This window comes from Bacillus sp. NEAU-Y102, assembly GCF_054788175.1.
Genome location: NZ_JBTWFK010000004.1, coordinates 345,217 through 431,838 on the forward strand (window position 1 = coordinate 345,217; position 86,622 = coordinate 431,838).

Below are 86,622 nucleotides of genomic sequence, written 5' to 3' on the forward strand. Positions count from 1 at the left end.
AGTTATTTTAGGTAACAAAGTTGTGAAAATCGTGCATTATGCGGACTAACAACGGGATAACGATCGTACTTCAGTTACATATTTCTTAAAGTCTGGATATTGCGTGATAGTTTGACATTTTGGGGTGCATAGTTGATTAATAATAGACACATTTGTAATTACTTCGTTACAAGGACCGAAAAATGTAACTTTTAGCTTTGAATTTGGTGGGATTTTGAACACGATAGGCTTTTTTTCCATGAAATCAGCTCCTAATATTGAGTATTATAATTTAATGGATATAGAGTCGTATTAGTATAATATGAAATTTCAGTGGATTTGCTTATAATAAAGAATTTCATAGTAGTAAAAGTGCTTAAAGATGTAAAAGGGAAATTGAGAATGCGAAATAAAATGTTTAATTAATATAATCAATAAATACGAAAATAGTTAATATAACTAATACATTTTTTAATTTGTTACATATCATGTTAGTAAGAATTGTATAAGGAGGTAGTATAAAATAGTGGAAGAAAATGTACAAGCTCAGCTTTCGCCACCGTGGATCACATATTTTAATGAATTAAAAAATTCAATAGGTGCTGATCCAACTGTTACAGTTGGGCCACTTATTCCTGTTGGTGGTAATTATATTATTTTAGTGCATGCGTTAAGTAATGAAAAAGCGAGAGCGTTAGCAACGTTTTTAAAATCTTTTGTACAATTTGGGAATGTAAGTGTGACAGTTATTGTAACGAATAATGAGAATGAAATTGTAAATCCATTTCCTTGTCCACTAGATGCATTTGAAATAGCTCATTTATTTCAAGTAGCACTAGAAAACAATCCTTATTTTGAACAAGTTGTGGTACAGCCTCAGTTCCCTGGCGGACCGAATGTTGTCTTTCCGGTGTTCACTGCGGAAGTCATTCAGTTTTTCAATGACGATATTTCTAACTTATGTCAAACGTTTACAGGTGTTGCTGCCAATGTATTTCGTGATGTAATGAATGATGAGGTTTGTGATAGCCCAATATTATTTTCTACAAGTTGTGTTATGAACAGTGAAAATACACAATTACAAAATAAAGATTTAACACCAAAATTGTTTTATTAGACTATAAAAAGACATTTTCAGTAATAGAAAATGTCTTTTTTATGCACCAATAGTGTTCAGGTTGGACAATTGTAGGTTAACAGGAATAATTTTCAATTAATTAAAACTTTTCTAAATCTCATATTTCATGGAAAGATAGTAATTTTGATTTAAGAATATATAGAAAATGAGGAATGATTTTTATTAACTGAAAGGGAATTGATACTGGAAGTTTTAAGTTAATACTATAAGAGGATTTTTTCTAATATCCGTAAAAATGATCAATACCTAAATTGATAGGATGAGACTACATAACAAATAGTAAGGTATATTTCGAATATGATAATATTTTTTGTGACATACATGTTAAAGCTAATAGAAATATTTCTGAAAGAGAATATATTTTGAAAAACAATAACGATTCTTTTTATTTATATTATAGATAGCTAGTTTTAGAGAGATAAGGCTTACAATAAAACAAGCTATGAATAAGACATTAAAAAGGAGCTGGAATGTATGGGTTATATTGTAGATATTTCAAAATGGAATGGAACTATCAATTGGGATATTGCAGCATCTCAGCTAGATTTAGTGATTGCTAGAGTTCAAGATGGCTCTAATACGGTGGATTTTATGTATCAAAATTATGTTAGTGAAATGAAAAAGTATAGTATCCCATTCGGTAATTATGCTTTTTGCCGTTTTATATCTATTGCTGATGCAAAGAAAGAGGCACAAGATTTTTGGAATCGTGGTGATCAATCAGCTAAGTTTTGGGTGGCGGACGTAGAAGTTCAAACGATGGCAGATATGCAAGGCGGGACACAGGCATTTATTGATGAATTACGCCGTTTAGGTGCGGGAAAAGTAGGATTATATGTAGGGCATCACATGTATTTATCATTTGGAGCACGTAATATTGAAGCTGATTTCGTATGGATCCCTCGTTATGGAGGGAATAAGCCAGCATATCCATGTGATATTTGGCAATATACGGATTCAGGGAATGTTCCTGGGATTGGGAAATGTGATCTGAATCGATTAGTAGGAAATAAGTCACTTTCTTGGTTTATAGATTCGAACAAAGCAAATCAATCTAACATAGTGTATAAACAGCAACCGAATGGCATTGGTATTGCAGTTTCGAAATATCCTGATGGATACGGAATAAATTTATATGAGAACCCCATGAATCCTCAATTTACAGGTGCACTCACTCAGAAAATTCCATATTTAATCTTAACAGGTTATTGGGGAGGCGGTGAGCAAGATATGATTTGTTTAGGGAACGATAAGCAGTGGGCATATTTAAAACATTTTAAGGTGAAATGGTTTTATGCAACTTCGAAATATCCTGTCGGCTACAGAGTAAATTATTATGAAGAGCCTGAATGTATGAATTATAAAGGAAATATAGATGGATCGACATCTTTTCGAGTGTGGGGTAGAGTGGGAAATGCGTTAGATATCGGGCAGAATAGTTGGATACCTGAAGAACATGTAATTATTAAGTAACTATAGAAGCTATATTTTTTTTGGAGCACATAAAGAGTTTTCTTACTATACATAGTAAGAAAACTCTTTATATTTAAAAATGAAAATACATGATACATAGTCTACTCATATGAAATGAATTACATGTAGAAAACACACTGTTTTCACAATGACTGTGTATAGTTAATTTGCATAATGATAAAAGTGAGGTATTTGAATTGAAAAAGAAAAAGATATTTATTGGAACGATTATTTCATGCGTGATGCTAGCATTATCTGCATGTGGTTCCTCAGACAACGTAGTAACATCAAAAGTAGGAAATGTTACAGAGAAAGAATTAAGTAAAGAATTACGACAACAATATGGAGAAAGTACTTTATATCAAATGATGTTAAGTAAGGCATTGCTAGATAAATATAAAGTTTCAGATGAGGAAGCAAAAAAGAAAGTAGAAGAAGCAAAAGATAAAATGGGTGAGAACTTTAAATCGACTTTAGAACAACTTGGATTGAAAAATGAAGATGAATTAAAAGAAAAAATGAAGCCAGAAATTGCATTTGAGAAAGCAATCAAAGCAACAGTCACAGAAAAAGATGTGAAAGATAACTATAAACCAGAAATGAAAGTAAGTCACATTTTAGTGAAAGATGAAAAAACGGCTAAAGAAATAAAGGAGAAAGTAAATAATGGTGAAGATTTTGCTGCCTTAGCAAAACAGTATTCAGAAGATACTGGTTCAAAGGAACAGGGCGGGGAAATATCTGGTTTTGCTCCTGGGCAAACAGTGAAAGAATTTGAGGAAGCTGCGTATAAATTAGATGCAGGCCAAGTAAGTGATCCAGTTAAAACAACTTACGGTTACCATATTATTAAAGTGACGGATAAAAAAGAATTGAAGCCATTTGATGAAGTAAAGGATAAAATTCGTAAAGATTTAGAACAACAAAGACTACAAGATACGACAGGTAAATGGAAACAACAAGTAGTCAATGATTTATTGAAAGATGCTGATATTAAAGTGAATAATAAAGAATTTAAAGATACATTTAAATTTCTAGAAAAGAAATAATAACTGTAATCATAATTAGAAAAGGGAACTCATATAGAGTTCCCTTTTCTAATTAGTGTGTGAGTTATAAATAGATAGTAAGACAATACAATATTACATTTAAATATTAAGAATTACAATGGGAAATTATGGGTTTAAATTAAAGAAATTATAATTATTTCAATGGAAGTAGATATGATACGGTTTTCATTATGTAAGTTTATTACATATATTTACTCTTTAATAATGGATATCGAACTTAATTTAAAAAATAGTACATATAATGTTTTTGAATAAATATTTAACATGGATAATTAGTAAAAAACTGAGCATTCGATTGGAAAGGATGTTCTTTTTAGTATGAACATTTTAGGATAAAGAATGAATCGTTTTAAACGCGTCATTTACCACATCAATAAATTAGGTGGGGAGAATATATGAAAGTAATCTTTCAGGGAGAGGGCGGTGCGAAAATTTTTGAGTCATATGATGAAAATATAAGTGATTTATTAGCAATATTAAAAGAAACGAAAGGGATTAAAATAGGGATGGTTGAGTATAAAGTGTTAAAGTACGAACTTAATTATTTTCGTCATCCGAAAAAATCGGATACAGAGAGAGAGTTACATATAATAGTACAACCTATGTATATGTAATAAAATATAATATAATAATAAAAATCACTGATTCAGTTTTGCAAAGTTTCATAGAGTATGTAAGAAAAGAGAGTGTTGTAAATGTTCTCTTTTCTTATGCTTTGTGAGTTCGTTCATCATAGTATATGTTTTCAGTTATAGATGGTTAATAAACGAAAAAATTTAAAACTTTTTTGTTTGGGTAGGGATTTTATATATGAATAAATATACTATGAAGTATTTTTTATACGAATATTGGAGGAGTATAAAATGAGTTTAGCTAGTTACATAGGCTGTAATGTAGAAATTCAGTTAACGGTTCCAGATTCTAATGATGTAATTGTTTTTGGACCGTGTTTTTCAGATGAAAGTATGCTTGAAATTGTACAAGAGTATCAATTCCAAACAAATTTCACATATGAGGTTTCAACTAGTTGGGGAATTGAATTTGTCGAGTGGCAAAACGTAAAGGAAAAAAAGAAGCGAAAGAAAAACTTTTAACTTTATGCAAGATTATGGAAGGCTATTTGGAAGATGGAGACTATTTCGAATTATTTAGTTGTTGGGTTGGTGATGAAGGTAAGGAATGAGTAGGGGAATTGAAATTAAAAATAAATCATTTTAATATAGATGAATTATGTATTCCAGAAAGAACATTAGTTAGGATAGAAAAATAAAATTTGAAATATTTTTTAGAAAAAGGCGATTTCACTTTGTGTGAAGTCGCTTTTTAGTTGTTATATGTATTTCATTTTACATAAGAAATGAGAAGTTTATTTGATAAAGGAAAAAGAAAGTATAGAGGTAAATAAAATTGTGTTTTTTGTTAAAAAATAATAAGTATGGCTCTTCTCAAAAGAACGTAAGTTTGTGTATAATAAGAACTAATGTTCCTTCGAGGGATAACCTAATTATAATTTAGAAGTAAATCCGAGTTTAGTGAGTATTAAAAATAACTAAGGGATAGTATGACTAAATAAATGTATAAATGATCAAGGAGATAAAAAATGAACGATGTAAAGATACAAAAAGAAGAAAGAGAGTGGGTTCCGTTTACAGTAATATCCGAACAACTTTTAAATATGAGAAAGATTATTGGAGAGAAATTAAAAGTACAAAAACCGCTTTTAACAAATGAAGCAAAAGAGAGAATTTCTGATAAATTATTAAATTCATTACTGTCTGAGAAAGAAATATTGGTAACATATTTTGAAGATGGCTACATATTAACAAGCTATATGACAGTTGTACATATTAATCCGGTAAAACAAATTGTAATTTGTACAGACGCCTTTTATAAAACTTACGTATTTAACGCTATGGATATTATTGAAATAACGTAAAAGAAGCTGAATATTAAATGGCAGCTTCTTTTATTTCTGATTTATGAAATAAATAATACAAGAAAAAGCAGCTAGCTTCGTGCTAGCTGCTGAGCCCCAGGGAAAGGGAGAAAAAGATAGGGTACTCCAAAATCAACAAGAGCTGTCAAACAGCCTGATTATAGTATAGACAAATTAAAATTTTCTATACAGAAAGTTAAACAAAAGATTAGGCTGTACCCACTTGGTTTTGATCTGCAAGGTCAGAATCAAATGTATTGGTCGCGCTAACACCGCTAAAAGTATTAACAACAAAACCAACGTTTGATGCGCCGGAGCCATTATAAGCTTTCGTATTTTCTTTCGGAGAAACGTTGTAGAAATCACCTAAATTAAACGAACCATTACTATTTTGTACAACTAAATTTCCTACAACTGATGGCATAATTTTCACCTGCTTTATAATAAGTTGTTAACATTACTATATGGAGTTATAGTCCAGATGGTTCATACAATAAAAATTGTGGGATAGTAAAACGTTTGGAGCATGGATTTCAATAAAAGTGTGTTAAAATTAATATAATAAAGTTGAGTATTTTTTTGAAAAATTTGTATAATTAATATATATGAAAATAAAGGAGGCAAAATGTAATGAAAGATATTATGAAAAAAGTTGATTTAACAGATGCCAAATCAAGTAATCTTGTTGCACTAATTTATAGTAATGAAGTTATATTAGTTGAAGACGCATTTTGTCCAAATGAAATAAAATTAAAGTTTAATGAAATTGCAATTTTATCTGCAATTAAAACAGCTCATATTGCGAAAGTTTCTATTAGGAAAGAACTTGAAGCGCTTTTTCATGATACGGGTGTTATATTAGTGAAACAAAATGTTGATTATGGTAGTAGTCAATCTATTACCATGCATTTTGAGCAATTTAAAAAATTGCAATATGAGATTGAATATTTAAATAAAAGTATGTCATAAGGCAGCTAAATAAAGGTTCTATCATAAAGGTGGAATGTGTTGTGTTGAAAAAGTGGTTTAAAAATTATTTGGGTGAATCGCATTGTAAACATAAATATGTTTTTATTAAGATGCAGGATAATGAGGATTTAAAAAACAGCCCGATTGGTGAGAGCTGATAATCAGTGAGGGATGAACAAAACCCCCACTGATTAAAGTTTCACTTTATATGTACCAGTGTGAGAAATGTAGAAAAGAGAAGTTGAAATGTAAAAACAATAATGAAATAAACAATGAATTTTTAGATAGGTAGCAAAAAAGTAACCATGATGGTTACTTTTTTTGTTTATGTATGCAATAACAAAACTATTACTAAAGTATGAGTTGAGTTGATACCATAGTAAATGGCTGAATAAAAATGAAGAGAGTAATATATAGGGAAGGAGGATGAGAGAAATGAAGAGAAAAGAAATTGGTAAGTCTGTAATTATTACAGGTGTGACACAAGGGTTAGGACGTGCGATGGTTGATCGATTTCATGAATTAGGGTGGAACATATATGGTTGTGGACGCTCAAAAGATAAAATTGAAGAACTAAAAAAACAGTACAGTAAAATACATGATTTCCAAGTAATTGACGTTTCAGATTCTCAGCAAGTTAACAATTGGGCAAATTATATACTTAATAGACATAAGGCTCCCAATCTGATAATAAATAATGCATCGATTGTAAATCAAAATGCACAACTTTGGAAAATTACGGCTCAAGAATTTGAAAATGTAATGAATGTAAACGTGAATGGTGTAGTAAATGTAATAAGAGCGTTTGTTCCAGCAATGGTAGTTAGGAAAGAAGGGATTATCATTAATATGAGTTCTAGTTGGGGAAGAGAAGGTGAGGCTGAGCTTGCGCCATATTGTGCCTCGAAATTTGCTATTGAAGGTATCACTAAATCTATGGCCCTGGAATTACCCCATGGCATGGCTGTAGTTGCTTTAGATCCTGGAGGGAGTATTAGTACTCCAATGCTGAAGTCATGTGCTCCACAATATATAAATGAATCACCTACACCTGAAACTTGGTCACATAAAGCAATTCAATATATATTGAATATAACAATAGATAAAAATGGAGATTCGTTGACATGTCCAGCATGCATATAAAAAAGCACCTTTAAGGTGCTTTTTTATATTAGTAGTACATTATATCATTCACAAAATTACATATGAAAAATAAAATAAACGATTAAGGGTGAGATTTGTTTGTTTTGAAAGCTTTAGAAAATATTTAAATAGGTGATAAAAATGAATCCACGCGGTTTAAGAGTGACAGGGGCATGGTTTCAAGTGGGAGGGAACCTTACAGCTGCTATTGGGACGACAAGAGGATTTATTGGAGAAGAGAAAGTTGAATCGGACCTTGTTATTGTAGGGAGCTCATTACAAGCCCTCGGGTATATATTACAAATCATTGCGAGCAAGTATGATGACGGGGAAGAAAAAAGAGAAAATCAAAATATAGGCTTAGAGAATCAAAGTAAATTACTTGATAAAATAGGAATTGAGTTATTAGCATTAGGGAATATATCAAATGTAATAGGAACATATTTTAATATAAATGAACAATTGAAAGAAAATGATTTTCTTATTATTATAGGGAACAGTTTACAATCAATCGGTGCTTTTTTAGGAGTAGAAGCAGCTTTGGTGGATATAAATGTACTACAGAAAATTATTATACTAGGTAACTCCATGCAAAGTTTAGGAGCTGGATTACAAGCGTATCAAGGCGTTTCAAATTTATTGAAAGATGAGAGAGAAAATGAAGATAGAATTTTTGATAAGAAGGATGAGAGAATAATTGCACTCATTGGTATTTGGATACAAGCGGTTGGAACGTTAATTTCTGCAATTGGAGTAACTGCAATAGAGGAAGAAAATAGGCTAGCAAACAATGAAAAGTCTGAAATACTTATATAAGTAGAAGGAGAGACATTGATTTTAGAGGCAAGTTAAGATTAAAATAGTAGTAGGTTTCTTTGCGTATATTTTGAAAAGTGATATATAAAATACAAAATAAGGAGTTTTCAAGGGATGATGTATTTATTAGCAATTTTTCTTCCGCCTGTTGCTGTATTATTTTGTGGAAAACCAATTCAGGCAATAATAAATTTCATATTAACACTAATATTTTGGGTTCCAGGAGTTATACATGCAATTCTTGTAGTGCATGATAAAAAAGCTGATCGGCGTTTGAAAAAACAAATTCAAGCATATGATGAAATTAATAAGAGGAATCGAAGGTAATTTATCCGTGAAATATTTTTAAAAGAAAGGAGGATTAACCTCCTTTTTTTAGTGGGTGTTAAGTTTAAATTTTTGTGTGGCGGAAAGAATTTTTAATGTAAGTTTTATGATAATAACTTTTAGATTGTGCATGTAATAGGCCAGTATAGATACTTTCTGGTACATTAAAGAAATCGTACATACCATTCTTTAATTGGATTCGCAAAATCATAGAAAAAGGATTGTAGCCAACAGCAACTATATTTTTTGAAATCACGGGAGATAGCTTCATCATTACGCAACTCCTCACTTTTCATTTTTAATAATTTCTTGTAGATGTTGAGGTTATGAAGTTGAAATCCTTATAATTTAAGAGGTATTATACTTATATGCAATATATTAAATGTTTGTTATACGTAATTATAAGGAAGTTCACACGAAGTACATATCGTTGTGCTATTTTTATTTCACCTTTGATTTATAAATAAGAAAATATTGACCATTTGAAAAAAAGGTATATTATTTATACGAGGTATTAAAAATTCACTTTTTACATTCTATGCTTAAAGGGGCAGCGTTATTAGGAAAAATAGAAGTGAAAATAGTTTGTATAAGAAGTATTCTAAAAATTATAATCTGTGAATTGGGAAAATATTGAATGCTCCAGGTCAATATACTTTCTTAATCAAATTCATTTTAGAAAGTGACCTCAATATTTTTAAGTAAATCAACGGGAGAATTGAAAGGCAGGAGAAAGTAACATGTCAGAAAATTATCGTTCTCGAGAGGAACGACGACAAGTTAAAAAGAAAAAACAGCCAGCGTCTAAAACACAAAAACCAAAAGGTAAAACATCATTCTTTCGCAAGTTTTTAATTACTTGTTTATTACTTGGTATTGTTGGTTTAGTGGCGGGGGTTGCTACCTTTTTTGTAATGATTAAGGATGCACCAAAACTTGAGAAAGCAAAACTTGTTAATCCGTTATCCTCAAAAATTTATGATAAAAACGGGGATTTGGTATATGAATATGGAAAAGAAAAAAGGACGAATGTTACGTATGAGCAAATACCTAAATTAGTAGAAAATGCATTTTTAGCGACAGAAGATTCACGTTTTTATGAGCATAGCGGAGTAGATTTTAAAGGTACTGCCCGTGCTGTTCTAGTAAGTCTTAAAGGAGATTATGGTTCTCAAGGTGGAAGTACGATAACACAGCAAGTTATTAAAAACTACTTCTTATCAATGGACAAAACACCAAAGCGTAAGGCACAAGAAATATATTTAGCTTATAAGCTAGAACAACAGTATTCAAAACATGAGATATTAGAGATGTACTTAAATAAAATTAACTTAGGAAACCGTTCATATGGGATCGCAACAGCAGCACAAAACTACTATGGTAAAGAATTGAAGGACTTAACATTACCAGAAGTTGCGATGCTTGCAGGTTTACCGAAAGCACCGAATAACTATGATCCAACGAAAAAAGAAAATGTTCAAAAAGCAACAGAAAGAAGAAATGTTGTTCTAAACTTAATGAATCGACATGGATATATAACAAAACAGGAAATGGAAGAAGCATCAAAAGTTGACGTAGAAAAGGGACTCAAGCCTGCAACTCAACTACAAACAATGCCATATCCTGCATTTATGGATGCAGTTGTGAAAGAAGTAGAAAAAGAATTGCCAGATGCTAATATAGGTTCTGACGGTTTAGAAATTTATACAACGTTAGATCCGAAAGCACAGAAACTTGCTGATAATATTTTAAATAATAATATCATTGATTATCCGAACGATAAATTCCAAGGTGCATTTACATTTATGGATACGAAAACAGGAGAAGTTCGTGCTATAGGTAGTGGCCGTGGAGAAAATAAAGCTGTATTTAAAGGGCACAATATGGCAATTGAATTAGATCGTGCAGCTGGTTCAACGATGAAGCCGATTTTCGACTACGCTCCTGCAATTGAATATTTAAAATGGGCTACGTACCATCAAATTGATGACTCTCCATTTAAGTATTCAACGGGACAAGAAGTACGAAATTCAGATAGAAGTCACATGGGTCCAATTACAATGCGTGTAGCATTAGAAAAGTCACGAAATATCCCAGCAATTAAGACTGCGAAAGAAGTCGGAATTAATAAATCAAAAGACTTCTCTGAGAAATTAGGCATTACATTTAATGCAGCACCGACTGAATCAACAGCGATTGGTACAAATGAAGTATCACCAACTGAAATAGCGGGCGCTTATGCGGCATTTGGTAATGATGGTAAATATACGAAACCGCATTTTGTTAAGAAAGTCGTTTATCCAGATGGTAAGTCACAAAGTTTTGGACAAAAACCAAAACAAGTTATGACAGATTCTACAGCATATATGATTACAGATATGCTTCGTTCTGTAGTTAGATCAGGTACTGGTACATCTGCAAATGTAGCATCTTTAGATGTAGCTGGAAAAACGGGTACGACAAACTACTCATCAAAACAATTAGCTCAATATAAAATTCCAGAAAGTGCAACTCGTGATAGTTGGTTTGCTGGATATACACCGCAATATACGATGGCAGTATGGACTGGGTATATGAAAGATGGCAAAGACGAGTATATTAGTAGTAAAAATACGAAAATTGCACAGTTGATCTTTAAAGAAATGATGAGCGAAATGGCTACAGATAAATCACGCTTTAAAATGCCAAGTAGCGTCATTCAAGAAGGTAGTGAGCTACGTATAAAAGGTGAAAAACGTGATTCATCGCCAAATACTAGCGTACCGGATACAACGGAGCAACCAAAACAAGATCAACAGCAAAAAACTGAAGAAGAGAAAAAGCAAGAAGAATTAAAGAAACAAGAAGAACTGAAAAAACAAGAAGAACAAAAGAAACAAGAGGAACTTAAGAAGCAAGAAGAACAAAAGAAACTAGAAGAGCAAAAGAAACAAGAAGAAGAAAAGAAACAAAATGAACAAAATAACGGAGGAGGCCAAGGAACGACACCTCCAGCGAATAACGGAGGAGGCCAAGGAACGACACCTCCAGCGAATAACGGAGGAGGTCAAGGAACGACACCTCCAGCGAATAACGGAGGAAACCAAGGAACGACACCTCCAGCAAATAGCGGAGGAGGCCAAGGAACGACACCTCCAGCGAATAATGATGGAGGTCAAGGAACTCCAACCCCACCTGCAACAGTACAACCAAATAATGGTGGAAATGCAGGAGAGGTTCCTGCCAATAATGGACAATAAGAAAAATTTATAGAAAAGTTTTCAAAAAAGCACTTAAGATTTGTGGGAATTTACAATCTTAAGTGCTTTTTTCATTTTGCTATAGAAAATTTTATGTTAAGGGCCGGATAGAAGAAAAAGAGTGAATGTAGTTTATGTGAAATGTAACGTAAAGAGAGAAATGATTGTACGTATGGGTTATTCCGGAAAGGGACTAACTGTAATGGATTACATAAAGCATTAAATAAGAGGGAATTATATTCAAGTCTTTAATAAATGTCTTTCTTTAACGGTTACTTTCGTTTGGAAAACAATAAAAAAGTCGAATTTCTTAAATAAGAAATTCGACTTTTTATGTTGAAACTGGATTAAAGGTTCGCTTTATTAAGATGTAGGGTAATACAGTGATAGCTATTAAATGTTAAACGTACCATGAAAATTTTGGAAATAAATTGAAGGGAAATGATAAAAGACTTGAGTCGGAGGTAGTGGAGGATAACTATGGCTATAAATGGTAGTACTACTTGGGTGTGCACCATGATGCCAAAATGAGGGGGTAACTTGACCGGGAATTTGATATTGTTGCCAAGTTGCGGGAAGTTCAATTCCTACATCGGAGCTAGCTGTATGAACTGCAGGAACATGTATCCCAGGAGTCGAAGGAACTACGGCAGTTACTCTTAATGATACCCACATAAAATATTCACTCCTAAGTTGTGTTAATAAATTAGTATATTCTTTTCACACGTATAAAGGTACATATATAGGACTTTCGTTTAAAACATGCGTACAAAGTCTTAAGACTAATGTAAGCTGATGGTGGACTATTTAATATGAAAAGATACGTCTATTTGCGGAGGGAAAAGAGATCAATAAAATGTACAATGAGGTTGTTAATCGTAATATTTTACGAGTGTATGGAGGTATTTTTATGGAACGATTATGGACGAAATCACTTATTCAAATGACTTTCGCAATGTTATTTTTATTTACAGGATTTTATTTACTTATTCCAACGCTACCGCTCTTTATTAAAGAGATAGGTGGCAATGAATCGCAAGTTGGACTCATGATGGGGATGTTTACGATAGCTGCTGTAGTAATACGACCGATTATTGGAGGAATGCTAGATCAATATGGTAGAAGATCCTTTATTATTTTCGGACTTATCTTTTTTGGATTAACGATGTATTCCTATAATATAGCATCGACTATTGTCCTTTTAGCTGTTTTACGTGTTATTCACGGAGTAACATGGGCTGTTTCTACAACAGCTGTTGGAACAGCAATAACTGATATTATTCCAGATTCACGCCGTGGAGAAGGAATGGGCTGGTACGGGATGGCGATGACAATTGCAATGGCCATCGGACCTATGATTGGATTATGGGTTGTGCAAAATTATTCATTTAATGGTCTATTTTTATTAGCGACGTTGTTATCTTTTATGGCAGTCGTATTATCACTAATAACGAAGATGCCATTTACGCTACAAAAAGAAAAAGGAAAAATTCAGCTATTTGAGAAATCCGTATTAACAATCACGATTGTAGTATTCTTTTTATCGTTTGCATATGGAGGAATAACAACCTTTTTACCGTTATTTGCATCATCAATTCATGTAAATCCGGGAACTTTCTTTCTTGTATATGCAATTGCATTAACAATTGTAAGACCAATTTCAGGGAAACTATTAGATAAGTATGGAGAAGTATTCATCATACTCCCAGCATTATGTATTACTATTTTAGCTATAGTTGTTTTAACTATTTCAAATGGTTTGATAGGTGTAATTATCGCAGCAACATTATACGGTATTGGATTTGGTTCAGCGCAGCCAGCTTTGCAAGCGGCAATGCTTACAATTGTCGATCCGAGTAAAAGAGGAGTTGCAAATGCTTCATTTTTTACAGCGTTTGATTTAGGAATCGGGTTAGGTGCTATTGTACTTGGAGTTGTTTCACAAATGTTTGGTTATCGTATTTTATTTTCAGGGAGTGCAATTTCAGCATTGATAGCCTTAATTATTTTCGTCTTCTTTGTAAAACAACGATTAGAAAAAAAGAGTTTGTGTAAACTGGAGGAATAAAGATGGAAATTTCAATTGATCGTAAAGCTCTGCAATGGTTCCAGGAAGAATTACGTATAAAGCACGGTGAATCTGTACGTTTTACTGTAAGGTACGGAGGGGATAGTTCAATTCAGCCCGGATATTCTTTAGGGGTTGTTGCTGAGAAACCAGATGGAGAAATAGTGTCAGTTGAGAAGGAAGGTATTATATTTTTTGTAGATTGTGATGATCTTTGGTATTTTCAAAACTATGATTTATTTGTAAGTTATCATGAGGAAATGGAAGAAATTCAATTTAATTATGTAAAATAATAACTTTATTAAAAATGAATAAGTTTTATATAAAAATTATATTTAAGAGATAGTGAAATAAATATCATATAGTAACGAGCTGTATTTATGTATAGCTCGTTTTTTTTATTTCTCAAATAAAATTAGAATAATTGTATATTTGGCGGTGTTATATGAAAAATCTTTATATCTTGTTTTTTAAAATACGCAAAGAAGTCTATTCTTTCTTTATAAAACATAAGAATTATTTTCAAAAAATTGTATTGTTACAGTAAGAAAAGTGTAGGAAACTTATCATTATAAAATAAATTGAAATCTTCTAAAAACTCTGATACATTGAAGTAGAAATGTAGTTTCACAATATTGTAAAGGCTTACAGTTATGTGCACGAAGATCTATTAGGATTGGAGGAAATAATGATGAAAGCTGAAGAAAAATTTTCCCCGGGATTAGATGGTATAGTGGCAGCGGAGACGAAAATTTCGTTTCTTGACACAGTAAAAGGTGAAATTGTAATTCAAGGGTATGACTTAATCGAACTCTCAAAAACAAAAGAGTATTTAGACATTGTGCACCTTTTATTGGAGGAACACCTACCGAATGAAGATGAAAAAGCAACACTTGAAAAGAAACTAAAAGAAGAATATGCAGTACCAGAAGGTGTATTCAACGTACTAAAGGCATTGCCTAAAGAGACGCATCCCATGGATGGATTACGTACAGGTGTGTCAGCGTTAGCTGGTTACGATAATGATATCGAAAACCGCTCGTTAGAAGTGAATAAAAGCCGAGGGTACAAGCTGTTAAGTAAAGTGCCAAACATTGTAGCGAATAGCTATCATATTTTAAATAATGAGGAGCCAATTGAACCTCTTAAAGAATTATCTTATAGTGCGAATTTCTTCTATATGTTAACTGGTAAAAAACCAACTGAACTTGAGGAAAAGATCTTTGATCGTTCCCTTGTTTTATATAGTGAGCATGAAATGCCAAACTCTACATTTACAGCTCGCGTTATTGCATCAACACAATCAGATTTATACGGTGCTTTAACAGGTGCAGTTGCATCTTTAAAAGGAAGTTTACATGGCGGTGCAAATGAAGCGGTTATGTACATGCTTTTAGAAGCTGGTAATGTTGAGAAATTTGAAGAGTTATTACAGAAGAAACTATATAACAAAGAAAAAATTATGGGCTTTGGACACCGTGTTTATATGAAGAAGATGGATCCAAGAGCACTTATGATGAAGGAAGCTTTAAAACAGTTATGTGATGTAAAAGGTGATTATACACTATATGAAATGTGTGAAGCTGGAGAAAAGATTATGGAAAAAGAAAAAGGAATTTATCCAAATCTTGATTATTATGCAGCTCCAGTATATTGGATGCTAGGTATTCCAATTCAACTTTACACACCAATCTTCTTTAGCTCTAGAACAGTGGGGTTATGTGCGCACGTTATTGAGCAACATGCAAATAATCGTTTGTTCCGTCCACGTGTAAATTATATTGGCGAGCGACATGTACTTAGTAAATAAGAACAACTGGGGAGTTGTTAGCGCCGCCCGCCAGATGGGTGTTTGACCGACACCCATCATTAATAATAACGAATTTTCGACAGAAAGGGAAGGATAGCATGATTAAAACAAATGAAATTAAGCAAAAAGATGCATTATTAGAAGAGATTACCGATTATGTATTAAATAAAGAGGTTACTAGTGCAGAAGCATTCAGTACAGCTCGTTACGTATTACTTGATACACTTGGATGTGGAATTTTAGCACTGCAATATCCAGAATGTACGAAATTACTAGGACCAGTTGTGCCAGGAACAATCGTGCCAAATGGTACACGTGTACCAGGTACGTCTTATGTACTAGATCCAGTAAAAGGTGCATTTAATATCGGATGTATGATCCGTTGGTTAGACTATAACGATACTTGGCTTGCAGCAGAGTGGGGACATCCATCTGATAACTTAGGCGGAATTTTAGCGGTTGCAGATTATATTAGCCTTGTTCGTATTTCAGAAGGAAAAGAAGCTTTAAAAGTACGTGAAGTATTAGAAATGATGATTAAAGCACATGAGATTCAAGGCGTGCTCGCTTTAGAAAACAGCTTAAACAGAGTTGGTCTTGACCATGTATTATATGTAAAAGTAGCAACAACTGCAGTAGTTGCGAAAATGCTTGGCGGAACACGTGAAGAAATCTTTAATGCATTATCACATGCGTGGATTGATAATTCTAGTCTTCGTACATATCGTCATGCTCCAAATACGGGCTCACGTAAATCATGGGCTGCAGGTGACGCAACGAGCCGCGGTGTTCATCTTGCAATGACTGCTCTAAAAGGTGAAATGGGTTATCCAACAGCCCTATCTGCACCAGGATGGGGATTCCAAGATGTATTATTCAATAAACAGGAATTAAAATTAGCAAGACCACTAGAGTCATATGTAATGGAAAATGTATTATTTAAAGTGTCATATCCAGCAGAATTCCATGCACAAACGGCTGCAGAATGTGCAGTGAAGTTGCATCCGGAAATTAAAGAGAGATTAGATGAAATTGACCGTATTACAATTACAACTCATGAATCAGCAATTCGTATTATTGATAAAGAAGGTCCATTAAATAACCCAGCTGATCGTGATCATTGCTTACAATACATTACGGCAATTGGTTTATTAAAAGGAGATATCGTTGCAGACGATTATGAAGATGCAGTAGCAAACGATCCACGTGTAGATGAATTACGTAATAAGATGGTTGTTGTTGAAAACAAACAGTACAGTTTAGATTACCTTGACCCGAACAAGCGCTCAATCGCCAACGCTGTTCAAGTTCACTTTAAAGATGGCACAGTAACAGAAAATGTGGAATGTGAATATCCACTTGGTCACCGTTTCCGTAGAGACGAAGCAATCCCAAAAGTTGTTCAAAAGTTCACTGCAAATATGGCAGGCCATTATTCTAGTAAGCAACAAGAACAAATTCATGAAGTTTGTTTAAATGAAGAAAAACTAGAAAATATGAATGTAAACGAATTTGTAGATCTATTCTTAATTTAATAATAGGGGGAATTTAGAATGGCTTGGGTTGTGAAAAAGCAGTCAACACAAGAGGAGCTTGCGAATCGATTCCGAGCTTTAGTAGAAGCAAATGAAATTTTGCAAATTCCAGGTGCTCATGATGCAATGGCGGCTTTAGTTGCAAAAAATACAGGTTTTTCAGCTCTTTATTTATCCGGAGCTGCTTATACTGCAAGTAAAGGGTTACCAGATTTAGGTATCGTGACGTCTACTGAAGTGGCTGAGAGAGCAAGAGATTTAGTAAGAGCTACAGACTTACCTGTTCTTGTTGACATTGATACAGGATTTGGTGGTGTACTAAATGTAGCGAGAACAGCTGTAGAAATGATGGAAGCGAAAGTAGCAGCTGTCCAAATTGAAGATCAGCAATTACCAAAAAAATGTGGACATTTAAATGGTAAGAAACTTGTTACTACAGAAGAATTGGTTCAAAAAATTAAAGCAATTAAAGAAGTTGCACCGAGCTTATACATTGTAGCACGTACTGATGCTCGCGGCGTTGAAGGGTTAGATGAAGCAATTGAAAGAGCAAATGCATATGTAAAAGCAGGTGCAGATGCAATTTTCCCTGAAGCGCTTCAATCAGAGGAAGAATTCCGTCTATTTAATAGTAAGGTAAATGCACCTTTACTTGCGAATATGACTGAATTCGGAAAAACTCCATATTATAGTGCAGAGGAATTTGCGAATATGGGCTTCCAAATGGTTATTTATCCTGTAACTTCACTTCGCGTTGCAGCGAAAGCGTATGAAAATGTGTTTACTTTGATTAAAGAAACAGGTTCTCAAAAAGATGCACTTTCTAATATGCAAACGAGAAGTGAATTATACGAAACAATTTCATATCATGACTTTGAAGAGTTAGATACTGGTATTGCAAAAACAGTATTATCAGAAGATCAATAGATAAAGCAGTGAAGGCGATGAAAATACATCTTTGGCAAAATAAAATGCTTGATGTGAAAAATCATCGCCTTCTATTTTCAAAAAAAGATATTCCACTCATCGTAGACGAGCATAAGCAAAAAGCTATGAAAGCCGAATGATAGGGGGATACATATGGAGAAAACGAAGTTACCATGGGATGAATTTTTTTCACTCAATAAAGATATAAATCATACTTACTTTACACCAGAAGATTTTTCAGGTGATGAAGATTTAATCGCAAAAACGACAGAACAATTCGTTAAACAAGAAATTGTTCCACAAATGGAGAATATTGAACAACATAACTATAAAGTTTCTCGTCAATTATTTGAGAAAGCTGGGGAACTTGGATTATTAGGCATTGAGGTACCAGAAGATTATGGCGGGTTCGAGTTAGGAAAGGCTGTCTCAGGTCTTGTAGCAGAGAAAATGGGTTACGCTGGTGCATTTAGCGTTTCATTTAATATACACGCTGGTGTCGGTACATTGCCTTACATATATTACGGAACGAAAGAACAGAAAGAAAAATATTTACCAAAAATCGCATCGGGAGAATGGATTGGGGCTTATGCTTTAACTGAGCCAAATGCTGGTTCGGATGCATTAAGTGCAAAAACGAGCGCAGTATTGAATGAAGAGGGAACAGCTTGGAAGTTAAATGGTGAGAAGCAATGGATTACAAATGCTCATATGGCAGATGTATACGTTGTTTTTGCGAAGACAAATAAAGGAATGACAGCATTTATTGTCGAAAGAACATGTGAAGGTGTATCCATTGGGTTAGAAGAAAAGAAAATGGGTATTAAAGGTTCTTCAACGGCGACTCTTATTTTAGAAGATGTTGTCATCCCTGTTGAAAATGTTTTAGGGGAAGTTGGGAAAGGGCATCACGTAGCTCTTAATATTCTTAACTTTGCTAGACTTAAACTTGCTTTTGGAAATATTGGAACAGCAAAACAAGCAATTGGTTTGTCGGTTCAATATGGAAAAGAGCGAAAACAGTTCCAAACGGAATTAGTAGACTTTACGATGATTCAAGAGAAAATTGCAAATATGATCATTGCTACATATGGAGCCGAAAGTGCAGCTTACCGTACAGCAGGTGTAATTGATGAAGCAATTCATGAGAGCGATGAAGATCTTATGAAAAAAATGTCTCAATTTGCAATTGAATGTGCACTAAATAAAGTAAATGCTTCTGAAACACTTGCTTATATTGTAGATGAAGCTGTACAAATTCATGGTGGTTACGGTTATATGCAAGAGTACGAGGTAGAACGATTGTATCGTGATGCTAGAATTAGTCGTATTTTTGAAGGAACGAACGAAATTAATAGATTAACAGTTGCCAAAATGTTAATGAAGCAAATCGAACAATTAGAAGATACTGAAGTAGAAAGTGATGTAGCAAATGTCGAAAGAAACCATCGTTACATTTTATTAGCGAAAAAATTGTTGAAACAATCTTTGAAAACGCTCTCTAAAACTCCAAGTCTAAAAATCGACCAAGAACAAGAATATTCACGTGTAATATCAAATATGTTGACGGACGTGTACGTCATGGAATCAGCGTTTTTACGTACGAGAAAAGCAGTAAGTAAAAATGGTGAGGAAAAAGAACGTACGAAGCAACAAATAACGGATGTTATTTGTGAAGAAGGATATCGTAAAGTAGAAGAAGCGGCGATTTCTGTACTTTCAGCGGCTGTCACAGAAGAAAAAGATAGACATGTGATTTTAGCTGAAATCCGTCAATTATTAGTACCTTTATACACGAACGTATTTATGAAGAAGAGAGAAATTGCGAAAGCTATTATAAATCGTGGGAAATATATTGTGTAAATAGGAGGAAAGCGATATGAAAAAGATTGGTTTTATCGGTTTAGGTAACATGGGTCTTCCGATGTCAAAAAATCTAGTTAAATCAGGTTACACAGTATATGGCGTGGACTTAAATAAAGAGGCAGAAGCGTCCTTTGAAAAAGAAGGCGGAATTATCGGTCTAGCAATCTTAAAACTAGCAGAAACATGTGATGTAGTTTTTACAAGTTTACCTTCACCTCGTGCTGTTGAAGCGGTATATTTTGGAGCAGAAGGATTATTTGAAAATGGTCACTCGAATGTAGTTTTCATTGATACAAGTACGGTATCGCCGCAGTTAAACAAACAATTAGAGGAAGCTGCAAAGGAAAAGAAAGTAGACTTTTTAGCAGCACCTGTGAGTGGTGGAGTAATCGGAGCCGAAAACCGTACATTAACGTTTATGGTTGGTGGATCAAAAGAGGTATATGAGAAAACGGAATCTATCATGGGCGTACTAGGCGCGAACATTTTCCACGTTAGTGAGCAGATTGATAGTGGTACAACTGTTAAGTTAATTAATAACTTATTAATTGGTTTTTATACAGCTGGAGTGAGTGAAGCTTTAACATTAGCGAAAAAGAACAATATGGATTTAGATAAAATGTTTGATATTTTAAATGTAAGTTACGGTCAAAGTAGAATTTATGAACGTAATTTTAAAAGTTTTATAGCACCTGAAAACTACGAGCCAGGATTTACTGTGAACTTATTGAAGAAAGATTTAGGATTTGCAGTTGACTTAGCTAAGGAAAGCGAACTCCATTTACCGGTAAGCGAAATGTTATTAAACGTATATGACGAAGCGAGTCAAGCTGGATATGGTGAAAACGATATGGCTGCTTTATATAAGAAAGTTAGCGAGCAATTAATTTCTAATCAAAAATAAATTATACAAAGGAGAGAATACAATGATTACAACTGAAATTAAACGAGTAAAAAATCACATTAACGGTGAGTGGGTTGAATCGACAGGTACGGAAGTAGAAGCAGTTCCAAATCCAGCGACTGGAAAAATTATCGCTTACGTTCCACTATCTCCAAAAGAAGATGTTGAAAAAGCTGTTGAAGCGGCAAAAGCAGCATTCGAAACGTGGTCTAAAGTACCAGTTCCGAATCGTTCAAGAAATTTATATAAATATTTACAGCTATTACAAGAAAACAAAGATGAGCTTGCAAAAATCATTACGCTAGAGAATGGTAAGACGCTAACGGATGCAACAGGTGAAGTACAGCGTGGTATTGAAGCAGTGGAACTTGCAACATCGGCACCTAATTTAATGATGGGTCAAGCGCTGCCGAATATTGCTAGTGGAATTGATGGATCAATTTGGCGCTACCCAATCGGAGTTGTTGCTGGTATTACGCCATTTAACTTCCCAATGATGATTCCGTTATGGATGTTCCCACTTGCAATTGCTTGCGGTAATACATTCGTATTAAAAACATCGGAAAGAACGCCACTTTTAGCGGAGCGACTTGTAGAATTATTCTATGAAGCAGGTTTCCCAAAAGGCGTATTAAATTTAGTACAAGGCGGAAAAGATGTTGTAAATAGCATTTTAGAAAATAAAGATATTCAAGCTGTTTCGTTCGTCGGTTCTGAGCCAGTAGCTCGTTACGTATATGAAACAGGTACGAAACACGGAAAACGTGTACAAGCGTTAGCGGGTGCAAAAAACCATGCGATTGTAATGCCAGATTGCAATCTTGAGAAAACAGTACAAGGTGTAATTGGATCTGCATTTGCAAGTAGTGGAGAGCGCTGCATGGCATGCTCAGTAGTAGCAGTAGTGGATGAAATTGCTGATGAATTCATTGATGTATTAGTAGCAGAAACGAAAAAATTAAAAGTAGGCGATGGCTTTAACGAAGATAACTATGTTGGACCATTAATTCGTGAATCTCATAAAGAGCGTGTTTTAGGCTATATTAATAGTGGTGTAGCAGATGGGGCAACTTTATTAGTAGATGGCCGTAAAATTAATGAAGAAGTTGGAGAAGGTTATTTTGTAGGTGCGACAATCTTTGATGGCGTGAATCAAGAAATGAAAATTTGGCAAGATGAAATTTTTGCTCCAGTATTAAGCATTGTACGTGTTAAAGATTTAGAAGAAGGTATTAAACTAACAAATCAATCTAAATTTGCAAATGGTGCGGTTATTTATACGTCAAATGGTAAACATGCACAAACATTCCGTGATAACATCGATGCTGGTATGATTGGTGTAAATGTAAATGTTCCAGCACCAATGGCATTCTTCGCATTTGCAGGGAATAAAGCTTCATTCTTTGGTGATTTAGGTACAAATGGTACAGATGGCGTTCAATTCTATACACGTAAAAAAGTTGTAACTGAGCGCTGGTTTTAATAAAGAGTAGACTGTCAAATTAGTTGTGAAATGAAAAACACCACTATTAATAGTGGTGTTTTTCGTTTTTATCAATTACTTTTTTCAAAAGCTAGTTTAACACCAAATCCAATTAGGACGATTCCTGTTAGCCCTTGAATATAACGTTGCGTTTTCGGTTTTTTCATAAAAGCACTAATTTTATCAATTAAAAATATATAAAACGCAAACCAAAAGGCGGTTAAAACGAGGTAAGTAAGGCCCATTACAAGAAGTTGAATAAATGTATTATGATTTGGATTTAAAAATTGCGGTAAAAAAGTTAAAAAGAAGACTGCTATCTTAGGATTTAATAAATTCGTTAGAAATCCTTGGCGAAAGCAAGAAGTATGTTTGTTTTCATTATTTAAAGATATATCATTTGTATCTACGCCTTCTTTATTTCTTACTGCTAAAAGGGCTTTAATACCGATATATATTAAATAGAGAGCCCCAACGTACTTGAAAATAGAAAATAAAAGAGCTGACTTTACAATAAGTGCAGAAAGACCAATTACAGCAGCTAAAGTATGAATTAATAGCGCGATACATGTACCGAACACTGTTTTTACTCCACCGACTTTACCGGCAATCAATGTATTTTTCATAGCCATTGCTGTATCTGGACCAGGTAAAATGATAAGACAAATAGACATAATGATGAAAAGAAGATAATTTTCTATCATAGCCGTCCCTCCTTTTTATTTTTAGAATATTTGATTAAAATCAGTGTAGCACAAAAGTGTATTTAATAAAATTAAATTTTATTAAAAATCATTAAATAAAAAGGCTATATAGTAGCTGTAATTACACTACTATATAGCCTCGATTTTATCCCGCTATTTGCGGGTAGTAAGATTTCCACCGCACAAGATTTAGCTGAAGCAAAGAAGTTAGGTGGGGGATGAACAAAACACCCACGCATTACAGTTTCATTTTATGCATTAAGTAAGTTAAAGAAACGATTCACATCTTCTTCTGAAACGTCACTTAACTGTTTATATTTATAATTCGGATTTTGATCTTTATCAACGACAACGGAGCGTACTCCTTCGAAGAAATCTTCATGTCTCATGAAATTTTTAGCAAGTATAAGGTCCGTAGCGAAGCATTCTTCAACGGATTTATCTTGTCCATCAATAAACTGTTTTAAGGTTACTTTTAGTGAAATAGGGGATTTTGATAACAGTGTTTCTTTTGTTTTTAGAGCAAAGGAACTTTCATCTTTCTCCAATGAATGGATGATTTCTTCAATTGTATCGAAAGCAAAATGTGAATTGATTGCTTCTAATGAAGGAGTCAGCTCGCTTTCTAAGTTTGGAGCAGTTGCAAATGTACGAATAACTTCTTTTAAATTAGTATGTACATCATCTTCTTTATGCCAATTTACACTTTCAAGTTCAGTAAGAAACTCTGGTAATGAATCAGATGTCATAAAGTAATCAGCAGCATTAATAAATAATACGTCAGAAGCTTTTAAAATAGATGCTGTTAAAGCAACGAAGCGTCCTGTATATCCAGGTGCTTTATTTAAGAAATATGCAGCTCCGACGTCTGGGAAGAAGCCGATATTCATCTCTGGCATTGCCCATTTCGTACGCTCAGTTACAATGCGATACTTCGCACCATTTGTAAGACCGACACCACCGCCCATTACAATTCCATCTAAACAAGCAATAATCGGTTTTGTATATTGATAAATATATGTATCAATTTCATACTCTTCTTCAAAAAAACGTTCTGCATGTTGCAATGCCACTTCATTGGAACGCGCTTCATAAAGAGTTTTAATGTCGCCGCCTGCACAAAAACCTTTTGTGCCAGCACCTTTTAACACGATAAGTGCAATACGCTCATCGTGTTCCCACTCTTTAAGTTTTTGTCCGATAGGTTGTAACATGTCATAAGATAAAGAATTAAGTGCTTTTGGACGGTTTAAAGTAATTGTTGCAACGCCGTTTTCACTAATAGAAAATAAAACGTGTTCAGTCATAATGCATCCTCCCTTACATATCTTCTTATTCTTAATTCTTGATATGTACTGAAATGTCCTTTATAAATTTTGTCAAAAGTTGACGGTAAATATTAATTTGGTCACCGCATATTTTGACGAGTTATCTTTGCAGGATTTCAGAGACTAAGGGGGAATATTACAACATTACTGTAAGTGTAATTATTTGAAGTTATAATGATAAAAACGCTATTATATAGGTGTGAATTGTTCATTATCAATTCTAAAAAGAGTGTTTGAAGAAAAAATGAATCGTACAATTGTAATAAAAAACTTTACACTGAATTAGAAATAGAGAAAGGAGAAATCGGAATGCCAGGACCTTTACTATTGTCGGTTATTATTTTGTCTTTTTTAATGATAGGAATAACGCAGTATTTTCATCATACAGATACGACAGAAGAAGTGAAGGATAAAGTACGTCTCGTATTTCCGATTTTTATAATATCTATTTCATTCTGTATTTTATTAAATAAAGATGGGTACATTGTCGCAGTGTTCTCATTTTTCGTCGCAATCGTTTTAATTACCGTTTTATATTATGTAATGAAAGACTTTATACAAAAATAAAGATGTCACAATAGACATTTTTATTTTGGGGAAAATATAAAATTTCACATACCGTATTTTATATAAAATACATAAAACATATAACAATAGAAAAGTGTGTACTTTGCTGTGTATGTACTTGTCAATCTTGCATAGCCACTATACTATTAAAATGTAGAGATTATAAAAAGGGGTTGTATCTATCATGAAATTTGAGATGCACACAAAAATTATTTCAAATGAAAAAGAAGTAAGATTACATATTGAAGAAAATATATTTCAATTAATATTGGATGGTTATCACTTATTTACAATTCAAGAAATATTGCCTTTATATAAATCAAATGAAGAAAGAATTGGAAGTGCAACGATATTGAAGCTAGAGTGGGAGAATGGAAAAACTACAATAAACTATCAACTCGTTTCACTAAAATCAGTAAATTAAAAGGAGTAGAAAAATATGAAGTTATTTCATACAGCGGATTGGCATTTAGGTAAGCTTGTTCATGGCGTGTATATGACTGAAGACCAAAAGATTGTATTAGATCAGTTTGTACAGGCGGTTGAAGAAGAAAAACCAGATGCCGTAATTATTGCAGGGGATTTATATGACCGAGCAATTCCACCTACAGAAGCAGTAGACTTATTAAATGATGTGCTGCAAAAAATAGTTATTGAATTACAAACACCAGTTATTGCAGTAGCTGGTAATCATGATAGTCCGGATCGTATCCATTTTGGAAGTGGTTTAATGAAAAAACAGGGATTACATATTGTAGGTCAATTTCAATTCCCGTATGAACCTGTCGTACTAAATGATGAATATGGAGAGGTTCACTTCCATCTAATACCGTATGCAGACCCAAGCATAGTTAGACACGTGTTGAAAAATGAAGACGTACGTTCTCATGATGATGCGATGCGCATTTTTATGAATGAGCTCTCTGAAACGATGGATAAAGAAGCTAGACATGTATTTGTTGGACATGCATTTATAACTTCTTCAGGAGAAGCGGAGGAGAATACAAGTGATGCAGAACGACCACTTTCAATTGGTGGTGCTGAATATGTAAATAGTCATTATTTTGATAAGTTTCATTACACAGCGCTTGGACATTTACATCAAGCGCATTTTGTACGTAATGAGACGATTCGATATTCTGGTTCACCACTTGCCTATTCTATTTCTGAAGAGAAACATAAAAAAGGTTATTACATTGTAGAAATGAATGAAACCGGTGAAGTAGCAATTGAAAAAAGGTTACTTTTACCACGTCGTAAAATGCGAACAGTAGAAGCGAAAATAGATGAATTATTACAGCACCCAGTAAGTGAAGATTACGTATTTGTAAAATTATTAGACGAAAATCCTGTCTTACAGCCAATGGAGAAAATACGATCTGTATATCCAAATGCAATGCACGTTGAAAGAGCGATGCAACGGCGAGAACTCACAGATACAAATGAAGTAACTGTTTCAAGACATAAAACGGATGATTTATCTCTTTTAAAGGCTTTCTATAAAGAAATGAAAGGGTTAGATTTATCAGAAGAGAAAGAACGCCTATTTATAGATGTATTACAAACAGTGCAAGAGCGGGAAGGTGAACGAGGATGAGACCGATTCAGCTTATTATGACAGCATTCGGGCCATATAAACAGAAAGAAGTAATCGATTTTGAAGATCTTGGAGAACATCGTATTTTCGCTATTTCTGGGAATACGGGAGCTGGAAAAACAACGATTTTTGATGCGATTTGTTATGTATTATATGGTGAGGCTAGCGGAGAAGAACGTAGTGATACGAGCATGCTTCGAAGTCAATTTGCTGATGATAATGTTTATACAAGTGTTGAACTAACCTTTCAGTTAAAAGGGAAACGCTATGAAATAAAACGACAACTTGGACATAAAAAACAAGGGAATAAGACTATTACAGGACATGCAGTAGAATTATATGAAGTTATTGATGGAGAAAACGTTCCAGCCGTCGATCGTTTTCATGTAACAGACGTAAACAAAAAAATGGAAGATTTAATTGGGTTAAGTAAACATCAATTTAGCCAAATTGTTATGTTACCCCAAGGGGAATTCCGAAAACTATTAACATCTGAGACGGAAAACAAAGAAGAGATTTTACGTCGTATTTTTAAAACGGATCGTTATAAATTAATGCGTGAGTTACTTGATCAAAAGAGAAAACAATGGAAAGACGTCTTGCAAGAAAAACAAAAAGAGAGAGAGCTCTATTTCCGTAATGTTTTTAAATTACCAATCCGTGATGGAGCATTATTAGAGACATTAGTGGCACAAGAACATGTAAATACGCATCAAGTAGTAGAAGTGTTAGAACAAGAAACAACCGTGTATAAGGCAGAGGTTGAGCAATTACAAGTAGAACAAGATGTTCAAACGAAGCAATTAAAGGATGCAGAAACACGTTTTCATGCAGCAAAATCTGTAAATGAGAAATTTATAGATTTACAACAAAAGAATGAGAAATATAACACTTTACAAGAGAACCGTGCAGCAATTGAAGGGAAAGAAAAATCCTTTAAACGTGCGGAACAAGCAAAACGCTTATTACCATTTGAACAATGGTATGAAGAAGCGATGCAAAATGAGCAGAAAGCTGAAAGTTTGTTAAAACAGATAATCGTCAAACAAGAACAGATAATGAATAGTTTTGAGCTTGCTCAGGAGAAGTATGAAGTAGTAAAGAATAAAGAACTTGAACGAGAAGAGGCTAAAAAACTTGTTCAAAGATTAGAAGAGTTACAAGCGATCATTGAATCATTAGCTGAGAGAAAGCTGAATTTACAAAATGCCGAAATTCAAATAGGGAAATTAAAAGAAAGTATGCAAAAGTTGGATCAACAACTAGAAGAGCATACAAGTCAAAAACAGGGAATGTCTGATGAATTGCAGCAATTAGAACAAGCACTTGAGCAATATGTAGTTAAAGTAGAAGAACTAACCAATATGCGAGAAGATGCAAAAGTTTTAAAGCAAGCATATGATGTTTGGCAAGAAAAACAAAAATTTGAGCAAGAAAAAGAAGCGGCAAATAATAAAATGCAAGTGGCAGTTCGTGCGTATGAAAACATGGAGCGCCGCTGGTTAAGTGAACAAGCTGGTATACTAGCTCTTCATTTACATGATGGTGAATCTTGTCCGGTATGTGGTAGTACGAATCACCCGCAAAAAGCTACAGAGCAAAGTAATGCGATCGATGAAAAAGAGTTAAACGATTTAAGAGATAAGAAGAACATTGCTGAAAAATTAAATGTGCAAGTAGAGGAGAAATGGAATTTCTATCGACTACAATATGAACAAGTGATAGAAGAAGTTGTGAAGCGCGGCTACAACTCGGAAAAATTAGCTGAAACATATAGTGCACTTGTTCAAAAAGGAAAACAATTAGCAGCAGACGTGAATACGTTAAAAGCAAGTGAAGAAACACGTAAGCAGATTGCTGTGAACATGAAAAGCGTAGAAGAAAAAATAGAAGAACTTCAGAAACAAAAACGGGAAGTAGAAACAATGCAGCACCGTACAGAAATGGAGTGCATGCAACTTCGTACGTCATATGAACATGATAAACGAAATATTCCAGAAAACTTACAAACAGTACAAGCTTGGAAAGCACAGTTGGACCAAGCTATGCAGGAACTTAGGTTAATGGAGGACGAATGGAAGAAAGTGCAGGAAGCGTATCAGCATTGGCAAAATGAAAATATACGTATTCAAGCTGAACAGAAAGGTGCTTCTAATCAATTTGAAAGTGCAAAATTGAAGAAAGAAGAAACTTTCGCACGCTTTATGAAAGAGCTAGAACAAAGCGGGTTTACAGATCAATTCACGTATAAAGAAGCCAAATTAAGCGATGCCCAGATGGAGATGTTACAAAAAGAAATTCAAGGTTATTATTCATCTCTCGAAGTGCTTGCAAAACAAATTGAAGAGTTAAACTCAGAATTAAAAGATAAAGAGTATATGGATATTACATCTTTAGGTGAACACATAAAAGAACTAGAAATTAATCTCGATATAATTAAAGAAAAACGTCAACGTGCGCAAAATGCGGTAACATATATTTCTGATTTACATGAAAATATTAGACGTATTGACGAACAAATTCACGATGAAGAGAAAGCCTTCCAAGAACTTGTTGATCTATATGAAGTAATGAAAGGTGATAACGAAAGTCGTATATCATTTGAACGTTACATCCTAATTGAGTATTTAGAACAAATTGTTCAAATCGCAAACGAACGACTACGTAAATTATCAAATGGACAATTTTATTTAAAACGAAGTGAGCGAGTTGAAAAGAGAAACCGTCAAAGTGGATTAGGATTAGATGTGTACGATGCATACACTGGTCAAACACGTGATGTAAAAACATTATCTGGCGGAGAGAAATTTAACGCATCACTTTGCTTAGCGCTAGGAATGGCAGATGTAATTCAAGCATATGAAGGTGGTATTTCCATCGAAACAATGTTCATCGATGAAGGGTTCGGTTCATTAGATGAAGAATCATTAACGAAAGCAGTAGATGCCTTAATTGACTTACAAAAATCAGGCCGATTTATCGGTGTCATTTCACACGTACAAGAGCTGAAAAACGCAATGCCGGCTGTATTAGAAGTAACGAAGCAGAAGGATGGGTGTAGTCAGACTAGGTTTGTGGTGAAGTAAGCCTAGAAAATGGAGTAGGGAACCTACCGATACTTTTAGTGTCATATGTATGAATAATAAAACGTCGTCTCTTCATTGGAGACGACGTTTTATTTTATAAAATATCTATGAATTATCTGTAGAAGGCGGCGTATTCTCTAAACGATTATAAGTTTTAAAGGCTGAAATTGCCGAGATAACTCCGCCTACTAAAAATAAAGCGGATCCTCCAACTAAGATGATACGACTGACATATGTTTCCCGTGCTTCTTCGACTTCTTCTTGTAACGCTGTAGGCATATGAATTCCCCTTTATAAAAGTTGTTTTATAAATAGTATATACAAACGCCTAAAATGTGTTAAAATAACTGATGATTTTATGCAGTGGGTAATTAGATGAGTAGGATGCGAGTGGCTAAATAAATCTTCATCACAAATTTATGCGAACTTCACATAGAGCACATATTAACATTGTATTATGTATATGTACCAAATAAATAAATAAATAAAGTGAATGTAAGTTCTGTTTTCAAAAATTTAAAATCCTTTTATTTCTATATGAAAGTTTTAATCAAGGGTTTTAAAAAATTTGGAAATAGATCTTATGAATATGGAATTCATATAAAAGGGGAATGTCTTATGACAACATATACGAGTGAAATGAGAAAAACTTTAGTTTCAGAAGAAGATGTAGATATTTTAAAAATTATGGCGCATCCAATCCGCCTGCAAATTGTAAATGAATTAAGTACGAGAAAAACTTGTAATGTAACACAATTAACAGAGTTACTGAATATTCCGCAATCTACTGTTTCACAACATTTATCAAAAATGAAGGGTAAAGTGTTACGAGCAGAGAGAAGAGGTTTAGAAATTTATTATCATATTAACAATTTAAAAGCGAGTAAGATTGTTAATGTTTTAGGGTATATAAACTAGTGAAATATTTTTATATAAAATGGCCCCTGCTGTTGAGCAGGGGCTATTTTGTGTTGTTTTATGTATTTGTATTTAAAACTTTATAGTTTTTATGATTTACAATTGTTCGATCAAATTCAAAAGTACCACCGCTTACATTTGTAATTTCAACTAAGACCGATTCAGTATAAAGTTTTAGTACAGATCCTGTAATCTTTAAATTGTTTCGTTGAAAAAGTATAGTATCCCCTACGTTTGCTTTCATAGTACCTCCTTAAAGACAGAAATATTTTTTATTATATATATTAAACCACGGATAGATATATTAGTGAATATTTAGTTTTATTTATTGGAAAAAAATTTGTGATTTTATAAAAAATAAGGTACATCGAAGTATAAAAATTTTTTCTACTTGTAAAGGGAAATTTTAATTTAGCAATTGTATAACATGAGACATAATTTTTATAAAAGAAGATGATAAAACAGTTGTAAGTTGTATTGAAGCTAAACATTATAAAAGCTACTTATGTATTTAATCAGTAGTTTTTTGTATTTCGTCCTTCGTTTTCTGTAACTGATTCCATGTTTTTGACGCTCTATCTTGTAAGTGCTTACATAGGCGGAAACATCTTATACAATGAAGGTGTTAAATCAAAAGAGGTGACCAAAATGAACATAAAAAAAGTAAATTTAGCGAATAGCATTGAAATAGAAAGAGGAGGCGGAAAGGTATGAAAAAATCAACTGTTAATCCATGGTTTGTTGTTCTTGGCACAGTTATAGTACAGATGGGGCTTGGAACGATATATACATGGAGTTTATTCAATCAGCCTTTAGTTAGTAAATATGGTTGGAGTCTTAACGCTGTTGCGATAACTTTCTCAATTACTAGTCTTTCTTTAGCATTTTCAACTTTATTTGCGAGTAAATTGCAAGAAAAATGGGGACTTCGTAAACTTATTATGATAGCTGGATTAGCATTAGGACTAGGATTAATACTTAGTTCACAAGCGTCCTCATTAATATTGCTTTATGTACTAGCAGGAGTTGTTGTAGGTTATGCAGATGGTACAGCATATATCACTTCACTATCAAATTTAATAAAGTGGTTTCCGGAGCGTAAAGGTTTAATTGCTGGTATTTCTGTCTCTGCATATGGTTCAGGTAGCTTAATTTTTAAATATGTTAACGCACAGTTGATTGAATCAGTTGGTGTATCGCAAGCATTTATATACTGGGGTTTAATTGTTACAGCTATGATTGTAATTGGCGCTTGTTTAATCCATCAAGCCGCAGATCAAGGAGCAGTTCATGAAACAAAAACTAAGGAATACACAACGAAAGAAATGTTAGGCACAAAACAAGTATACTTATTATTTATAATGTTATTTACATCATGTATGAGTGGCTTATACTTAATTGGTATGGTAAAAGACATTGGTGTTCAACTTGTGGGACTTAGCGCAGCAACAGCAGCTAATGCGGTGGCTATGGTTGCAATCTTTAATACATTAGGTCGTATTATTTTAGGACCGTTATCGGATAAAATTGGTCGTTTAAAAATCGTTACTGGTACTTTTGTTGTTATGGCGAGTTCAGTTTTAGTTCTAAGTTTTGTAGATTTAAATTATGGTATTTACTTCGTATGTGTAGCAAGTGTAGCGTTTTGCTTTGGTGGAAATATCACTATTTTCCCAGCTATTGTTGGTGATTTCTTCGGTATGAAAAACCATAGTAAGAACTATGGAATTGTGTATCAAGGATTTGGATTTGGGGCGCTTGCAGGTTCCTTTATCGGTGCACTTCTGGGTGGATTCAAACCAACGTTCATGGTGATTGGTGTATTATGTGTCGTGTCATTCATTATCGCAATTTTAATTCAAGCACCTAAACATAAAAAAGAACAAGAAGAAGAGTATCGCAGCGTAGCATAAGTATATAAATCTTCTATAACACTATGATTACGAAAAAGCATCCTATTCTATTAATTAGGATGCTTTTTTTATGAGTTATTTTAACAAGGTTAAATTACTTTTTGGATTTTTATAGATGTAAAAGTGAGTGAAGTACTTATTTGGATTATATTGGAATATAATAAATTAATACATCGCATTCAAAATATATATTAAATCTTAAATAATAAAGAAGACATTCATTAGTATTTGCAAGATTTGTTTTCAGAAAAATATTGAGAAAATATATACTTGAGTTTTTCATAAAGCGTTGTAAATGAACGTAGCTCTAGTTTATCTTCTTCAATTTTAAAAAGAGGAGTTTGAATTTTATTTATAATATAAGTACTTTTAATGCGTTTACATATGATTTTATTAAGAAACATTAAAATACTTTATCTGAAAAATAAAAAAAGATTGACAAGTTTATTGAGAAACATTATCATTTCGGTGTAAGATAGTAAATGAAAAACATTATCAATAAAATAGATTTTAAAGTAATGCGCACTTGACCAATTAGTTTAGTAAGTGTATTATTTTTTACAACGCTGATGATAATGAAAATCAATATCATTATTATTAGTGTTACTTAATGAAATTAATGTTTATGTGAAAGGATAGAGAAAATGAACTTAGGGGAATTTGATGGGAAAACAGTTTTAGTAACAGGTGCAGCACAAGGCATAGGCAGTGTCGTTGCCGAAATGTTTTTAGAAAGAGGAGCCACAGTTATTGCGGTTGATCAAAATGAAGAGGGGTTAAATGTACTCTTAAATCAAAATGAATTAAATAAAACACGTATGAAAACGTTTCGTTTAGATGTGAGTGATAGCACTGCTGTTGAAGACATTGTAAATCATATTGCAAATGAAATAGCGCCAATAGATATTTTAGTAAACGTTGCAGGGGTTTTACGTATGGGAGCAATTCATTCGTTAAGTGATGAAGATTGGAATAAAACATTCTCTGTAAATACTACAGGGGTTTTCAATATGTCCCGAGCGGTAAGTAAAAATATGATGTTAAGAAAATCAGGGGCAATTGTTACAGTCGGTTCAAATGCGGCAAATACGCCGAGAATGGAGATGGCTGCGTATGCTGCGTCAAAGGCTGCAACAACGATGTTTATGAAGTGTTTAGGATTAGAGCTTGCAGCATACAATATACGCTGCAACTTAGTTTCTCCAGGTTCTACTGAAACTGAGATGCAAAGATTACTATGGGCTGATGAGAATGGAGCTAAAAATATAATTGCTGGTTCTCAAAATACATATAGACTCGGAATTCCATTACAAAAAATTGCACAACCTTCAGAAGTTGCTGAAGCAGTGTTATTTTTAGCTTCAGATAGAGCAAGTCATATTACAATGCACAATTTATGTGTCGATGGCGGTGCTACGTTAGGAGTTTAATAAAAATTCAGGAGGTTATTATATTATGAGTGAACATACAGCTGTAAAGGAATTGTCAGAAAAACTTTTAGAAGATTATAAGACTGAATCTTCGTTCTTTTTTGCTTCACCAACTCGAACGATATTAGCAGAAGGAGAGTTTACTACAGTAAAGCATCGTGAAATTGAAAGTTTCCCAGAGCTTGTGCAAGCGACATTAAGTAATGCGAAACAAGCTGGAAATCCAAATCCTATTGTTATGGGTGCTTTGCCATTTGATCGTAGAAAAGAAGTCCAACTTATCGTACCAGAATATAGTAGAATTTCTGAGCGTTTACAATTGGATACAACCAATCAGCTTGAAACAAATGAGAACGTAACATTTGAAATGACGCCAGTACCAGAACCTGAAGTTTATATGAATGGTGTGAAGCAAGGAATTAAAAAAATACAGGACGGTGATTTGAAGAAAATCGTTCTATCTAGATCGTTAGATGTTAAATCTTCCGAAAAGATTGATAAGCAAAAACTTTTGCGAGAATTAGCAGAGCATAATAAGCATGGTTATACATTTGCTGTAAATTTACCGAAAGATGAAAAAGAGAACAGTAAGACGCTAATTGGAGCAAGCCCTGAATTACTTGTTTCACGTAATGGTATGCAAGTTATTTCTAACCCGTTAGCTGGTTCAAGGCCACGTAGTGAGGACCCAGTAGAAGATAAAAGAAGAGCAGAGGAATTACTTTCTTCGCCAAAAGATTTACATGAACATGCGGTAGTAGTTGAAGCGGTTGCCGCTGCACTTCGTCCGTATTGTCATACATTACATGTTCCAGAAAAGCCATCAGTTATTCATAGTGAAGCGATGTGGCATTTGTCTACAGAAGTGAAAGGTGAACTTAAGGATCCAAATACTTCTTCTTTACAATTAGCAATTGCCCTTCATCCTACGCCAGCAGTTTGCGGAACTCCGATGGAAAAAGCAAGAGAGGCTATACAGCATATTGAGCCATTTGACCGCGAGTTCTTTACAGGAATGCTAGGATGGAGCGATTTAAATGGAGATGGAGAATGGATTGTTACAATTCGTTGTGCTGAAGTACAAGAAAATACACTTCGTTTATATGCAGGAGCTGGAGTTGTTGCTGAGTCAAAACCAGAAGATGAGTTAGCAGAAACATCAGCTAAGTTCCAAACAATGCTAAAAGCTTTAGGGTTAAGAGATAGTTCACTTAATGAAAAATAGGGGGAAGAAAGAATGCTAGTAGGTTATACAGAATGGCCAAAAGAATTTGCCGATCGTTACCGAGAAGCAGGATGTTGGCTTGGTGAAACATTTGGAGGAGTGTTAAGAGAGCGGGCTGAGAAATATGGAGATCGAATCGCGGTTGTAAGTGGTAAGAAGCATATAACATATAGTGAACTTAATAAAAAGGTAGATCGTTTAGCAGCAGGTTTACTGAATTTAGGAATAAAGAAAGAGGACAGAGTTGTAATCCAGTTACCTAACATTATCGAGTTTTTCGAAATATGTTTTGCACTATTTCGAATTGGAGCGCTTCCTGTCTTTGCACTACCTTCACATCGAAGCAGTGAAATTAGTTATTTTTGTGAGTTTGGCGAGGCGAGCGCTTACGTTATTTCAGATAAGGCTCTCGGTTTTGATTATCGAAAATTAGCAAGAGAAGTGAAAGAGAAAGTGCCAACTTTACAACATGTAATTGTAGTGGGAGAAGAGGAAGAGTTTGTGAACATAAATGATCTGTATATGGATCCCGTCTCATTACCAGAAGTTCAGCCAAGTGATGTTGCATTTCTCCAATTATCAGGAGGCACAACAGGTCTTTCTAAATTAATTCCTAGAACACATGATGACTATATTTATAGTTTACGTGTTAGCGCTGAAATTTGTAATTTGAATGCAGAAAGCGTCTATATGACAGTTCTTCCAGTAGCACACAATTATCCAATGAGTTCTCCAGGAACATTTGGAACTTTCTATGCGGGTGGAAAAGTGGTATTGGCAACTGGTGGTAGCCCAGATGAGGCATTTGCTCTTATCGAAGAAGAAAAAGTTACAATTACAGCGCTCGTTCCGCCATTAGCAATGATTTGGCTTGATGCTGCATCTTCTCGTAATGCCGATTTATCGAGCCTAGAGGTTATTCAAGTAGGTGGTGCTAAGTTTAGTGCTGAGGTTGCAAAACGTATACGCCCTACATTTGGATGTACGTTACAGCAAGTATTCGGTATGGCGGAAGGATTAGTGAACTATACAAGATTAGACGATCCGGAAGAAATTATTATTCATACACAAGGTAGACCAATGTCTGCACACGATGAAGTACGAGTTGTTGATGAAAATGACAACGATGTAAAACCTGGCGAAGTAGGTAGTTTATTAACACGAGGTCCATATACAATTCGTGGTTACTATAAAGCCGAAGAGCATAATGCACGATCATTTACAAAGGATGGATTTTATCGCACAGGAGATCTTGTAAAAGTAAATGAACAAGGATACATCATTGTAGAAGGAAGAGATAAAGATCAAATTAACCGTGGTGGTGAGAAAGTTGCTGCGGAAGAAGTTGAAAATCATCTATTAGCACACGATGCGGTTCATGACGTAGCAATTGTATCTATGCCTGACGATTATTTAGGTGAACGCACCTGTGCTTTTGTTATAGCTCGCGGGCAAGTTCCAACTGTAAGTGAATTAAAAATGTTTTTAAGAGAACGTGGTATAGCGGCTTATAAAATTCCAGATCGAATTGAATTTATTGAATCATTCCCGCAAACAGGAGTCGGAAAAGTCAGCAAAAAAGAACTACGTAAAGTCATTGCTGAAAAACTTATTACAGTAAAACAATAATAAAAACCGGAAGGAAGTGATTAGATGGCTATCCCATCTATTTCAGTATATAAAATGCCAATTGAATCAGAACTACCAAAAAATAAAGTGAATTGGACACCAGATCCGAAACGTGCAGTACTTTTAATTCATGACATGCAAGAATATTTTCTTGATGCATATAGCGATAAAGAATCACCAAAAGTAGAACTTATTTCAAATATTAAAATGATAAGAGAAAAATGTAAGGAACGTGGTATACCAGTTGTTTATACAGCACAACCTGGTGGGCAAACGTTAGAACAACGAGGTTTATTACAAGACTTTTGGGGTGACGGTATTCCTGCTGGACCGGATAAAAAGAAAATTGTTGATGAACTTACTCCTGATGAAGATGATATATTCCTAACAAAATGGAGATATAGTGCATTTAAAAAGACAAATCTATTAGAAATTTTAAATGAACAAGGAAGAGATCAACTTATTATTTGCGGTATTTATGCGCATATTGGCTGTCTTTTAACAGCTTGTGAAGCATTTATGGATGGTATAGAGCCCTTCTTTGTAGCAGATGCAGTTGCTGATTTTTCACTAGAGCATCATAAACAAGCATTGGAGTATGCATCTAATAGATGTGCAGTAACGACATCAACAAACCTACTGTTAAACGATTTGCAAAGTGTAAAAGGTGATGAGAGTGAAGGAATCACTATACAGGAAGTGCATGAACTAGTTGCACAACTACTTCGTGAGCCAATAGAAAGTATTGATTTTGATGAGGACTTATTAAATAGAGGACTTGATTCGGTCAGAATTATGAGTTTAGTAGAGAAGTGGCGTCGTGAAGGGAAAGAAATCACTTTTGCAGATTTAGCAGAACATCCAACTGTTGCAGGTTGGTACAGTTTACTATCTTCACAAACAGCACAGGTGCTGTAACAAATAGACTACATAATAAAGGGGTAGTAAAGAATGCCTAACAGTCAAAAGATTCGTCATTCGTTATCATCTGCGCAGTCTGGTATGTGGTTTGCGCAACAATTAGATCCGCTTAACCCAATTTATAATACTGGGGAATATGTAGAAATAAACGGAAATATTCATCAAGAAATTTTCGAATTAGCTGTACGTAAAGTTGTAATAGAAGCAGAAGCACTTCATGTTCGCTTCGAAGAGGATGAAATTGGCCCATGGCAAGTTATTGAAGAATCACAGTTTTATATGCATTTTATTGACGTTCGTAAAGAAGAAAACCCTGAAGAAGCTGCTAAAGTATGGATGAAAAATGATTTATCTATGCCCGTCGATTTGAAAAAAGATATTTTATTTACGGAAGCACTTATTCAAGTTGAAAATAATCGTTTCTTTTGGTATCAGCGCATCCATCACATTGTGATGGATGGCTATGGATTTTCACTTCTTAGCCAAAAGGTAGCGAATGAGTATACATCACTTATAGAAGAAACAAACAAGAATGAAAAGCCATTTGGTTCTCTTACAAAAGTTGTACAAGAAGATATTGAGTATCGTGAGTCTAAACAATTTCAGGAAGATCGTACTTTTTGGTTAGAAAAGTTTGCTGATGAACCAGAAGTTGTAAGCTTGGCAGAACGAGCACCGAGAACATCAAATGGATTTTCACGAGAAACAGCTTATTTATCTAGTTCTAGCACGAAAACTTTACTAGAAGATATCAATATTTCGTTAACAAGTTGGCCGGAATTCATTGTCGCTGTAACAAGTATTTATATGCATAAATTAACAGGTGAAAATGATATTGTTTTAGGTTTACCGATGATGGGGCGTCTAGGTTCTGTATCTATTCATACACCAAGTATGGTAATGAATTTAGTACCACTGCGTCTCACTGTAACTCCAAATATAACTCTTGCGGAATTATTGCAGCAAGTTTCTAAAGAAATCCGAGATGTACGTCGTCATCATAAATACCGTCACGAGGAATTAAGAAGAGACTTAAAGTTACTAGGTGAAAATCAAAGGTTGTTTGGACCGTTAGTGAATGTTATGCCTTTTGATTACGGGCTTAATTTTGCTGGAAATCGTGGTATTACGCATAACTTATCAGCAGGACCTGTAGATGATTTATCGATAAATGTATATAAACGTTTTGATCAAAATGAGCTAATGATTCATTTTGATGCGAATCCCGAAGTATATAATGGCGCGGAGCTAGCATTGCATAAAGAAAGATTTATGAATCTATTTGAATTAGTAATAAAGAATTATGAGAAAAACGAGTCGATTGGAAAAATAAATATTACTCTGCCTGAAGAAAATCATAAGGTTTTATTGGAATGGAACAAAACGAAGGAAGATGATGAGTTAATCAGTCTACCTATATCATTTGAAAAACAAGTGCAAAAAAATCCAAATAAACTAGCGATTACTTGTGACGGTATAAACCTTACGTATAAAGAGCTAAATGAACGAGCGAATGAACTAGCACATTATTTAGTAGAAGAAGGAATACGACCAAATCAGTTTGTAGCTTTAGTATTCCCTAGATCAATAGAAATGGTAGTTAGTATGCTAGCAGTCTTAAAGGCTGGTGCAGCATATTTACCAATAGATCCAGAATACCCAGCAGAAAGAGTTAATTATATAGTAGATGATGCAAAACCAGTTTGTATCATAACACATTCATCTGTTTCATCTAAGTTAGTTATAGAAAATGGTATGAAAAAAATTGTATTAGATGGCGAAGAAACGAAACTAGCGTTACATACATATTCTCGTATGAATATAGCATGTAAGAATGATGTATTACTTTTAAACCCAGCCTATACAATATATACTTCAGGCTCAACAGGAAACCCAAAAGGTGTAATTGTTCCTATGAGAGGTTTAAGTAACTTTTTAATGGCTATGCAACAAAAGTTTTCGTTAAATGAAAATGATCATTTATTAGCAGTTACAACTTTTGCGTTTGATATTTCTGCTCTAGAAATTTATTTACCTCTTATTAGTGGTGCAAGTTTAACAATTGCGCAAAAAGAAGACATACAAGAGCCTTCTGCATTAACGACACTTTTACAAGAAGAAAGAGTGACCATTATGCAGGCTACACCGACGCTTTGGCAGGCGTTAGTAACTGATTATCCAGAGAAGCTACAAGGGCTAAACATACTTGTTGGTGGTGAAGCTCTTCCAGCGCATTTAGCAAATAAATTAAAAGAATTAGGTTGCTCAATAACTAATTTATATGGACCAACTGAAACGACGATTTGGTCTACTTTCATGAACATTGATGAAAGTGAAAAGGGTATACCTCCTATTGGAAAGCCAATTTCCAATACAGAAGTGTATGTATTGGATGCAGGGTTACAACCAGTTCCACCTGGAGTTATTGGTGAATTATATATTGCAGGGGAAGGACTTGCAAGCGGATATTTAGGAAAACCTGAGTTAACAGCTGAACGGTTTGTTGCAAATCCTTATGGAGAATCAGGGAAGCGCATGTACCGTACAGGAGATCTTGTGAAATGGCGTAGTGATGGTGCGTTAGAGTACATTAGTCGCGCAGATCATCAAATTAAAATTCGTGGATTCCGAATTGAATTAGCTGAAATTGAAACGGTATTACAACGACATGAAAATATTCAACAAGCGGTAGTAATGGTACGAGAAGATCGTCCAAATGATAAACGCATCATTGCATATATCATTGCAGAAGAAAAGGAACCGATTAATCTTTCAGAAATTCGTTCTTATGTTTCAGAAAGTTTAGCGAATTATATGATACCATCGGCATTTGTTGTGCTAGAAGAATTACCATTAACGCCAAATGGTAAGGTTGACAGAAAGAAATTACCTGCGCCTAATTTTAATGGAATGAACAATGAGAGGGTTGCTAGAAATCCGAAAGAAGAAATATTATGTGATTTATTTGCAGAAGTACTTGGTGTTTCTCGAATTAGTATTGATGATAATTTCTTTGAAATGGGTGGACATTCCCTTCTTGCATCTCGTTTAATGGCAAGAATTCGTGAAACGTTAAGTGTGGAATTAGGTATCGGGAAACTATTTGAATCACCAACTGTTGCCGAACTGGCGAAACAATTAAACCATGCAAAAAGTGCAAGACCAGCTATTCAGAAAGCAAGTAGGCCAAATGAAGTTCCACTTTCATTTGCACAGCGCAGGTTATGGTTCTTAAATTGTTTAGAAGGTCCAAGTCCTACTTATAATATTCCGCTAGTCATTCGTATGAATGGAATATTGAATGAGGAAGCATTACAAGGTGCTTTTTATGATGTAGTTGCGAAACATGAAACACTTAGAACAATTTTCCCTAACGTATTAGGTAGTTCCTATCAGAAAATTTTAGATATGGAAAACTTAAATCTAGAAATGATTATAACAAAAACATGTAAAGATGAATTAGAAAGTGTACTTTCAGAGGCGGTAAGATATAGTTTTAACCTCGATATTGAGCCGGCAGTTCGTTTGCAACTTTTTACAGTGAGTGAAAACGAACATGTATTATTAATTTTATTACATCATATTGTAGGTGATGGCTGGTCATTACAGCCGTTAACGAGAGATTTTACAGCGGCGTATAAAGCACGATGTCAAGGTGACAGAGTTCAGCTGGAGACACTTCCAGTTCAATACGCAGATTATGCACTTTGGCAACAACAATTGCTAGGTGATGAAACGACACCAGAGAGTCTTATTTCAACACAATTAGATTTTTGGAAAGAAGAACTTAAAGGTTTACCAGATCAAATGGAGTTACCTACAGATTTCCAGCGTCCAATTGAGACGAGTTACCGCGGGGAAACAATTCATTTTCATATAGATGAAGGTATGCATAGTAGGTTAGTAGAGCTTGCACGTAAAAATGGAGTTAGTTTGTTTATGGTGTTACAAGCAGGGCTTAGTGCACTATTTACAAGATTAGGTGCAGGCACTGATATACCAATTGGAAGTCCCATTGCTGGAAGAAATGATGATGTACTTTCAGATATTGTTGGTTTATTTGTAAATACATTAGTGTTACGTACAAATACTTCAGGAGATCCAAGTTTTAAAGAATTATTAAATAGAGTGAAGCAGGTAAATCTTGCAGCTTATGAAAATCAAGATGTTCCATTTGAAAGGCTTGTTGAAGTGTTAAATCCAGTACGTACTCGAAACAGCCACCCGTTGTTTCAGGTTATGTTAGCTTTTCAAAATACACCAGAAGCAACGTTTAATGTACCAGGTTTAGAAGCGAGCCTTGAAATTCAAAGCGTCGGTTCTGCAAAATTTGATTTAACATTTGAAATTAGTGAGAGTAACGGGGATGATGGTACTCCGAACGGTTTACATGGATTACTAGAGTTTAGTACCGATTTATATAAACGTGAAACGGTTCAAAAACTAATAGAACGATTCATTTTGTTATTAGATGATGCGGCGACAAATCCGGATCAATCCATTGGCAGATTAGAAATATTAACTTTAGCAGAGAAAAATACAGTATTAGAAAAGTGGAATGGTGGTTTTCAAATTGCACCAGAAATGACATTGCCACAATTATTTGAAAAACAGTCTCATATAAATCCAAATTCTATTGCTGTTGTCTTTGAAGATAAGAAATTAACTTATGAAGAGTTAAATAGAAAAGCAAATAAAATAGCTCGATTCCTAATAGCAAAAGGGATTGGTCCTGATCAACTCGTTGCTTTAGCGATGCCAAGATCATTAAACATGGTGGTAAGCTTATTAGCTGTTCTTAAAGCGGGTGCTGGATACCTTCCGTTAGATCCAGATTACCCAGCAGATCGTATTTCATTTATGCTACACGATGCGAAACCATCATGTGTTTTAACGAATTCAGAAGTGGAAATTGAATGTGACGAGGCACTAAAAGTTTTAGTTGATGATGTGAAAGTAATAGCAGAAGTTGAGAAATATAGTGAAGACAATATTGATGAAGTGGAACGAATTAAGCCATTATCTCCATCACATATTGCTTACGTTATTTATACATCAGGCTCAACGGGTAGACCGAAAGGCGTTATGATACCTCATCAAAATGTAGTAAGACTTTTAGGGGCAACTGATCATTGGTTCCAGTTTGACGGAAACGATGTTTGGACGATGTTCCATTCATACGCTTTTGATTTCTCGGTTTGGGAAATTTGGGGACCTTTATTATACGGAGGGCGTTTAGTTGTAGTGCCACATACTGTAAGTCGCTCGCCGAAAGAATTTTTACAGCTTCTTGTTAAAGAAAAGGTTACGGTTTTAAATCAAACTCCATCAGCGTTCTATCAATTGATGCAAGCAGATCGTGAAAATGAAGAGATTGGCCAAAAATTATCTTTACGATATGTTGTTTTTGGAGGAGAAGCACTTGAGCTAAGTCGCTTAGAAGATTGGTATAGTCGACATCCTCATAATGCACCAAAGCTTATTAATATGTACGGTATTACGGAGACGACAGTGCATGTTAGTTATATTGAATTAGATGAAACTATCGTCTCTTTACGAGCAAATAGTTTAATTGGGTGCAGTATACCTGACCTTAAAGTGTATGTGTTAGACAACTATTTACAACCAGTGCCACCTGGAGTAGTTGGAGAAATGTATGTTGCAGGTGCAGGGCTTGCGCGTGGATATTTAGGAAGAGCAGGATTAACGGCTGAACGCTTTATCGCAGATCCATTTGGCAAGCCAGGTACAAGAATGTATCGTACAGGAGACTTAGCTCGCTGGCGTAAAGATGGGACGCTAGATTATATAGGACGTGCAGATCATCAAATAAAAATTCGTGGATTCCGAATTGAATTAGGAGAAATAGAAGCAGTCATAATGAAGCACCCTAAAGTTGAGCAAGTAGCCGTTATTGTACGGGAAGATCAACCAGGGGATAAACGGTTAGTTTCTTATATCGTCGCATCAAATGATGAAGAGATTGATACGAATGAAATGCGTCAGTTTGCTAGTGGTAGTTTACCAGATTATATGGTTCCATACGCTTTTGTAGTAGTAAATGAGTTACCTTTAACTCCAAACGGTAAATTAGATAGAAAGGCATTGCCAGCTCCAGAATTTATCGCATCATCTTCTAGTCGTGGTCCAAGAACACCGCAAGAAGAAATGTTATGTGACTTGTTTACAGAAGTGCTAAGTGTACCTCAAATTGGAATTGATGACGGATTTTTTGACCTTGGTGGGCATTCACTCCTTGCAGTACAGCTTATGAGCCGCATTAAAGAGGCGCTTGGAGTGGAACTAAACATTGGCACTTTATTTGCAGCACCGACTGTTGCAGGGTTAGCTGAAAGACTTGAGATGGGGAATGGTCAAAGTGCACTTGATGTGTTGCTTTCATTACGAGCAAGCGGGGATCAATTACCACTATTTTGTGTACATCCAGCAGGTGGATTAAGTTGGTGCTATGCAGGACTTATGAAATCTTTAGGAACAGATTATCCAATCTATGGTGTACAAGCACGTGGTATTGCTAAAAATGAAGAACTTCCAAAAACTTTAGAGGAGATGGCGGCGGATTACTTGAAACACGTTCGTGAAGTACAGCCTCATGGACCATATCGTTTACTAGGCTGGTCGCTTGGAGGAAATGTTGTGCATGCAATGGCGGCGCAACTACAAAATGAAGGGGAAGAAGTAGAATTACTCGTTATGCTTGATTCTTATCCTGGACACTTCTTACCGAATACGGAAGCGCCTACTGAAGAGGAAGCGTTAATAGCATTACTTGCTTTAGGCGGATATGACCCAGATAACATGGATGGTAAACCACTTACAATGGAAAGTGCAGTTGAAATCCTTCGTAAAGATGGAAGTGCATTAGCAAGTCTTGAAGAAGAGACTATATTGAATTTGAAAGAAACATATGTAAATTCAGTAGGGTTGTTAGGGAAGTATGTACCGAAAGTTTATAACGGAGATATCTTATTCTTTAGATCTACTATTATACCAGATTGGTTTGATCCTATTTCTCCAAATACGTGGCTAAATTATTTAGACGGGCAAATTGTGCAGCACGATATTGATTGTAGACATAAAGATCTATGTCAGCCAGGTCCACTCACGGAAATTGGACAAGTATTAGCGAAATATTTGCAGAATAAGAAAGGGGTAAGTAGAGTATGACGAATCCATTTGAAAATGATAATTACACATATAAAGTATTAATAAATGAGGAGGGCCAGTATTCTCTCTGGCCTGCTTTTCTCGATGTACCTATTGGCTGGAATGTCGTATATGAAGAAGCTAGTAGGCAGAGCTGCTTAGAATATGTTGAATATAACTGGAAAGATTTGAATCCGAAAAGTAATCAAGTTCGCGAAAAAACATTAGCAGGAAAACGATAATGAAAGCAAAACTAAATCCAAAAGTAGTTGTAAGTATCGTGTATATAACTGCGATGTTTATGGCTGCGATGGACGCAACGATTGTAAATGTAGCACTGCAAACGATAAGTAGAGAACTACAAGTACCTGCATCTGCAATGGGGACGGTTAATGTTGGGTATTTAGTTAGTTTAGCTGTTTTCCTTCCAATTTCTGGTTGGTTAGGAGATCGTTTTGGGACGAAAAGAGTATTTTTAATTGCTCTTTTCGTATTTACAATCGCTTCTGCTTTATGCGGAATGGCTAACGATATTACTTCATTGAATATTTTTCGTATCATTCAAGGTGCTGGTGGAGGGCTTTTAACACCGGTCGGAATGGCGATGTTATTTCGAACATTTTCACCAAAGGAAAGACCGAAGATTTCCCGGTTCATTGTACTTCCAATTGCTGTAGCGCCAGCAGTTGGGCCTATCATCGGTGGTTTCTTTGTAGATCAAATGTCTTGGCGTTGGGCATTTTATATTAATGTACCGTTTGGAATCGTTGCATTGCTATTTGGACTTCTATTTTTAGCAGAGCATGTTGAAAAATCAGCTGGTCGCTTTGATTCTCTTGGCTTTATTTTATCAGCACCAGGATTTGCGATGCTTATATATGCACTCAGCCAGGGACCATCAAAAGGGTGGATTTCTCCAGAAATTATGAGTACCGGGGTAGCTGGGCTTGGATTCATTGCGTTGTTTATAATCGTAGAACTGAAAGTAAAGCAACCGATGTTAGATTTACGCTTATTAAAAGAACCAGTATTTAGAAAGATGAGCATTATATCATTATTTTCATCAGCTGGTTTATTAGGAATGTTATTTGTTTTTCCACTTATGTATCAAAATGTGATAGGAGTTTCCGCGCTAGAATCAGGACTTACGACATTTCCAGAGGCGATTGGATTAATAATTTCTTCACAAATTGTGCCATGGTCATATAAGAAATTAGGAGCTCGAAAGGTAATTTCTATTGGATTAATATGTACGGCGGTTATATTTGTTTTATTGAGTTTTGTAAATCACCATACGAATCCGTGGCAAATCCGGGCATTATTGTTTGGCATTGGTATTTTCTTAGGTCAATCTGTCGGTGCGGTTCAATTTTCTGCCTTTAACAATATCACGCCGCCTTCTATGGGGAGAGCGACTACTATATTCAATGTGCAAAATCGATTAGGTTCAGCAATAGGAGTAGCTGTTTTAGCTAGTATACTAGCTGGTTTTGGAAGTAATAACGTTCAATCCGATTTTTTACCATATCAAGCAGCATTAATTGGATCAGCAATATTTTTGCTTATAGCACTACTATTTTCTTTACGTATTTCCGATAAAGAGGTAATGTCAAAGAAGAAAGAAAAAACATTATCAGTATCAGAAAAAGAGAAAGTACTTGTCAATGAATAACAATATACGTATGCTTTTTTATGAAAATTGATATTCGTTGAATAAAGGAGAGTTTACATGATAGAAAGTAAAGTTGTAGATTCTATTCCAACTTTGAATGAGAATGATTGTCAAATATGGTGGGCAAGAATTTCAGATTTACAATCATGGCATTACAATTTACTAAATAATATAGAGCGAGAGAAAGCAAATTCGTATCATCATTCGGCAGATCGAGCTCGTTTTATAATAGGTTGCGTAATTAGTAGATTAGTTCTCGGCAAGATACTTTCTATGTCACCAGTCCAAGTACCAATTGATCGAATGTGTTCCGTATGTAAATTGCAGCATGGAAGACCACAATTACCAGAAGGTATGCCGCAATTATCTGTTTCGCATTCAGGTGAGTGGGTTGTCGTTGCATTTACAAAATCTGCACCTGTTGGCATAGATGTAGAACAAATGAATCCAAATGTAGATGTTATGAAAATGGCAGAAGGTGTATTAACAGACATTGAAATAGCACAAGTTATGAAACTGCCAAATGAACAGAAAATAGAAGGTTTTTTAACATATTGGACTCGAAAAGAAGCGGTGTTGAAAGCGACAGGTGAAGGACTAATGATTCCACCAGTACATATTACAGTATCAGCTCCAAATAATCCTCCAAGATTGTTAGTTTTTAAGGATAAGCAAGAGTTGGCAAATAATACAATGATGGAAGATGTAAGGCCTAGTTTAGATTATATGGCTTCTGTTGCAATATTCAGTAAGGAAGTGACTGAAATTACGCAATTAGACGCGGTAGCACTTTTAAATCTTAAATAAAAAATTATAGAAGAGGTGTTCCTCATGTTAGTGGCGGAAAATAGAAAGAATGAATTCACTTATAATATACAAGCAATTAAAAATATTTTATTTTCTGGAGATACATCATCCATTCACGCTTTAGAAAAGCTTTTAAATGATACAGTTCAGTTTGATGTTCTTGAACAAGAGGCACTTGGTAGACAGTACATTCCGAAAGAAGCAAAGAATTTCTTTGATAAAGATGGAACATTTCTTTACCGTGTATCTAATGTTAGTTATAAAGGTAAGGTTTTATCTGAAAATCTAATTTTTGCAGACACTTCGTTTTTACCGGACGCAATAAAGAGTGAATTAGAGAGTGGAAATATTCCTGTTGAAAAGCTTATAGAAAAGATGGAAGTAAGAAGAAACGTATTATATGAAGGATATCAGCCATCTGGAAATATTATCGAATTGTTTGATGGATGTTCTGTTACAGCGAATGTGTATCCAACTAGAAAGTATCAAATTGTAAGTAACTGCAAATGTGTATTTTATATTTGTGAAGTGTACCATGCAGAGAATATAAAGCAATTGCTTAAATGAAAACAAGAAACCAGCCTATAAAATGGCTGGTTTCTTGTTTATTTAACAGCTTCTTTTAATTCTTTACCTGCTTTAAATGCAGGAACTTTACCAGCTGCGATTTGAATTTCTTCGCCAGTTTGCGGATTACGTCCTGTACGAGCAGATCTTTCGCGCACTTCAAAAGTTCCAAATCCGATTAATTGAACTTTATCGCCAGATTGTAATGCATTAGCAATTGTGTCAAATACGGATTGTACAGCTGCAGAAGCGTCCTTTTGAGAAATATCAGCTGATTGTGCTACGTTTTTAATTAATTCTGTTTTGTTCATGTTTTCACCTCATAAAAAATTTTTTGGAATGAATGTTTTAGTATAATAGATAGTAAAGATAAAGCTATCACTATGATTAGAAAGAATACTATATAATTATGTTAATTTCGTTGCAAGAGACTGAATCCCTTCTATTATTTAGGGATTAATTAATAATCGATGCATATAAAAAGCTTAAGTATGAGGATGAGGGGGAGTATAGGAATGATTTTTCGTGAAAAAAATGAGAAGGAAAGTATATTAATTCGTCAACATGATCATGGTTTTTTAGCTGGAGAGATTGCAAAGCATATAAAAGAGGACTTTTTTGAAGGTAAAACATATTTAAAAGAAACAGTTGATGCAATATATGAGCATGACAGAGGATGGATAGAGCTTGATAAAGTACCAATTTTGAATGATGCTAAAAATATTCCATATACATTTATGGATTGTCCAAGCCCATTACGTTTTGTTTTTTATACGATTGGTTTGAATGAAATTGAAAATTCTAATCCATACGGGGCATTGCTTTGCAGTAAACATTTTTTATCATTTCCACTAAACGAGGAAGATGAAGAGATGATGTCATTTTATAAACATGAATTAGAACGACAAAAAAGAATTTTGAAAACGTCAACAAAGGAACAGTTTGCGATGTTTGATAAACATTATAGATTATTAAAGTTTTGTGATGAACTTTCTTTATACGTATGTATGAATAAGCCTGGTGTAAAAAAGAAAGATGAAATTGATTTATTTAAAGATGGTTTTGAAGGAACAGAAATGTTTAATAGTAAGGAGGAGAAACTTATTCAAGCTGAATGGGTGGACGAGGAAACAATTCGGATTACACCATTTCCATTTCAAACGGAATTTCATACGTATGTAAAATATAAAACGATAAATAAACATGAAATGAAAGGAAAAGGGATTGCAAAGGCTGATAGAGAATCGGAAATGAAGAAACAAACCATTCGTTTCATACAATAAGGAGGTAATATAAATTGAAAGATTATATATTAAAACAGTATGATTACCATGCTTGGGCTAATACTAGATTATTCAATCGATTAAAAGAGTTACCAAACTATGAGACAATTTTTAATGAGCAGATACAGAGTGTATTCCCATCCATTAAGGATACTTTTGTGCATATTTATATTACAGATCAAGTGTGGTTACACATATTGCATGGTAAAAGTATGAATGAAGCAATACAAGACCGAGAAGATTTACGAAAACAAATTGAAACTAAATCGTTACATGAATTAGAAAAAATGTTTGAAAACATGGCAAATCAATATAAAGACTTTTTAATTACAATACAAGACGTGAATGCTGTATTTGTTATTGAGAACCCATATGCAGGGGCATTAGAAACTTCAATTTTAGAGTTAGTACAACATGTCGTAAATCATGGTACATATCATAGAGGAAATATAACAGCGATGATTCGTCAACTTGGTCATTCGTCGACAATGATGGATTTTGTACTGTATTTACATATGGTTAAAAAGCAGGGAGAGTAATATAGTTTGTAAGAAGGAGAGGCTTTAATTATAGAAGTCTCTCCTTCTATTTTATTCCGCATTCATGGTAGATCGACTGATTAAAGTTTTCTTAAGAAGCTTTATTTTCTTGTAATTGCTTAGCGTATTGTACAGCCTTAAATGCATTGACTCTACCATTTTTCCAGTACGTACCTGTACCACTAATTTTATCAGAAGTTGACTCAATAATTTGGCGAATTTGTGTATTGCTATATCCTTGATTTGCTAAAAGAGCAGCGACTCCTGCAACATGAGGTGTTGCCATAGAAGTACCACTTAATGATTGATACGAGCTTCCTTTATAAGTGGAGTATATATTTGAACCTGGTGCTGCAACATCTACCCAGCTACCATAAGTAGAAAATGAAGATTTCTTATCTGCTTGATCTGTAGAAGCAACTGCAATTACTTCGCTGTAATAAGCAGGGTAATTAGCTTTTGTATTTCCAGCATTTCCAGCAGCTGCAACTATAACAGAGCCTTTATTCCATGCATATTGAACGGCTTGTTGTAATGCAGTACCACCATTTGGAGCTCCTAAACTTAAACTAATTACTTTTGCTCCCGAATCAGCAGCTTCTCGAATACCTTGCGCTACAGCATCAAGTGTACCACTTCCTTGATTATCTAATACGCGGACAGCATAAATTGAAGTTTGTGGGGCAACACCAGCAATTCCGACACTGTTATTCGTAAGGGCTCCAGTAATTCCAGCGCAATGTGTACCATGACCATTACCATCATCAGATGTATTGTCGTTATCAACATAATCATGCCCGTAAATTACTTTCGAAGCCAAATCAGGGTGTGAGCCTTGAACTCCTGTATCAATAATAGCTACTTTTACACCAGGATCACTTCGTTGGCTATCCCAAGCTTGTGGAGCTTGAATCTTTTGCAATCCATATTGATTTTTAAAATATGGGTCGTTCGGAGTCCAAAAGGCGTGAACGTAATAATTCGGTTCTGCATATTCTACATCTGGATTATTTTTATAACTCTTTATTTTTTCTTTTACAGTACCTTTCGAAAATTGAACGACTTCAAAACCTAACTTATCATCTTTAGATAAGACATTAGCTCCGACAGATTTATGAAAAGATTGCACGTTACTTAAAGATGCATTTTGCTTGAACTTAACGATTAATTGGTTAGGAACGTAATCAGTAGATGATGTTTCAGCGCTTGAAGTATTCGTGTTAAAGAAGAAACCACCAATAATAAATGATAAAACAGATAGGAAAACAATGATTTTGTTTTTCAAAAGATTTTTCCTCCCTTTTCTTGGATAAGTTTTTCAGCGACGCTTTAATGTCGCATTCCTTTTCAACTATATAGTTAGACCATACGATTTATGTCATTTATGTGAAAAACTTTTAGTGGAATAAAAAAGGGAAAGATTGATATAAATATATTTTTAATGATATTTACTGAGTAAGAAAACAAAAAAAGGAATGCTCATCATGTATGAGTCATTCCTTTTTTCAGAGATTAACTTGCCTGTTTTTTATGACTTTCTTTTAATTTCTCTGCATGTAAAAAGCGATTCGTTTCAGCGACAACAATACTACTTAATCCAATTAGACCAATTAAGTTTGGAATTGCCATAAGTCCATTTGCAATATCCGCAAATGTCCATACGATGCCTAATTTTAAATTCGCACCAATAGCAATCATGACGATAAAGATTGCTTTATAATATTTAACAGCACTTTCTCCAAATAAATAAGCCACGCATTTCTCTCCATAATACGACCAGCCTAAAATAGTAGAGTAGGCAAATAAAATAATTGCGATACCGAGAATCATACTACCAGCAGTACCGAATACAGATTGGAATGCAAGTGTTGTAGCTTCAACGCCAGTTTTACCTGATTTCCATGCACCTGTTGTAATTAATACAAGTCCTGTAATTGTACATACAATAAACGTATCTAGAAAAGTACCGGTCATAGAAACTAATGCTTGCTTTGCAGGTGAATCTGTTTTTGCAGCCGCCGCGGCAATAGGGGCACTCCCTAAACCAGCCTCGTTCGCAAATACACCGCGCGCCATTCCGATTTGAATAGCTGATGCAACTGTTGCTCCGATAAAACCACCAGCAGCTGCAGTACCAGTAAATGCACCAGAAAAAATAAGTGAAAATGCTTCTGGAATTTGATCGTAGTGATAGAAAATAATAATAAGGCCAGCAATGATATAAAAGAAAGCTTTAATAGGAACGACATATCCCGTCACTTTCCCGATTTTTTTTACACCGCCTAAAATAACAATTGCGATTAAAAATGCCATTAGTATACCAGTTAAAGCAGGAGGGAAAGAGAAATTAATTCGCATTGCCTCTGCAACTGAATTAGATTGCACCATATTACCAATACCGAAAGAAGCAGTTGTACCGAATATAGCGAATAATACTGCTAGCCATTTCTTACCCAAACCACGTTCTAAATAATACATTGGCCCACCTGAATATTCACCATTTTCATTACTAACACGGTATTTCACTGCAAGTATTGCTTCAGCATACTTTGTTGCCATACCGAACAATGCGGTAATCCACATCCAAAATATTGCACCAGGTCCACCTATAGTAACAGCTGTTGCAACACCAGCGATATTTCCCATACCAATCGTTGCGGCCATAGCTGTCATAAGTGCTTGGAAGTGACTAATATCTCCAGAAGAAGAGGTATCTTCTGATTTTTTAAATGCTAGTTTGTGAGCGTATAATAGTTTACTAAACTGTAAACCTTTTAAACGCACTGTGAGAATGACACCAGTTCCAACGAGTAGCAACAAAGTTGGTAATCCCCACACGTATTGATTTAGTTGTTCTAATACTCTACTTAATGTCTCCATCTTTATTCTCCTTTTTTAGAAAAAATAAAAACCACTTCAAGTAAATGAAATGGTCTCTGGAGAAACAAGAGATAGAAAAATAAACCGATACAATCGGCTTTTTCTTTCGCTTGTCTCTGTCCTTTTACCTGAGAGATTATCCGCTAAAGTAGCGGATTTGCTCCTTCGGTGCTCGTTTTCCTCCGCGCTCTATAAAAGCGAGAGGGAGTCTCTCCAGAGATTCGTCCCCATGCAGTTCTACTTGTAACCAAGACCTGAGAGTTTCAAAGTTGGTATAACAACTTTTTGCCCCGTCGGTAGATCAATAGACCTTCTCCTGAATGGTTCATCCGAATTATAAAATTTACAAACACATTGATTGTAAATCAATAAAAATATTATAGACAGACAAATTGTAAATTGCAATCATTTTTTATTTTAAAATAGTAAATAGTTTTATTTTTTTGTAAGTCCTAATTTATCTTCAACTTCATTTAAAGTAGATAAAGCGATGACAATATGTTGATCCGCAAGTCCTAAAGCTTGTTTTGTTTTTTCAATAGTTTCATTGGTTGGAGTAGAGTTATTTGCTCCGTCTATAATCAAATTTGCTGCATTTTTCATGAAATTTGATGCGGATTTAAACTGAGTTGTGAATTGAAGTAGTTGTTTTTGTATATCTATATCTGTTATGTTTTCTTCAATTTTAAGTGTGTCTATTTCGTTCATAATTGTTTCATACTGCTTGGAAACGGCATTCATTGTAACTAATAGTTTATTTCGATCTACTGAATCTCCATTCGTGTTAATCTCTTCCCAGGCAGGCAACCAATCTTTTTCAATGATTTCATTATAATTAGTAGTCAATTCATTAATTTTAGGTTGTAATTTCGTTTTGAAAGTTTTTGTATCCGCTGTTTCTACAGGTGCTTTTTCGTTGTTATTTTTAACATTAGTAACGTAGAAAATTGTACCGAAAATGATGAAAATAGAAATAATAACTGTCCATTTAGTAAAAAGTAATTTCTGCAATATGTAACGCCTCCAAAATTTAAAAACTTATAATTATAATATATAACAATAATGTTGTTTGGAGTAGAGAAAATAGGTTGGAAATGATTTAAATTATGTCTTTTCTATACATAAATAATTAAATTTAGTAAAATGATGAAAGTTATATGTGAGAAAAGAGGGTTTTTAGTGAAAATGAATAGAAGAAAACTAGTTTCAAGTATTTCAATGGCTATGTTATTAGTTGGTGTAATTGCATTCATATTTATGAATAAAGAATCTAAAATTAAAGGTTTTCCAGTACCAATGTCAGCAATTCATATTAACGATGATAAGGAAGAGGATTATCAATATATAAGTGTAATGCCAATTACAAAGGCGAGTGGATGGGAGAACTTAGGGGAAAACGGGCATACTGTTAGTTTTAAAAAGGGGGAGCGGAAGGTAACTGTATTACATTATCCAGGAGAAATTACGTATTATTTGTTTGAAAAATAATTGATGATAAAAGAGATAGGGAGTAGATGATAATGTAAGATTGTTTACTTTCTATCTTTTTTGGATTTTAATTCTGAATTGTTTGAATTAAAATTATTATGCGTATAGTATAAAATAATATGTTTTATTGAATGATATAGATAATTGGTAATACATAATAATGTTATGTAAACTATAAGCGGGGTAAGAAAGCAAAGCAAGAGATTTTAATTTTTATATTTTAGATGTATTTTTACACGGTAAGTATTCCAATAATCAACTTACAACATTTACGGAGGGCATCAAACTTTGAATAAGTAATGGAGTTGATAACAAAATAAATTAACGTTTGTGTATATGGAAAAATAGAAAGTATGGCGAGTGGGAAATGGATCGAATCATAAGGGGGAATTAAAAATGTTACTAAAAACAATCTACTGTAAGGTGGAAGAAGAGAAAAAAGAATTGTTTTCCAGTGCGCAAGAAAAATGGCGTGATATACAACACCTAGATGGTTTTCATGGACAATTTGGTGGATGGAATGAAGATGAGGCATGTGTATTTACTTTATGGGAAGATAGAAGTGTATATCAATCATTTATGAATGGAGCTCACGATACAATTTATTTAAATAGTAATCAAGAGGATACGTTTCTTTCATGTGAAATTGAATTATTTCAAACGTTGTATGATATAACTGATATGCATTTGAAAGACGTTGTAATAGAGGGAGCATTCGTAAGAGTTGCTATATGTGATGTAAAGTTGGAAAAGGAAAAGCATTTTTTACATAAGCAAGAAACAATTTGGAATAAAGGAATGGAAAAAGCAAAAGGAATGCTAGGTGGAGTAGTTGGGAAGTCTTTAAAAAATGAAAATCGTTACATAGTGTTAACGTATTGGAAAGATGAAATAGCGCACCAACATTATGTGGAAGAGATTTTCCCAGATTTATATAAATTAGCTAATATTCATGAAGATATAGAAGAGATAAAAGGAAAACAAGCTGTATGTAAGGAAGAATGGCTTGTATATTAAACGCTGAAAAAGTGCATAAATGATTGTATAATAACGATATTTTCTTATAAACAAGTAATTAATAGAAGACGTTATATACCCTTTCATGTTAATATATTTAAGTTATAATAGGAGGCTTACCCTTTTGTATTGTACGGTAGAAGCAGTGTGAGCTTGAAATTTTTTTTAGAAAAGGATGTGCCTAATTTGCGTATCAATAAATTTATTAGTGAAGCTGGAAAAGCGTCTCGACGTGGAGCGGATAAACTAATTAATGAGAGAAGAGTAATTATTAACGGTAAGGTTGCAAAAATTGGTGACCAAGTAAATCCAGGTGATGATGTACGAGTAAATGGAGAGCAGCTTCGAATTGCTCGAGATCACGTATATATCGCTTTAAATAAACCAGTAGGTATTACATGTACGAGTGAAAAAGCTGTAAAAGGTAACATTATCGATTTAGTGAACCATCCTTTACGAATTAGTCACATTGGACGTCTTGATAAAGACTCAGACGGTTTAATTTTGTTAACGAATGATGGTGATATCGTTAATGAAATTTTACGTGCTGAAAACAAACATGAGAAAGAATATATCGTTTCAGTAGATAAGCCAATTACTCCTGATTTCTTAGAGAAAATGGCAGCGGGTGTTAAAATTTTAGGAACAAAAACGCTTCCTTGTGAGATTACACAGCTATCAAAATATGAGTTCCAAATTATTTTAACCCAAGGGCTAAATCGCCAAATTCGCCGTATGTGTGAAGCTTTAGGTTATCAAGTATACACGTTAAAACGTACGAGAATTATGAATATCGAATTGAATAATTTACCAGTTGGGCAGTGGAGAGATTTAACGAAGAAAGAGAAAAGACGTCTATTTGCAGACTTAAATTACGAACCACAAGATTGGTAAAATTGTGAAGTGAAACCAAAAAAATTTGGTTTCACTTTTTTAATTAAATAAATAATTTTTTTAAACACTTGCAAAAATAAAATGAATAAGATATATTAAATAACAATAAATGGATGTTTTACAAAAAGCAAAGAAAAGGACACGAGTTATTTTACCCGGTTATACAGAGAAGGAAGGAGAGCTGAGAACTTCCTAACGCAGAAAAATAACTTACCACCTTAGAGCTGCACTAGGGAAATTAAGTATCTAGTGCCGTGTATGCGACGTTATCGCAAAAGAAGCCATTATGTTTTTTGTGATGGGAATCTGGGTGGAACCACGGATATAAGCATATTCGTCCCTATATTTAGGGATGAATATGCTTTTTTGCATTCAATTTCATAATAAGCGAAGAAAAGGACACGAGTTATTTTACCCGGTTATACAGAGAAGGAAGGAAAGCTGAGAACTTCCAAACGCAGAAAAATAACTTACCACCTTAGAGCTGCACTGGGGAAATTAAGTATCTAGTGCCGTATAAACGACGTTACCGTAAAAGAAGCCATTGTATGTTTACAATGGGAATCTGGGTGGAACCACGGGTATAAGCACGCTCGTCCCTATTTTAGGGATGAGTGTGCTTTTTATTATGAAATGGAGAGATGAAAAATGAAAGAACAAATGATTGAAATTAAATTTCCAGATGGTAGCGTGAAAGAATTTGTAAATGGAGTTACTTTAGAAGAAATTGCTGGATCCATTAGCAGTAGTTTGAAAAAGAAAGCAGTCGCGGGGAAAGTAAATGATGGATTATATGATTTACGCCGAAATATTGAAGAAAATGCGGAAGTGGAAATCATTACTATAGATTCAAATGAAGGTGTAGAAATTGCAAAACACTCTGCGGCACATATTTTAGCGCAAGCTGTAAAAAGATTGTATGGTGATATAAATCTTGGAGTAGGGCCTGTTATTGAAAATGGATTTTATTATGATATGGATCTTCCAAGTAGTGTAAACATAGAAGATTTACGAAAAATTGAAAAAGAAATGAAAAAGATTATAAATGAAAATATAAAGATAGAACGAGTTGAGGTTTCTCGAGAAGAAGCAGCTAAGCTGTTTCAAGAAATAGATGATAGTTTGAAATTAGAACTTTTAGAAGCAATTCCTAGTGGAGAAAGTGTAACACTATATAAACAAGGTGAATTTGTAGATTTATGTAGAGGACCACATTTACCATCTACAGGTTATTTGAAAGCATTTCAATTAACTCACGTTTCCGGTGCATATTGGCGAGGTGATAGTAATAACCAAGTGCTTCAGCGTATATATGGTGTTGCATTCTCTTCTCAAAAAGAATTAGAAGAGTATTTACATTTCGTTGAAGAAGCAGCAAAAAGAAATCATCGTAAGTTGGGAAGTGAGCTTGAGTTATTTATGTTTTCTGAAGAGGCTCCGGGAATGCCGTTTTATTTACCGAAAGGACAAATTATTCGAAACGAATTGGAAGCATTTTTAAGAGAAATTCAAAAAGAGTACAATTATCAAGAAGTACGCACTCCGTTCATGATGAACCAAGAAGTATGGGAGAGATCAGGGCACTGGGGACATTATAAAGATAATATGTATTTCTCTGAAGTAGATAATAAAAGTTTTGCATTAAAACCGATGAACTGCCCAGGGCACATGCTTATGTTTAAAAATAAATTGCATTCTTATCGTGAATTACCGATTCGTATGTGTGAATTTGGTCAAGTACATCGTCATGAATTTAGTGGTGCGTTAAACGGATTATTAAGAGTACGTACTTTCTGCCAAGATGATGCACATTTATTTGTAACTCCAAAACAAATTGAAGATGAAATTAAATCCGTAATGGCGCAAATTGATTACGTATATAAAACTTTTGGATTCGAATATGAAGTAGAGCTTTCTACTCGTCCAGAAGATTCAATGGGTGATGATAAATTATGGGAGCAAGCAGAAGCAGCATTAGAAAATGTATTACAATCGCTAAATTATAAATATAGACTAAATGAAGGTGACGGTGCATTTTACGGGCCGAAAATTGATTTTCATATTAAAGATGCTTTAAATAGAAGTCACCAGTGCGGAACAATCCAGCTTGATTTCCAAATGCCAGAGAAATTTGATTTAAATTATATAGATGAAAATAATGATAAGAAAAGACCAGTTGTTATTCACAGGGCAGTTTTAGGGTCATTAGATCGCTTCTTAGCAATATTAATTGAGCACTTTGGAGGTGCGTTCCCGGCATGGGTGGCACCAGTTCAAGTGAAAATAGTTCCGGTTTCAAATGCAGTACATGAACAATATTGCAGTGAGGTTGCACATAAATTAGCACAAGCTGGAGTTCGTGTTGAACAGGATGCACGAGATGAAAAATTAGGATATAAAATAAGAGAAGCACAAATGCAAAAAGTACCGTATGTTCTTGTTATTGGGGATAAGGAAATGGAAAGCGGAGCTGTAAATGTACGTAAATATGGGGAAGAGAAGTCAGAAGTTGTTGCGCTAGATGTATTTGTGGCAAGGATTGAAGAGGAAATAAAGAATAGAGAATATTGATTGTAAAGAAAACACACTATTAAAAATTAGTGTGTTTTCTTTTTTATCTTACAAAAATGTAAGGTAAATGTAAGCGAAATCGAGGGAACGAGTTGTAGAAAAATGAGAATATGAAGTAGGAAATAGGTTCATGTTACGGATGTAACTCTTATTGAATGCATAATTAAAAAATTCTTAAGAATTCACATGACAAAATAATAAGAAATATGTGAGAAATTGATTTTATACAAAAGGGATGGAGTGAAAGAGATGTCAACAAATGTAGTTACTGTAGAAAGTGTAGAAAAAACGTATGGGAAAAGAAATGAGAATCAGTCAAAAGCATTAAGGGGCGTATCGTTAAGTATTAAAGAAGGAGAATTTGTCGGGATTATGGGGCCTTCTGGATCTGGAAAAACGACTTTACTTAATGTGATAAGTACACTTGACCAGGCGACAGGTGGTAGTGTGACGATAGCTGGAACAAATATTACTTCTATGAAAGGTAATGCATTATCAGATTTTCGATCTCAAAAATTAGGTTTTATCTTTCAAGATTTTAACTTACTAGAAAATTTATCAATTTATGAAAATATCGCTTTACCACTTTCTTTGCAAGGCGTACCGTCCAGTGAGATTACTGGAAAGGTAAATGACGTTGCAAAAAAATTAGGCATCACTGAAATTTTAACAAAATATCCGACTGCTGTTTCTGGAGGACAAAAACAAAGAACAGCGGCGGCAAGAGCTTTAGTACATAATCCGGCAATTGTATTAGCAGATGAACCGACAGGAGCGCTTGATAGTAAAAACGCAAAAAGTTTATTAGAAGCGATGCAAGATTTACATGAAAATCACAATGTAAGTATTTTAATGGTTACACACGATGCATTTAGTGCAAGTTATTGTGAGCGTATTTTATTTATTCAAGATGGTCTTCTTTATAAAGAATTAAATCGTCAAGACACTCGAGAGAATTTCTATCAAGACATTTTAGGTGTGCTCGCTCATATGGGCTCAGCTGCTGAGTCTAAGTAGGGGGCGAAACTATGTTATTTAAATTATCACGTCATAGTATGAAAAAGATGTTAAAAGATTATATGGTTTTACTTATTGGTCTCGTTATTAGTATTAGTATTTTCTACATGTTCCAAACGATGGCGATGAATAGTGAATTTACGAAAGATAATAGCCTAATTAGTAGTATTAGACTCGTCTTTTGGGTAGGTGCAATACTATTATCTTTCATTACTGTATTTTATATTATATATGCCAACTCTTTCTTGCTCACGTTAAGAAGAAAAGAACTCGGTATGTACATGATGCTTGGTGCGAAAAAGAAAAAAGTAGCACAGTTATTATTTATTGAAACATTCGGTATGGGGATTGTAAGTATTATTATCGGTATTGTAGTAGGGATGTTACTTGCAAGTGTAGCAGGAAACTTTTTAATGAATGGAATGGAAATTTCAGCAAAAGGTAGTTACGCATCTGTATACACACCAGCAATTTTAGTTACAGCTATTTTCTTCTTAATACTATTTTTCATTACTGGCTTAATGAACAGCGTCCGATTGTTACGTAAAACTGAACTAGAGTTAATTCGTGAAGATGAAACACTAGATGAAGTGAAGAAAAGTAAAACTCGCATTATTATAATGACAGTACTTGGTGTATTACTGGTAAGTACAGGGTACTATTTTATGATCAATGTAAAAATATATGCTGAATTAGGTTTTATTATAGCAACCATCGTTACAACACTTGGAACATATTTTATCTTTAGTTCATTACTCCCATTTTTTGTGATGAAAATTAAAGGGAATAAAAAACGAAATGAAATTGGTCTAAATAGTTTTACATATGCACAGCTACGCTTTCGAGTAAATAGTTTATCGAGAGTATTAGGTACTGTAGCGATGTTAATTGCATTAGGAGCAGGTGCGATGACTGCAGGTATGGCGTTCCAAAAAAATGTAGGTATTATGACAGACTTTTCTCGTGTATATGATGTTGTAATTCATGATCCGAATGATCAAGACAAAGCGGCCTTGAAAGAAATGGAAATTGTTGAAGAGAGCAATTACAAATATAAAGTAGATGGAGAAGCGGTTTATTATTTACGTAACGACTTAACTGCGAAACCACCACTTGTTTCAGACCATTTTGATACAAAAACTTTAAAAGAGCCTGTTCGTAAACGTGTGACTGAACCTTTAACTGAACCTGTATATTCAGCTTTAGAGGCTCCTGAATTAGCAAAATTCCCTCAAATGCCAAAGGATTGGGAAGACGCAGTTGTAAGAGAGATACAAATTACGCATAATCAATTTAGCGGAAAACCAGTAAGAATTGCAGACGAAGAGCATTATAAAGGGATTCAAGGAACAGAACACACTGTAACATTAGCAAAAGTAGATGATATGAAAAAATATAAACCGTTATTGATCGAAATAGACAAGAGACAAAAAGAACAAATTGAAAAAGCAACAGGTGCAAAGGTAGACTTATTTACGAAAATGACAATTTATCAGTTTATGAACAGCTTCATGAGCGGAACAATGTTTATGGGATTTTTCCTCGGAATTGCCTTTTTAGCAATGATGGCGAGTTCCCTTATGTTCAAAATATTAACAGGTGCTTCTCGTGATGTACGCCGTTATGAAATGTTACGAAAAATCGGCGTAAGACGTAGTATGTTAACGAAAAGTATATATAAAGAAATTTCATATTTATTTATCTTCCCAGCAATCATTGGCATCTCTCACGTTTTAGTGGGGCTTAACTTATTCAGCTTTATATTAGTTGATCCGTTTGTAAAAGTGTGGGTGCCAATAGGAATCTTCTTAGTCATTTATTTCATCTATTACTGGATAACTGTTCAACTTTATAAAGGGATGGTAATGCCGAAAGAAGAGGTAGCTAAATAGTTTATGAAAAGAGTCCTTGTTTTGAAAATAGGGCTCTTTTTATGTTTTTTATAAAGAAGGAAAAGATTGGTAATGATCGAAAAACATAATGTTATTTCCAATAAATTACTAAAATGATAATGTTTTATTAAGAGAAACGACCCGAAGTATGAAAGAAATGCTACAGTTATTTCGAAACAAAGTGTATGCACGTTTTTTCTAGGGAATATTTTAGAGCGACTTAGTTCTATGATTGCTGGAATTATTCTTTCTATAGAGAGATAGAAAGAATAAAAAAGATAGCTGAAGACAAATTGTTTTCAGCTATCTTTTTTGTTTAATTTAGTGATGTCCAGCTAGTAGAGTAAACGCTATTATTAGGAGAAAACCACTAGTTGCCCACATTAGAAATGTAAGGAAAGAGAGCGGTTTCTTAGCTTTCCAAAGCATTTCATGAATTGTGACATATCCAAGTGAACCAATAGCACTTCCCATAATGAGGCCTTGCAGGTGAAGAGCTTTTCCTTCCATCAAAATTCCAAAAACCGTACCAGTACCGAGAATAAGAGAAAGTAATAAAGTCGTTAATAAAAAGGAAATATATTTATGCTTTGTAAAAAGAAATGGAATAATTAAAGCTAATCCTTCTGGAATATGGTGCACGACGATTGCTATTAAAAAGGGAATGGCAGAGTCATTATGATTTATAAAAGCTGTACCTAACGCAAATCCACTAGGTATATTATGAATAAATATAGCGAAAGAGAGAAAAAGGAAGGTTTGCCATGCTTGTTGATCTTTTTTATGTATCATTGGATGATGACAATAGTTATCTAATAAGCTCATAACTAAAATACCGATGGCTATACCAAGTATAGGCCCAATTATTTCATAGCTTGAAAATGTTTCAGGGATAATTTCAAGTGATAATAACCCGAATAAAATACCACCACATAATGCGTATAAACGATGCATCTTTTCTTCAATGAGTTGGCGTGTTGCTACTCCAACAGCACCACCTAACAGTAATCCACCGAACGAAAAAAATGTTACAATCATTGGGATCCATAAACGTTCCATAGTATCACACTCCGATTCTATTCCCTTATTTTTAGCTTACGAAAAATTAAGTTGGATTAGTCCAAGTAATTGTGTTTGAGTATAGAGAAAAAAGTAGTGATTCGTTATAATTTATATATTAAATTTAAGTGAGAAAATGAAAAGGGGAATTGGTTATGAAACAAATTAAAAAAATAGGAAACTCATTTTGGTATATGACACCAGTTTCTGAAACGGATAGACCTATATTAGGAATGGTTGTTGGAAAAGAAAAAACTTTAATGATTGATGCAGGGAATTCAGAAGAACATGCACAATTATTTTTAGAAATGTTAAAAGAACAAAATGTATCGAATCCTGATTTTGTAGCACTAACGCATTGGCATTGGGATCATATTTTTGGATTATCTGTATTACGGAATGCATTAACTATTTCGCACGCTGAAACGAAAAAAGAAATGCAGGCAATAGTATCTTATGAATGGACAGATGAAGCGTTGGACGCACGCGTAAAAGAGGGTACTGAAATTGAATTTTGTGCGGATTGCATCAAGAAAGAGTTTGAAGAGAAAGCGAGAAATATTAACATTATTCCTCCAACCTTAACGTTCCAGGATCAAATAGAATTAGACCTTGGTGAAGTGACCTGCGTGTTAAAACATGTGGGCGGAGATCATGCACATGATTCTGTTGTTATGTACATAAAAGAAGAAAAGATATTGTTTTTAGGAGACTGTATATATGCAGATATTTTTTCTTCGAAGTGGAACTATACGACGAAAAGAACGTTTAAATTGATAGATGAATTAGAGAAATTTGATGCTGAGACATATATTCTTTCTCATGGGGAAGCGATAAATCGAGAGGAGTTTTTACAAGAGATTCGTATGTTAAAAACAGTAGGAACTTATACAGAAGCTCATAAAGGTGATGAAGAGAAGATAAAGGCAGCGTATAAACAAGAACTAGATAGAGAATTAAATGAAGATGAGTTAGAAACAATAACTTATTTTGTCAATGGTTATGAAGTGAATAATCAATAAGACACTACATTAATCCAATATAATTAAATTGCACAAAAAGAGTATTGAAATTTAATTCAATACTCTTTTCAATAGTTAAATATGTAGTTTCAACTAAATTCTAAATATAGGGGTTCATCGTCTGAAGTGATTTTATTCTATTTATTTTTCGTATAGATAGTGGTTCAAGTAGAAGCTTTCTTTGCTAATTCAGTAATATATTCAAAGAATACATCACGTTTTACATCATAAACGACATTTACAGGTCGTCCATCAGCAGTTTCCTCTGTACGTCCTTGGCTTGGTCCGTATGTATGAACGATACTATTAATCGTTTCAGTTTTTGCAAGGCTAGTGTTTCCGACAAGCGCGGTAGTTAGTACATCCCATAAATAATAAGTAGAGTTCGTTGAGAAGTGAACGAGAGGGGGGACCATTGCATAACATTGACCAAGGAAATCCATACCAATATGCTTTCGTTCTTTTGCCCACTGTTCACGTATGTTTATAGTTAACGGAACTTGGTTTGTACTTTCTAGTGTCACTAAGTCGATTTTAATTTTTGCATCCCATACACGAGCCACTGCTTCAGGATCCCAAAACGAATTCCACTCAGCTGTTCCATCATGCTCTGGTTCATGTACATTGCCTGCTGTAAGAAATGTACCCCCCATCCAAACGAGACATTCAATTTTATCTTCAATTATGGGAGCTTCATATAACGCACGAGCAAGGTCAGTTAGGGGCCCGGTAAATAATAAAGTTGTTTTTCCTTCCGTTTGTAGAAGTGTTTCTATTAAATGGTGATGTGCAGGCTTTGCTGCCATGGGTGCTACAACTTTTCCAGACTCATTTAAAATTGGTAAAGCATCTACATAAAATGCATGCATCCGCCAGTCTTTCGGAAACGGGTTTTGCCCGCGAGAGTTTGAAGCGGCTACTGCAATATTACCTTTGCCGAAGCGATCGATAATTTTACGACTGGCAGACATTGCGGGTTCTAAATAGCAGTCTGCTGGGATAACAGATACACCGGTAAGTTCAACGTTTTCCATTTGAAGTAATAAAAATAATGAATTTAAATCATCTACGCCGCCATCATGATTGAAGTATACTTTTTTCTTCATTGTAATCTCCATCCTATATGATTTAGTTAGAAATTAAATATGAATTGAGGAAAAGTCATCAATAATTTCCACCACTTCAATTTCTCCATTAATCAGTAGCTCAGGAAGCTCATTTCTAATATTTCCTTTCCAATACTTTCTAGCTTGTTCGATTTTTTGAGAAAAAGGAATACCATCTTCTTTCGGTAAAAGATTCCCGTCACCTTCAAAAGAACTTCCGATTACTCGTAGTTTAACAATCTGTAAAACTTCTCGATTGTAAGAATCAAATAGCGCTTTCCATTTCAAAGCATCCTCATAGCTTTTAGCAGCGTATAAACAAGATAACCTGGAAGGGTATTCAGGGAATTCTTGTAGTCTAACCATTTCTACAATTGTTTCTCTAACTGCTCTAATTGTTTGATTCATATAATTCATAACTACTTTAGCATTTTCATTATTTATATGTAATTCGTCATTTTTATAGTGATTATTTAAAATTTGTATACCATCTTCACCACTAACATTTAATTGTTCTCTTTCAAAAAAGAAGTGATATAGAGTATTGTGTTGATTTTTTTTAAAAGGAATCATTTGTCCGATATGCATTCTTTTCCTTGTTACGATGTGATATGCGTAAAATTCTGTTTCATTCATGGTTATCCTCCTAGTAATAATGTAATGCAATGTTAAATTTAGTAATTCAACATTGAAATATATAAAACCTTTATAAGTAAAAGTGAGAATTTGAGTTGAAAGTAAAGAAAATACATGAAAACGTTTTAAATTTGTTCACAAAATGTTCACTTACGAAGGGGGTTCCAATGTCGATATAATGACAAAGACTCAAAGAGAGAGGATGATGAAATTTGCCAACAACAAGAAAAGAAAACCTCCAATTTGGCATGATGATGTGCCTTGGAATGGTTATCGTAATGACGTTTTACAATTTACTAATGAATGAAACAGGAGGACCAATTTATATTAAAGAGATTGCATTAGAACTATTAATTGGCTTTATTATTGCGCTATTAATTGAAATAAGTATAGTTGGACCTTGTGCGAAAAAAATTGTATTCATGTTGCCATTTGATAAATCTAAGAAAATAAATATTATCGTTGCAATGGCGACAACTATGGTAATCGGAATGGTGTTCTTTATGTCATTTTTCGGTATGGCTATGATGCATTTACATGGTGGACTACAAGGAGATTCATTTGTTTCAATTTATTTTTCGATTTTTATTAAAAATTTCATAATGGCATATCCATTACAATTAATTATTATGGGACCGCTTGTACGTTTCTTATTTGCAAAATTTGTTATGAAAAAGAAATCTTTTAATGTAGCGTAATTTTTATTTATAAAACATTATATATATAAATAATTAAAAAACACATCTCGTATTTTTGAGGTGTGTTTTTTTCATTCCAAGTTATTTTCATAGTGATGTGACATTTGTCCTTTTGCCATTATAGGATGATGGTTTTTAATTAAGTCAGAAATAAAGGATGAGGAGATGATTTTTTGAAAGGTATTCTATTTGCTGTTTTTGCGGGGATATTTATAACACTTCAAGGAACCTTTAATGCGAAACTTAGTTCACATATCGGTATATGGTCGACGAGTATTATAACCCATTTAATTGGATTCATTATTGCAACAACTGTATTTTTGTTAAAGAAAGAAGAGAAAGTAACGGATTTAAAGAGTGTAAAAAAAATATATTTAGTAGCGGGTGCATTTGGTGGATTCATTATTTGTGCAGAAACTATGGCGATATATTCACTAGGAGTTACATTGACAGCTGGCACACTAATGGTTGCTCAATTGTTAACGGCAACAGTTATTGAAATGAAAGGACTGTTTCATATAAAAAAGATACAGATGGAGAGATATCATATTGTGGGAACAATAGTAATGATTATAGGTATTGTTGTATTTAATATGTAAATGAAAGGAGGAAATGAATATGGAGAATAGATCAAGTTTAATTACGCATTATTTGAAAATCAATAAAACGCTCGAGTTTTTTTCCGAAATAGATACAGCATATTTTCAATTAAATCATTTTGAAAAAGACGAGCTTATTTGCAATATAGATGACGAAATTGATCGTTTATATTTTGTTGTTAAAGGTAAAGTAAAAGTTTATACGATTACACCTGAAGGGAAGAAACTAATCCTTCGCTTTATTAATCCACTCGCAATTGTTGGTGATATTGAATTAATTCAAAATAGCAAAGCACATAATGTCGTTGAAGCTTGTTCAGATGTTGTAGCGATTTCCATTTCTAATACGGTTATTAGAAACAAGTTATTACATGATCCTATATTTATGAAATTCTTACTTGAAAACATTGCGAACACGTTAAAAATATCGACTCGTTTTACTGCTCTTAATTTACTTTATCCTGTAGAAGTACGTGTAGCTAGTTATTTACTTTCAATTTCAACAGATAGTAACGGAAATATGTACAAAGGGGATTTGGATACGACTTCGGTAACGAGTATTGCAGACTTTATAGGGGTAAGTTATAGGCACGTAATTCGGGTATTACAAAGATTTTATAATGAAAAATTAATTGAAAAAAGTAATGGAGTTATTGTCATTAAAGATTTTTCTAGAATGAAGGAAGTCGCTAAAGATAATATATATGAGGAATGAAAGGGAGAGGAAGATTTTGATTGGATTTAGTTTAGCTATATTAGCAGGAATATTAATTAGCTTACAATCTGTTTTTAATGCAAAAGTAAATGAAAATGTAGGACAGTGGTTAACGACTACATGTGTCCTTGGAATAGGTCTCATTAGTTCTATTCTATTTTATATCATTACAGAAAACAGTATTAGCATTAAAGTGTATACTGCAAATTATTTGTTTTATGTAAGTGGACTGTTTGGCATCGGGTTAATTATTTGTATAATGGGTGCAATAAAGAGTTTAGGTCCAGCATATACGGTGCTAATTAGTCTTATTACTCAATTGGTCGTTGCGTTATGTATTGATACATTTGGATTATTTGGAATGGAGAGCATTCCATTACAAATAAATAAATTAGTTGGTATAGGTTTATTAATTGTAGGAGTAGGAATTTTTAAAAATATCTTTTCGAACAAGAGAGCTATTAGAATAACGGAGGATGAGATTTAAAGGTTATAAGGATGTTGATAATCAGATTATAGATGTTTATGTAGTGGGAATACATTTCATATATGTCTCTGTTAGTGAAGGGTCTATATATATTCGAAAAAAAACGTGAATTAGCTATTAGTGTAGTTGAAAAGAAGACGTCAATAAGTTGAGGTCTTCTTTATGTATTGTTCTGAAGTTATCAGAACTTAAGTATAAGGGAATGGGAAGTGGTTTAAGTTAAGCAGAATATACCCGAAAATAAAATATTACTAAACGTATATAACTAATGAATACAATGTCTTTTTCAGTTATTAAGTTGTAAATCATTTTATGATAAAATCTTTTACATAATTTAATAAAGGGGTAGTTTTCAATGGGTTATTTCTCAAATGGTTTATTAGTTTTGTTTGTGCTAATCGTATGCAGTTGTATATTTTTTGGTTGATAATATAATGAGAGTCTTATATAAAAGAAGTTATCTTAAGTGAGATAATTTCTTTTTATTTTATATTGAGAAGGAATTCTATCTTTCTTATTGAAGTTTGTTCTAGTTATTTTTACATCGATCAGATTTGTGTAAAGGGAATTTTATGAAATATAAACAAGCCAGAGAATAGGGAGTATTTACATGGAAAATAGTATACGCCACACAAGTGAACATCCTACAGATTTTAATGGATTAATATCCTTATACGAATCTTTAGGATGGAATTCTCTTAAATTAACGGTTAACGAGTTAGAACAAATGTGTAAGCAAAGTTGGTATGCAATTTATGTTTTTGATGATAAGAGGTTAGTAGGGATGGGGCGTGTCATATCAGATGGAGTCATAACAGGCATTATTTGTGGAGTTGGTGTATTGCCAAAATATCAGTCTAGTGGCATCGGAAAAGAAATAGTGAAACGATTAATCCAGCACTGTGAACAAAACAAGGTTATTCCACAACTTATGTGTGTAGAAAAATTGCAATCTTACTATGAATCTATAGGGTTTGAAGCATTCTCTATTGGGATGACAAAACATATTATAAGATAGAGGTGCTTTATCCCGCTATTTGCCGGGCAGTAAAACCCCCACGGATTAAAGTTTCACTTTATATTTTCAGTTTACTCGTACATATTTTCAAACTTCAGTATAAAGGAGAATGGCTGTATGGAGATTGCTAAAGGGATAGAAATGTTACAACTTGAATTTCAAGAATTTGTTATTCATCCAATTCTTTTATGGGATGATGAAATGGCAGTATTAATAGATACGGGTTTCCCAGGACAAATTGAAGATATACAAGTAGAGATGGAAAAGGTTGGGGTATCATTTGATAAGTTAAAAGTCGTGATTTTGACGCATCAGGATATTGATCATATAGGTAGTCTTCCGGAGTTGTTGCAGCGCTGTGGAAATAATATTAAGGTTTATGCGCACGAATTAGATAAGCCATATATTGAGGGGGATTTGCCTTTATTGAAGGAAGGAAATGTAGAGAACCGACCAAAAGGAAAAGTGAGTGATACTGTGATTGACGGGCAAGAACTTCCGTATTGCGGTGGAATACTAATTCTTCATACTCCAGGGCATACTCCGGGTCATATTAGTTTATATTTGAAACGAAGTAAAATTCTTATTGCAGGAGACTCTATGTATAGTGTGAATGGGATGTTAGGAGGAATTCACGCCCCAACAACTATAAATATTAAGGAAGCAAAGCAGTCTTTGAAGAAGTATTTAAATTTACATATTGAATCTGTAGTTTGTTACCATGGGGGATTAAGTAAGGAGAATATAAATGTTCAACTTCAAAATTTGTAAAGTTAAAATGGAGTTTTTTGTTAAGTGACGTTGAAGTATAATCTGATTATTAGTATATAAATAAATTATAAAAGAGCATGTTTGAAAAAATTAAACATGCTCTTTTATTAAAGTAAATCAGTTTAATATGAATGACCTAACCCATTCCAATAAAAAGAAACGATTTTTTGTGCTAATTCATCTATATTTGCAAGAATAGGATTGTGATTCTCATCTTTAAAATTCCCAATTGATAATAAAGATACGAAAGCATGAGCCGCAAATGTAGCGTTTCCTTTCGGAATTTCTCCGATGTGCATCGCAGTATCGAGTGCTTTTTCTAGTACTTCATACATATTATCTTCAGCATTTTTTAATTCTTTCAATTGTTTTTCAGATAACGACAGTTTTGCATCTTTCATAAAATTTTTCATATCAATATCCATCGTTGCGTGTAAGTAAACTTTAGCGAAGTCTAATAATCTTTCTTCTAACGTTTTGTTTGTAGAGAGTATTTGAGACATATTTTCGCGTATACGTACCATCATTTCGGTCATAGTAGCGGTAAATAAATCGGCTTTTGTTGAATAGTAATAGTAGACAGTTGCTTTCGTAACACCACAAACTTTTGCGACCTCATCCATAGAAACGACTTGATAATTTTGTGTAAGAAATAAGCGGGTTGCCACTTCTAAAATGGTTTCTTTTGTAGATTTTGTATTTTTATTTTGACGCGGCCTTCCGAGAGGACGTTGTTTTTGTTCCAAATACATTCGCTCCTGACATTTATGATTGAGATAATTATAACATAATTTTCAATCATTCTTGATTAATTAACCGACCAGTATATATAATTAATAATGGAGGAAAAAAGGAAGGTGGGTTTTTATGAAAAAGCACCCGTTACATATGTTAGGGAGGCTTGTAGCAGGGAAAAATACGCAATGGATCACTTTATCGGTGTGGGTTCTTATTACATTATTACTTTCATTTACGTTACCACAAGTAAACAGTACGAAAGAACCGAATCCAAAAAATTTACCTGAAACAGCTATGTCACAGCAAGCGGAAGCGCTTATGAAAAAAGAGTTTCCGAATAATGCAGGGAATCCGTTGTTAGTAGTATGGTATAGAGATGGTGGATTACAGTCACAGGATTATAAACTCATACAAGACGTTTATAAAGAGTTAAAAGCTAGTCCTTTAAAAGAACAATCAACGTTACCGCCATTTGATACAATTCCAGAGCAAGTATTATCAAAAAGTGCATCAAAAGATGGTACATCATTTGTTACACCGGTATTCTTTAATAAATCTGCTGGTACGGATATATTAAAAGGGAATCTGGAAAAAATTGTAAAAATAGTGAATAGTAAGGTGGATGAAGATCCATTTAAACAAAAAATAAGTGAATCTGGTTTACATGTTCGATTATCTGGGCCTGTAGGTATTCAAACGGATGCAGTTAGTTTATTTAGTCAAGCAGATGTGAAATTGTTAGTGGCTACTGTATTATTAGTCTTGGTCCTATTAATTTTGCTTTACCGTTCGCCAATTTTAGCAATTTTACCTATACTTGTTGTTGGCTTTGCATACGGTATCATTAGTCCTACACTCGGTTTTTTAGCTGATCACGGATGGATTAGAGTAGATGCCCAAGCAATATCAATTATGACAGTATTATTGTTTGGTGCTGGAACGGACTATTGTCTATTTTTAATTTCGAGATATAGAGAGTACTTGTTAGAAGAAGAAAGTAAATATAAAGCATTACAACTTGCGATTAAAGCTTCTGGCGGTGCAATAATAATGAGTGCGTTAACTGTTGTACTTGGATTAGGAACATTACTACTTGCTCATTATGGTGCCTTTCATCGATTTGCAGTACCATTTAGTGTTGCTGTATTTATAATGGGAATCGCGGCTTTAACCATTTTACCAGCACTATTATTAATTTTCGGTAGGATTGCATTTTTCCCGTTTATACCGAGAACAACTTCAATGAATGAGGAGTTTGCAAGAAAGAAAAAGAGGGCTGTAAAAGTTGAAAAATCAAAAGGCTCCTTTAGTAAAAAACTTGGAGATGTAGTAGTACGAAGACCGTGGACAATAATTATGCTAACTGTGTTTGTATTAGGTGGATTGGCTTCGTTCGTACCACGTATTCAATACACATATGACTTATTAGAATCGTTTCCAAAGGATATGCCTTCTCGTGAAGGGTTTACGTTAATTAGTGATCATTTCTCAGCTGGTGAACTAGCACCAGTAAAAGTGGTTGTTGATACGAAAGGAAAAGAGCTCCCTATTAAACAAGAACTAGAGAAATTTTCTTTCGTAAATACAGTGAAAGAGCCAAAAGAGGGAAAAGAAAATAAGCAAATACAAATGTATGAAGTTTCTTTAGCGGAAAATCCATACTCAATTGAAGCGTTAGATCAAATTCCTAAATTGAAAAGTAATGTAGAAAAAGTATTAAAAGATGCTGGGATTCGTAATACTGAAGATCAATTGTGGATTGGTGGAGAAACAGCTTCATTATATGATACAAAGCAAATTACTGAACGTGATGAATCAGTAATTATTCCAGTAATGATTAGCATTATCGCTTTACTATTACTTGTCTACTTACGATCGGTTGTTGCGATGATTTATTTAATTGTAACTGTCGTTTTATCATTCTTCTCAGCGTTAGGAGCAGGATGGATATTGCTTCATTACGGTATGGGAGCGCCGGCCATTCAAGGTGCGATACCGTTGTACGCATTCGTATTTTTAGTTGCTTTAGGTGAAGATTATAATATCTTTATGGTTTCAGAAATATGGAAAAACAGAAAGACACAAAATCACTTGGATGCAGTAAAAAATGGTGTAATACAAACAGGTAGTGTTATTACATCGGCAGGTTTAATTTTAGCAGGAACTTTTGCAGTGTTAGGTACACTTCCAATTCAAGTATTAGTTCAATTTGGTATTGTAACTGCAATTGGCGTATTACTAGATACGTTTATCGTAAGACCGTTACTTGTACCCGCAATTACAGTTGTGTTAGGCCGATTTGCTTTTTGGCCAGGTAAACTTTCAAGAAAGAGTGAAGAAATACAAAAGGTGGATGCATAGTTAAAAAAGCCAAGGATATTTTCCTTGGCTTTTTCAATGTAGTTAATTAATTTTTTGAAGTCAAATCATCAGCTGCAGCGTGATCAGCATCTTCAATTGTTGTTTCGGGCATTCCGTATAAGCCGTTCATTGCTTGTTCTTCGATAGTAAGGTTTGCAGTATTATTATTTTGAATAGATGTAGTGTTTTCAGTAACATTTTCTTTTTTATTCATATTTTTGTTATTCATGTATGTATCCTCCAAATTTCATTTGATTTATCTATAGTATGTGGATGGATTTCCAGAAATATGTGAATTGATTCTTACATATGTTATATAATTAAATAAATAATTAGGGTGAAATGTACACTGTTAGGAGTGAACAATTATGGTGAAAGCAAGGGAATTAGCCTTCTAAAATAAAAAGAAAATTTTAGGAGGCTATTAGAATGAAGTTCCATGTAATTGATAGAGAAGATTGGAATAGAGAGCAGTATTTTGAGCATTATTTAAAGTTGAAATGTACATTTAGTATGACTGTGAATGTTGATATCACGATGTTATTAGAGGAAGTATATCAAAAGGGAATAAAATTTTATCCCGTTTTTATGTATTTAATTTCTAGAGTAGTAAATAATCATAAAAAATTTCGAACATGTTTTAACGATGAAGGAGTTTTAGGCTATTGGGAGGAAATGATACCGAATTATACAATCTTTCATAAAGATGATAAGTCTTTTTCAAGTATATGGACGGATTATTCAAGTGATTTCCGCACTTTCTATAAAAATTATGAAGACGATATGAGATGCTATGCTAATGTTCATGGTCTTTTCACGAAAGAAAATATTCTGCCTAATGTATTTCCGATTTCTAGCATACCTTGGACTAGTTTTACTGGATTTAATCTTAATATTAATAATGATGAAAAATTTCTATTGCCAATTATAACTTGTGGGAAATATTTTAACGAAGGAAATAAGGTTATGCTACCAGTTTCATTGCAAGTACATCATTCGGTTTGTGATGGATATGATGCGAGTCAATTTATAGAAGATTTACAGCAGTTAAGTAATACTTGCAACGAGTGGCTTAAGTAATATCTAATTTTTAATTATATAAAGTGAAACTTTAATCAGTGGGGGGTTCAGCCCTCACCAATCGGGCGTTCACGGGCAGCAGGGCCCCACTTAACTTCTTTACTTTTGCTGAATTTTGAGGTGGGGGTCTTACTGTCCGGCAAATAGCGGGATAAAATTGAAAATGAATAAAAGAAGAGAACATGTTGATATTACATGGTCTCTTCTTTTATTCATTAATACTAAGTAATTGTGGAAAATATAGGGTGATTTGTAGTTTGATAGTAAAGAGAGTGATTAGTATTAATTTTCTTTGTTTTTAAAAATTTAAGGATATAAATGTTTTAATAGGGGGGAATAAAGTGAAATTCTTAAGCATTGAAAAAGATGAAATCTTAATTGGGAATATGGCAAAATTGTATTGTAAAATATTTGAGAAAACAAATTTCAATGAAATGATCGAGCGAATGAATAGGCATATAGAATATACAGGTTTTAAAGGTATAGTAGCAATAAATGATGAAAATGAAGTAGTTGGCTTTACTTATGGTTATCGCTCAATGGAGGGACAGTACTATAATCAATTAATGAGAGAAGCGTTACATCTAGAGCAAGTAGACGAATGGTTACAAGATTGTTTTGAATTTGTAGAGTTAGCAGTTCACCCACAATACCAAAAGGAAGGTCTTGGAACAAAATTACATAATAAATTACTAGAAGGGCTTTCAAATAGAACAAGTGTTTTAACAACACAAATAAACAATGAAAAAGCACGTTCGTTATATGAAAGATTAGATTGGGTAAATGTATTAGAGCCATTTCATCCAAGTAAAAATGATGTTCCATATATAATAATGGGAAAAGCATTAAAAATAAAAGTGAATTGATAATTATGGAATTCACAATAGTTGTTGGTTTGTAATAATGAAAGGGAAAACAACAATGATATCTATAGAAAAAGCTACAATTTTAGATGCTGAGAAATTAACAGAAATAATGAAAAGAACATTTGATGCAGAAGCAAAACAATGGCTATACGGCCAAGATAATGTCATTGATTATAACATTCAACCGCCAGGATATTCTTCAGTTGAAATGATGGAATATTCCATTGAAGAATTGGATTCTTTCAAAGTTGTCATGGATAAAGAAATAATCGGAGGGATAATAGTTACGATTTCTGGTAAGTCGTACGGTCGAATTGATCGTATTTTTGTAGATCCTGTTTATCAAGGAAAAGGAATTGGATCACATGTTATGAAATTAATAGAAAAGGAATATCGGAACATAAAGATTTGGGATCTCGAAACATCTAGTAGACAAATTAACAATCATCACTTTTATAAAAAGATAGGTTACCAAATGATTTTTGAATCGGAAGATGAGTATTGTTACGTGAAAAGAATAAAAACAAGCTCAAACAAAGAGAGTGTAGTTACAAATAAAGATATGAAAAATAGTCAATACGAAAACTGTAATTTAGCAAATACAGAGTATTATCAAGTGAATTTAAAAAACAGTTCATTTGTTGGTAGCAATATAATGAATACGAATATGAGTAATTGTAATGTAAGTCAATCAAAGTTTAGAAATATAAATTTTAGAAGGTCATCATATGCAGATTTAAATCTTTCTGGCAGTAAATTTAATTTGGTGACTTTAGGTGGAGTGCAATTTAAAAATACAAGTCTCGGAGATGAGAAGGAACCTATTGTATTCGATAAATGTGATTTGGAAGGTGGCACCATAAGTAATAGTAATCTGAAAAATATTGAAATAGAAAATTGTGATATAGTCGGCATGAAACTAAATGGTATTCTGATTGAAAATTCGCTTAATTTATATAACAAGGTGAAAAGTTAACCATATCCATATAGTTGTTAATCTTTTAGGAAATTAAGTATTATATCGAACTAATTATGTGAAAATGACATAAAGAAATACGGATGAGAAGGTCATTCATGAACGTTTCTAGAATACACACAAATATATTGTTATTTATATGGAGGAGAGAAAGATGGGGATCAACGTTAGAGCAGTAGAAATACAAGATGCTAGAGCAATTCATCGTATATGTATACAAGATGACGTTTTACCGTATATGGTTTTCTTACCTAGCATGCGTGTAGACGCTATGGAAAATAGAATTCGAAATTTAGCACCAAATCAATTTGAATTTGTTGCAGAATATGATGGAGAAATTGTTGGGTTTGTAGGTTTAACACAAAGTCCGGGACGAAGATCTCATTCAGGCGATTTATTCATTGGGGTTGATAGTGAATATCATAATAAAGGAATTGGGAAAGCACTTCTTACGAAGATGCTTGATCTGGCTGATAATTGGTTAATGTTAGAGAGAGTAGAACTAGGTGTGTTAGAAACGAATCCAAAAGCAAAAGCTTTATATGAAAAATTTGGATTTGTAGAAGAGGGAGTAAAGATAGGGAATTTGAAAGCTCACGGAAAGTTTATTAATGAAATTATGATGAGTCGTTTTAGACCGGATGGTTTAATTGTACATAATTAATAGTTAAAAGCATGACAGTATACTGTCATGCTTTTTTATTAGAATTTGGCTGTATTAAAAATAATACTAAACCAATAAAAATAACGGTAATTCCTAGTCCTTGTTGTAAAGAAATGGTCTCATGTAATATAAAGTACGCTAGTATACAAGTGCCAATTGTTTCACCTAAAATACTCATTGAAATTACAGTAGCACTTATCCATTTTAATAACCAATTAAAAATGGTTTGTCCTAAAATTGTAGCAATGAAAGCTAATCCAATAAAGCACAACCAAGTTTGTGTAGAATAATGGATGAAAGATTCTTGTTGCGTGAAAGCAAATATGCCAAGAAAGCCAGCACTACTTCCATAACTAATTACCGAATATGGTATAAGTGCCAAATCTTTACGAACGTGTTGGCTAATGAAAAAATAAGCAGTAATGATACCGGCAGCGATAAATGCTAAAATATCTCCATATAAAGCTGCGCCACTAATTTGGAAATCTTGCCAGCCAATAACGATACTACCTGAAATAGCGATGAGGCAACCAATAACCGCTCCTTTCGTAAATCTCTCCTTAAATAAAAAATAAACACCAATCATTGAGAACAAAGGTTGTAGCGTTACGATAACTGTAGAGCTTGCTACAGAAGTATATTGTAATGATTCAAACCAAAGTACATAATGTGCAGCTAAAAATAGTCCAGATATGGATCCGAATCCCCATTGTTTTTTCGTTAAAGTTTTTAGCTCATTTCGACTATTTTTATTAAATAGTAATAACGGTAACAGAATCAGTGTGGCAAAGAATAATCGGTAAAAAGCAATGATTGTAGCAGGAGCATCTGCCAATTTTACAAAAATTGCAGAAGTTGATAAGGCGAATACACCAAAAAATAAGATGCAATATGAAAGAATAGGTGATTTCAAAGTTTGTCCCTCCGATAGAATGTTTATTATAATAAACTTAATACGATATAATGTACAAAAGTAAGTATATAAGTCCCGGAGATAATAGGGAAGGGTTATTTGCCTTTGTTTAGTATGTCAGCACAAAGACAACGAAACATGCATTATGATGGACGAAAGGAATTTTTACTATGATACATGATAGGCTTGGACAAACGGTATTAAGTTACCGTAAGAAAAATAACATGACAATTCGTGAATTCGCTGATTATGCAGGGATTAGTACATCGTTAATTAGCCAAATTGAAAGAGGGCATGCTAATCCTTCTTTAAATGTTTTGGAATTAATTGCAAAAGCATTAAATGTACCGCTGTTTACACTTTTTATTAACGAAATTGATACAGATTCGCTCATTTCTAAGAAAAAAGATCGAAAAAAAGTATATCGGGAAAACAATAATCACATTGTATATGATGTATTAACACCTGATTTTATGAAAGCACGTATTGAAATGCTAATGATGGATTTAAATAAACAAGCAAACACAACAGAAAGCCATTATTCCCATGAAGATAAGGAAGAGATTGCTGTTGTTATGAAAGGGGAAGTGTATGTGGAATTGGAGGGAAAAGAATATTTTTTAGAAGAAGGCGATGTTGTACGTATTCCACCGAATGTGAAGCATCGATTTTTGAATAAAAGTGATGAATCGAATCACATTTTATTTGTACTGACACCATCTTTAGGGTGAAAATATAGTGGTTTTTATCCCGCATTAACGGGCAGTAAGACCTCCCTCAAAATTCAGCGAAAGCAAAGAAGTTAGGTGGGGGATTAACTGCCCATAAATGCCCGATTGGTAAGGGCTGATTAAAGTTTCACTTTATTAGGGGAGATAGAAAATGGAAAACAAAAGTATTTTAAAAGGCGGCCTTTCAATTATTTCTCAATGCAAAAAAGAAACAAATGATATTTGGCATGCGCATTTTGGAGCAGCTGCAATTGCTAGTTATTTTTTTATGAAAGATAATAATATTGATGAAGAAACAGCTCGTAATATGTATTCGCAAACAAGGATGATGCTGAACAAGAAAAAAATTGGTGAGATGATTGATGATAAAAAAGAAATAGATTTTCAAATTGCGGAGAATATGATTATAAAATCTTTAGAACAAACGATTGATGAACTTCATTGGGTGGGGCATAACGTCATTTATGCGTCATTAAGTTTATTGGCTATGAAAGAGCTACAAAAATGGGGCGATAATCAAGCAATTGAAGGGATTACTACTCTTATTTTATCATTTCGAAAAACAATTCCAGGTAGATCGTGGATTGGTTATACGACGAAAGAAGTAAAACAATTAAGTTTTGAAGATGAGATAAAAAGTGAATTGAGTAGTCCAACACAAGTATCTCAGTTCATTTTAAATGAGTTATCGAAATTTAATAGTATTTATCGAGCGGAATCGCATCATGATTTAATTGGGCATTTGCTTACTTACTCCCACGCAATTAATATAATGTACGATTTAGGGCATATAGATATATTTCAACGAGGGATACGCCCGCTTTTAAAACTAGTATACGTACTACGAGCTAGCCAAAAGCTCAAGCTGAATACGGGAATAACTTTACACTCACCTATAGATCGATTACCTTTAATTCAATCTAAACGTGCAAATATTTTACCAACTGAAAATATATTTTGGATAAAAGACTATAGTGAATTCGATTGGGATTTTGGTCATGTATTTAAATTCTCATATAGTTATTTTAATCATATAAAGAGAGCTCCAGATTATAAAGATATAACATTAGAAAAATTCCGGTATGTTATTAATTCTTAATGAACGTCAATAATCTGTAAGAGGGAGCTTAATCTAGTTTCTTTTTTTGTTAGTAGTATATTATTTTTTCAAATTTGTAAGATTTTACATGCGTATTTTACTTTTACTAATTATGTAAGTAGGCTATACTGAAATACATACATTTTATTTTTGGAGAGATGTAAAACGACATGGAACTAGCGAAATTAGAAAAAGTAATTGAAATAAAAAAAGAAGAACTTTTATATTTAGTATCGGATTATGGAATTCAACATGAAAAAGTATTGGCATTGAGTCAAGAACTAGACAAATTAATCAATTACTTTATGTTTTTAAAATAAAGAGAACTATGACGTGGTTTGTATATGTTATAGTTCTTTTTTATTAGGTAATTTGAAAATATATTCAAATATATTGTCTAATTTCTTACAGAATGCGCAACTTGCTAGTCGAATATAAGGACTTTTGGTTATAATAAAAAGGAATTATTAATTGTATCGGTTAGGAGCGCAGCACATATGAAAACAGTTGTTGTTATCGGTGGAGGTATAACGGGACTTTCTACTATGTTTTATTTAGAAAAATTAAAAAAGGATTATAATATCGATTTAAATTTAATTCTTATTGAGAAAGAAGAGTATTTAGGTGGTAAAATCCATAGTGTGGAAGAAAAGGATTTCATTATGGAGTCAGGAGCGGATTCAATCGTTGCTCGTAATGAACATGTTATGCCACTTGTAAAAGATTTAAATTTAGAAGATGAAATGGTATATAATGAAACGGGTATTTCTTACATATATTCTGAAAACATGTTACATCCGATTCCTTCTGATACTATATTTGGGATACCGATGAGCGCCCGGTCGTTGTTTAGCAGTACGCTAGTTTCAACGAAAGGGAAAATCGTAGCTTTAAAAGATTTCATAACGAAAAATAAAGAGTTTACGAAAGATACATCACTTGCTCTATTTTTAGAAAGTTTCTTAGGGAAAGAGTTAGTGGAAAGACAAATTGCTCCTGTGCTTTCAGGCGTATATTCTGGTAAATTGAATGAGCTTACAATGGCATCTACATTACCGTATTTACTGGATTATAAAAATAAGTATGGAAGTATTATTAAAGGTTTTGAAGAGAATAAAAAACAATTTCAATCAGCAGGAAATAAAAAATTCGTATCATTTAAAGGTGGACTATCTACGATAATTAATCGCTTAGAAGAAGTGCTGACTGAAACTGTCGTAAAAAAAGGTGCTATAACGACGGCTGTAAGTAAACAAGAAGATCGATATGAGATTTCTTTTTCAAATCATGAAACAATACAAGCTGATTATGTTGTTTTAGCAGTTCCACATGATATTGCACAAACTTTATTACAGTCTAATGAGTTAAATGAGCAGTTTAATACATTTAAAAACTCATCTCTTATAAGTATTTACTTAGGATTTGACATACTAGATGAACAACTACCAGCTGACGGTACAGGGTTTATTGTAACGGAAAACAGTGATTTACATTGTGATGCTTGTACATGGACAAGTCGAAAGTGGAAACATACATCGGGTAAACAGAAATTATTAGTAAGAATGTTTTATAAGAGTACCAATCCGGTATATGAAACAATCAAAAATTATAGTGAAGAAGAATTAGTACGAGTTGCTTTATATGATATTGAAAAGAGTCTCGGAATTAAAGGTGAACCAGAAGTAGTCGAAGTTACAAATTGGAAAGATTTAATGCCGAAATATCATTTAGAACATAATCAAGCGGTTCAAGCATTGCAAGAAAAAATGAAGAATCTTTATCCAAATGTATATGTAGCTGGTGCCTCATATTACGGTGTCGGAATTGGTGCATGTATTGGAAATGGAAAGAATATAGCCAATGAAATAATGGCTACATTACATAAATAATATTGTAGAATAAATAAAAACTGTCCCTTCAGCAAAATGGAGGAACAGTTTTTATTTATTTTATTTGAATGGAAATTTTATTGTTTTTTACATTGTTTTCTTTTATTGTTAATGTTATTTCTCCAGACTCTTTAAATGAATACGGTGATAGTTGATAAATATCTTTTATATCATGTTTTTCTTGTAACTTATTTATCGGTATTGATACGATATTTGGCTCCCATGTTTCTTGTTTTCCTGAAGGATATTCTATAAGTATTACCGGATTTTTTAACTGCCTTGTTTTCCAAGAGACGAAATATAGTTGAACTTCTGTATCTTTTTTTAATAATTCTTCGGAGAAATAACCGAATTCGCCTACATTACCGAAAATAGTGTAGTTTTGATTTTTAAATTTAATATCTAAATAACTAGGTTGAAATGTTACTACATGATAAGTTCCATATGAAAGTGAGAGTATGGCAGCGATTAAAATACCGATTGAAAATGTCTTAAAGCTATTGCCTTTAAAGCTAGTCATCATGAATGAGTTTGGTGTGAATTTTTTTGCGAATAAAAAAATAAGTAATATGAGTAAGAGGGATAAGCCGATGAATATATACATAGGAAATTTACACCTCCACAATAAAATAATATATTAACTATATTTTACCATAAATGTATGGAATAGGGCGTTTGTTTAGAAGGAGAAAATAAAAAACAATTTCTTTACAGTTCTTGATAATTTAAAATTGATTTATGGAAATTATAGAGTGGTGATTGAGTCGCAATTAGAGGTATCTAATTCGTGTATATAGAATAAAGAGGGAATGCGTCATTAGAAATGTTTGATTTATGGAACAATAAGGACTTTACTAATTATAAATATTTTTTCTGATATAATGAATGAGTAGAGAGAAAGGAGTGATCCTATGACATTTCCTATATTAGAAACAGAACGCTTACGTTTAGTTGAAATAGAACAATCTTATTGTCAAAAAATATATGAAATCTTTTCATTGGATGAAGTAACGTGTTATTACGGTATGAATTCTTTTACGGAGTTTGGACAAGCTTCACGTATGATCGAATCTTTTTCAAAAAATTACTTTGAGAAAAAGGCAATACGATGGGGAATTGTGTTAAAAGAAACGAACGTTTTAATAGGAACAATTGGACTAAACAATTTACAATTATGGAGTAAACGATCTGAGATTGGATATGACCTGCATCCTCGTTATTGGGGAAATGGTTATGCTTCAGAAGCAGCTCGAGAAATTATTGATTATGGGTTTAAAGATTTAGGTTTGTTTAGAATTGGAGCTATTACATATCCTGAAAATCTTACTTCTTGTAGAATGTTATCTAAAATTGGCTTTCAAAAGGAAGGTTTATTGCGCGGATATATTCATCAAGGAAATAAGCAACACAATGCATTATTGTATTCTATAGTGCGAACTGATGTGGAGGACATAAATTTATAATAAAAAAACCTCTTAATTAAAAGAGGTTTTTTTTATTATAAATTAACCTAATTTAGGTAATAAACGTTCTCCGCTTTTCATGCTACTTTTACATAAAGGGCATTTAGGCTCTTCTTCAAATGAAAAGTTCTTTCTCATCCATCCTAAACAATCCTCTGCTTCACATTCCCAAACAGGGGTTTGTTCTGGTGGTACTTCTGCTACATCGTTCTTTCGATTGCGATACATGTAACCACTCCTTTTATGTAAAAATTTTAGTTATATATTAAAAAGGTTGTTAACCTTGCTGGTAACAACCTTTTTATTGTTTGAATTATAGCTTTACAACGTTTTTAGCTTGAGGTCCGCGGTTACCTTCTTCAACTTCGAAGCTAACTTCTTGACCTTCGTCAAGAGACTTGAAGCCGTCGCCAGTGATAGCTGAGAAGTGAACGAATACGTCGTTACCGTCTGCAACTTCGATGAAACCGAAACCTTTTTCGCTGTTAAACCATTTTACTTTACCTGTTAATGTCATGGTAATGCCTCCTAAAAGTAGAAAAATTACAATATGATCGGCCTTATTTGAATGAAAATAAAAGTTCACATATTATCAAAAACCCATAAGGAGTACAAAATGTTCCTGATTGATACTTGATAATATGCAAAGAAAATATAGTGTTAAATTGACCTTAATTACTATCTTACAACAAATGGTGGGAAATAGCAAGTGCTGGTAATACCACTGAGTAAACTGGGTGATAATAGTAAAGGCACAAAGGCACCTCTTTTATTTATATATTATTCCTAATTTGGATTTATTCCAAACAAAAATAATTTATATGAAAAAATAAGTTTAAATAAAAGGCTAAATATTATTTTAATATTGCTAATGAGTAACATAATTAGGAGGATAGAATATTGCAAAATAAACAATTTAAAATAATTGAAGCAGTAAAAGAAGGAAGAAGAAAAGTTCATCCTGTTTTTGCTGTCATACTCGCGATTATATTTTTAACTTTAGGTGAGTTATTTATGTTGTTTATGCTGATTTTACCGAAAGCAGAAACAACTTTTATGAAGGCGATTTATAACGACATTGAGATGATATTAACGTTTGGCGGCGCAATATTTTTTGTGTTTTTATGGATTAGATTTGTAGAGAAAAGATCATTTTCATCCATTGGTTTTTGGAGAAATCAATGGATAAGAAAATATTTGAGAGGTGCATTAATAGGATTTGTTTTCATTTCAATACCAGTAATTTTACTCCTATTGGCAGGAGTTGTGACACTACAAATGCAACAAATTACAGTAACCGCTATGTTGGGTATTGTAGGTTCTTTAGTTGCATTTTTAATACAAGGGGCAACGGAAGAAATTATTGTACGAGGTTGGTTATTCCCGGTTCTTTCTGTTAGAAGTCGTATATGGGTTGGGATTGTTGTGACGTCTTTCTTATTTGGTTTTCTTCATTTACTTAATCCAGGTATTACAATTCTTTCAATATCGAATATAATATTAGTTGGTGTATTTGCAGCTGTTTACGTTTTAAAAGACAGTAGTCTGTGGGGGATTTGCGCATGGCATTCCATTTGGAATTGGGCACAATATAACGTCTACGGTTTTGCAGTTAGCGGGATGACCATATATTCAACGCCGCTATTTAAACCTACAACAAATGGCCCCGAATTCCTTCATGGAGGTTCGTTCGGAATTGAAGGTAGTATCATTACAACAATCATGCTCGCTATTGCTTCAATTGTTTTATGGAGAAAGTTATGGGGAAGAAAAGTGAAACAACGAAGTTTTAGTTAATGAAAGGGGGAGAAACTATGGGGATAATAGCATTTGAGGGAGCAAGCGCTGTTGGTAAAAGTACCACGTGCCGTGAATTAGAAAAGAATTATGGTGCTTATATAATACCTGAAGTGAATTCTTTATTTGAAAGGCCAAAAAATGAACATAGAACATGGTATTTTGAAAAACAAGTTGAGCGCTGGAATATAGCTGTTCAGAAGTCAGAGCAATATGAATTAGTAATACTCGATGGCGATATATATCAGCCACTTAGTTATAATTGGTGTTTTCATTTTGATCTATTTAATCAGCCATTATCTGTAATAGAAAATTTTTATAAAGAAAAGATGATAAATAGGGAAATTGGTTTTCCGGATCAATATTTTTATTTATATACGAACGATGAAGAACTTAGAAAGCGGAAAGTATCTGATGAAACGAAAAGAAGGAGAAACTTTGAAAAACATTTACATATATCAAAATCGTTTCAGTGTTATTATGAAAATTTAAATTCTGTTACAGATGGGTATTGTAAATTAATTGAGGCGAAAAGTGTAAAATCGAATGAAATAGAAATTGTAAAGAATTTAAACAGTTTAAATGTTTGTGAAGAAAGACGTTTTGATGTTTCGAGGTTAGATGCTATTACGAAGTGGTTAAAAGAAAATCGTGCATAAAGTAAAAACAACGAGTGTTATTTATCGCGCTCGTTGTTTTTTGTTTCTTTATAAATATAAAGGGAAAATTTGTAGAATATTTTCATTATTTAACAGAATAATCTTTCGATTTTAAAGAAAAAGAAATACAATATGAGGAAGTATATATAAATAATATGATAGGGGATGGGATGCGATATTTTGAATGAAGGAACAGTTTTTATATAAGAAGTAATTAGGTAGTAAGAACAGAGATATTTGGGAGGAAACAAGCGCGATGAAAACACTATTTAAAATAATAGGTATTCTAGCTGGTATGGCGGTAATTGGAGTAGGTTTAACATATGGTATGCTGTATTATTTAAATAATAGTAAACCAGCTGCGAAAAAGGCATCACCAGCTGCTCCAGCAGTAGAAGTATTAGCTGATAGTAATGTAAAAGCAGAAGATGCAAAGCTTTTAGAAAATGGCAATTATTCATTGCCGAATAGTGGTTTTAATAAAAATTTTAAATGGACAGATGAGAACATACAGACAGCATTACATGAAATGGCACATCAAAAAGCGAAAGCTGATCAAAAGTGGGGCTATATTTTTATTACACAAGAGCGGATTGAAAGCTTAATTGATATTGTAAAGAGTAATGATCTTGTACAGGGAAGTACATATGTAGAAATTTTAGAACGATGGAAACAAGGAAAATATGAAAAAGTTGATGCAGATCACAATAAGATTTGGAAATTACAAAGCGGGAATTTAGGAGAAGGAAAAGGAGTAATGTCGGAAGCTGAGCAAAAAGAATTAATTAATCAAGTGTTTATGAACAAAGGTACATATTCAGGTAGTAAATTAATTGCAGGCGGGGGACAGACTAATAAATAGTATACTAATTAATGAAAAAGAGTAATTGCTTATTAGGTAATGAAGTGACCCCTAAAAGTTAGACACGGTTATTTGATTAGGCAGCTTGATAAAAGTGAGTCCGGTATTGTACCGGGCTCATTTTTAATTTTGCCTTAATCCGTTTCGTATTATAATAATCTATATATTTTTCTAATTCTATTTTAAAGTGCTCTACATTTTCAAATTCTTTTATGTAGAGGAACTCCGATTTCATAATCCCAAAGAAATTTTCTATTACTGCGTTGTCGTAACAGTTGCCTTTTCGAGACATACTCTGGACGATAGCTCTTGATTCTAGTGTACGGACGTATTGTCTCATTTGATAATGCCATCCTTGATCCGAATGCATCAGTAGCTGGTGCGTTTCAGGTAAACGTTCCAATGCTTTCTCTAACATGTCTGAAACAAGCGAATACGTCGGTCTAGAACCAATTGTATAGGTAATAATTTCACCATTATACAAATCTAATACAGGTGATACATACAGTTTTTCTCCAAACAATTTAAACTCTGTGATGTCTGTTACCCACTTTTGATTCGGTGCATCTGTATGAAAATTACGCTCTAAAATATTAGGTGCAATTCTACCGACTTTTC

The 86,622-nt window shown here is 33.7% G+C and carries 85 protein-coding genes, 2 pseudogenes, 1 riboswitch and 2 other annotated features; of the genes and pseudogenes, 65 read left to right on the plus strand and 22 right to left on the minus strand.

Translation table 11 applies throughout. The features are described 5' to 3' along the window. Positions 1 to 45: 45 nt before the first annotated feature. Complete coding sequence (locus ACYFX0_RS13605; protein ID WP_000412557.1) at positions 46 to 240, minus strand: hypothetical protein; 195 nt, start codon at positions 238 to 240, stop codon at positions 46 to 48. Between the two features lie 265 nt (positions 241 to 505). Between ACYFX0_RS13605 and ACYFX0_RS13610 the strand changes: the two genes are divergently transcribed. From ACYFX0_RS13610 to ACYFX0_RS13635, 6 genes are all read left to right on the plus strand, one after another. After that, positions 506 to 1,096: a hypothetical protein gene (locus ACYFX0_RS13610; RefSeq protein WP_000392278.1), complete on the plus strand. Its 591-nt coding sequence runs from the start codon at positions 506 to 508 to the stop codon at positions 1,094 to 1,096. A 495-nt stretch (positions 1,097 to 1,591) separates the two neighbouring features. Then, on the plus strand, positions 1,592 to 2,590 hold the full coding sequence (locus ACYFX0_RS13615; protein ID WP_106081173.1) for a glycoside hydrolase family 25 protein: 999 nt from the start codon (positions 1,592 to 1,594) through the stop codon (positions 2,588 to 2,590). Between the two features lie 197 nt (positions 2,591 to 2,787). Continuing rightward, positions 2,788 to 3,639, plus strand: coding sequence for a peptidylprolyl isomerase PrsA (locus tag ACYFX0_RS13620; protein ID WP_098829811.1), 852 nt, complete (start codon positions 2,788 to 2,790; stop codon positions 3,637 to 3,639). Positions 3,640 to 4,055: 416 nt separating this feature from the next. After that, the gene (locus tag ACYFX0_RS13625; RefSeq protein WP_000864273.1) at positions 4,056 to 4,274 is read left to right on the plus strand and encodes a hypothetical protein; all 219 of its coding nucleotides are present in this window, start codon (positions 4,056 to 4,058) and stop codon (positions 4,272 to 4,274) included. 249 nt (positions 4,275 to 4,523) lie between these two features. Continuing rightward, positions 4,524 to 4,754, plus strand: coding sequence for a hypothetical protein (locus ACYFX0_RS13630; RefSeq protein WP_106081172.1), 231 nt, complete (start codon positions 4,524 to 4,526; stop codon positions 4,752 to 4,754). Between the two features lie 506 nt (positions 4,755 to 5,260). Next, complete coding sequence (locus ACYFX0_RS13635) at positions 5,261 to 5,596, plus strand: YolD-like family protein (RefSeq protein ID WP_002082834.1); 336 nt, start codon at positions 5,261 to 5,263, stop codon at positions 5,594 to 5,596. Positions 5,597 to 5,804: 208 nt separating this feature from the next. Here the strand turns inward: ACYFX0_RS13635 and gerPF are convergent, their stop codons facing one another. Further along, positions 5,805 to 6,020, minus strand: coding sequence for a spore germination protein GerPF (gerPF, locus tag ACYFX0_RS13640; protein WP_001141569.1), 216 nt, complete (start codon positions 6,018 to 6,020; stop codon positions 5,805 to 5,807). 206 nt (positions 6,021 to 6,226) lie between these two features. Here gerPF and ACYFX0_RS13645 point away from each other — a divergent pair, with 206 nt between their 5' ends. From ACYFX0_RS13645 to ACYFX0_RS13665, 5 genes and pseudogenes are all read left to right on the plus strand, one after another. After that, positions 6,227 to 6,565 carry a hypothetical protein gene (locus ACYFX0_RS13645; RefSeq protein ID WP_106081171.1) on the plus strand — a complete coding sequence of 113 codons (339 nt, stop codon included), beginning with the start codon at positions 6,227 to 6,229 and terminating at the stop codon, positions 6,563 to 6,565. Positions 6,566 to 6,767: 202 nt separating this feature from the next. Next, positions 6,768 to 6,857, plus strand: a pseudogene (locus ACYFX0_RS13650) (catabolite protein activator); the annotation flags it as partial. Between the two features lie 143 nt (positions 6,858 to 7,000). Continuing rightward, complete coding sequence (locus ACYFX0_RS13655) at positions 7,001 to 7,708, plus strand: SDR family oxidoreductase (RefSeq protein WP_106081170.1); 708 nt, start codon at positions 7,001 to 7,003, stop codon at positions 7,706 to 7,708. A gap of 141 nt (positions 7,709 to 7,849) precedes the next feature. Next, on the plus strand, positions 7,850 to 8,524 hold the full coding sequence (locus ACYFX0_RS13660; RefSeq protein ID WP_106081169.1) for a DUF6944 family repetitive protein: 675 nt from the start codon (positions 7,850 to 7,852) through the stop codon (positions 8,522 to 8,524). 114 nt (positions 8,525 to 8,638) lie between these two features. Then, complete coding sequence (locus ACYFX0_RS13665; protein ID WP_000990219.1) at positions 8,639 to 8,851, plus strand: YqaE/Pmp3 family membrane protein; 213 nt, start codon at positions 8,639 to 8,641, stop codon at positions 8,849 to 8,851. Between the two features lie 64 nt (positions 8,852 to 8,915). Here ACYFX0_RS13665 and ACYFX0_RS13670 read toward each other — a convergent pair whose 3' ends face one another. Next, entirely contained in the window at positions 8,916 to 9,125 is a 210-nt protein-coding gene (locus tag ACYFX0_RS13670) for a KTSC domain-containing protein (RefSeq protein ID WP_000977080.1), read from the minus strand. Positions 9,126 to 9,591: 466 nt separating this feature from the next. On the opposite strand from ACYFX0_RS13670, the gene ACYFX0_RS13675 reads away from it, so the two are divergent. Continuing rightward, positions 9,592 to 12,090, plus strand: coding sequence for a transglycosylase domain-containing protein (locus tag ACYFX0_RS13675; RefSeq protein ID WP_001293953.1), 2,499 nt, complete (start codon positions 9,592 to 9,594; stop codon positions 12,088 to 12,090). 393 nt (positions 12,091 to 12,483) lie between these two features. Here the strand turns inward: ACYFX0_RS13675 and ACYFX0_RS13680 are convergent, their stop codons facing one another. Further along, positions 12,484 to 12,765 (minus strand): hypothetical protein, encoded by a 282-nt coding sequence (locus ACYFX0_RS13680; RefSeq protein ID WP_106081168.1) that lies wholly within the window; start codon positions 12,763 to 12,765, stop codon positions 12,484 to 12,486. A gap of 235 nt (positions 12,766 to 13,000) precedes the next feature. On the opposite strand from ACYFX0_RS13680, the gene ACYFX0_RS13685 reads away from it, so the two are divergent. The 9 genes from ACYFX0_RS13685 (at position 13,001) to ACYFX0_RS13725 (ending at position 22,683) form a co-directional block, all read left to right on the plus strand. Further along, a complete protein-coding gene (locus ACYFX0_RS13685; protein WP_106081377.1) occupies positions 13,001 to 14,158 on the plus strand; it encodes an MFS transporter in 1,158 nt (385 codons plus the stop codon). A gap of 2 nt (positions 14,159 to 14,160) precedes the next feature. Further along, positions 14,161 to 14,451, plus strand: a complete 291-nt coding sequence (locus tag ACYFX0_RS13690; RefSeq protein ID WP_000406140.1) for a HesB/YadR/YfhF family protein — start codon at positions 14,161 to 14,163, stop codon at positions 14,449 to 14,451. A gap of 395 nt (positions 14,452 to 14,846) precedes the next feature. Beyond that, complete coding sequence (mmgD, locus tag ACYFX0_RS13695; RefSeq protein WP_001987369.1) at positions 14,847 to 15,968, plus strand: citrate synthase; 1,122 nt, start codon at positions 14,847 to 14,849, stop codon at positions 15,966 to 15,968. A gap of 98 nt (positions 15,969 to 16,066) precedes the next feature. Beyond that, positions 16,067 to 17,503, plus strand: a complete 1,437-nt coding sequence (prpD, locus tag ACYFX0_RS13700) for a 2-methylcitrate dehydratase (protein ID WP_000598120.1) — start codon at positions 16,067 to 16,069, stop codon at positions 17,501 to 17,503. Between the two features lie 18 nt (positions 17,504 to 17,521). After that, a complete protein-coding gene (prpB, locus tag ACYFX0_RS13705) occupies positions 17,522 to 18,430 on the plus strand; it encodes a methylisocitrate lyase (protein WP_000312638.1) in 909 nt (302 codons plus the stop codon). A gap of 17 nt (positions 18,431 to 18,447) precedes the next feature. Next, positions 18,448 to 18,570, plus strand: a complete 123-nt coding sequence (locus ACYFX0_RS13710) for a hypothetical protein (RefSeq protein WP_000690878.1) — start codon at positions 18,448 to 18,450, stop codon at positions 18,568 to 18,570. Positions 18,571 to 18,583: 13 nt separating this feature from the next. Beyond that, positions 18,584 to 20,293 (plus strand): acyl-CoA dehydrogenase family protein, encoded by a 1,710-nt coding sequence (locus ACYFX0_RS13715; protein WP_000416004.1) that lies wholly within the window; start codon positions 18,584 to 18,586, stop codon positions 20,291 to 20,293. A gap of 16 nt (positions 20,294 to 20,309) precedes the next feature. After that, entirely contained in the window at positions 20,310 to 21,200 is an 891-nt protein-coding gene (locus ACYFX0_RS13720) for an NAD(P)-dependent oxidoreductase (protein ID WP_106081167.1), read from the plus strand. 22 nt (positions 21,201 to 21,222) lie between these two features. Continuing rightward, positions 21,223 to 22,683: a CoA-acylating methylmalonate-semialdehyde dehydrogenase gene (locus ACYFX0_RS13725; protein WP_000633339.1), complete on the plus strand. Its 1,461-nt coding sequence runs from the start codon at positions 21,223 to 21,225 to the stop codon at positions 22,681 to 22,683. Between the two features lie 71 nt (positions 22,684 to 22,754). Here the strand turns inward: ACYFX0_RS13725 and ACYFX0_RS13730 are convergent, their stop codons facing one another. Both ACYFX0_RS13730 and ACYFX0_RS13735 read right to left on the minus strand, forming a co-directional pair. Further along, positions 22,755 to 23,387, minus strand: a complete 633-nt coding sequence (locus ACYFX0_RS13730; protein ID WP_460270746.1) for a LysE family translocator — start codon at positions 23,385 to 23,387, stop codon at positions 22,755 to 22,757. Positions 23,388 to 23,638: 251 nt separating this feature from the next. Further along, positions 23,639 to 24,694, minus strand: coding sequence for an enoyl-CoA hydratase/isomerase family protein (locus ACYFX0_RS13735; protein ID WP_000134894.1), 1,056 nt, complete (start codon positions 24,692 to 24,694; stop codon positions 23,639 to 23,641). 330 nt (positions 24,695 to 25,024) lie between these two features. On the opposite strand from ACYFX0_RS13735, the gene ACYFX0_RS13740 reads away from it, so the two are divergent. The 4 genes from ACYFX0_RS13740 to ACYFX0_RS13755 all read left to right on the plus strand — a co-directional run bounded on the left by ACYFX0_RS13740 (position 25,025) and on the right by ACYFX0_RS13755 (position 29,965). Continuing rightward, positions 25,025 to 25,282, plus strand: coding sequence for a hypothetical protein (locus ACYFX0_RS13740; RefSeq protein WP_001119404.1), 258 nt, complete (start codon positions 25,025 to 25,027; stop codon positions 25,280 to 25,282). A gap of 184 nt (positions 25,283 to 25,466) precedes the next feature. Next, the gene (locus ACYFX0_RS13745) at positions 25,467 to 25,706 is read left to right on the plus strand and encodes a DUF2584 family protein (RefSeq protein ID WP_000667344.1); all 240 of its coding nucleotides are present in this window, start codon (positions 25,467 to 25,469) and stop codon (positions 25,704 to 25,706) included. Between the two features lie 15 nt (positions 25,707 to 25,721). Continuing rightward, positions 25,722 to 26,879: an exonuclease SbcCD subunit D gene (locus tag ACYFX0_RS13750; RefSeq protein ID WP_017763122.1), complete on the plus strand. Its 1,158-nt coding sequence runs from the start codon at positions 25,722 to 25,724 to the stop codon at positions 26,877 to 26,879. Continuing rightward, positions 26,876 to 29,965 (plus strand): AAA family ATPase, encoded by a 3,090-nt coding sequence (locus ACYFX0_RS13755; protein WP_460270749.1) that lies wholly within the window; start codon positions 26,876 to 26,878, stop codon positions 29,963 to 29,965. The genes ACYFX0_RS13750 and ACYFX0_RS13755 overlap by 4 nt, the downstream gene beginning before the upstream one ends. Before the next feature lie 105 nt (positions 29,966 to 30,070). Here ACYFX0_RS13755 and ACYFX0_RS13760 read toward each other — a convergent pair whose 3' ends face one another. Continuing rightward, the gene (locus tag ACYFX0_RS13760; RefSeq protein WP_001141667.1) at positions 30,071 to 30,244 is read right to left on the minus strand and encodes a hypothetical protein; all 174 of its coding nucleotides are present in this window, start codon (positions 30,242 to 30,244) and stop codon (positions 30,071 to 30,073) included. Positions 30,245 to 30,583: 339 nt separating this feature from the next. Between ACYFX0_RS13760 and ACYFX0_RS13765 the strand changes: the two genes are divergently transcribed. Further along, positions 30,584 to 30,883 (plus strand): ArsR/SmtB family transcription factor, encoded by a 300-nt coding sequence (locus ACYFX0_RS13765; RefSeq protein ID WP_000214801.1) that lies wholly within the window; start codon positions 30,584 to 30,586, stop codon positions 30,881 to 30,883. 58 nt (positions 30,884 to 30,941) lie between these two features. Here the strand turns inward: ACYFX0_RS13765 and ACYFX0_RS13770 are convergent, their stop codons facing one another. Further along, a complete protein-coding gene (locus ACYFX0_RS13770) occupies positions 30,942 to 31,127 on the minus strand; it encodes a YkvS family protein (RefSeq protein WP_000646793.1) in 186 nt (61 codons plus the stop codon). A gap of 466 nt (positions 31,128 to 31,593) precedes the next feature. Between ACYFX0_RS13770 and ACYFX0_RS13775 the strand changes: the two genes are divergently transcribed. The 10 genes from ACYFX0_RS13775 to ACYFX0_RS13820 all read left to right on the plus strand — a co-directional run bounded on the left by ACYFX0_RS13775 (position 31,594) and on the right by ACYFX0_RS13820 (position 48,214). Beyond that, a complete protein-coding gene (locus tag ACYFX0_RS13775; protein WP_000750108.1) occupies positions 31,594 to 32,796 on the plus strand; it encodes an L-lactate MFS transporter in 1,203 nt (400 codons plus the stop codon). Positions 32,797 to 33,440: 644 nt separating this feature from the next. Further along, positions 33,441 to 34,226 (plus strand): 2,3-dihydro-2,3-dihydroxybenzoate dehydrogenase, encoded by a 786-nt coding sequence (dhbA, locus tag ACYFX0_RS13780; protein ID WP_001048419.1) that lies wholly within the window; start codon positions 33,441 to 33,443, stop codon positions 34,224 to 34,226. Positions 34,227 to 34,251: 25 nt separating this feature from the next. Then, complete coding sequence (gene dhbC, locus ACYFX0_RS13785) at positions 34,252 to 35,451, plus strand: isochorismate synthase DhbC (protein WP_001289294.1); 1,200 nt, start codon at positions 34,252 to 34,254, stop codon at positions 35,449 to 35,451. A 12-nt stretch (positions 35,452 to 35,463) separates the two neighbouring features. Continuing rightward, positions 35,464 to 37,080: a (2,3-dihydroxybenzoyl)adenylate synthase gene (locus ACYFX0_RS13790; RefSeq protein ID WP_106081164.1), complete on the plus strand. Its 1,617-nt coding sequence runs from the start codon at positions 35,464 to 35,466 to the stop codon at positions 37,078 to 37,080. A gap of 24 nt (positions 37,081 to 37,104) precedes the next feature. Continuing rightward, positions 37,105 to 37,998: an isochorismatase family protein gene (locus ACYFX0_RS13795; protein WP_106081163.1), complete on the plus strand. Its 894-nt coding sequence runs from the start codon at positions 37,105 to 37,107 to the stop codon at positions 37,996 to 37,998. Between the two features lie 33 nt (positions 37,999 to 38,031). Further along, on the plus strand, positions 38,032 to 45,189 hold the full coding sequence (locus tag ACYFX0_RS13800) for an amino acid adenylation domain-containing protein (protein ID WP_247727932.1): 7,158 nt from the start codon (positions 38,032 to 38,034) through the stop codon (positions 45,187 to 45,189). Continuing rightward, the gene (locus ACYFX0_RS13805; RefSeq protein WP_000184057.1) at positions 45,186 to 45,410 is read left to right on the plus strand and encodes an MbtH family protein; all 225 of its coding nucleotides are present in this window, start codon (positions 45,186 to 45,188) and stop codon (positions 45,408 to 45,410) included. The genes ACYFX0_RS13800 and ACYFX0_RS13805 overlap by 4 nt, the downstream gene beginning before the upstream one ends. After that, a complete protein-coding gene (locus ACYFX0_RS13810) occupies positions 45,410 to 46,840 on the plus strand; it encodes an MDR family MFS transporter (RefSeq protein ID WP_106081161.1) in 1,431 nt (476 codons plus the stop codon). Before ACYFX0_RS13805 ends, ACYFX0_RS13810 begins: the two co-directional genes overlap by 1 nt. A 57-nt stretch (positions 46,841 to 46,897) precedes the next feature. Further along, positions 46,898 to 47,647, plus strand: coding sequence for a 4'-phosphopantetheinyl transferase Sfp (gene sfp, locus ACYFX0_RS13815; protein ID WP_000573014.1), 750 nt, complete (start codon positions 46,898 to 46,900; stop codon positions 47,645 to 47,647). Between the two features lie 24 nt (positions 47,648 to 47,671). Then, positions 47,672 to 48,214, plus strand: coding sequence for a hypothetical protein (locus ACYFX0_RS13820; RefSeq protein ID WP_000959120.1), 543 nt, complete (start codon positions 47,672 to 47,674; stop codon positions 48,212 to 48,214). Positions 48,215 to 48,252: 38 nt separating this feature from the next. Here ACYFX0_RS13820 and ACYFX0_RS13825 read toward each other — a convergent pair whose 3' ends face one another. Beyond that, on the minus strand, positions 48,253 to 48,525 hold the full coding sequence (locus ACYFX0_RS13825; protein ID WP_001043905.1) for an HU family DNA-binding protein: 273 nt from the start codon (positions 48,523 to 48,525) through the stop codon (positions 48,253 to 48,255). A gap of 204 nt (positions 48,526 to 48,729) precedes the next feature. Between ACYFX0_RS13825 and ACYFX0_RS13830 the strand changes: the two genes are divergently transcribed. Both ACYFX0_RS13830 and ACYFX0_RS13835 read left to right on the plus strand, forming a co-directional pair. After that, positions 48,730 to 49,497 carry a DUF3891 family protein gene (locus tag ACYFX0_RS13830; protein ID WP_106081160.1) on the plus strand — a complete coding sequence of 256 codons (768 nt, stop codon included), beginning with the start codon at positions 48,730 to 48,732 and terminating at the stop codon, positions 49,495 to 49,497. 14 nt (positions 49,498 to 49,511) lie between these two features. Next, entirely contained in the window at positions 49,512 to 50,036 is a 525-nt protein-coding gene (locus tag ACYFX0_RS13835; protein ID WP_106081159.1) for a DinB family protein, read from the plus strand. 91 nt (positions 50,037 to 50,127) lie between these two features. Here ACYFX0_RS13835 and ACYFX0_RS13840 read toward each other — a convergent pair whose 3' ends face one another. From ACYFX0_RS13840 to ACYFX0_RS13850, 3 genes are all read right to left on the minus strand, one after another. Then, positions 50,128 to 51,321: a S8 family peptidase gene (locus ACYFX0_RS13840; protein WP_000790929.1), complete on the minus strand. Its 1,194-nt coding sequence runs from the start codon at positions 51,319 to 51,321 to the stop codon at positions 50,128 to 50,130. 227 nt (positions 51,322 to 51,548) lie between these two features. Beyond that, the gene (locus ACYFX0_RS13845; protein ID WP_000449404.1) at positions 51,549 to 52,916 is read right to left on the minus strand and encodes an alanine/glycine:cation symporter family protein; all 1,368 of its coding nucleotides are present in this window, start codon (positions 52,914 to 52,916) and stop codon (positions 51,549 to 51,551) included. A 106-nt stretch (positions 52,917 to 53,022) separates the two neighbouring features. After that, a riboswitch (glycine riboswitch) is annotated at positions 53,023 to 53,143 on the minus strand. 208 nt (positions 53,144 to 53,351) lie between these two features. Beyond that, a complete protein-coding gene (locus ACYFX0_RS13850) occupies positions 53,352 to 53,927 on the minus strand; it encodes a hypothetical protein (RefSeq protein WP_001170866.1) in 576 nt (191 codons plus the stop codon). Positions 53,928 to 54,059: 132 nt separating this feature from the next. Between ACYFX0_RS13850 and ACYFX0_RS13855 the strand changes: the two genes are divergently transcribed. From ACYFX0_RS13855 to ACYFX0_RS13885, 7 genes and pseudogenes are all read left to right on the plus strand, one after another. Next, positions 54,060 to 54,404: a hypothetical protein gene (locus tag ACYFX0_RS13855; protein WP_003278183.1), complete on the plus strand. Its 345-nt coding sequence runs from the start codon at positions 54,060 to 54,062 to the stop codon at positions 54,402 to 54,404. Positions 54,405 to 54,800: 396 nt separating this feature from the next. Beyond that, complete coding sequence (locus tag ACYFX0_RS13860) at positions 54,801 to 55,421, plus strand: DUF4937 domain-containing protein (protein ID WP_460270757.1); 621 nt, start codon at positions 54,801 to 54,803, stop codon at positions 55,419 to 55,421. Between the two features lie 186 nt (positions 55,422 to 55,607). Then, entirely contained in the window at positions 55,608 to 56,315 is a 708-nt protein-coding gene (rluF, locus tag ACYFX0_RS13865; RefSeq protein WP_001222160.1) for a 23S rRNA pseudouridine(2604) synthase RluF, read from the plus strand. Positions 56,316 to 56,436: 121 nt separating this feature from the next. Beyond that, positions 56,437 to 56,660 (plus strand) — a binding site (T-box leader). A gap of 36 nt (positions 56,661 to 56,696) precedes the next feature. Continuing rightward, positions 56,697 to 56,919, plus strand: a binding site (T-box leader). Between the two features lie 44 nt (positions 56,920 to 56,963). Next, entirely contained in the window at positions 56,964 to 58,886 is a 1,923-nt protein-coding gene (thrS, locus tag ACYFX0_RS13870) for a threonine--tRNA ligase (RefSeq protein WP_460270759.1), read from the plus strand. A 249-nt stretch (positions 58,887 to 59,135) separates the two neighbouring features. Further along, positions 59,136 to 59,903, plus strand: a complete 768-nt coding sequence (locus tag ACYFX0_RS13875; RefSeq protein ID WP_061667006.1) for an ABC transporter ATP-binding protein — start codon at positions 59,136 to 59,138, stop codon at positions 59,901 to 59,903. An 11-nt stretch (positions 59,904 to 59,914) separates the two neighbouring features. Further along, entirely contained in the window at positions 59,915 to 61,795 is a 1,881-nt protein-coding gene (locus ACYFX0_RS13880; RefSeq protein ID WP_000897903.1) for an FtsX-like permease family protein, read from the plus strand. Positions 61,796 to 61,943: 148 nt separating this feature from the next. Further along, positions 61,944 to 62,044 (plus strand): annotated as a pseudogene (locus ACYFX0_RS13885) (MFS transporter); the annotation flags it as partial. A 72-nt stretch (positions 62,045 to 62,116) separates the two neighbouring features. Here ACYFX0_RS13885 and ACYFX0_RS13890 read toward each other — a convergent pair. Then, positions 62,117 to 62,854: a ZIP family metal transporter gene (locus ACYFX0_RS13890; protein ID WP_460270762.1), complete on the minus strand. Its 738-nt coding sequence runs from the start codon at positions 62,852 to 62,854 to the stop codon at positions 62,117 to 62,119. Between the two features lie 155 nt (positions 62,855 to 63,009). Between ACYFX0_RS13890 and ACYFX0_RS13895 the strand changes: the two genes are divergently transcribed. Then, positions 63,010 to 63,876 (plus strand): MBL fold metallo-hydrolase, encoded by an 867-nt coding sequence (locus ACYFX0_RS13895; RefSeq protein WP_460270764.1) that lies wholly within the window; start codon positions 63,010 to 63,012, stop codon positions 63,874 to 63,876. 164 nt (positions 63,877 to 64,040) lie between these two features. On the opposite strand, the gene ACYFX0_RS13900 is transcribed toward ACYFX0_RS13895, so the two are convergent. Together ACYFX0_RS13900 and ACYFX0_RS13905 are read right to left on the minus strand one after the other, a co-directional pair. Then, a complete protein-coding gene (locus ACYFX0_RS13900; RefSeq protein ID WP_460270766.1) occupies positions 64,041 to 64,994 on the minus strand; it encodes a nucleoside hydrolase in 954 nt (317 codons plus the stop codon). A 21-nt stretch (positions 64,995 to 65,015) separates the two neighbouring features. Beyond that, on the minus strand, positions 65,016 to 65,618 hold the full coding sequence (locus ACYFX0_RS13905; RefSeq protein ID WP_075717869.1) for a DUF2441 domain-containing protein: 603 nt from the start codon (positions 65,616 to 65,618) through the stop codon (positions 65,016 to 65,018). 212 nt (positions 65,619 to 65,830) lie between these two features. Here ACYFX0_RS13905 and ACYFX0_RS13910 point away from each other — a divergent pair, with 212 nt between their 5' ends. From ACYFX0_RS13910 to ACYFX0_RS13935, 6 genes are all read left to right on the plus strand, one after another. Next, positions 65,831 to 66,316, plus strand: coding sequence for a hypothetical protein (locus tag ACYFX0_RS13910; RefSeq protein WP_053564543.1), 486 nt, complete (start codon positions 65,831 to 65,833; stop codon positions 66,314 to 66,316). A gap of 173 nt (positions 66,317 to 66,489) precedes the next feature. After that, a complete protein-coding gene (locus ACYFX0_RS13915) occupies positions 66,490 to 66,915 on the plus strand; it encodes a DMT family transporter (protein WP_000676258.1) in 426 nt (141 codons plus the stop codon). A 19-nt stretch (positions 66,916 to 66,934) separates the two neighbouring features. Continuing rightward, positions 66,935 to 67,630 carry a Crp/Fnr family transcriptional regulator gene (locus ACYFX0_RS13920; protein WP_460270769.1) on the plus strand — a complete coding sequence of 232 codons (696 nt, stop codon included), beginning with the start codon at positions 66,935 to 66,937 and terminating at the stop codon, positions 67,628 to 67,630. Between the two features lie 16 nt (positions 67,631 to 67,646). Further along, a complete protein-coding gene (locus tag ACYFX0_RS13925) occupies positions 67,647 to 68,117 on the plus strand; it encodes a DMT family transporter (RefSeq protein ID WP_061667012.1) in 471 nt (156 codons plus the stop codon). A 610-nt stretch (positions 68,118 to 68,727) separates the two neighbouring features. Next, entirely contained in the window at positions 68,728 to 69,135 is a 408-nt protein-coding gene (locus ACYFX0_RS13930) for a GNAT family N-acetyltransferase (protein ID WP_106081146.1), read from the plus strand. 117 nt (positions 69,136 to 69,252) lie between these two features. Next, positions 69,253 to 69,906 (plus strand): MBL fold metallo-hydrolase, encoded by a 654-nt coding sequence (locus ACYFX0_RS13935; protein ID WP_000401471.1) that lies wholly within the window; start codon positions 69,253 to 69,255, stop codon positions 69,904 to 69,906. 122 nt (positions 69,907 to 70,028) lie between these two features. Here ACYFX0_RS13935 and ACYFX0_RS13940 read toward each other — a convergent pair whose 3' ends face one another. After that, entirely contained in the window at positions 70,029 to 70,652 is a 624-nt protein-coding gene (locus tag ACYFX0_RS13940) for a TetR/AcrR family transcriptional regulator (protein WP_016077751.1), read from the minus strand. A gap of 121 nt (positions 70,653 to 70,773) precedes the next feature. Here ACYFX0_RS13940 and ACYFX0_RS13945 point away from each other — a divergent pair, with 121 nt between their 5' ends. Beyond that, on the plus strand, positions 70,774 to 73,005 hold the full coding sequence (locus ACYFX0_RS13945) for an MMPL family transporter (RefSeq protein ID WP_149185686.1): 2,232 nt from the start codon (positions 70,774 to 70,776) through the stop codon (positions 73,003 to 73,005). A gap of 46 nt (positions 73,006 to 73,051) precedes the next feature. Here ACYFX0_RS13945 and ACYFX0_RS13950 read toward each other — a convergent pair whose 3' ends face one another. Continuing rightward, positions 73,052 to 73,234: a DUF4021 domain-containing protein gene (locus ACYFX0_RS13950; RefSeq protein ID WP_001060657.1), complete on the minus strand. Its 183-nt coding sequence runs from the start codon at positions 73,232 to 73,234 to the stop codon at positions 73,052 to 73,054. Positions 73,235 to 73,434: 200 nt separating this feature from the next. On the opposite strand from ACYFX0_RS13950, the gene catA reads away from it, so the two are divergent. The 4 genes from catA (at position 73,435) to ACYFX0_RS13970 (ending at position 76,591) form a co-directional block, all read left to right on the plus strand. Next, a complete protein-coding gene (catA, locus tag ACYFX0_RS13955; RefSeq protein ID WP_149185685.1) occupies positions 73,435 to 74,085 on the plus strand; it encodes a type A chloramphenicol O-acetyltransferase in 651 nt (216 codons plus the stop codon). Positions 74,086 to 74,426: 341 nt separating this feature from the next. Further along, positions 74,427 to 74,951, plus strand: coding sequence for a GNAT family N-acetyltransferase (locus ACYFX0_RS13960; RefSeq protein WP_460270774.1), 525 nt, complete (start codon positions 74,427 to 74,429; stop codon positions 74,949 to 74,951). 37 nt (positions 74,952 to 74,988) lie between these two features. Continuing rightward, entirely contained in the window at positions 74,989 to 75,927 is a 939-nt protein-coding gene (locus ACYFX0_RS13965) for a GNAT family N-acetyltransferase (RefSeq protein WP_460270776.1), read from the plus strand. 154 nt (positions 75,928 to 76,081) lie between these two features. After that, the gene (locus ACYFX0_RS13970) at positions 76,082 to 76,591 is read left to right on the plus strand and encodes a GNAT family N-acetyltransferase (protein ID WP_000512615.1); all 510 of its coding nucleotides are present in this window, start codon (positions 76,082 to 76,084) and stop codon (positions 76,589 to 76,591) included. A 25-nt stretch (positions 76,592 to 76,616) separates the two neighbouring features. On the opposite strand, the gene ACYFX0_RS13975 is transcribed toward ACYFX0_RS13970, so the two are convergent. Then, complete coding sequence (locus ACYFX0_RS13975) at positions 76,617 to 77,504, minus strand: DMT family transporter (protein WP_098437218.1); 888 nt, start codon at positions 77,502 to 77,504, stop codon at positions 76,617 to 76,619. Between the two features lie 170 nt (positions 77,505 to 77,674). Between ACYFX0_RS13975 and ACYFX0_RS13980 the strand changes: the two genes are divergently transcribed. From ACYFX0_RS13980 to ACYFX0_RS13995, 4 genes are all read left to right on the plus strand, one after another. After that, complete coding sequence (locus tag ACYFX0_RS13980; protein ID WP_000581034.1) at positions 77,675 to 78,235, plus strand: helix-turn-helix domain-containing protein; 561 nt, start codon at positions 77,675 to 77,677, stop codon at positions 78,233 to 78,235. Between the two features lie 151 nt (positions 78,236 to 78,386). Continuing rightward, the gene (locus ACYFX0_RS13985; protein WP_460270778.1) at positions 78,387 to 79,334 is read left to right on the plus strand and encodes a hypothetical protein; all 948 of its coding nucleotides are present in this window, start codon (positions 78,387 to 78,389) and stop codon (positions 79,332 to 79,334) included. Between the two features lie 170 nt (positions 79,335 to 79,504). After that, positions 79,505 to 79,654, plus strand: coding sequence for an aspartyl-phosphate phosphatase Spo0E family protein (locus ACYFX0_RS13990; protein WP_000417698.1), 150 nt, complete (start codon positions 79,505 to 79,507; stop codon positions 79,652 to 79,654). A 177-nt stretch (positions 79,655 to 79,831) separates the two neighbouring features. Further along, positions 79,832 to 81,223 carry a protoporphyrinogen oxidase gene (locus ACYFX0_RS13995; RefSeq protein ID WP_098437219.1) on the plus strand — a complete coding sequence of 464 codons (1,392 nt, stop codon included), beginning with the start codon at positions 79,832 to 79,834 and terminating at the stop codon, positions 81,221 to 81,223. A gap of 55 nt (positions 81,224 to 81,278) precedes the next feature. Here ACYFX0_RS13995 and ACYFX0_RS14000 read toward each other — a convergent pair whose 3' ends face one another. Then, positions 81,279 to 81,827 (minus strand): hypothetical protein, encoded by a 549-nt coding sequence (locus ACYFX0_RS14000; protein WP_086406129.1) that lies wholly within the window; start codon positions 81,825 to 81,827, stop codon positions 81,279 to 81,281. Between the two features lie 307 nt (positions 81,828 to 82,134). Between ACYFX0_RS14000 and ACYFX0_RS14005 the strand changes: the two genes are divergently transcribed. Further along, positions 82,135 to 82,686 carry a GNAT family N-acetyltransferase gene (locus ACYFX0_RS14005; RefSeq protein ID WP_000143817.1) on the plus strand — a complete coding sequence of 184 codons (552 nt, stop codon included), beginning with the start codon at positions 82,135 to 82,137 and terminating at the stop codon, positions 82,684 to 82,686. 42 nt (positions 82,687 to 82,728) lie between these two features. Here ACYFX0_RS14005 and ACYFX0_RS14010 read toward each other — a convergent pair whose 3' ends face one another. Then, positions 82,729 to 82,914 (minus strand): cold-shock protein, encoded by a 186-nt coding sequence (locus ACYFX0_RS14010; protein WP_000286198.1) that lies wholly within the window; start codon positions 82,912 to 82,914, stop codon positions 82,729 to 82,731. 85 nt (positions 82,915 to 82,999) lie between these two features. Beyond that, positions 83,000 to 83,203: a cold-shock protein CspD gene (gene cspD / locus ACYFX0_RS14015; protein ID WP_000176366.1), complete on the minus strand. Its 204-nt coding sequence runs from the start codon at positions 83,201 to 83,203 to the stop codon at positions 83,000 to 83,002. Positions 83,204 to 83,586: 383 nt separating this feature from the next. On the opposite strand from cspD, the gene ACYFX0_RS14020 reads away from it, so the two are divergent. The 3 genes from ACYFX0_RS14020 to ACYFX0_RS14030 all read left to right on the plus strand — a co-directional run bounded on the left by ACYFX0_RS14020 (position 83,587) and on the right by ACYFX0_RS14030 (position 86,004). Next, positions 83,587 to 84,483, plus strand: coding sequence for a CPBP family intramembrane glutamic endopeptidase (locus ACYFX0_RS14020; protein ID WP_086397857.1), 897 nt, complete (start codon positions 83,587 to 83,589; stop codon positions 84,481 to 84,483). Further along, the gene (locus ACYFX0_RS14025; RefSeq protein WP_003278212.1) at positions 84,483 to 85,142 is read left to right on the plus strand and encodes a nucleoside/nucleotide kinase family protein; all 660 of its coding nucleotides are present in this window, start codon (positions 84,483 to 84,485) and stop codon (positions 85,140 to 85,142) included. The genes ACYFX0_RS14020 and ACYFX0_RS14025 overlap by 1 nt, the downstream gene beginning before the upstream one ends. 256 nt (positions 85,143 to 85,398) lie before the next feature. Next, complete coding sequence (locus ACYFX0_RS14030; RefSeq protein ID WP_000853597.1) at positions 85,399 to 86,004, plus strand: PRK06770 family protein; 606 nt, start codon at positions 85,399 to 85,401, stop codon at positions 86,002 to 86,004. Between the two features lie 76 nt (positions 86,005 to 86,080). Here the strand turns inward: ACYFX0_RS14030 and ACYFX0_RS14035 are convergent. Further along, on the minus strand, positions 86,081 to 86,622 hold a 542-nt coding region (locus ACYFX0_RS14035), incomplete at its 5' end, for an IS3 family transposase (RefSeq protein ID WP_460270783.1).

What these genes read in the sequence shown, in the direction of transcription:
- ACYFX0_RS13605 (WP_000412557.1), bottom strand. Translation starts at nt 240, where the DNA reads ATGGAAAAAAAGCCTATCGTGTTCAAAATCCCACCAAATTCAAAGCTA.
- ACYFX0_RS13615 (WP_106081173.1), top strand. Translation starts at nt 1,592, where the DNA reads ATGGGTTATATTGTAGATATTTCAAAATGGAATGGAACTATCAATTGG.
- ACYFX0_RS13625 (WP_000864273.1), top strand. Translation starts at nt 4,056, where the DNA reads ATGAAAGTAATCTTTCAGGGAGAGGGCGGTGCGAAAATTTTTGAGTCA.
- ACYFX0_RS13630 (WP_106081172.1), top strand. Translation starts at nt 4,524, where the DNA reads ATGAGTTTAGCTAGTTACATAGGCTGTAATGTAGAAATTCAGTTAACG.
- ACYFX0_RS13635 (WP_002082834.1), top strand. Translation starts at nt 5,261, where the DNA reads ATGAACGATGTAAAGATACAAAAAGAAGAAAGAGAGTGGGTTCCGTTT.
- gerPF (WP_001141569.1), bottom strand. Translation starts at nt 6,020, where the DNA reads ATGCCATCAGTTGTAGGAAATTTAGTTGTACAAAATAGTAATGGTTCG.
- ACYFX0_RS13645 (WP_106081171.1), top strand. Translation starts at nt 6,227, where the DNA reads ATGAAAGATATTATGAAAAAAGTTGATTTAACAGATGCCAAATCAAGT.
- ACYFX0_RS13655 (WP_106081170.1), top strand. Translation starts at nt 7,001, where the DNA reads ATGAAGAGAAAAGAAATTGGTAAGTCTGTAATTATTACAGGTGTGACA.
- ACYFX0_RS13660 (WP_106081169.1), top strand. Translation starts at nt 7,850, where the DNA reads ATGAATCCACGCGGTTTAAGAGTGACAGGGGCATGGTTTCAAGTGGGA.
- ACYFX0_RS13665 (WP_000990219.1), top strand. Translation starts at nt 8,639, where the DNA reads ATGATGTATTTATTAGCAATTTTTCTTCCGCCTGTTGCTGTATTATTT.
- ACYFX0_RS13670 (WP_000977080.1), bottom strand. Translation starts at nt 9,125, where the DNA reads ATGATGAAGCTATCTCCCGTGATTTCAAAAAATATAGTTGCTGTTGGC.
- ACYFX0_RS13675 (WP_001293953.1), top strand. Translation starts at nt 9,592, where the DNA reads ATGTCAGAAAATTATCGTTCTCGAGAGGAACGACGACAAGTTAAAAAG.
- ACYFX0_RS13680 (WP_106081168.1), bottom strand. Translation starts at nt 12,765, where the DNA reads ATGTGGGTATCATTAAGAGTAACTGCCGTAGTTCCTTCGACTCCTGGG.
- ACYFX0_RS13685 (WP_106081377.1), top strand. Translation starts at nt 13,001, where the DNA reads ATGGAACGATTATGGACGAAATCACTTATTCAAATGACTTTCGCAATG.
- ACYFX0_RS13690 (WP_000406140.1), top strand. Translation starts at nt 14,161, where the DNA reads ATGGAAATTTCAATTGATCGTAAAGCTCTGCAATGGTTCCAGGAAGAA.
- mmgD (WP_001987369.1), top strand. Translation starts at nt 14,847, where the DNA reads ATGATGAAAGCTGAAGAAAAATTTTCCCCGGGATTAGATGGTATAGTG.
- prpD (WP_000598120.1), top strand. Translation starts at nt 16,067, where the DNA reads ATGATTAAAACAAATGAAATTAAGCAAAAAGATGCATTATTAGAAGAG.
- prpB (WP_000312638.1), top strand. Translation starts at nt 17,522, where the DNA reads ATGGCTTGGGTTGTGAAAAAGCAGTCAACACAAGAGGAGCTTGCGAAT.
- ACYFX0_RS13710 (WP_000690878.1), top strand. Translation starts at nt 18,448, where the DNA reads ATGAAAATACATCTTTGGCAAAATAAAATGCTTGATGTGAAAAATCAT.
- ACYFX0_RS13715 (WP_000416004.1), top strand. Translation starts at nt 18,584, where the DNA reads ATGGAGAAAACGAAGTTACCATGGGATGAATTTTTTTCACTCAATAAA.
- ACYFX0_RS13720 (WP_106081167.1), top strand. Translation starts at nt 20,310, where the DNA reads ATGAAAAAGATTGGTTTTATCGGTTTAGGTAACATGGGTCTTCCGATG.
- ACYFX0_RS13725 (WP_000633339.1), top strand. Translation starts at nt 21,223, where the DNA reads ATGATTACAACTGAAATTAAACGAGTAAAAAATCACATTAACGGTGAG.
- ACYFX0_RS13730 (WP_460270746.1), bottom strand. Translation starts at nt 23,387, where the DNA reads ATGATAGAAAATTATCTTCTTTTCATCATTATGTCTATTTGTCTTATC.
- ACYFX0_RS13735 (WP_000134894.1), bottom strand. Translation starts at nt 24,694, where the DNA reads ATGACTGAACACGTTTTATTTTCTATTAGTGAAAACGGCGTTGCAACA.
- ACYFX0_RS13740 (WP_001119404.1), top strand. Translation starts at nt 25,025, where the DNA reads ATGCCAGGACCTTTACTATTGTCGGTTATTATTTTGTCTTTTTTAATG.
- ACYFX0_RS13745 (WP_000667344.1), top strand. Translation starts at nt 25,467, where the DNA reads ATGAAATTTGAGATGCACACAAAAATTATTTCAAATGAAAAAGAAGTA.
- ACYFX0_RS13750 (WP_017763122.1), top strand. Translation starts at nt 25,722, where the DNA reads ATGAAGTTATTTCATACAGCGGATTGGCATTTAGGTAAGCTTGTTCAT.
- ACYFX0_RS13755 (WP_460270749.1), top strand. Translation starts at nt 26,876, where the DNA reads ATGAGACCGATTCAGCTTATTATGACAGCATTCGGGCCATATAAACAG.
- ACYFX0_RS13760 (WP_001141667.1), bottom strand. Translation starts at nt 30,244, where the DNA reads ATGCCTACAGCGTTACAAGAAGAAGTCGAAGAAGCACGGGAAACATAT.
- ACYFX0_RS13765 (WP_000214801.1), top strand. Translation starts at nt 30,584, where the DNA reads ATGACAACATATACGAGTGAAATGAGAAAAACTTTAGTTTCAGAAGAA.
- ACYFX0_RS13770 (WP_000646793.1), bottom strand. Translation starts at nt 31,127, where the DNA reads ATGAAAGCAAACGTAGGGGATACTATACTTTTTCAACGAAACAATTTA.
- ACYFX0_RS13775 (WP_000750108.1), top strand. Translation starts at nt 31,594, where the DNA reads ATGAAAAAATCAACTGTTAATCCATGGTTTGTTGTTCTTGGCACAGTT.
- dhbA (WP_001048419.1), top strand. Translation starts at nt 33,441, where the DNA reads ATGAACTTAGGGGAATTTGATGGGAAAACAGTTTTAGTAACAGGTGCA.
- dhbC (WP_001289294.1), top strand. Translation starts at nt 34,252, where the DNA reads ATGAGTGAACATACAGCTGTAAAGGAATTGTCAGAAAAACTTTTAGAA.
- ACYFX0_RS13790 (WP_106081164.1), top strand. Translation starts at nt 35,464, where the DNA reads ATGCTAGTAGGTTATACAGAATGGCCAAAAGAATTTGCCGATCGTTAC.
- ACYFX0_RS13795 (WP_106081163.1), top strand. Translation starts at nt 37,105, where the DNA reads ATGGCTATCCCATCTATTTCAGTATATAAAATGCCAATTGAATCAGAA.
- ACYFX0_RS13800 (WP_247727932.1), top strand. Translation starts at nt 38,032, where the DNA reads ATGCCTAACAGTCAAAAGATTCGTCATTCGTTATCATCTGCGCAGTCT.
- ACYFX0_RS13805 (WP_000184057.1), top strand. Translation starts at nt 45,186, where the DNA reads ATGACGAATCCATTTGAAAATGATAATTACACATATAAAGTATTAATA.
- ACYFX0_RS13810 (WP_106081161.1), top strand. Translation starts at nt 45,410, where the DNA reads ATGAAAGCAAAACTAAATCCAAAAGTAGTTGTAAGTATCGTGTATATA.
- sfp (WP_000573014.1), top strand. Translation starts at nt 46,898, where the DNA reads ATGATAGAAAGTAAAGTTGTAGATTCTATTCCAACTTTGAATGAGAAT.
- ACYFX0_RS13820 (WP_000959120.1), top strand. Translation starts at nt 47,672, where the DNA reads ATGTTAGTGGCGGAAAATAGAAAGAATGAATTCACTTATAATATACAA.
- ACYFX0_RS13825 (WP_001043905.1), bottom strand. Translation starts at nt 48,525, where the DNA reads ATGAACAAAACAGAATTAATTAAAAACGTAGCACAATCAGCTGATATT.
- ACYFX0_RS13830 (WP_106081160.1), top strand. Translation starts at nt 48,730, where the DNA reads ATGATTTTTCGTGAAAAAAATGAGAAGGAAAGTATATTAATTCGTCAA.
- ACYFX0_RS13845 (WP_000449404.1), bottom strand. Translation starts at nt 52,916, where the DNA reads ATGGAGACATTAAGTAGAGTATTAGAACAACTAAATCAATACGTGTGG.
- ACYFX0_RS13855 (WP_003278183.1), top strand. Translation starts at nt 54,060, where the DNA reads ATGATGAAAGTTATATGTGAGAAAAGAGGGTTTTTAGTGAAAATGAAT.
- ACYFX0_RS13860 (WP_460270757.1), top strand. Translation starts at nt 54,801, where the DNA reads ATGTTACTAAAAACAATCTACTGTAAGGTGGAAGAAGAGAAAAAAGAA.
- thrS (WP_460270759.1), top strand. Translation starts at nt 56,964, where the DNA reads ATGAAAGAACAAATGATTGAAATTAAATTTCCAGATGGTAGCGTGAAA.
- ACYFX0_RS13875 (WP_061667006.1), top strand. Translation starts at nt 59,136, where the DNA reads ATGTCAACAAATGTAGTTACTGTAGAAAGTGTAGAAAAAACGTATGGG.
- ACYFX0_RS13880 (WP_000897903.1), top strand. Translation starts at nt 59,915, where the DNA reads ATGTTATTTAAATTATCACGTCATAGTATGAAAAAGATGTTAAAAGAT.
- ACYFX0_RS13890 (WP_460270762.1), bottom strand. Translation starts at nt 62,854, where the DNA reads ATGGAACGTTTATGGATCCCAATGATTGTAACATTTTTTTCGTTCGGT.
- ACYFX0_RS13895 (WP_460270764.1), top strand. Translation starts at nt 63,010, where the DNA reads ATGAAACAAATTAAAAAAATAGGAAACTCATTTTGGTATATGACACCA.
- ACYFX0_RS13900 (WP_460270766.1), bottom strand. Translation starts at nt 64,994, where the DNA reads ATGGAGATTACAATGAAGAAAAAAGTATACTTCAATCATGATGGCGGC.
- ACYFX0_RS13905 (WP_075717869.1), bottom strand. Translation starts at nt 65,618, where the DNA reads ATGAATGAAACAGAATTTTACGCATATCACATCGTAACAAGGAAAAGA.
- ACYFX0_RS13920 (WP_460270769.1), top strand. Translation starts at nt 66,935, where the DNA reads ATGGAGAATAGATCAAGTTTAATTACGCATTATTTGAAAATCAATAAA.
- ACYFX0_RS13930 (WP_106081146.1), top strand. Translation starts at nt 68,728, where the DNA reads ATGGAAAATAGTATACGCCACACAAGTGAACATCCTACAGATTTTAAT.
- ACYFX0_RS13935 (WP_000401471.1), top strand. Translation starts at nt 69,253, where the DNA reads ATGGAGATTGCTAAAGGGATAGAAATGTTACAACTTGAATTTCAAGAA.
- ACYFX0_RS13945 (WP_149185686.1), top strand. Translation starts at nt 70,774, where the DNA reads ATGAAAAAGCACCCGTTACATATGTTAGGGAGGCTTGTAGCAGGGAAA.
- ACYFX0_RS13950 (WP_001060657.1), bottom strand. Translation starts at nt 73,234, where the DNA reads ATGAATAACAAAAATATGAATAAAAAAGAAAATGTTACTGAAAACACT.
- catA (WP_149185685.1), top strand. Translation starts at nt 73,435, where the DNA reads ATGAAGTTCCATGTAATTGATAGAGAAGATTGGAATAGAGAGCAGTAT.
- ACYFX0_RS13965 (WP_460270776.1), top strand. Translation starts at nt 74,989, where the DNA reads ATGAAAGGGAAAACAACAATGATATCTATAGAAAAAGCTACAATTTTA.
- ACYFX0_RS13970 (WP_000512615.1), top strand. Translation starts at nt 76,082, where the DNA reads ATGGGGATCAACGTTAGAGCAGTAGAAATACAAGATGCTAGAGCAATT.
- ACYFX0_RS13980 (WP_000581034.1), top strand. Translation starts at nt 77,675, where the DNA reads ATGATACATGATAGGCTTGGACAAACGGTATTAAGTTACCGTAAGAAA.
- ACYFX0_RS13985 (WP_460270778.1), top strand. Translation starts at nt 78,387, where the DNA reads ATGGAAAACAAAAGTATTTTAAAAGGCGGCCTTTCAATTATTTCTCAA.
- ACYFX0_RS13990 (WP_000417698.1), top strand. Translation starts at nt 79,505, where the DNA reads ATGGAACTAGCGAAATTAGAAAAAGTAATTGAAATAAAAAAAGAAGAA.
- ACYFX0_RS13995 (WP_098437219.1), top strand. Translation starts at nt 79,832, where the DNA reads ATGAAAACAGTTGTTGTTATCGGTGGAGGTATAACGGGACTTTCTACT.
- ACYFX0_RS14000 (WP_086406129.1), bottom strand. Translation starts at nt 81,827, where the DNA reads ATGTATATATTCATCGGCTTATCCCTCTTACTCATATTACTTATTTTT.
- ACYFX0_RS14005 (WP_000143817.1), top strand. Translation starts at nt 82,135, where the DNA reads ATGACATTTCCTATATTAGAAACAGAACGCTTACGTTTAGTTGAAATA.
- ACYFX0_RS14010 (WP_000286198.1), bottom strand. Translation starts at nt 82,914, where the DNA reads ATGTATCGCAATCGAAAGAACGATGTAGCAGAAGTACCACCAGAACAA.
- cspD (WP_000176366.1), bottom strand. Translation starts at nt 83,203, where the DNA reads ATGACATTAACAGGTAAAGTAAAATGGTTTAACAGCGAAAAAGGTTTC.
- ACYFX0_RS14025 (WP_003278212.1), top strand. Translation starts at nt 84,483, where the DNA reads ATGAAAGGGGGAGAAACTATGGGGATAATAGCATTTGAGGGAGCAAGC.
- ACYFX0_RS14030 (WP_000853597.1), top strand. Translation starts at nt 85,399, where the DNA reads ATGAAAACACTATTTAAAATAATAGGTATTCTAGCTGGTATGGCGGTA.